This is a genomic window from Bacillus cereus group sp. BfR-BA-01347 (assembly GCF_022663835.1).
Lineage (GTDB): Bacteria > Bacillota > Bacilli > Bacillales > Bacillaceae_G > Bacillus_A > Bacillus_A thuringiensis_K.
Genome location: NZ_JAKUGG010000012.1, coordinates 1 through 115,343, shown reverse-complemented (window position 1 = coordinate 115,343; position 115,343 = coordinate 1). Strand labels below are relative to the sequence as shown.

The window sequence follows — 115,343 nt, the reverse complement described above, 5'->3', positions numbered from 1 at the left end:
AAATACAAATGTATACTCAGGATTAATATATCCTTCTGAATAAAAACAGCCAATATAGTCATACATCACAAGTTCTTTAATCCCAAGTTTTTGTTTTCTTCCATAGTTATTTATGTGAATTCAGCTCGTTTTTTTGTTTTGGATGAAAATTATATTTGAACTTGATAGCAATGTGGTGCTGCACCTATTAGGCAAATTTGACAAAGAAAAGATACCCAAAGGTGCCTTCCTCCCACTTGAACCATCTTAATTTTATTGTGTTGTTATTATATAAGAAAAGAAGACATCACTTAAGATGTCTTCTTTTCTTGTACACTTGGTGTTAAGAAGGTATTTATTGCTTAAAAACCATAAAAAAAATATAACAATCATCGAGTAAACCTATTATAGCATCAATAAATAGAGTTTTTATATGCATTTTTACATATATATAGATTTATTTATGTTTTATCTATATAGTTAAATTGTCTGTTTCTTGTTTTAATTCGTTTGTTTATTTTGAGTGCTCCAGCAATGGAGCCTTTTTTTATGCAATAAAACATTTTCTTAGCATTACTTAGTTGATCTATATTAACTTTACCCTCTTAAATTATATCTATATTTTACCAAATAATTATATAGATAACCAGTTTTTTCTAATAATCTAGTGAATTGATAATTTTAATGTTAGTTGTTAATACCCATAGAAAAATTCATTATGCAATGAAAATTGAGAAATCAAGAATTATAAAAAACTTATAGTATCTTTTGTAAAGGTATATTTTTAATTTGTATATTAATATGTTATAATTTAATTTCTAAAACTACCAAAAAAGGACTGCCAGTAATGGTGGTCCTTTTTTATATTGATGAGATTGTACTAGGTTGAGCAAAAAAATGGAACCCAAAAAGTTATTTCTAATGAGGATAGCCTTCTTATGATGAAGTTTAATTCAGTGGATCTGCAAGCAAACATAAAAGAAGGAAAAAATTACAATTTTACTTTACGTGGATATAGAGTACCTATACTTTCATGGTTTCCAAATTTAGATGGTGCCGAACCACAAAATTAGCACTATTCTTTAATAAAAAATCCTACTCATTTTTTAATGAGTAGGATTTTTTATTAAAGAGCTATTTCGTATTAATTTGTGCCATCATTTAATATGCTATTTTTAAATGATTTCCAAATTTGATGACTAATTATCTAAATTTCTAAACTCTATACAGCACTATCATTTAAACAATTATTAAATATATCTTCTCTCTAAAACATCGTATTATCATTAACTGCTTCACTTGGAATCTCTTGAATTACATCCCAGTGTTCGACAATCTTTCCATCCTTGATACGAAATATATCCACTATAGCAACTCCCTTATCTTGAGAATTAGTACGAGAGTGTACATGAAGAGCAACTGTATCCCCTTCAGCTACTACACGTTTAATCTCTGCAGAGGAATTAGGATTTTTAACAAAATCCTCCTTAAAGAAATCCATGAAGGCTTTTCGTCCATCAGCAACAAAAGGATTATGTTGCTTATAATCTTCGCTAACATATTTAGGGATAATATCGATATTATGTTTGTTAAAAACTTCATTATAGAAATCAACTACCATCTTTTTATTCTTTTCATTTTCTTTTACTTCTTTTGATACAGAAGCGACATTTTCACTCTTTATTGAGTTCCCTTTGTTATTACCGGTGGAAGCTTGATATACCAAAGTCGAAACTACTCCTAAAATAAATACAGAAATAATTGTTATGATTAAATTTTTCTCTAATTTCATATATACCTACCTCTTCTACTTAAATAAGTTTTCTTCTATAAAAAGCTTGAAGAAGGAGAAACCTTCCCCAAAATGTAATGTCAGGGATAATGTTAGGAATTTCATTTATCCTAACCTCCCCCTATACAAGGCATATTAGAAACGATTAACTCTAACTTAATACCTCATTAACAGTTGCACTGTCCACAATTTGAATAAACTTCTTAACCTTATCGTTCTCATCAAACTTATAAAGATGACAAAAATCTGCTACAAATGACTTCCCTGTAGCTTTATATGTTCCACTATATTTTCCATAAACGATAACAGTATTGTTATTAAAAGTATAAATTTCATCTTTAGCGCTATAGTCATTCCATTCCGTGCCAAGACGTTCATGTACGTTTTTCACTACTTCATCTGGACCTATATAAGTACCTGCATATGGAAACCCAGCAGCTTCTGTCCAAGATACATTTTCACTTAAATACGTTTTGAACGCATCCAATTTCCCTTCGCCAGTTAACACATACGTTTCATGTAATAGTTTTTGATATTTATTCATATCATTAACCCCAAGGCATTTCTTTTGTAACAACTTTTGCACTTAATTCTAATACACCTTTATTTGCATAGCCTGGATATGCTGCTTCAAGTTTTGCCACAAAATCTTTTGAAGTTCCACTTTCCTCAGAAGCTTGAACCGCCGTTCTTAGATAATCCATTGTCGCAGTAAGTGCTTGATTATTTAGGGATTTTTCGATTGATCCATGGCTAGGCACAATTATGTCAGCATGTAATGCTTGTAATACTTTCAAGTTCTCAATCCATGCCTCCATAGCCGCTTTTGAGCTAGTATCCGCTAAGAATACATGTATTTCGTTAAATACATCAATACCACCAATTAATACTTTTAGTTCTTTATTAAATAGGCTAGTTCTGTAATGATCTAAGCCTACTAGTTCAAATGTTAACCCCTGAAAATCAATCGCTTTTTCTTTAAATACTTGAGGTAATACCACGTTACTTGGTGCATTTTCTCCAAGGGCGTCTTTCCAAACTTTTAATTTCCCTAAGACAGAATGAACGATATGTTCAACAGTAGACTCTGTTGCATACGCTATAGCTTCTGGGTAAACGGCTTTAATGCTCTCTAATCCAAAGTAGTAGTCTGGATCCCCATGAATAATAAAGATTTTATCTAGAGATAAGTTGTTTTTTTTCAAATACTCTACAATTTCTTTCGAATCAGATTGCGTAAATTTTGAGTTTATTAAAAATGCATGTCCTGCTTTCTCAACTAATGTTGCTGTGACCATAAAGCTTTTTTCGTCCGAACTAAACACCGTTAATTTCACATCTTTTTGATTTGTATCGATTGTTTTAAACATAGTATGTTATTCTCCTTTTGTTAAAGTTATTAACTAATTATCATATTTTTATCTTGTTCCGATAAAATCTCCCACTCCCATTCATCTGAAAGTGTAATAGTACCGGCGAATATTCCGGAGATGAATGTCAGGTGGCCTAAGATAACATGTTTGCTACTGTATCCTAAATTTTCTTAATATAAATTTTTAAAACGCGCTTCAATTTTATCCGGTGTCATTACGCCACCACCAATAGGAATAATTTGATTATCCTTTTGTAAAAGTAATGAAGGATAGCTATTAACACCAAGCTGTCGAACTTTATTGAAATCATTTTGGACATCTATTATTGTTTCTTGAGCGTTTAAACGTTCTAATACTTGTTCAGGGTCCAAACCATGCTCGATTGCAATCTTGCGATATGTTTCAGGATCACTCAGACTTTGGCCCTCATAATAAAACGCTTTTTGCATAGCCGAAGTGAATTCTAATAAACGGTCTGGCGCTAATGAGCGTAAAGCTGAAAAACCAATTGCAGCATCTTTCGAATTCATTTTAAAAGTCCCTTCCTCCACCAATTTTTGATAGGAAGGACCAAATTCAGCACCTGTAAGTTGATTAATTCTTTTATTTCCTTCTTCTATATATGAGAAGTTTTTCATTGGTAAATTATCTAAAAATAACCCTCCACATAAAACCGTTAATGGTACTTCAGTGTGGTTTTTGTAAAATCCTTTAATACTTTCTGAAAAACCATAGCACCATCCACAATATGCATCCCATACGTAAATAAGATTATCTTGTTTCGTCTCCATTTAAATCTCCTACCTTTTTTTATTATCCAGCTCAACTAAATTTTTGGTTTATATAGGTACGTCTTTTTATACCTTGTTCTTTTTTAGATGCCTTACTATATTTCCCAAAAACTAATATTTCCAAAGAAAGATCCACCAAGGTTTTTAACAAAAGATAACATTGCACCTTATTGCCCCGTAACAGAAAATACTAAAGCTTGGAATATGCATTGATTTGAATGTGTTAGTAACTTTCTACACCGGGTGGCAACGTATGGACCACCATCCTTAATTAAATATATAAATCATATTTTTAGCAGATATTAGTTGTAACTAAAATGATTACACCTTTATGTAATCATTTTAGTTACAACTAATATAGAAGTCAATTCTTTTTTTCGAAAACATTAAATTTCTACATTATAACGAAATTCTGTGTTAACTTGTAAAAAAAAAAGAGGAGCCATCTCCTCTTCATAAATAAACACTATTTAATTTGTTCCTTATACTCACGGTTAACAACTACATACCACTTTCCTGTATCAAATTTTTCTTTATTAATCACGTAAACTTTACTTTCTCTCATTACCTCACCTGGTTTTAATCCCTTAGTAATAGTAGAGGTCTCGCCTTTTTCAACCGCATAACTACTAGCTGCCAACACATCACTTTGGTAAGCATTATCATTTTCATCCACTAAATCCACTGATGGTAAAACGGCTAATTTCATCGGTTCGTTTGTGATATTTTTCCCTTCTGCTTCTACAACAATAAAGACATGTCCATCTTCAGGTTTTTGGAATCCTATACTTTCTTTACCAACCTTATCTCTTTCTACAACTCTTTTTACAGTTACATCAAATTTAGGCGTATGAAAATCCTTGTTTACAGCATACTCTTTTTCTTTTATTTTTGATTTCTCTTTTGTTTGTTCTGTATTTTTCTGCTTTGTATTCTCTTTCGTTTTCGCCTCACCAGTTGTTTGCACTTTCTTTTCTTCTTGTTTAGAATTGGTTTCTTTAGATTCTGAAGAAGTTTTGTCGGATGTATTGCCGCAACCAGATAAATTGAATACTAAAGCGCCACCTAAAATACATGTAGTAAATTTTTTCAACATCTCTTTTTATCCCCCAATAACACGATATGTAAATTCCTTACTTATCATAGCAAAAAACACGATCTTAAATTGTTGCATCTTGTCGAATGATTAAGAATAATCATGTTTTTATTGCATATAAAAACATGATCTTGATGTAGTACCAAGATTATGTTTTATGTTGATGTTATTTATAAAACACTTTATTCACATTATACTTCGCTTGAAATTCGTTAATCATATATGTTTCGTAAATTTCTCTTTCCATCGGATTTTCTACAATTACGATACACTTCATCACGATGATTTTTAATACGTTGTCTTACTTTACGTGCTTTCCCAACAAAAAGAAGTTCGTCATTAAAATTATAGTTGAAAAATAAAGGGAATTATATGATAGGAGATACAAATATAGACAGTCGCTGACCATTAATCTACAACCAATCCCACTCTTTACAAAAATATATCAACGATTATTCAATTATATCGATCGTAACTCCGAATATATCAACGTTTCGACACAACATATCGATTTACCGACAAATTTCGAGTGCGATATCCCCTAAACCAACAACCAATCCCACACCACGTCCACCTACAAAGAAAAAAGCACCAGGTCCCCCCTAGTGCTCTTCCTCTAAAACAAATGACAAGCCACCTGATGCCCTTTCGCAATCCCCACCATTTTCGGTACTTCCTGCGCGCATTTTTCAGTAGCGAATTCGCAGCGCGTTCTAAATTTGCAGCCGGATGGTGAGTTTAGTGGGCTTGGTACTTCTCCCTCTAGGATGATCCGTTCTTTGCCAATGTTTGTTGGATCTGGTTCTGGCATAGATGAGAGTAGTGCTTGTGTGTATGGATGTGCCGGTTTTGTGTATAGGTCTTCACTGTCGGCAATTTCTACTATGTTTCCTAAGTACATGACTCCGATGCGGTCTGATATGTGTCTTACCATGGATAGGTCATGTGCGATGAATAAATATGTGACTCCTGTTTCTTCTTGGATGTCTTGCAGCATGTTTACGACTTGTGCTTGGACTGAGACATCGAGTGCTGAGATTGGTTCGTCACATAGGATAAAGTCTGGTTTTACAGATAATGCACGCGCGATGCTAATGCGCTGGCGCTGGCCTCCGCTAAATTCGTGCGGGTAGCGATATAAGTGTTCTTCTTTTAATCCTACCTTTTTCAGAAGGTCTAAAATGATTTCTTTTTGTTCTTCTTTTTCGTAAGAACCGTGAATGTTCATTGGTTCGCTAATAATTTGGAATACATTCATTGCCGGGTTTAATGATGCGTATGGATCTTGGAAAATGATTTGCATTCGTTTTCGATATTCTTTTAGTTCACTTTCCTTTAAACTTGCGATATCTTTTCCATCAAATAAAACGTTACCTGAAGTGACATCGTGTAAGCGAATGATACTTCTTCCTGTCGTTGATTTTCCGCATCCAGATTCTCCTACTAACCCGAATGTTTCACCCTTTTTAATAGTGAAGCTTAAATCATCGACTGCTTTTAATTGCTCTGTTTTTCTGCCGAATAGTCCTTTTTTAATAGGAAAATACTTTTTTAAGTTCCGAACTTCAATTAAGTTTTCTTCATGCATGAAAATCACCTACCGCCCTATCGTTTAGCCAGCACATGGAACGTCTTTCGTTTCCGATTTCAAAATATGGTGGACGTTCTTTTTCACAAATGTCCATCGCATGCGGGCAACGCTCTGCGAACGGGCAACCTTGTGGTGGGTTTAATAAGTTTGGCGTTACACCTTGAATGGGAGCAAGTCTTTCTTTTACGCCGTTTGCGATTTTTGGCAGAGAGTTTAATAACCCTTTCGTATATGGATGATTCGGCGATTGGAAAATATCAAGTACAGGTCCTTCTTCCATAATAAGTCCGCCATACATAACGATGACGCGCGTACAGTTTTGCGCGACAATTCCTAAGTCATGCGTAATAAGAAGTAACGCCATATTCGTTTCGTTCTTTAAGTTTTTCATTAAATCTAGTATTTGTGCTTGTATCGTTACATCAAGTGCAGTCGTCGGTTCGTCAGCAATAAGAAGGTCAGGGTTACAAGACATCGCCATTGCAATCATAACCCGCTGCTTCATACCTCCGCTTAGTTCATGCGGATATTGTTTCACCCTTTCTTCTGGTGAAGAAAGACCGACTTGTTTTAACAAGTTGACCGCGATTTGCTCTGCTTCTTTCTTTTTCACTTTTTGATGACGTATAATTACTTCCATCATTTGTTTCCCAATTTTCACGACCGGATTTAGCGCTGACATTGGGTCTTGAGAGATAAGTGAAATTTGATTTCCTCTAATAGAACGCAATTCTTTTTCAGATTTAGAAAGTATGTTTTCATTATGAAAAAGGATTTCCCCTTCTTTCACTTTTCCTGGTGACGTAACGAGAGACATAACGGACTTCGCCATTACACTCTTTCCACTTCCAGATTCCCCAACGATACCGACTACTTCTCCTTTATTTAAGCGAAATGTAACGCCGCGAACCGCTTCAACTTCGCCACTTTCTATGAAAAAAGAAGTCTTTAAATTTTTCACTTCTAGTAGTTTTTCAGACACGCTTCTCACTCCCTTCACTTAACACTTTAGTTTTCATGTCCGGCTCCTTTTGGTGCGAAAGCTTTCTTCAATGCTTCACCAATTACGTTAAAACTAAGTACCGTTAAAAGGATAAGGAATCCTGGGAAGAGTGTTAAATACCAAGCTTCACCAATATATCCTTGCGCATTGTTTAGCATGCTGCCCCAAGAAGAATCTGGTTCTCTAATACCTAAACCTAAAAAACTAAGTGATGATTCCATTAAAATCGATGTCGCAATTGTTAATGTCGCAGCGATAATAATGGTTGATAAAATGTTAGGAATGATATGTCTTACAATAATCATAAGTGATTTTTGTCCTGATACTTTTGCGTATAAAACGTACTCACGCTCTTTTACAGATAACGTTTCTGCCCTTACAATACGGGCGGTGTCCATCCATGTTAGTAATCCGATAATAAGAACTAACGTCGTAATTCCTGGTTTTAAATACGCATTTAATAGTAGCATTAAAAAGAATGATGGAATTGACATAAGTACTTCAACAACCCTCATTAAGAAGTTGTCTAACTTTCCGCCAAAATATCCGCTAATTGTTCCAACTGCGGTACCGATTGTAATAGAAACAACCATCGCAAGAAAACCGACCGCAAGTGAAACTCGTCCGCCATATAACGCTCTCGTTAAGTAATCTCTTCCGTAATCATCCGTTCCGAAAGGATGACTCATACTTGGTTCTTGTAAGCGATCTGGAATCGACATTTTGCTAGGATCGTACGGCGATACGAATGCGAAAATTGATGCGACCGTTAAAATCGCAAGTATAATAACTCCCATTGCAACAAACTTATTTTTCGTAAAGCTATGTTTTATCGTTTGAAATCTCCTATTATTCATTCCAAATCACCCCCTCATTCGAATGCGCGGATCTACTACGCCATATAAAATATCAGCAATTAAGTTACCGAGAATTAACATGAATGATGATAGTAATGTAATTGCCATGATAATCGGATAATCAAATCTAAAAATAGCATTTACCCCAAGTGAACCAAGACCCGGCCATGAAAATACTGTTTCCGTAATAAATGCTCCGCCTACTAAACTTGGAATCGATAATCCGAAAATTGTAATGATTGGTATTAATACATTTCGAAGTACGTGATTAAATAAAACCGTTTTCTTTGAAGCACCGTACGCATATTGAATTTGTACATATTCTTCTTCTAATTGCTGAATCGTACTTGAACGAATATATCTCATATAAACAGATACGTTTTGGAACGCTAGCACCATACAAGGTAAAATGCCGTGTTGCACAATATCCCAAACAGAATCTTTACCTACGGTGCGCATACCCATACTCGGAAGTAGGTTCAATTTTAAAGAGAATAAGTAGACTAATAGTAGTGCAAACCAGAAAACCGGCATAGAAATACCAACATATGAAATAAAGTTTACAATGCGGTCAAAGAACGAATTCTTTTTCACACCTGTAAATAGTCCAAGTGGTATTGCGATTACGAATGAGACGAGTAAAGATGATCCCATTAACCCAATTGTTGCGGGTAATCTTTCTGCGATAAGATCTAAAACAGGACGATGATTTTGAAGTGAGTAACCAAAGTTTCCTGTTAAAATATTTTTTAACCATAAAATATACTGCACGTAAATTGGTTGATCTAGTCCTAAACTTTTGCGAATACGCTCCACATCAATTGGACTCATATTTGGCGTTACAAAGTTTCGAACAGGATCCCCCGGCGCTAGCTTTATTAATAGAAAAGAAATAATAGAAATAACAAATAAAAGCGGAATTGCATTTAAAAGCCTCTTCGCAATTACTTTATACACAAACTTCCCCCCTCAAGCTAAAGAAGCTGATTTCCACCAGCTTCTTTACTGTTTCTTATTTCACTTCATAAATCTTAGATAGATCTTCAAACATTGTGACAGGAATTGCTTTTGCTTCTTTTAATCCATCAAACTTTTTATCTACTGCAATAACTGCTTTCGGATATGCGATTGGTAGATAAGGTACGTCTTCTCTAGCTGTTTCTTGAATTTTATGGTATAGCTCTGCACGTTTTGTTTTATCTGTTTCAACTGCAGCTTCTTCCCATAACTTATCGAAATCAGCGTTTTTATAACGTGCATAGTTGTATTCAGCATTGCTTAAGAATAAGCTCTTATATGAATCTGGTTCAGGTCCCATTATGTAACCACCAAATGTAATGTCATATTCTTTATTCTCTTTATCTAAGCCTTTTTCACTTGCCGCACTAGCATCTAATGCATTTAGTTCAACTTCTAAGCCAACTTCTTTTAATTTTTGTTGTGTATAAAGCGCTAAGCTTTCCATGATTTTATTATTCGTTACATACATAACACGTACTTTTTCTTTATCTTTCACGCCAGCTTTTGCTAATAAATCTTTCGCTTCTTTTTTATCATACTTATAGTCTTTAATATCTTTCGCATAATACATAGCGTCTGGCGTTAAGATTGAATTTGCTGGTTCTGCAAATTCACCCGAAACGAATGCTGAGTTAATCATTTCTTTTTTATCTAACGCATGCGCAATTGCTTGGCGCACTTCTTTTTTCTTCATCAAATCTGTATTCATGTTATAAGATAAGTAGAATAATCTACCTTCAGGGAATGTCACCATTGAGAAGTTCCCAGTGCTATCTAATTTCTTAAAGTCTTGTGGCTCAATCATCTTCATATTGATTTGACCATTTTGCAGTGAAACATTGGCTGTATTACGGTCTTTTACAACTCGGTATACGATAGAGTCTAATTTAGCTTTCCCACCTACATAATCATCGAATCGATCTAATGCAACGTACTCATCTGATTTATATTCTTTAAACTTAAACGGACCTGACCCTACAGGTTGTAAGTTTTTCTTACTCTTCGCTAAATCTGCTTCCCCTTCAAATACATGTTTCGGAATCGGGAAGAAATCATTCATCACACCTTCGAAAGATGCGCTTACTTGTGGTAAAACGAATTGAGTTGTTAACTCATCTACCTTTTTCACTTCAAGCGGCTTTCCTTTAAAAATAAAGTTTTCACGACTTGAGCTATTTTGCTTCTCATCTAAAATAGATTGGAATGTAAATGCTATATCGTCTGATTTAATTTTCTTACCATCATGCCATTTCAAATTATCTTTTAATTTCAATGTCCACGTTAATTGATCTTCTGAAGGCGTAAAGCTCTCAGCAAGAACAAACTTTTTCTTACCGTCTTCCATATGATATAGCGGCGCATATAAAGCTTGCTGCACAGTTAATGACACACGATCATTCGCATAAAGCGGATTCATCGTATCTGGATTATCGCTAACACCAATCGTTAACGTTCCTCCATCTTTCGAAGTCCCTGATTTACTAGTGCCCGCTTGCTTCGAATCTTTTTCCCCTGAACAAGCAGCTAATGCAATAAATAATAGTAGGACAAATGGTAATACAAACAACTTCTTCTTCATATTCCGACCCCTCTCGACTATTTACACCTATAAGAAAACTCGGAATTAATACCGAGTTTTCTTATAGGTTTTAAATTACCACTACCCGTATGTATTGTCAAACTTTTTCCCAAAGATAGAAAGTTTTTAATCTATTCATGCATTCTTGCGATAAAGTGAAACTTTAATCAGTGGGGGGTTTGTCCATCCCCCACTGATTATTAGTTGAACCAATCGGGCTTTTACGGGCAGCCCGACTCCCACCTAACTCCTCCGCATTCGCCGAGTTTTGAGGTGGGAGTCTTACTGCCCGTTAATGCGGGATAAACTATATTTATGCGGAGGAGAAAATAAAAAGACCACGAATAAGTAGCCTCATAAAATGAGTTAAAAAACTATCAACTTACAGAAAACCCCTCTAAAATGATTGTTTTATATGATCGAAAATGTAGAATAAAATTAAAGACAAAAAACATATTTAGGAGGTTATCATGACATTTGATGAATTGAAAAAAAACAAACCAACAACCGCATGGGTTGAGTATGATGAAGACGGGGAATTTTTCACTGAAGAAAATATAAGTGCAACAAATACAGCCCTTGACACTTACATTAACAACTTACAGCGATTAGGAGAGAATCCAACCGAAGTCGAAGTCATGCAAGTTGTTAAAGAGGTAGTTATGAAATTAAATGAACTAAATATCGAACATGACCATTTTATCGAAACAATGGAAAGAGAAGATCTCTATGAATTTATCGATGCAGCTGCACGAATAGCTGGCTTAGAATCTGAGGAAGATATAACAGAAGAATGGCGGGAATGGTAACAAAGGCTGCATTTACTCCTTCATAAAAATTCATCCCTTATTCTCCGATTGGAAAATAAGAGACGAACAAAGACAATCTACTCAGCTCCCTTAAGGTTTTAATAGTTTAATATTTGATTTTCAAGTTTGCCTTCACAAATTCCTGTTAACACTGATAATAAGAAAAACAGGCCGTAAAACGGGCGATCAATTTGATCATATAGGTCATACGCTTCGCCAAGTGGAATATCCGAATCATGTGGTTGTTCACCCTGTAACAATTACTAACAGCGCGTAGAAAACCTTTGGGTAAATAAGAAGCAAATCAATGATTAAAAGATTGTAACCCCTACTATAAGAAATACTATTATTACTAAAGGAAGAATGATAATCATAAAGGATATTATTATTGTTAATAATGCTTTCCATGCTGAAAATTGGTGTGCTTCTCCTAAACATTTTAAGGAAATAATGATTGTCCAAATTGCAATAACTATATCAATTATGGCAAAAATAAGAAACAAAATCGTTAAAGTTATGCTACTATCCATTTCCGGTGTCTCACTCGTAAAGTTTTCTATCCCAAACAAGAAAAATGAAGGCACCCAAACTAATATAAGAGAATAAACGTAAGGGATATAAGAATAGGCAACTGAGTAACGTGTTTTCTCAAAGGTACCTTGTCCACCAAGTTTTTTTGCCACCCAATTAAATAACGCTGGTAGCAAAAAATAATAAATTAAGAAAGCAACGAAGGTACCGAATATAACCATTGAGATTATTGAAACTGGACTACTTATTGAATCCCCCATATTTTTAGAAGATGCTCGATCTAAAGTCTGTACGAATGAACCTAATAAAATGAGTAAAAACACATTCTTAGGTTTGGATATAAAAATTTCTTTCATTGTATCACGTGGTTTTGTCCAAATGGAGAACCAAGGATTAAGTGCACGTTTAAATTGATTTTCTGGAGTTTCCATAAAAAAACATTCCCCTTTCTTAAAACATATCAAATATAAATCCCTAATTATCCCAGTTATGTATATAGAAATATTAAAGCATAAATAGACGGTTATTTAAATATAAACATTCAATCATTTAATTCCATCTGAAACTTAGGAGGAGTGCTTCTTAGCAATTACCTCTATATTTTCTTACATTTTTAACTATGGGCTGAGTAGTTACTTTCATTTTTGAGTACCTCACATTCTTTAATACACGGGATAAACAGCTATAATCTTATCATCAATAAGAACAAACCTAATTTCCATTCCTTCAGATGTTTTACCACAATATAATCTTCCACTTATACATCTTTTATTGCTATAAGTCTCGTGAATGGCTTCCATAAGAAGAATGCGATTATACACTTGAAATGCAACAAATTCTCTTTAAAAGCCTATACGTATTTTCCCTCCATCTTCTATATGCTTCCGTAAATAATAATACTTATGGAGTTCTATAATCATATAAAACAAACCAAACGAAAACACTGTGCATGCACACATAAATACAATCGCACCCATCTGTTGTGTTGCAATGCTAAGAATTATATTAGCAATTAACTGCCCCGATCCCGCTGCAATAGCTGCTACTTTTACACCACCAGTTCCTTTCGATGATTTTGATTTTTTTCTTGGTTCCTGAAGTTTTTCAATATGATTTTTATAAAAATAATACAAAGCAAAACCATACAAACCAAATGAAAGAATAAAATAGATGGGAGTTTGTAATTGTAACACTTCATAAGCATATTTTTGAGTTATAACCAATAATCCGACTGAACATATGGCGCCATATACTCCTCGAAATAGAGTGTATTGTAACTGTCGTTTCCGAGGATTGATAGCAATCCATATCGCCCACAAATTTAAAAAAATAACTGGAGGAGTTACTATATATACATAGAGTAATCGAAAAGGATTCGCAAAAGCAGGCAAAAGAACAAACACATCTGCCCCCAAAAGGACAAGACCAATTACGTGGACTCTTATTTCATTTACAGGATAAAGAGCCATATAATGTGCAAAAGCTTTCTTATTAAAATCTAGACTTTTTTTCATGTTAATTAAACCACCCCGCTACTGTTCCAATCAGTAAAAGTTTCATAACTATTCATTCTCTCCCCCTAAATTTATCCATAATATTATGAGCAACTATATTCCATAGTAAAGAAAGTACGGTAACAAAAAGTACAGCTAAAGAAAAATAAATCCTATCCTTCCATGTATCATGTACAATCATGCCCAGTATAATCATTATTAACGCACCAACACATATAACTATTTTTGAAAATTTTTGCATTCTATTATCTCGCTTCCTTCTCAAACTTAAATGAAACTCCTGCGGAATCTATAACCATACCCACCTATTATAATCTCACCTTTGACACTTCTATCATAATCACCTAATACAGGTATATAATCAGGTATCTTAATTTTAGTAATTTCCGCTTCATATGTTTGCAATACTATCAACGTTTCAGATGTCCTTTATACATTCCTTATTTAACCCCAAAACATTAAAATATGAATATTATAAAAATTAACTATCTACTTCCCATCAAAATTACGGTAATCCTATTAAGCCTGGGGTTACTCCTTCTACCTTCGCCCATTCAAACGAGCACTCAACTAACATTTGATTCTTACAATTAATTTTTAATAAACCTTCTTCTTCTATCGTATTTATTTCAAAATAATCAATTATATTTTCTGTCCCTAAACCTCTTATTGTTAAATTATGAATAGTAAAGAAAGATATCTCTACATAAATTACATCCCACTTATTCCATCGTTTTGGCTTGTTTTCAACATTTTCCTTTGTCATCAATTGAATAACTAAAGTAGGACCATCTCTTTTAAGACGCACATCTAATAACTCTGATTCTTCAAACTTTGGTATTTCCCCAAAAATACTAATTAACGCTTGTGGATTTAAAAATTTAAATTGATCAATCATTTTTTACTCCCTATTTATTATTTCTCTTCTCAAAATAATAATAATCCTCCATACCATCTACCTGTCCTGTTCGTGTATTGTATTCAGGTCTTACATTATGATGCGGTGGATGATCTCCAACTCCACCTTCTCCAAACTTATGACCCTCTGAATGATCTTGATTGACCTTTTACTTCATATGTAAATTCTCGAGTCATAATAGGCTGTTTATTATCATTCAATATCCTTTTACCATTGCTATCTGTTAATGGTACCATCTTTTGACTAATCGGGTGTTGAAATCTAGGTATATTTAATTGTCTTTTAATTTCTTTTAAACTAGCTCCCCTAGATTCATGAGAATTTTCCCCCTCAATCTTCTTAACTTTGAGATAATATTAAAAAGACTTATGCGTAATTCACATAAGTCTTACTTTTGTTACTCATAATTAATTATTCTTCCTCGTCTTCAAACTCATATAAGCTATCAAGTAATTCTGCAAAAGATGAACAAACAGGATAGATGGATTCTTCCATTTCTTCTTCCTCATGGTCCCAAAATACGACTGTTGGTGACTGAGGATTATTTCGGTAATCAAAGCATAGAAGGTTACCAAACGGGTCTCTAGCAAAAGGATATACTTTATCTACCAATCTATCTTTTATACTATTATATGTTTGCAGCATAGAAATTTTTCTCTCAGAGTCTAAGGTTAAAAGGTTATTAAGTGAATCTTCATCCTGATTAGGAATATTGAATGTATCTGGAGTAGGATAGCCACCATCATATTTCTTTACACACTCAATAAAATCATTAGGAAATTTAATACCAAAGTACTCTTCTAATTGTTCAATTTGTTCATCTGTAACTTTTTTCTCACTTACATTAATCCATGTAATGTTGTTCATAATTATAAACCGCCCTATCTTTTCCTCAAATTTTATATCCACCTGTATGACCAGTATCGTGATGTATCTGATAATCTACAAGTTGTATTCGACCAGGTTCCTGATTATGAAAGATTTAAAATTAATTCTGCTAAACTATCACAAATAACTTCGAAGCTTCTGCTTTCATAATCTTCTAATTTTACTTGTCCATTTTCATTATCTACAACTACCAAGAGACCATTAAATTCCATACCAATAGGAATATTATTCAGTTGATTATCATGTGCGCCTCGGTATCCTTGTAAAGATACATAAAAATCATGTAGTTCAATTCCTGGTATAACAGGATTTAATTCAAAATCATAACCTAAATAATTACCCCCTAAGTCTAAAAACCAATAAGAATTATAATATTCTTTAATTGAATTATGTAATTCTATCCCCAAATCTTTTTCTATATCAGAAAAATCATGAATTATATTTTTCTCTAAAGGTTTCCAAAATACGTATCCCTCTATATCAGGTTCTCCTTCATAGATAAAAGCCTCTGCTTCTTCTATCCATAAAGATTTTGGCAATGAATTATTACAATCTTGCCACTCTCTAATTATTTTATCAAAACAATTTTTCATTTCATTTTTCATTTTTTATTTACCTCCTAATTTATGATGTTCAATAAATTTCTGAAGCATTTCTGCATATTCTGCATCTTTTCCCCATGCTTCAATCGCTTTTTCTGCGTTATGAATCCCTCCAAAACCAGGATGTAGTGGAAGCGGAACACAAACAGCTTGACCACCACCAATATGGTGATGGACTAATTTAGTTCCACGTAATCCAGTAAAATCATATTGTAGAAATTCCCCTCTAAATCATTAAGGATTTAGAGGGGAATTTCCCTATCACATAAGTAATATCATTTCTTATTAAATTTACTGTGTATCAGTTCAAAGAATTTATTTGCACCAAGTGAAATTGCGCCAATAATAAGAACACCAATAATAAAATAAATCTTTTTAAATAAGTTGTAAGGAGATAAAATAGCAACTACAAGAAGTATTATAATTGCAACGAATGTGACTAATTTTCCAACTTTAAATGCTTGCATATCAGCATTCCTCCTTCTGGATAAAAACAGCCAATATATTCATACATCACAGGTTCTTTAACCATAGGTTTTTGTTTCCTTCCATAAATCACAATACTTAAAATTCAATAAACCTCTTTAAAAGGTTTCATGTGTTCTACCCCCATCTTCTATATGCTTCCTTAAATAATAATACCTATGGAGTTCCATAATGAAATGAAACAACATAAACGAAAGCATGGAATATACACACATTAATACAATTGCTACCATCTTTTGTGTTGCAAAACCAAGACTAATATTAGCAATGAGTTGACCCAATCCTACAAAAACCACTACTCCAAAACTAGAGTTTTTTTTCGATGATTTTGATTTTTTGATTGATTCCTGAAGTTTTTTAATATGATTTTTATAATAATAATGCAAAGCAAAAATATACAAACCAACCGAAAAAATAAAATAGATAGGAGTTTGTAATCCTAACATTCCATATGCAAACTTTTGGGTTATAATTAATAATCCTACTGAACATACGATGCCAAATACCCCACGAAATAGAGTGTATTGTAATTGTCGCTTCCTAGGATTTATAACAATCCATATTGCCCATACATTAAAAAAAGCAACTGGTGGAACTATTATGTACATATATATCGGTTGAACAGGATTCGCAAAAGCAGGTAAAAGCACAAATATATCTGCTATCCCAATCACAAGAGTAATTATAGTCGATCTTATATCATTTACAGCATAAAGAGCCATATAATATTCAAAAACTTTTTTATTAAAATCTGTATTTTTTTTCATGTTAATTAAACCACCCCCGCTACTGTTAACCAAGCTTTTTTCGAACCCGTTTTCACCCTATCCTTAATACTATTATCTTCACCATCACCATCTAAATCAACATCCCATTTTACACCTTCTGTGAAATATTATTCCCTTCTCGAAAAGAAGATCAACCCATTAATAAAATCTAGGCTTATCAAAAATTTCAAAAAGCCAAAGATTTTGCTGGTATCGAATCTATTGGGACTCGCACCATGCGCAAAAGCTTCGGCTATTGGTTCTATAAACAAAAGACGTCGCTATGTTACAAGAAATACTCAATTATAGCACTCTATAAATTACACTGAAATATATTGGTATCAATAAGGAAGAAAAAGATAATATACTAGATAATTTCTATATCTAATCATATATGATCAACATAAAGAAAAATTTGATATACAATCAGATTTAAAAACATTACTTAATAATTCTTTGAAATAAATTGGAGCTGATTCTCTACTTAAAAAACATGATTACTATATATTTCACCAGAATACAGATTCAAAACTATTTAATTAAAGACTAAAAAAGCATCTATCTTTAGATGCTTTTTTCAATCCAAAAACTATTTTTCTTTTTTCCATGATATTCGAAATTTCCCACCATGTTCTTCCGTTTTAATTTTAACCTTATATGTATCATCCTTAGGCACTTTAATATTTTTTTCGCCTTCGCCACTATTAAACTCTAATATTGTATTATCATTTGAATCCACAACATAAGCAATTATAGTTCCTTGTTTAGTTTTATCATCAAAAGAAAAAATCCAATTCTCACCTTTTTTAACTTTCCTATCTTGAGTTGCAGATCCAGTAAATTTTCTATAATCTCCAGAGATACTACCTGATACACTATCTGAAGAACCATGAACTTTACCACCAACAATAGTTCCCTCTCTTGTAAAACAACCACTAAGAATTACTAAACACAAAACAAATAAAATTGTATTTTTAAAAATTCCCACTATCATTACCCCTTCTATTCCCAATAAAATTTTCACCATTAAACTTATAAAAATAACTATAATAAAAAATTATATCCATTAAGATATATATGTTTTATTATAGTTATAAATTTCAAATTATTATTTCAAATCTTCACGCAACTTAATTTCATCCTCATTTATGTAACCAGTAAAAATAACTTCTGATATATATTCATGGTTAAAAAACATATTATATTCAGTTGAAACATTTCCAATAGGATAATAACAAGCCACATAATCCCAAGTTTCCTTAGTTTTTGAATCTTCCTGTTTTCTACCATATATCATCAAAGGTTGCTCCCATGTTTTAAATTTCACAACCGAACCTATTGGAAGTAGTTCTAACTCTAAATTTTGTACCATCTTAGTTTCCCCTTCTTAAAATAGCCTTTTTTATAAGGAAATAAGTGATAGAAAACAACAAACAAGTACCAATTGTACCAAAAACTGCAACCGAAATGTTACCTGCTAATGTTTCATTTGGATCCAATGCATTAGGTAAAATTGTACCAAAAATTGCAATACAAGCTAATATAATCATAAAATATTTAAATTGTTTCACTTTTTTATTCATGCTACTTATCTCCTTTATTCCTTAACATTAACTTCTAAACCAAATCCCCATAAACCTACATCAGGACCAAATGGTGCATGGAATTTGAATCCACTTTTTCCAGCTTCAAAAGATCAACCGAGTGTTCCAAGCGATGCTGATCCCCCAATTTGTAACCTTTTATCCATAAATGGAATAGGAATTTTTATAGCACTCTCATATTTTACTAGAGTAGCTTCAGATCCTATTCCAAATCCTTTAATATTCTCTTGTTCTATCCCGGCTTGTGCTACTGTAAAACCAACCATTTGGTAATAGTTTCATTGATAATTTTTCCTCCTAAATATTAAATGAATTTTCCGAATTATAAATCTACTATTTTTTCTTATTGTCTATACGTTTATAGATATACTCTACTGTAAAGTATGCAATAACATTGCAAATTAGCAGCAAACCTATAAGTAAAATTTTATCTTCTAACCGTATAGTAGAAGAAGCCCCAATTAACAACATAAACATAATACATACAGTAAAAGTCAGAATTCTATTTATTGTACGCATATCTTAATTACTCCAGTCTTATATTAATCCCGTTTTTTTGTAAATTTATCATAAAATTTCTCTTGCGCCCACCGTCCAAATTTTAAAAAACATATTAAACCTGCTCCCAAAAGAATGAGAACGATAGTTCCTAACAACTTTTCCCACCAATTGTTGGATGGAGTAATCATTAACCCTATAATAGATACGGATATTACGACATAAACTAAAATATATAATGGTTTATACGATGGTGTTTTCATATCATTTTTTCTCCTCAGATTTTTCAAATTTAAAACTACTTCCCACAGTAAACCCCTCTAAAACAGGAACTGTTATACCAGTTTCTTTTCCAACACTACCTTTCAAACCTATTGCGCCCAATCACAAGAGTAATTATAGTCGATCTTATATCATTTACAGCATAAAGAGTCATATAGTATTCAAAAACTTTTTTATTAAAATTTATACTTTTTTTCATGTTAATTAAACCACCCTGCTACTGTTGACCAAGTTTTTTTCATTTCCCCTTTAATACATAATGAGTAAAATATGAATCGGTTAATTTTACTAAACATATTATGAGATTTTGTCGCGAATTTTCAAACATCAAATCTTTCTATTGAATATTAGCATATAATCAATTCTAATCATGAAACATTCTACCTTTTATAATAATTTTGGATAAGTTATAAATAGTCTCTACCTATTAATATTGTATAATTCAATAAATTTGTTAAGACTGTCTTCTAATCTCTTAATTGTGTTTGGATACTTTTTTGAATAATCCTCACACATTTTTTTTAAATAATGATAAAATGTTTGATAATCAATTATTACCTCATCACCACTGTATAATACAAATTCTACCCCTTCAAATGAATCTCCATTGGCAATATCATACTCATCCAAATCTCCTGGAAAAGTACATGCGCCATATTCCTCTCCAAATCCTACTCCTTCACAAACTGAATTGATTACCTTTAAAAATCTTTCATCATCTACCATATTAAACACTGCTTGTATAGGAAAATGGGTTAAATCTAGTAAATCCTCATCTTTTAATCTAAATTCTCTTTGCATACATATCTCTCCTCGTATATCTTTAATTTATTCTGGAAAAAAAGAAGAGATTTCTCCACCTTATGGTATCCTCTCCAAGTTATTTCTTTACCGTCAACACCTGCCCCTTCTCTCGAAAGAACTCCATCACTGGTTTTTAATTTAGCGTCATTAGCTGCTTCAATTCCACGGTTAATAAATTCCTTATCACTTATAATTTTAGGATCATAAATGTTGTTTGTGAATACTTTATTTCCATACTCTCCTGTAGGGGTGCCATCCATATTTAACTTAGGCATATTGTATTCTACTGTTTTTACACCTAGAATTTTTGAAGGTGATTCACTGACTATTTTTAATATTGTTTTTAAAGAACTCTTCACTGTTGTGTGCTCCATCAATACCTCTCCTTCTTGGAACAGAGGGATCTATATTTTTAATATGATTTTCTAATTTAGGAGTCGCTTTAAACTTTCAAGTGATTTAATGGTGAATGTTTTTGATACTTTTTACCTATTATGGACATTAAAAAAGCTTATGCAGGTTATACATAAGCTTTTTTACTCATGATTAGATATTTTTCAAATGCTACACCTTAAAGCAAGTCTTAAAAAGGTTAAATATAATAGTCAGGATTTTCATCCATTTTAATTAAAAATTCTTCTAAAGAATCCGCTATTTTCTCATCTTCAGAGTAAGTAGGGCATTGACCTAATTCATTTTCCTCTTTAAATTTAATTGTTAAAAAGTTAAGTTCTGTTACTTCAAAAAACACTAATGAATCATTATCATCTAGGTTTGGATTATATTCATAAATATCTTGCCTTAAACGGAAATCTGCAACTGAAATCGGGTCCATAAATCTGTTGAAAAACGTTCTTGTATCAGACTTTAAAAAACCACAACCTATTTCTTGATAAAAGCGTTTCAGTTCTTTTGGAAGTTCCATTTGTAATAAGCTTTCTGCCTCATCTATCTCATCTTGATATATAGGATAGAAAATAGTTTTTTGTTTAGAACGGACACTTCTGTCTGCTACAACATATTCTTTTAAAAAATTAAACATAATTTTTAATACCCCCTATTAAAGAAGGGTTATTTTTAACGCTTCCTCAAGCATTGTATTAAAATCATTATATGTGTTCATTACCGTACCTGATGGTTTATCAAGTTCTAAATAAGTACCGTCTGATAAGCTCTTACAAAACCACGCAATATTTGAATCGCCAAAGAAAAGATACTCTTTTTGAAATTTATTTTCATACCAAATCTCATTCGTGTCTATAAAACCGCAAATATGTTCATCTTTTTTTGTTTCTAGTAAAGAAGAATCAACTCCGTAAAGTACCAGTCCATCAAAGTCTAAACCATTTACAGTTTTAAGAAACTCTTCGTATTCCCTCGGTAAATCAACATTAAATTTCTCTTTTACATGTTCTCTTAATCTTTGAACTTCAGTATCCGTTGCGGGTATATTCAGCTTATAATTAACACTTTTCAATATATCTCCAATTTCCAAAATCATATTTTTCCACATATAAATTTCACCATTGCTTCAGCTTGAATCAGTTCAAAAATTTCTTTTTCATTTCCCTCATAATTGTTTAACATTCTTAGAATTTTTAAATCCTTTACATCCATGTCACTAACTCCTATCAATTATTTTAGGACTTTCTTTTACATGTTTGCTTCTGAATCCCATACCTCGATAAATTCAAAACCTTTTAAATCACTTTCTAACACTGTATTTCTAAATTCATCTGATACAAAAACGGAAGGAATATGTAATATTTCATTTAAGTAAACTTTAAATATTGTTTGGTTCTTAACCATATTAGGTAAGAATGCGTATTTTTTGAAATCTATTACTAAGCCAGAACGTAGTTTCTTTAGTATAGCTTTCTCATAGTTAATAGCATCTAGTGCATTTAAAACGTTAATTATATAATACACTTCTCCCGTCACATCATGAATTAGGGGAAGAAATTCTACATTATCACCAAGTATAGACTCTAAAAATTTTTTAGCTTTCCCACTAACCATTGGCGTACCAACTTCTCCCCAAAAATGAGGCAAATCACTTTGATTTCCTTCTTCTACACATTTAATACGTATTTCTCCCCATGAATCAGATGCTTTTACTGCCGAGTCAATTTTCCCTTCAAAATACTTTTTAGAATCTTCTTCTAAGTTCAATAGTTGAAAGGATTCATAGTCATCAAATGAACTCTTTAATTCCCAAATTTTCATTTTTACTCTCCTTTGTTATTTTTCTATTATAAGATTACTCTTTCTTCGGTTTATTTAATTTTAATTCACCATTCAATAAACGTTCTCTTATATCATGTAAGGCGTCAACAGCATCTTCTTGAGTACCGCCCCGTTTCTTAACAAGACTTAATACTCTCTCTACTTCAAGTATATACTCTGAACTATGCTTTCCTATGTGTAAGACTTCAGTAGTCACGTATTTATTAACTTTATAAGGTAAAAATACTCCATTAGCCGCCGAATCATGGTCTATCCCAAATTCCTTTAATAATTTTTGTGCCTTTTCTGCCCTACTATCATTCCAAGGTGTTAGATGATGTGCTGCATTAGAATATGGGGGTGGTTCAATCCCTGCATCCTTAAGTTCTTCACGTAATATTTTAGATGCTGTATACGAATCAGAGTACATATTAATTACTATAAAAACAATAAAAACTTCTTCTTAACTTTGAGATAATATTAAAAAGACTTATGCGTAATACACATAAGTCTTACCTTTGTTACTCATAATTAATTATTCGTCCTCGTCTTCATAATCACGTAAGCTATTAAGCAATTCAGTAAAAGATGAACAAACAGGATAAATTGCTTTTTCTATCTCTTCTTCCTCATGTTCCCAAAATACAATAGTTGGTGATTGAGAATTATTCCGATAATCAAAGCATAAGTGATTTCCAAACGAATCTTTGCCAAAAGGATATACCTTATCTACTAATCTATCTTTTATATCTTCATATACTTGAATAATGGAATTTCTACTTTCTAAATCAAAAGTTAAAAGTTTACTAAACACATTTTCATCTTGATTAGGTATATCAAATATTTTAGGGCGTGGATAACCACCATCATATTTTTTCAAACATTCAATAAAATCAATAGGAAATTTAACACCTAAATATTGTTCTACTTGTTGAATATGTTCATCTGTAATTTCTTTTTTATTTACCCCAATCCAAGTAACATTATTCATATATAGTCCCCCTTATTTATCACTATCTTTGCCCCCAATTTTATATCCGCCAGTATGACCAGTTTTTCTATGCAACTCATAATCTACGAGTTGCATTCGTCCTGTGTCTTGGTGGTGATGCCATGTAAATGCATCAGGTACCTCCCCATATTTTCCCACGTTTCCCAATCTCCTAAAGCTTTTATTCCTTCTATTTAATATTCAATTTTTCTTTCTTCACAAAATTCCATGCAAAAAAAGACCACCAAAAGGCAGTCCCTCAAAACTCAATCCTATTCCCAATCCCGCACTCCACCGCTCTCTCATACAAATACTTCGCAACGATAATATCCACTACTGCCAAACCAACTGATTTGAAAATAGTAATCTCTTCGTCGTTTTCGCGGCCGGCTTTTTCTCCGCTTATGATTTGGCCGAGTTCGGCGTGGATGTCGCTTGCTTCAAATAAACCTTCTCGCACTGGAACTTGAAGGTCACCTGTTTCTTCTAGTGCTGCTTCTTTTGATTCGACTACTACTTTGTTTGCTCCCGCGATGGCGTAGGATGGTAGTTCTTGCATGCTCGGTTTGAATGAGCCGACGGCGTTTACGTGGACGCCTTTTTGTAGTTTTTCTGAGAAGACTGGTGTGGATGCGTTCGTAGTTGTGACGATGATGTCTGCTTCGCTTATTGCTTCATTTGCATTTGTGTGAACATATGCAGGTTTGTTGAATCTCTCTTGTATATATTCCGCAAATGCATACGCCTTTTCTTCTGTTCGATTGTATAAAATGACTTTTTCGATAGCTCTTACCGCAAATACAGCTTCAGCAATTCCCTTCGCCTGTTCACCCGTCCCGATGATACATAACGTTTTTGCGTTATGACGAGATAAATATTTTGTCGCTACTCCTGATAAGGCGCCTGTTCGAATCATCGTTAAGTAGGATCCTTCTAAAAGTGCGAGCGGTTCTCCCGTTTGAAAGTCTGATAGCATCACAATCCCGTTTATCGTTTTCTTTCCTATCTTTTTGTTCTCTGGGACTACTGTTACTACTTTTAAGCCAAGTGCCTCAAGCCCTTCCGCTACTGAGGGCATAATTAATGCCGTATTTTTCTCGTTCGCAAATGGCAATGAGCCTCGAATTGGTGTGATCGTTCTTTCTGCGGAAAATTCTTTTAAAGCAAGCGCCGCGTATTCAATGACTTCGTTCATATTTACTAAGTTTCGTTGTTCGTTCGCGCTTATGACTAGCATATCTTTCCACCTCCTCCTTCTATCCTAACAAAAACCCTCGATTTAAATCATCTCTTGGGTCTACAACGAACTGATGAAATCCTGTAATAAATGCATGCCCCGTTACTTTCGGAACGACAGCTTCATATGTATCTACTGCGGTTACCGACAATACTTCCCCTCGAATTCCCCGTCAGTAATACATTCGTGGACGAAAATTTCTCCCTTTTGTAAGGCATCTTTTTCAAAAAGCGTTGCGATTCTTGCGGAAGTTCCTGTGCCGCAAGGAGAACGATCTACTTGTCCATCAGCGAAAATCGTTACATTTCGTAAAGTTGCGCTCTCTCCTTTCGGTTCATCTGAGAAAATAACGCCGTATATTCCTTTTAAATCTTCTTCAAGTGGATGCTTCACTTCCATCTGGCTCTCAATGTAGTGCTTAATTTTACCGCCCCACTTTTGAATAGCAGATAAGTCTTTGAAATCGACTTTCAAGCCAAATTCTTTACAATCTACTACTGCATAAAAAGCTCCGCCAAACGCGATATCTACTTGAAATTCATAGTCATCTATTTTAATAGGAACGTCTTTCTTATATACAAAAGAAGGAACATTTTCAAATGATACGGACTCTACTTCGCTCCCGTTATATGTTGCATACGCAATGACTTCCCCAGCAGGGCTATCAATAATGAACTGTTGTTTCTCACCTGTCACTTCAAACATGCCTGTTTCAATTCCGACTGTAATAACAGCAATAATGCCATGACCACACATCGTACTCCATCCTTCGTTGTGCATAAATAATACGCCAAAATCAGCGTGAGCACTCGCAGGCGGAGTAATGATACAACCGTACATGCCATAATGTCCTCTCGGTTCATACATAAGAACTTCGCGAAGATGATCCAAATGTTCCATGCAGTACGCACGTCTTTCTAGCTGCGTGTCTCCTTTTATTTCCGGCACGCCACCTGTAATAATTCGAAGCGGTTCCCCAGCTACGTGAGCATCAATTGTTGTGTACACTTTACTAACCTTCATTTCTATCTCTCCCCTATATGTTGATACTCTTTTTATTGCAAATATCATGCCAACGCATAGGATATAAATTTGTATACATTATGTAAAAAAGCATACAGTACTGTCTATTTTTTTATACAATGTCCGTAAATTATTTTATGGAACACCTTGATACAGCCAGGCTTATTATTTTCAATGGAAAGTTACTTCCACCCCCAACATATACTGTTCAAAAGCAAAAAGGAAGTGATCCTATGTATTACGGAACAAAGGGCTGGTACGTAGCTGAATTAAAAAAATTAGGTGTGCGCTATCATGAAGGACGAAAACTAGAAAGTTACCGCGGACACATCTTGCGCAATTTACTACTTGCACAACAAGAGAAATTAAAAGAACAGTAATATTCTAATGTAACGATATCGGCGATTCGACATGCAATATCGACTTACCGACAAATTTCGCTAGTTCATCTACCTAAACCACCAACCAATTACACATCAATACAAACAAAAAAGGTCACCCAAACGGGTGACCTTCCTTTCTTATTCACAAACAAGAATCTGTCTAGTAAATGACCCTTTTCTTGTAATACAGCGATCTGTAATTTCAAATCCTGCTTCATGGATCATGTCGTCCATTGTTTCCATCGTGACAACGACTACTTTTTTCGCGATGCGGCGTGCACTTGAGAGAATTGATAGTTGATCTTCTGGTGTGGCGTGCGTAAATAGGTCGTACGGCATATCGATAATGGCAACGTCGTAGTTCTCAGTAATTTCCTCGATTGGACCTTTTGTTACTGTTCCTTCAAATCCGAAATGCGCGATGTTTTTTCTCGTTCCAAGAACTACAAGTGGATTTATATCTCTACCAACGATGTTAATCCCCATAGAAAGTGCTTCTACTACTACTGTTCCAATACCGCAGCACGGGTCAATTGCTCGTACTCCCTCTGGATTTGGTACAGCGATATTTGCAACTGATCTCGCAACACGTGTGCTAAGAGATGTCGAATAACTATGCGGTTTTTTTATGTGATGATACCAAACGGGTTCGCTTTCTACATAGTGCCCGAAGTACCAGCGTCCTCCAAGAGGAACAATCCCGAATACACGCTCTGGATTACGAACATCCGCTTCTCCTTCAATATGCATGCCGAGGTCTCGTTCAATAAGACGTCTTTCTCCATATTCAATTTTATTCTCTCCAACGAGGTCATTGATTTTAACGAAGATAACTTTAAATGTCGCTCCCGCCAAATCAATTTGTTCCACTTGTTTTAAAATGCTTTCTAAGTCGTCCCCTTCATACATAACCTCAACGCGCTCTTTTATAAACGCACTTCTACTCGGGTCAATTTTGACATCACTTTTTAAAATATTAACGTGGGACTCCATTCCAAAGAACGAGCGCATTTCCAAGTAACATAAAGCACGCTCCTCCTCACGAAATGCATACGTATATATACAGGCAGGTGTTTTACTATGATTATTCAATCTATTATCATCCTCTATCGTTTAAAATTGTTCTGATTACAATTACTCAAATACTTTTCTTTTGTATATAAAATTAAATGATATCATATGCCGGAAATAAAGAGAAACGTTAATAAATAAAAGAGACTGCCAATGGCAATCTCTTATTATTTATTAACGGAAAGAAGACACTTTGTTACCCATTTCTTCATAGTAATCTAAAATACCTTGATAAATAGCTTCCGCTGCACTTTGTCTCTGCGCTGGTGTAGCTATTTTATCTGCATCACTTTTATTATCTACAAATGCTAATTCTGCTAATACAGCTGGCATTGTATTTTCTCTAATTACGTATAAATCGCCTTTTTTCACACCACGATCTTTTGTTCCCAGTGCATCTACAAGACGTTCTTGAATTTTTTCTGCTAGCAAACGACTTTCTGATACGTTAGGATTTGTTCCTCTTGCTGTCGCTGATTCATAGTAAAACGTTTCTGTACCTTGTCCATTTTTACTTTCCGTACCATTACCATGGATACTTACAAAAATATCCCCATTATTTTTTTGAGCAAATTCTACACGTTTCTTTAAAGAATCAGAAGCACTTGTTCCTGGACGTGTATCATCTGTACGAGTGAATAACACAGTAAATGGTGTCTTTTTCTCAAATATTTTCTGTAATCGCAATGATACATCTAATACAGTTTCACTTTCTTTCTCATAATAACCTGGATTACCTGAATCAACTCCACCATGACCTGGATCAATGATAATCGCTTTGCCCTCTAAGAAGTTACCTTGCTTCACTGGATTTAATTGATTTTTATTAACCCATTGGAAACCAGCGCCCATGCGGATACGAATCCAGCTGCCGTTCTCTTCAATAACAGTTACTTGCTGTGCGTTATGTGTTCCCATTACTTTTGAAGAAGAAGAAGCTTCTGCATAAGTAGTGAATCCTTCATTAATAAATTCTGTTTTCTCTACTAAAGGTGTCCATTTATCACCTTTACTTGTTGCAATTTTAATCCATCCATCTCGTTCTTCTTTAATTTCAACCATTTGTGGATTATGCTGATTTGCACTAATCCCAGAACTTAATGATGGTGCGTGATATGTAATGAATTTTCTATCTATGTACATTTTCTTTGTTTCTACTGGACGATCACTATTCTTGCTAAATTTATCTGTTTGCGCAGTAAGTTGAGCTGCTTGTTCACGCGTAATAGAATCATTCGGTTTCCAGCCATCCTCTGTACCTAACGAAAGTTTTAATTCTACTAAAATATTAACTTCTTCTTTACCCCAATGATTCTCTAAATCAGCAAATTTTGTAGGAACTGGTCCTGTTACTTTGCTTTTCAGATTATATGCTCTTACAAGCATAGCTGCCATTTCAGCACGAGTTACTTTTCCTTCAGGATCAAATACTCCTGGTTCTCGCCCTTTAATAATATTCTCTTTTTCCATGGCTGCAATAAATGAAGCTGCCCAACTATTTTTTGCATCATTATAAGACGGCTTTGCATTTGGATCTACTTTAGCACCAATTGCTGTTGCGATAATCTTTGCTGCCTGAGCGCGTGTTAAATTTCCGTATGGCATAAAGTTACCATCTGGCATACCGTTAATTACATTTCTCTCTACTAAATAATAAATTGCGTCTTTTGACCACGCACTATCTGAAACATCAGGAAATTTCTTCGTTTCTGCTAAACTACTAATTGGATGTGCTAGTAAATTTGCTGCTAATAAACCTGCGGCTATTGCTTTGTACTTCATGAAAAATAAATCTCCTCTCAAAACTTCATATTCATTCATTTTTTTAATCAAGCTAACTAAAAAATATTAACTATTAATTAATTCCTTTCATAGTGTATAACATTATATATCTATAGTAAATACGTTTCCGGCCGTATAACAAAAATCGCATATATATAACTTATAATGAATGTATATAAAAAACTTTAATCAGCCCTCACCAATCGGGCTTTTACGGGCAGCCCGCCCCCATCTAACTTTTTTGCTTTCGCTGAATTTTGAGGTAGTGGTCTTACTGCCCGGCAAATAGCGGAATAAAAAAGCGATTAGGACATGTCTCCTAATCGCTTTGCCAAATAAAAAGCTGATTAAAAATAATATCTTTAATCAGCTCTCTATTATCTATGAAATTATTCTTCAATTAAATTAGACATTACATATGCATACACTAATGCTTCTGTATGCGCAATAGAACTTTCATGCGTACGTTCAAATGCATGGGAAGAATCAATACCCGCTCCAATTAACGCATGTTTCACATCAAATCCCGCGCGAATCGCAGCTGATGCATCAGATCCGTAGTACGGATAAATATCTACTTTATATTCAATATGATTCGTTTTCGCAAGCTCTACTAAATGTTTGCGCAGTGCATAATGATACGGGCCGCTAGAGTCTTTTGCACAAATAGATACTGTATATTCATCAGATGCTTGTCCATCACCTAACGCTCCCATATCAACTGCTAAGTATTCAACAGTTTCTTCTGGAATGTTAGAGTTACCACCGTATCCAATCTCTTCATTATTAGAAATTAAGAAATGCGTGGTATATGGTAATGTTACGTTTTCATCTTGTAATCTTTTAATTAATTTTAATAAAATTGCAACACTTACTTTGTCATCTAAATGACGTGATTTTATGTATCCACTCTCTGTAATTTGAACGCGCGGATCAAATGAAACGAAGTCTCCTACTTCAATTCCTAATTCGCGTACTTCATCAGCTGAAAATACGCGCTCATCAATACGAACTTCAATATTTTTCTCATCGCGTTTTGCTTCACCTGCATCTTTATATACATGTACAGATGTTTGATGCATTAAAATCGTTCCTGTATATGTCTTGCCACTTGATGTTTCAATTTCGCAATATTCCCCTTCTACAGAGTTCCAGCGAAATCCACCAATCATAGAAAGACTCAGGCGACCATCAGGCTTAATTTCTTTCACCATCGCACCTAACGTATCAACGTGTGCCGTTAATAAGCGATGCTGCGCATCATTTTTCCCTTTTACCGTTAAAATAAGAGCTCCCTTATTATTACGTTTCGTTTCTACGTTCCACTCACTGACATAGTTTTCAATGAAATTAATAATTTTTGCTGTATTTCCAGATGGACTTGGAATAGAGACAAGCTCCTTAATCAGTTCCATCGTTTCTTTCGTATGGTGTGCCATTGTCGTTTCCTCCTCATTTTCTCTACTATTCAGTATACAAAATTCGCCAGAAAACCTCTACTTATATAGCCTAATTTTCTAAATTGTAGTAAAATTCTTTTTAGTATACAAAAGGAGCCTTGAAATATGAATATATCAAAAAAATATATACACATTGCACTCATTTGGTTTTTAGCATCATTATTTTGTTTACAAATCTCTTATGCCGTTCATACTACTACTTCTATTACAATCGGCTGGATATTAACAGCTATCTTCTTCATTATTAGCTTCATTGCAACAAGAAAGCATAGCGTTACTCATTAACGCTATGCTTTTCCTATAAAACTATTCTTCTGAAACGTCTAATAAATAAATCCCTCTTTCAAATCCACCGCGCTCTATCTCTTTTTGCTTACGAAGGCGTTCTACATCTTCAATCGATGCACCTTCTGCACGTGCTAATGAGATGATAACTTCTAGCGCATCCGCAAGAGAATCTAGCGCATGTTCGCGTTCTTTCATAGAAGCAAATTCACGAATTTCTTCCGTTCCAATTTTCGCTAAAGCTTGTATGTATGCTTGCCCTGTTAATTTTTGTGCTGTATATGTTTTTCCAGACATTAAAATCTTCTCTGGAACACGATCTCTTACTAACTTGTTATATGCTGACATCATTTATCCTCCTATACTTAATAACATCCGAGCTCTGCTTTATAGAAAAACCATTTTTTCTTCACGCATGCACTTAACATATCAATTCCTGATTCATGTGCTCTTACATGCGGAAAGAAATAGTGCTCTGAGTTTTCTTCCTTACCATATAGAGTTTGGTACTCATCTGGAATCGCTTCTTTTTTCACATCTTTTTCTTTCGTCACCCCGTCAGAAAATGCAACACTTGGATGTCCCTCAAAAAATAACGCAGTCCGAACTGCCAAAGATGGTGTACTATGTAAAGCAGAATATGTAAGCAAAATAATAGTGATAACACCGATTATTTTCTTCATGTATTACTCCTAAAAAAAGTGCTAACACAATTATACTAAAATGTGTTAGCACTTTCTCCCCTTTATCCCGAATTAACGAGCTAATAATCAGTGAGGAATTGACAAACTTTATTCCCCTTTAAATGCTGGTAAACGTTTCTCTAAAAACGCAGCAATACCTTCTTTATGATCCGCTGTTTGTCTCATTGCATATTGACCACGCTTTTCTAATTGCAATGTTTGCTCTAAATTAGAGCGATTTACTTCACACAAAATTTGCTTCGTTTGAATCATTGCTTTAATCGGTTTTTGTGACCATTCATTAATTTTTTGTTTCACAGCCGTTTGGAAATCTTCGCCGATTACTTCATCAATTAAGCCGATATCAAGCGCTTCTGTCGCTGATAACTTCTTACCTTCCCAAATAATTTGCTTCGTCATATTTTCACCGACACGCTTTTGAAGGAAGAAATGACCGCCTCCATCTGGAATTAAAGCGATTCCAATAAAGTTCATTGCAATAACAGATGATATATCCGCCATTACATAATCAGCTGTTAACGCAATACTTAACCCAAGACCTGCAGTCGGTCCATGAATTGCACTAATAACAAGCTTTGGCATCGTATATAATGTCACGACAACTTCAGAAATGGTATTCATAATGCCATCAAACTTACTTTCATCATTACTTGAAAGCATCGATTTAATATCCCCACCCGCAGAAAAACCACGGCCGTTCCCGCATAACACAACGATATGCGCAGAACTTTCCGCTACTTCTTTCAACTTTTGTAATAACTCTTTTAAGGTCGGCTCATCCAACGCATTTAACACCTCTGGGCGATTGACCATAACCGTTGCAACGTGGCCTTCATATTTCACAACGACAGATTCTGTTTTACTTGTTATTTCCATTATATATACCCCTCTTTTCTCCATAAAGATTATACTTATATAATTATAGAAAACCACTGAAAAATCCTTCTTTTTTCTCAATTTTCTGTCTAATAATCTCGCAATTTGTACATTTACCGTATAAAACATACAATTCCGTTAAAAAATATAGAAATTAAAGTCGGTTTATCCATGCTTTTCATCTATTTACCATTACAATGAAATGGTGTATTCTTAAGTTTGATAAAAAACAAATATTGAAATTCATTCGCCTTACTATGTAAAAAAGGCTTTATACCCATCTTTTGGGTGTTGTAATAAAGGAATGAAGAACTGGAGGAACATATGGTTAATAAGTTGAAACAAACGGATAACTACTTCCCACATTTCCTATTGCTATTCATTGTGTTTCAACCAATTTTAGATTTATTAACATCTTTTTCAATCTATATACTACACATGAGCGCAACAGTTGGAGTTGTAGTCCGTTTCGCCTTTATGCTTCTTGCATTAGGGTACCTACTTCTTCATCACAAACAACAAGATGCGAAAAAGTACATCCTCTATTTGTGCTTACTCGGGATCGCACTCGCAATCGGTCTTGTAAATAATATGATGGTTAAATCTCCAGTTTCATTTGGAGAAGAAGTTAAATTCATCTTAAAGAGCGTATATCCAATTGTGCTACTGTTTGGATATATTATCGCCTTTAAAGAGCTAAAAAATAAAGAGTATGTATTTCATAAAATCATTACATATTTCTTATATGCAACTTTAATTTTAAGCATTACAATGATTGTCGCAATGCAAACTGGAACGGATTTCCCAAGCTATCCTCACTCAAAAATCGGTTCAAGAGGTTGGTTCTTCGCTGGAAATGATTTAAGTTCTCTTTTCGCCATTATGTTCCCAATCATTGTCTTATATTCGATTCATAAAACAACTTCTTTCTCGAAAATATATTACTGGATTCCAACAATACTTGCGATGTATGCAAGTATTATGGTCGGAACGAAAGTCGGATATGGCGCAATTGTTATTACATTAGGCGTAGCACTTTTCTTCTCATTCATTGAATATATGATAAATCGTAAAAAAGAAGGAAAAGGATTCACACATATTGTAAATACCGTTGTTGTCGCAGTTATACTAGGAGGTTTAATTGCTCTTACACCGCATACTCCTATCGCAAAAAATATGGGCATTCACATGCAAATATACGAATACAAAAAATCAGTGCAAGAAGAGAAAGATCGAAAAGAAGGAAAAGTAATTAAAGCAGATCCAGAAGATGCAAAAAAACATGCAAAAGGTGAACTTACAGATTCTGAAGTAAAAAGTTTAATTTACAGTGATCGCGACAAATTCTTAAAAACATACAAACAATACTATAAAGACGCACCGCTTTCACAAAAACTATTCGGAATGGGTTACGCTGGTAACTACACAGATAAAATTAAATTAATTGAAATGGACTTCCATGACCTATTTTTCGCCTTTGGAATTGTCGGTTTCCTTATTTACTTAATACCTCTTCTATACTTTGGTATTAAATTATTTATCCGCATGATCACAAACTTTAAGAAAATCATGAAAGTAAAGTATATGCTATTAGCGAGCACACTCGTTCTATCACTTGGCATTGGCTTTATGTCTGGCCACGTATTAACAGCACCAGCCGTTAGTATTTTCTTCATTGTTATTCTCGCTTATATCATTGTTGATTTTGAAATTGAATAAAAAGAAGGTGCTACGAAATATTAGTAGCACCTTCTTTTTTATTTAATTAATGTTTTACGTATTCTAAGCTTTCTTTTGCAATATACGCTTCTGTTACAGTAGGATTATCTGAAATAACTTTAACCCACGCTTTTCCATTTATTATCTCTTCACCAGTAACTGTGACAACTACATTTGTATTTAAACGATACAGTCGCTCATTTGATATACTAGGATTCTTTTTCACTTCCACGTTATTCATCACACGTGCAAGTTTGTACTTGTTGTATTCTTTTTTACCTAAATAAGAATCAAAACGGTTCATATGCCCCGCTACTTTTTTACCCCAGTTCGCATCAGATGCATATTTCGCATTTAAACCAGCAGCTTTATCACCTGTATATGTTGCTGTATAACGCCAATGTCCTGGATTTAAATATCCTTCATTCATGTATAATTTTGCTGCATGTTCAATACAATCTTCTTTTGAATTGAATGCTTCTCCGTTACCATACGGACTATCGTCTGTTGCTTTTAAACCAAATAAATTATTTTTGTCTTTTGCAAGAGCGCTTGTTCCATAATAACTTTCATGAATTGCTAATGAATATAAGAATAATGCATTTACATTATACTTGCTTTCTACTTCTTTAAATTTCTTTCCTAAACCAATTAATGGAGAGTCTGGTTTAATCGATTTCACATAACTATCTAGTTGTTCAGCTGTATAATCTGTTTTCGAACGTAATGATAAATAATTGAAATATTGATAGAAAGTTTCGTCTCCAAATGTCTTTCCATCTACACTATACATTTGCTGTCCTTGCTTCATGAAAGAAGGTGCCACACCATATCTAAATTCTGTATATCCAGGTGAACTTGTATTATATGTATAATATTTATGGTATAAATATCCATCTGATTTCACATAATAAGACGACTGTTTCATTTCATTTGTAGGAATTAAAGTGATTTCATTCTTCTTCACATAACCTGTCAAACCAGAAAGTTGAACTTTCACACGATCTTCGCCAACTTCTAACACTTTCAATTCTGTTCCATACTGAATATACGTATATACTGTTGACAAATTCTCATCATAAATATTAATGATGTTTTGCCCAGTTATTCTTTTTGCACTTGCAAAACCATCTTTAATCCATAAAAATTCGTTCTCGTATTTTACCGCATTCATACCTTTATTTTGAGCAGCCGTAACCGCTTCTTTATACGTATTATAGCGCTCTACTTCTTGCTCTGTTCCGTTTTCTCTTACATTTGTCACAACATATTTCTTAGTTTCTACAGGATTGCTATTTCCGTTTTTTTCAATCGTCTGAAGCATGCGATCCAACATAGCTGAAGCCATCCCTCTTGTAGCTGATAAATGTGGTCTAAATGTATTATCTTCTGGATACCCTTTAATAATTTGAGTAGCCACCATAACTTGTACATGCTCTTTATAGTTAATACTATCTTTATCAGTAAAGGTAAGCGGACTTACAGCTACTTTAATATTTTTATAGTCTAACGCTCGCTTTACCATTATCGACATTTCTTCACGTGTAATCACATCATTTGGTGAGAATGTCTCGTTCGTACGACCATTAATAATTTTCGCTCCATATGCTCTACTTACACCATCATATAAACCGTAAGTCTTCGGCACATCCTCGAAATTCGAATCAGCTTTCGGTAAATTTAAAGCCCTTGCTATGAATGTAGCAAACTCTGCTCTTGTTACTAATTTATCAGGCGCATATACATTGTCTCCATACCCCATTAAAACTCCTTTAGTAATAAGTGAGCGCATATTCGTCTCAAACATATGTCCTGTAATATCATCATTTGCCGCATAACTTGAAATAGGAGTTAAAAGTAATGATCCCGTTAATGCCACTGCTGTTATACCTTTTGAAAAAGTCTTCAAGTTTACCCTCCTCGTAATCTACGAATTTATTATCACAAATTTGATTATATAATAATCGCAATCATTTTAGCATAATAAATAGGAATTAAAATAAAACGTTTTTGCAATTAGAATTTTCATTAAATTCAAAACAAAAATAAAAGACACTTTACTTTTTTAATAAAGTGCCTTTTTCCATATGATCAATGAGTTTCTTTGTTGCCTGTTTGCCTTGCAACCGAAGCTCATCTATTGTCAATTGTAACTCTTGCTGCACAGTTCCTTGTTGCATTAATTGCTTTTTCGCAATTTCATATAAATACTCAGCACTCCATTCGCCATCCACACTTCCTATAACTGGCTGATTCACTTGACTTAAAAACGAATCAATTTTCGGATCGTATGAAATCCCGACCATTGGAGTTTTGGCTACGGCAGAAAAAACAAGTGCATGAAGACGCATACCAATTAGTAATGAACATTGTGATAAAATGAATATTTTCTCGTCGATATCCATTTTATACGGAAGCATATACGTCTCTTCTCCCATTAAGTCTACTACTTCACGCGAAGCTTTTTGATCAAATGGCTCATGCATTGGAACAAATAGAATTTGGTATCCTTCTTGCTTTAATTTTTTTAGTGCCGCAGCTAATTTTTTTATATAATCTTCTTTTGCATTCCAATAACGCACACTAACCGCAATTACTTTTCCATGTATCGAATGCTTTTGCAACCAATCCGATTGTTTTGTCCGTTTCCATGTTAAAACAGGGTCTGGAACAATTTCAATATCGTTTTTTATGCCAAGTTCTTTTAAATATAAAAACGAATCCTCATCTCGAACTGATACATAGGAAGCTTTTGACAAGTTCCATTTTACTAATAGACGATTATATCCTTTTGTAATTGGACCTATTCCTTGTGAATAAATATAATACGGCTTTTTTAATAATCGAGCGAGTCCCATAATACCCGTATAATATAGAATACTCTTCGTACTTGTCTGATCTTGAAGAAGGCTCCCGCCACCGCTAATAACTCCATCACTGTTTTTTATCGCATGATAAACAGCTTTTATATCCCAGCGATCTACCGATTCTACACCATACATTTCCTTTGTATATTTAGAATCATTTGATAGTACTACTAGTTCTATATCCGGGTTCTCTTTACTTAACGATTCAATAATTGATTGTAGAATCGCCTCGTCTCCAACATTATAAAAACCATAATATCCTGATAAGACTAAACGCACCCTAAATCTCCTCCAAAACTAGGTAACCGTTTATTTCATCTAACATAAACTAGTACCCATTCCTTACCTAAACACTTGATACCCTACATAGTTTCCTCTTTATCAGTTCATATGAATTATAATAAAAAATTAAATTTCTATATTTATCTTTTCAAAAATGGTATTTTGTTTATTGATATCCATTTTAATTTCAAAGCACATACACCATACAAAATGGTTGTAATACTTAATGCTATACCACTGAATAATAACGTCATAATTCTTGAAGATGTAACATCTATCACATTACATAATTCATACAATCCTAGTCCCAAAATACATGCTATTGCTAGCACACCGAAAAAGCTTTTTAAATGAATAGAATAGGCAATATAGCTTCGAATATAAAAATGATTTACAATACAAATCAATACGTAAGTAATTAGTGTACTATACGCCGCTCCATCTATGCCAAACTTCTGCACGAACATAATGTTTAACATGACTTTCACACAACTCGCACCAATAACAATCCATGCAGCTTGTGCAGAACGGTTAATGCCCTGTAAAACACCTATTGATAATACCATAACCGCAGTAAAATACGAACTGCCAATCATAACTGTTAACATACTACTGCCTTTTACATCTGTGAACAATCCGACATTTAACGGTACTGTTAATGCCATCAACCATATTGTTAACGGTGCTGTCAAAACATGCGCTAGTCGATTTGTATTTTGAATTGTTATTTTCGCCAAATTTATATCTCTTTTGGCCAATGCGGAAGTTAAGAGTGGTATTAACGGAAATACAATTGCACTTGCAAAAATAACAATTATTTGCGTGAATGCAAAACCGCGACTGTATATTCCAAATTGTTCTTGAATTTCTGTTGATGATCCTTGTAATACATGCGGTATTGTAAGCGAGTCTACTAAATTTAAAAGTGGCATTGATAAAGCTCCGATAGCGATTGGGATCGATACCCGCAATATCTTTTTGCCGTTTTCTCTTAAATCTCGGAGCGAATAGGAATTGCTTTTATTGTAGTATGGACTTCTATTATATTTTATACGCAAATATATAAGCGAACTAATGACTCCAAGAAAAGAGCCAACCATCGCACCACTAGTAATAACAGTATTACTCTTATCCCATGATACTAGTATGTAAGCAATTATTAACATAAAAAACACACGTACAAATTGCTCAATGACCTGTGATACCCCTGTTGGTTTCATATCACCGAAACCTTGAAAATACCCTCTATACACCGCCATGTATGGCGCAATGAGTAATGCTAATGAAGTAATAAGCAACGGCATTCTAGTTTCTTGTCCACCGAGCATATTCGCAATTTCAATAGAAAATAATACAATGACTAAACAGCCGAAAACGCCAAATGCTATCCCAATAATTGACGCTGATTTAAATAATTTCGCAATTTCCTTTTGCTTATTTTTTTCGTTCAACTCTGCAATTAGTTTCGAAATTGCAAGTGGAACTCCGGCTACCGATAATGTAAGAGCAATCATATATACAGGAAAAACAAGGCGAAAAATACCGAGCACTTCATCTCCTGCAATATTTTGTAATGGAATTTGAAAAAAACTACCAAGCAATTTTGACAAAAAAGTTGTAATGGTTAAAATTGCTGCTCCTTTTACAAATGTTTTATTCATATTTTTTCTCTTTTCTTTTATACATATACTCTCAAACATATTGTTTTAAGCGATAGGGATTCATTTTATCCCATTGGTTATCATAACAAATTTATTATAGGTTGAATACTTGGTTTTTTTTTCAAAATAGAAAAGCGAACCCATTTAAGCTTGTCTCTTCACAATATTTTTCTAATTCCTTCCATTATATGTGTACACACTATAAGCGTTTCTGTTACGCCAAAAGAGCCCTTCCTCTCTGTCACTGCGATACATATTACTAAAAACATTATAAAAACATCCCACAACTCTACATTATAATTTATGTAAAATTGTGAGATATTCTAATTACTATCTAAACACTTAAGATTTTCAATTGCTCTTTCTGTTCATCGCTTGCCATTACTGCGATTGTTTTTTCAATACTCGGATGTACTTGCTCAAGCTTTACACTTGCTCCTACTTTATTTGATTGCTCAACAAAATTTAATAATGCCATAGCTCCTGATACATCCATATAACGCACATCTTTCATACGTAAAACAACCGGTGACTTCACATCTTGTAAAGTAGAGAAAATACGATCTACTGATAGGAAAGAGAGCGGCCCTTGAATTGTGTACGTTTCTTCTTTTTCTTTTACGATAGAAGTTTTACGTTCTTTACATTTCACCATATATATGATGAACGAAAGAATAATACCGAAGGCAACAGCAATCATTAAATCGAACTTCACCGTTACAATCATCGTTACGAGCATAACAACGACATCACCTTTAGGAGCGACATGCATCTTTTTCATGCTTCCCCAATCGAACATTCCAATACCAGTTAAAATTAAAATACCTGATAATACAGCAAGTGGAATATATTGTACGACCGAACCAAGACCCATAATAAAAATAAATAAGATAACACTATGCATACATGCCGAAAGTGCCGTTTTACCGCCACTTCTTATATTCACGATAGACCTTACAGTCGCACCTGCACCTGCTAATCCGCCAAACAATCCGCTCATCATATTACCGATACCTTGTCCAACGAGCTCTTTATTACTTTTATGACGTGTACCTGTCACATTATCCATTACGACCGATGTTAACAACGAGTCAATCGACCCTAACAAAGCAATACTAAGCGCTGGTAAAATAAGTGCTGCTATTCCTGTTCCACTTAAAGATGGAATATGAAGCGTAGGTATCGCTTCTGGAATAGTTCCAATCTTTTCAATTACTTTATTTAGTGAAAGATTTCCGATAATCGGTAACTTTACTGTAAGTCCTTCGAGTAGAGAAGAAAATAAAGGAAGCAAAGCTGTCACACCGACTAGTGCTACTAAACTAGACGGAATCGCCTTAATCCATTTGCCAGAAACAATCATTACAATAATCGTTAACACAACAAGTAGAAAACTATTTTGTACGTGTTTTATTTCGCCTAAAATAATGATTAATGCAATACCATTCATAAATCCTGAAACGACAGGATACGGAATATATCGAACGTAAGAACCGAGCTTACATACACCGAATAAAATTTGAAATAATCCTGCCATCATAAAGGCAATAAAACTTGCCTCTAACCCGTGCGTCGCAATAACTCCTGTTGCAATAACGGTAATCGGTCCAGTTGGCCCTGTTACTTGCCCAGGTGTCCCGCCAAATAACGCTGCGAATAAACCTGCAAAAATTGCACCATACAATCCAACAAGCGCTCCCTCAGACGTTCCTGTCGCAGCAATACCAAACGCAATCGCAAGTGGTAACGCAACAATCGCAACAGTAAATCCTGCTAAACATTCCTTTGCTATTTTTTGAAACATAAAAAAACCACCTTTGTATAAAGTCCATGTTCCATTGTACACCTAAAAAGATACATTCGTTAGCTCACTTTTTACATTCTCGTGACGTAAACGTATTCAACGAAAAGTTTTCCCCTTATCTTTGGAAACAATTGCAACTATGCTATAATGAACAAATTAAATCTTTTACTATATACTTGGAGGCACTATGCTAACTTTTGAAGAAAAATTATCGATTATTGAATCTTTCCCAGAACTAGAAAGAAAGAACGTATCATTAAAACGTGTAAACTTCCACTTTGAAGAAAGTCGTTTAGATAAAAAGAACGTTGTATTTCATTTACATCCAAATGGAAATGGATTTGTATATGCAAGCGGTATTAAAGGTTATAAAACAGATGATAAAGGTATGGTTAACATCCGTGAGTTTTCAGCAGAGGAGTTACGTTCAGTAATTGAGAAATCAATTGACCTTCTATCACAAGAAGAGGTAGTAGCACCTGTAGAACCTGCGAAAGAAGAAGAATGGCAGAACGAAGATGGTCATATTCTTACTCTTATTTCAGAGGATGACATGTGGAACGTGTACGCTGGTGTAAACTTAGACGGTACATTCAACTCTTATCCAGAAGCTGCGGAATACCTTGATGAAGAAGGCTTTTCACGCAAATAAAAATAGAAACCTATTTCATTAAACGACTTTTATAGTAATCAAAGAAGACACTTAAGGTGTCTTTTTTTGTTATATAAACTCCTTTCTCACACTATCTCTATTAATTTTCATAAGATGATTTAGAGGAGGTTTATATGAATACAACTGCTAAATTAATAAATTGGAAAGAACATGGCGATATGATTATTCTAGAATGTGAATTAAATGGAAAACGCTTCGAGATATCAACATATAAACAACGAATATATAATGCACACCTTTTATCAGATGACGTTTATATTCGTTTAGACTCATCTGATAATATAATTGGAATAAATATTTATAAAAAGTAAGAAAAGCCCCCTATTCCGTAGGTGGGCTTTATCTTTATTACACAATATTAGAGTATACTCTCTTTTTTCATACATTTTATGTAATTATACATATTCATTAAAAAATACACTAAATGAATATTACATGTAGTAAAATATAACTTGTGGGCACGTTCTATAAAGCAGATTCTTTTAAAAGGCGTAACATATCAATTATTATAGGGGATGTGGCGTCACTTCGATATTGATCTCAAATCTCTTGTCTTTTGTGAACTAACAATCTAGTGTATATAGACGATTCTGCTTTATAGTGTGTGTTTACACTCATAACAAAGGGGTAATGGTAATACGGATAGATTCCGATTCGTATGAAATGAAATGGTTCAAGTCGGAGAGAGGCACCTTAAGGTGTCTTTTCTTTTTGGACATTACATCCATTTTGTTTTTCCACCTTATTTCAAATGCGCTAATTAATCTTCACCAAGAAGAAACGAGAATTAAGTAAATATAAAGTGATTGATATTCACTTAATTCTCAATCTCTATAAAGGAACAGGACATTTAAGAATTAACAAAGATATTGTTTCTTCGGTTTAATCTCTTACAGAACAAGGGACAAAAATCCCATAGGTATGAGGCACCCTTCATTTTCTATTTTTTTGCCCCTTTCAACGATTCCCTCAGCACAAACTTCTGCAACTTACCGCTCGCATTACGCGGAAGTTCATCTACAAATAAATAATGACGCGGACGTTTATAATCTGCTAGTTCATCACTTTCTTTGCAATACGTTTCTAAATCAGCTTCAGTTATTGTTTCATCTTTCTTCACAATAACTGCTACAACACGCTCTCCCCATAATTCATCTGGCTCACCAAGTACCGCCACATCTAATATACCAGGATGACTATGAAGGAAATCTTCAATTTCACGAGGATAAATATTTACGCCACCGCTAATTACCATATCATCAACGCGATCAGCAACGAATAAATAACCGTCTTTATCAAAATAGCCTAGATCACCAGAATGATACCATCCTTTATACATCGATTTTTTATTCGCTTCTTCACGATTATGATAGCCAGCCATCATAGTTGGGCCGCGTAAAATAATTTCTCCCACTTCATAAGGAGGTAATACATCCTCTGGTTCTGCCGGTGCATCCTCGTTCGGTTTCACAATACGAACTTCATGGCTAAAACATGGCGTGCCTGCTGAACCAGCTTTCGTAATTTGATCCTCCTCTACGAGAAACGCAACAACTGGCCCCATTTCTGTCATTCCGTATATTTGAACAAGATCAATATAAAGACGTTCTTTACATTCTTTTACTAACGCCGGTGCCATTGCTGCTCCGCCGTATATACCAATCTTCATCGAAGTTAAATCATACTGAGCTAAATCTTTTTGCAACAACATATTCCACATCGTCGGCGCTGCAAAGAACGTCGTAATCTTTTCTTCTTGAATCGTATGTAATACTGTTTCTGTATCAAAATGATGCAAAATAACATTCTTTCCACCAACTTGAATGCGTGGTATGATTCCGGCATTTAATTCACCACAGTGATATAAAGGCGCCACAACAAGCCCTACACTATCTCTATTATATTTAAGGAAATACGTACAAATCATACTATGCTCAGTCATTTCACGATGACGATGTAATACGCCTTTCGGATGACCTGTCGTACCGCTCGTATAAAGCATTGAACAATAATCCATTTCATCAATTTCGATATTTACTTTCTCAGAAGATGCTGCATTCACTTTTTCATGGTAGGAACTTGCATAGGAAGGTTTATCGTTTTCTATAGACCAAAAAGATGTATTTGGAAAATCTCTTTCAATTATAGCAACAGTTGACTCAACTGCTTTTTCAAAGACCACGACTTTCGAGGATGCGTCCTGAAGAATATAAGATACTTCTTTTGCTTTTAAGCGGAAATTAATCGGGTTAAAGATCGCTCCAATTTTCGCACAGGCTAAGTAAACGTTTACAAATTCACGGCAATTATATAAGTAAACAGATACAGTATCTCCCTTTCTTACTCCGTCTTCTAATAGAGCGTGCGCTGTTTTATTTATTTGTTCATCCCACTGTTTATACGTCCAGCGAATATTCTTTTCAGGTTCCACTAACGCCTCTTTATTCGGATACTTACCAACTGATAAATCAAAAATTCTCCCTATCGTCATGTACATGCCAACAATTTCCCCCTTTTCTCTTTCATAAATCTATCATTTCGTCCATAAGTAGACATTGTCCTTTAATGATTTGACTAATTTTTCTGATTATTATCGACATAGTTTTACATACTGTGCCGCTAGAAGGTAAATGAAATTATATCGGCGATTTTCCAGATATATCGACCGTAACTTGAAATATATCAACGATTTTCAAAATATATCAGCGCAACTCGAATTATATCAGCGATTTTTCGAATATATCGACTTACCGACAAAAACTGACAAGATATAATCGGACCGCCCATTACTGCAGGATAAAAAAGAGGTTGTTCCGACTCGGAACAACCTCTTTCTTCTTATGCAAATAGCTCTTCTAAAATTTTCAGTTTATCTTCTGTATATTTTACGAAGCCATCGTTATATGATTTTGGATCTTTCGGATTTGCGAAGTGCGTAATTGCTCCTGTCTTCGGATGAACAAATTTACTTGATGCACCACAACCAAGTCCGATAATTGATTGTACTTCTTCCATAATGACAATGTTGTAAATACTTTCTTGCCTCGGCATTGCATAACCAACGTTCTCTAAGTTACCTAAAATATTCTTTTGACGATATAGGTAATATGGTACGTAATTATGCTTTTGCGTCCACTCTTCTGCTTCGTGCATCATCGCTGTAATTTCTTCGCGACCTGCTACTTTATATTTACGTTTGTTTTGCGTCATTTCAGAAGCACGTTTAAATGATAACGTATGAACTGTTAATGATTCTGGCATTAACTTTTCTGTTTCATCTAACGTATGTTTGAAGATATCTAACCCTTCACCAGGAAGACCAATAATTAAGTCCATATTAATATTGTTCATTCCCATTTCACGAGCTAAATGGTATTTCTCAATTGTTTCTTCTACAGTATGATGACGTCCAATTGCTTTTAGTGTCTCTTGATGGTATGACTGCGGATTAATACTAATACGGTCAATGTTCCATTTATTTAACACTTCTAGCTTTGCTGGCGTAATTGTATCTGGGCGGCCTGCCTCAACTGTTACTTCACGCACATTTTTCACATCTGGGAATGCTTCATACATTTCTTCATACAGCATATCCATCTCTTCTGCTGTAATACTTGTCGGTGTACCGCCACCGTAATAAATCGTCGTAACTGTTACACCTTTTTCTTTTAAAAACTTACCAATTTCACGAACTTCATAATGTAAACCACCTAAGAACGAATCAACAGAGCCTTGGCGTCCATTAATCGCATAAGCCGGGAATGTACAATATGCACACTTCGTTGGGCAGAACGGAATACCGATATAAATACTTACTTCTTCTTTCAAACGGTATAAATCCGGAATAACTGCTAATTGGCAATCAACAATGCGCTGAAGAAGTTCAATTTTCTCTTCATGAATTAAATAACTTTCACGAAGCTCTTGATGCGCTTCTTCTTTTGACATACCATTTTGAAGCATTTTATGAAGAAGTTTCGTCGGACGTACTCCCGTTAAAATACCCCAGCTTTGTTCAATACCAGTTAACTGCTGAAGAACAGAAAGATATACATAAGAAACAACGTGTTTCACTTGCTTCATACGCTCTTTTTCATCTGTGAAAGCAGATAAATCTTTCGAGAATGTTTCTTCATACACATTTCCTGTGCTAACATCCGTTAATCGAGCGGATGCTTTCACATTATCCTCAATGTGTATATCAACGATAAGATTCGCTTCCTCTTGTTCAAATCCAATCGTACTATCTTCAAAAAATAAGCCGCCAATATTTTGTAGCGGACGTAAAAAACGATCATCTTGTAACGTTTTAATTGAAATTAACAACATTATCACCTTTTCATTTGCAAACTCTCTTTAGTTTACTTGAAGGGCGTTTACAGGTCAATACAGAAGGTTTTACCTGTTTCTCTTACATTTTTTCAAATAATTCTTTTTATGAATATCGCTCATGTATATAGACATCATCATTTTCTCTTGTTAAAATTTATTAGTATTAAAATCGATACATAGTGAAAATACAATATAAAAAGGAGGAATGTTAACACTAGATTCCATAATCTAATGTGTTAAAAACAAATATGAAAAAGAAATTTTATAGTGTTTTAACTCTCTCTCTTGCATTACAAACTGTTCTTGCACCTACTTATTCATTTGCAGAGAGTGCTGAAAAATCCGCTGAAGTATATACGGAAGATCAAGTTTTTAAAAGTATTAAAGAGCATGTTAATGAGCATAGTACTCATGAAGAAGATATCGAGGTTACTGGTCAATTCCTACTATACACTTCAAAAAAACATTCATTATATACCGCGAATGATTTAAAAAACAAATCGAATATCGAGATTACAGAACAAGTCGTAACGGCGACAAAGAAAAAAGGAAATGCTTATTACATAACGACGCCAACTGGCGCTGGATGGATAGATAACAATGATAATAGTTTAGAAGTTCAAGAGATTCATAAACTATCTAACCAAAAATTAATCGTAAAAGAAGAAGCTTCCATACATGCCCTTCCGTTCCAATCATTTAAAGAAGAAGGGAAACTACAGCCACAAGTCATAACTCCTACTGAACAAGCTGGAAATTGGTTTAAAGTCCAAATAAATGAAACAGCAAAATGGATTTATGCACCTGCTGCTACATTTGAAGGTACAAAAGCTTCATTATTAAAAAACAGTCGTACTGCTAAAAATAGTTTATTGAGATCGCCAGAAGCTCTACAAACAAACAATATTTATGGCGTTACATTTAAAGAAATGATTGTCCCAAAAGGAAATGACGATATTCGCCCTGGCTACCCGATGGTACCTAAATATATTACGATTCACGAAACAGCTAATACAGCGAAGGGTGCCAATGCTCTAAATCATGCAAAATTCTTAGATAATCAAGCACGCGGAACAGCTGATCGCGCCGCATCTTGGCATTTCACAGTAGATGATAAAGAAATTTATCAACATCTTCCAGTAAATGAAGTTGGATGGCATGCTGGAAATAAAACTGGAAACTATGAATCTATCGGAATTGAAATTGCCGTTAATCAAGATGGAAACTATGAAAAAGCGGTAGAAAATGCCCGTAAATTGGCAGCTTATTTAATGAACGACTTAAATATTTCTCTAGATAAGGTCCAAAAACACCAATTTTGGTCAGGAAAAAACTGCCCTGCGTTTATGATTCAACGCGGACAATGGGATGCTTTCTTAAAAGGAACTGAAACATACTATAAGGAAAACCAAAAAAATCCCGTAACTGATGACATTACAGGTGGATGGTATGAACAAGACATTCGTCAATTAGCAGCTAGAGGCATTATGCAAGGAGAAGGGAACGGCAAGTACTTCCCAGAACGTCTTGTAACGCGTGCTGAATTTGCTACACTAATTACTCGTGCTTTACAATTACCAAGTGGAAATGCTAATTTCACAGACTTAGAACAAGTACACCCATCGTTAAGAGACGGTATTAATCGTGCAGCAAGCGCAGGCATAATCCGCGGACGTGGTGATAATACATTTGATCCAAATACTACAATTACACGCGAAGAAGCTGTTATTATGATTGATCGTTCTCTAAAACACGCTGGTATTTTTGCAAAACAAGTTGAACTACCATTCGTAGACCAAAACTTAATTTACGCTAAAGAAGAAGTACAAAGAGTGTATGGATATGGAATTGTAAAAGGTAATGAATTTAATCAATTCGTACCAAAAGGACCATCACAACGTGCACACGCAGCTGCATTTATAAACAGAATGCTTAGCGTAATTGAAGCTTAACATATTTATCATTCCATATAGATATTTTCATTTTATCTGTATTCACTTAAAAGGCATCAGAGACTATATATCTCTGATGCCTTTTATACATCTGTTAGCTATTTTTAGCCATGAATCTTAAACGTATTCCTAATAACAGAAGCATAAAACCGATGAATGGAACGTAATTCGTATTGTGTCCTGTAGCTGGAAGTTGTTGATTATTAGAAGAACCTTGTCCTTTTTCTGGTAAATTAGGTTTTTCTACTCCCTCACCTGGTTTTTCTGTTCCTTCTCCCGGCTTCTCTGTTCCTTCATCTGGCTTCTCTGTTCCTTCTCCTGGCTTTTCTGTTCCTTCTCCTGGCTTTTCTGTTCCTTCTCCTGGCTTTTCTGTTCCTTCTCCTGGCTTTTCTGTTCCTTCTCCTGGCTTCTCTGTTCCTTCTCCTGGCTTTTCTGTTCCTTCTCCTGGCTTCTCTGTTCCTTCTCCTGGCTTCTCTGTTCCTTCACCCGGCTTTTCTGTTCCTTCTCCTGGCTTCCCTGTTTCTTCACCTGGCTTCCCTGTTTCTTCACCTGGCTTTTCTGTTCCTTCACCTGGTTTTTCTGTTCCTTCACCTGGTTTTTCCGGACCTTTTTCTGTATCTTTTTTATTTGTAATTTGAAGCTTTACAACTTCAATTTTTTCATTAGAAATCGTAAATTTCATTTCCTTATCGGATAAAGTATATCCTTCTGGCGCTTGGATTTCTTTTAAAGTGTAATCTCCTGGTTCTAACTTCTTAGAAGTCGCTTTACCGCTCTTGTTTGTTGTTAATGTGTCGATTTTTGTTCCGTCTTTCCAAATTTCAAACACTGCGCCTGCTAAAGTTTTATTTGTATTATTGGCATCTACCTTTGTAATTTCTAATTGACCTGTAATTTCTTCTTTCACTTTTTCATTCATAACTTCTTGTTTTACTACTTCGTTCGCTATAACGTTTACTTCTACTGTTACTTCTAACGCCTTATAACCTTCTGGCGCTTTTGTTTCCTCTAACGTGTACTTTCCTGGCACTAAGTTTTCGAATTTCACAACACCTTCTTTATTCGTTGTTTTCGCTTCTCCAACTACTTGACCAGCTTCGTTCTTTAATTTAAATTCTGCACCTGCTAGAACTGTTCCACTCTCTGCATCCTTTTTGATTACTTGTAAGCTTCCTAGTTCTTTCGCATTTTCTATTTGTACTTCTACTAACTTGTTTGCTTCCACAACGACTTCAATTTCTTCTTTTAACAATTTATATCCTTGTGGTGCTTTCGTTTCTTTTAATGTATACTTTCCTGGTTCTAATTTCTGTGAAACTACTTTACCAGTTTTATCTGTTCGTAACGTATCTACTTTTTTACCATCTTTATACACTTCGAATTCTGCATCTGATAATACTTTCGTTTTATCTTCCGCATCTACTTTCACGATTTCGAATTGACCCGTTACTTTTTCGGGGATCTTTTTATTCACCACATCTACAGTCACTACTTTATTAGCCTCTACATCAATAGAAACTGAACTAGATGATAATTCATATCCTTTTGGTGCTTCTACTTCTTTTAATGTATAGCTTCCAACTGGAAGTTGTTTCGATAAGGCTTCACCTTTATCATCTGTAACAATTGTTTCCACAACTTTCCCATCTTTATCGATAACATCAAATTTTGCACCTGGTAGAAGTTGACCAGATTCACTATCTTTTTTCAATAATTTAAATTGGCCATTCTCTACTTTTCTCGTATTCTTCATAACAAGTTCAATTACGTTTGTATTATCAATTGTTACTTTGACTGGTGTATCAACTTTTATATATCCTTCTGGTGCATTTATTTCTTTTACAAAATAGTCACCAAATGGTAAATCTTTAACTTCCGCAATACCCTTTTCGTTTGTTGTAACAGTAGCCACAACGTTATTATCTTTGTCTATAACATCAAATTTTGCATCTTTTAAAACAATGTTTTCATCATTTTCATCAACTTTTTTAATTTGTAAATGTCCTTTTTCAGCTGCTGGCTTATTCCACTTTGGCCAGTTAAATTTAAAATTATGAACCTCAAAACCATCTCTTTGGTGTAATCCTCCAACATAGGCTTGTCCATTAATAGAACCACCTTTTGTTTCTACAACTGCATTAGGTGCAAACACACTACCTACTACACCATAACCTTTAGTTGTTATCTTTGTAGCATTAGGAAATACCCAAATTACCTTACTAGCTAACTCAGTAAAAGATGAATTAGGGTCGTATGCTTGAGATGTATTAATTAAATCCGTCGCCATCCCAGTATTTCTTGTATCATACAAAATTGCACCGCCACCAAAACTCACTTCTTCTGCATCTGAATAAATAACAATAAAGTCTTTATTCTCTACATTCGGAAGAAAAACGTCTTTTACATCAAATGTTTTCTTTCCCGTTTGGCCTGAAGAGACATAAATATTAGGGTTGTTTACATCTTCACCGATTCCAAAGCTCATATTAGGTTTTGGCTTATCAGTGTGTAGTTTACTTGCATCCCCAATTACACCATCGACGTCTTTTCTAAATTCTTTAAACTTAGCATCAATCTCCGCTTGCTCTTTATAAGAGATACGGTCATATGATGTTTTCATTGCGCCATCTGGGTCACCGTCTTTTGTCATCGCCACTGTTCCATCTTGAATAATTACTTGTCCTGCTCCCGCTTTCGTAAATTGACCGCCTAGTAATAATGATGGATATCCTTCATCTACCCAAGTTGCTCCAGCTAAGTTATTTGCTCCAGTTGCAGCCGCTACGACTGTATAACTTGATGCGTTCATATTTTTCTGAACAGCCATCGCACCTTCAATATCCGCACTCGTTGCACTATGATCTCCAAAAATGATGGTATTGTAATAAGATACATCACCTAAACCTTTTAATTCTGTTGTAGCTGCCTCTGCTTTAAATGGTAAGTGGATTAAAAAATTCATACATATTAGTAATACAACTATTAAACTACTACTTAACTTTTTAATTTTTTGATTAAATGATTTCCTCAAGAAATTCATTCCCCCTTTTAAACTTCCTAAAATCACAAAAAGAAGTACATATCATATGTACCAAACCTTACTCACATTAACTTAAAATAATCCATTTAAATAAAACAAAGAAACACTACAACTACTTAATAAGATTGCTACAATTCATTTTTGAAATAATACGTGAACTAAACTGTCATGCGGAAATACTTTTACGTATGGGAGCCCAATAAAATTAATCTGAAGAATATTTCATGTGGTGTAACTGTTTTGGCAACATCATCCACTTTACATTAGTTTTCTGAAGGATTCAAGTGAATTGTATGGATTTCGTACACAATTCATATTTTAAAACGATTTCACTGTTTTTAATAAGATAAACAAAAAAACGTAGCCAAAAAGCTACGTTTTTCTTTCATCGTTTCGGTGTATTTTTATGATTCTTCAAAAACGGAAGCGGGAATTGCTTACGGAAATGCTCTTTAATCATATACTCTACACCGTTTTCGCTATTTGAACGTGTAATCCAATCTGCTGCTTGCTTTAATTCTACAGGTGCGTTCCCCATCGCTACCCCAAGTCCCACGTTTTCAATAACTTCTAAATCTTCCATACTATCTCCAATCGCAACCATTTCATTTAGCGAAATATTTAAATGCTCTCCAAGCAATTGTAATCCACGTAATTTTGATACATTTTGTGGTAAAATTTCTATTCGTTTTGAATCACATTCAACATACTCTACATCTTGGAACGCTTTTCTTAATGTATTTAGCCCGCGTTCTTTTTCACCTTTAGTTTGGAAAAGAACATCAATTTTTGGCGCCGCTACCGGATGATCACGAAGCGCATCACCTAACGAATCTACAAATTGAACTGGATAAAATAACGGATCTGCGCTTGATAATACAGTGCGCGCAATTAAGTTTGGTGTATTTCTCTCACGATTTCCGATTGAAAACCGTTCATGAGAAATACGTACGTTACAATCAAAGTGCTCTAACACTTGCACAATGTTAAAAGTCTTCTCTTCAGATAATCTTCTTTGAACGTACGGCTTATCTAACGTTGCTGAAACGAAAGCACCACCATGTGTCACTAATATAGAATCTAATTTTAACGCTTTTGCTACTTTATGAGCGGATTGAAAATTACGACTCGTAAATAATGTAACGTATACATCTTTTCTTTTCACAAATTCAATTGTTTCTCTTAATCCTTTTGCAATTTTTCCGTTGTTGTATAGTAGTGTCCCATCTATATTAAGAGCTAGTAAGCGATAAATCATGTCACACTCCCCCTCTTCGCTGTTGTACTCTATCCATAATTTATGAAATAAATGTAGCAAATAGAACGAGTTAGAATTACTACTGAAAATTTGGTTTACTATATACATATACACTTAGCAAAGGAGATAGTACAATGCAGGCACCACCTTCCTTTTATGAAGGCGATACGTTAGAAGTCGCAAAGAAATTACTCGGACAGAAACTTGTACATATTGTAGACGGAGTAAAACGAAGCGGAATCATTGTAGAAGTAGAAGCATACAAAGGTCCCGATGATAAAGCCGCACATAGTTACGGAGGTAGACGAACGGACCGTACAGAAGTCATGTTTGGTGCACCGGGACATGCTTACGTATATTTAATTTACGGTATGTATCATTGTTTTAACGTCATTACAGCGCCAGTTGGCACCCCGCAAGGTGTTCTCATTCGAGCCCTTGAGCCGGTAGATGGAATAGAAGAAATAAAACTAGCACGCTTCAACAAAACCGACATTACAAAAGCCCAGTATAAAAATGTAACGAACGGCCCTGGCAAACTATGCCGTGCCCTCGGAATTACTTTAGAAGAACGAGGTGTATCCTTACAAAGTGATACATTACATATTGAACTCGTCCCAGAAGAAGAACACCTATCATCACAATATAAAATAACAGCAGGACCTCGTATTAACATCGACTATGCGGAAGAAGCTGTACATTATCCGTGGCGTTTTTATTATGAAGGACATCCGTTCGTTTCAAAGAAATAAGCGATATCAACGATTTTTCAAATATATCTATCGTAACTTACAATATATCAACGGTTCGACAAGAAATATCGATTTATCGACAAATAATAACATTACGAATAAAAGAAGACTGTTCCATTTTGGAACAGTCTTTCCCTCTTACTCTGCACCTTCCGCAGTTGCAATATTATCCTCTAAATTTTCTCTTGATAATTCAGCCTTCATAAAATCTGCTGTTTCTGGAAGTGCTAAATGCATATGAGCTTTTTGACAAATTTGAATCGTGCAGTTTTCTACAACATAGTCGAAAACATGTCCGCCTCCGCTTCTTTCATCATCAATGTAATGTAAGTGGAATCCAGCTACCCCAATACCTTGTGCATAATCCGGTGTCCAAAATCCAGCAAGCGTACCTTCTGTATTTTCAAACGAAAAGATTGGTTGCGATTTCGTCACTTCAACGAGTGGTGTATACGGTTTTTCTTGTCTTGGAACAGTTCTCGTTCTTACTTCACGGAACGTACCGTCCATTCGAATAGCGTAAAATAAGTTTTTACTTGGCATTAATTCATGTAATAACGCTTCAACTTCTTCACGATTCATCGGACGCTCTACCGTATAACTCATTTCTTTTTCAAAAAACGTTACAGTCGCAAATGGCGTTGTTTCTTCTGGCTCTACTTTTTCCGCTGAACCGTCTGAACGTAAATGATAAAATCCATTATCAAATGCAATCATTTCACCGTCTAATTGATCAAATGTGCCGATGCCGAAATCACCATGTTTTTTCAAATCTTCAAAGCTAATCACACCATCATATATACCATCTAATAGCGCAAGCATTGTAGATGTTTGATATACTTCATTACTCATTTTCGTTTTTTTTGCATCAATATCAATTAATTGCGCAACAGTCATCTCAAATCTGCCTCCATTAGTTTAGTTGGTTTGGTAATAATTTTTCGCTTAATTTAATGTTATCACGGTAGTCGATTGGAATATCAATAATGACAGGGCCGTCTGCTGCTAATGCGGATTTTAATACCCCTTCTAATTCATCAGGCGTGTTAACACGAAGACCTAACGCCCCGAAACTTTCCGCATATTTCACAAGATCAACATCGCCAAACTCTGTAGCTGATGTTCTGCCGTATTTCATCATTTGTTGGAATGCAACCATATCATATGTGCCGTCTCTCCAAACAAGGTGGACGATTGGAGAATTTAAACGTACCGCCGTTTCTAACTCCATCGCTGAGAATAAGAAACCACCGTCACCTGATACGGAAACTACTTTTTTACCTGGTTCTACTAAAGTAGCTGCGATTGCCCAAGGAAGTGCAACACCTAACGTTTGCATGCCGTTACTAAATAATAATCTACGTGGTTCATAAGAACGGAAACATCTCGCCATCCAAATAGAATGGGAACCGATGTCACATGTAACGGTTGTATCGTCACTAATTAAAGAACGAAGTGTACGAATCACTTGAAGTGGATGCGTAACACCTTCTGCAGGACGATTTGGAACTTCTGCTTGTTCTGATAATTTCGCGCGTAATCGTTCTAATACCGCTTCTGATTTCGTACTTAATACAAGTTTCGGTAATTTCTCCGCGATGCTATTTACCGTTAAGGCAATATCACCAATTAATTCACGCTCTGGTTGGTAATCATGGTCGATATCTGCTTGATGGTCGTCAAGATGAATAATCGTTCTGTCGCCAAGTTTATTCCAGAACTTTGGATCATACTCGATTGGATCATAACCAATTGAAATAACAAGGTCTGCTTCTTCTAGTAAAATATCACCTGGTTGGTTACGGAATAATCCAACGCGGCCGAAGAAATGATCTTCTAACTCACGTGAAATCGCACCAGCTGCTTGATATGTTTCAACGACAGGAAGTTCTGTATCCGCAATTAATTTACGAACAGCTTTCGTCACTTCATTTGTGCTCGCTCTCATACCGAGTAAAATAACTGGTAATTTCGCTGATTTTATTTTTTCTACTACATATGTAATATCATGTGTGGGAGCGATTCCAAGCTGTGGCTTAGAAAGCGCACCGATAGACTCTACAGTTGTTTCCGCAGTCATAACGTCTTGCGGCAGACTTACTAAAGTAGCGCCTGGATTTGTGGAAGTTGCACTTCGGAATGCATTTGATAATGCTTCTGGCACATTATCAGGATGCTCTACTTCTACGCTATATTTTGTGATTGGTTCGAATAGTGCAGCATTATCCATAGATTGATGCGTACGTTTTAATCGATCCGTACGAGGTACTGCACCAGCTAAAGCAACAACGGGATCACTCTCCGCATTCGCAGTAACAAGACCTGTCGCTAAATTTGATGTCCCTGGTCCTGAAGTTACAAGACATACGCCCGGTTTCCCTGTTAATCTACCAATAGCAGCTGCCATAAATGCTGCGTTTTGTTCATGACGACAAACGATTAACTCTGGTCCTCTTTCTTGCAATACATCAAATACAGAGTCAATCTTCGCTCCTGGAATACCGAAAACATGTGTAACACCTTGTTTAATTAAACAATCAACAACAAGATCTGCTCCTTTTGTTTTTGTCTTCACGTCGTTTGCTTTTACATCTGTACTCAAAACTAATCACCCTTTATTTCATAATGTGTGTAATAAAGATTTTAATTTCACCTAGTTAATTAATGTGGTGAAGTATCGTTATCATTATATTACAAATGCATTATTTTTCCAACAATATGAATTCGACATTATTTTGACAAGATTCAAAGAATGCGCTTACAACCTTTTGTTTATCTTAAAATAACATTTTTATATCTCTTCTAAAAATACGCAAAAATATTTCCATCCATTTATAATATTAAAAATTTTATAGTACCTTGCAAAGAACAATAGTAAGTGATATATTTGTAAATAATGGAATAACCATTATTTGGAATGTTATTCACAATCTATATCTCCTTTCAAAAAGTAGATATAGATTGTGTGTGCTGTTTAGAAAAAAGATAGGATTTTCAGCCATAATTCATCATTTTATAAAGGAAAGTGATTGTTATGAACAAAAGTGAATTTTTAGAGCAACTTAGTTCTTCCCTACGGAATATGCATATTTTAGAAAAGGAGGATATTATCTCGGAGTACGAAACTCATTTTATTAGTGGTAAACAGGATGGAATATCTGAAGAGGAAATTTCTAAAAAACTAGGAAACCCTAAAACTATCGCTAAAGAACTTAACGTTTCATATGCAATAAGCAACGCTGACAATAGGCGCAGCCTAAAAAACATTATGAAAGCACTGTTTTCTGTTATGAGCTTAAGTGTTTTAAACTTTATATTTATCATTATCGCCTTTTTCGTATTACTCTTTCTATTACCGCTTCTTCTAGCACTTATAATTGCTACACCGTTATTAATTATTTCGCCTATATTATTAATAGGGTTAGGATTCTTTAAAGGGTTTCATCAAATCAGTTATTCCGATGTTTACAATGTATTCATAGCTTTTTGCATCGGCTTACTAATATCAGTCATATGTTATCAAATAATAAAACATCTATACGTAGCTTTAGTTAAGTATTTGAAATGGAATGTAGCTATTTTGCAACGACACTAATGCAAAAGGAGATTAAGATGAAAAATTATATTTTATACCCACTCATGTTACTTACAATGTTATTTCTATCAGCTTGTTCAAACAGTGTACAGCCTAAGAAAAAAAATGATGTACAATCTATCAAAGATGTTGTTATTAAAGTTCCAGAAAATATATTTAGTTCCTCAAAGAAAAATGAAACTATTAGTGAAGACGAAATGAAACAAAATATAAAAAGTTATTTAAATTATAGCGGAGAGTTAGACGAAAATATCGTTCCACTTTCATCCACTACATCCGATGAAAATATCACTGAATCTGACCGAGAAAAATTACAAAAACTAATAGAATTAGCGAAACAAAATGATACAAACTTCCATAATTTTATTAGTAATAATACAATCCCTGATGATTACAAAAAGCCTTCAAAAGAAATATATGAATTTATTTCATCATCTACAGCACTTTCAGTAGAACTAGATCAAGAATTAGACAAACTCGCTCAAGATGGTAAATTATTCAAAACTGATTTCTCTTTTACAAAGCGCTTTGAGAAAGCTAATGGTAGGAAGCAAAAAGAAATTGAAAAGTTTTTGAAGGAAAAGAACATTAAAACTTCAATTAACAGCAATAAAAAAATTAGATGTATTACATACCCCTTTCAAAATAACCAATAAGAAATGGCTATTTTGAAAGGGAGTTTTTGTGGTATAACTATTAAATTCCCTAAACAAAAAAGACGCTCCCATAGGAGCGTCTTCCACTATTACGCTTGTTGTTGCGCGCTATATAATTCTTCAAGTGGCTTCATGATAATTTTGTTAACGTCACCGATTACAACGTTTAGGCGTTGCTCAGTTTCCATTAATTTTGTAATTTTAGCATCTTGTTGAATGCGAGCTACAACTTCTTGTGCCTGTTGGTTGTCTTCTTCAGTGATTTCTTGGCCTTGCATCATTTTTTGTTGTAAGCTAAGTTGCATTGTACGGAACTCATCGAATAAGTTCTTTGAAGCCGCATCAGCTTGAACTGCTGCGTAGCTCTCTTTTAAAGTTTTGAAGTCTTCGTTTTCAGCGATTGCTTTTTGTAATTCATATGCAACATCATGAATGTTCTTTGTCATTTTATTTTTCCTCCTTTAGAAGGCTAGCGCTTTTCACTCGCACTGCCTTTTCAGTGCATTTACATACGCACCTCTTCTTACCATATCAAACTATGCAAGAGATGTGAAGAAATTTCACTTTTATTTCTATGTACTCACCTTATTATCTAAGAAACAATAGTAACAATCCTTGTACGAGTCCGATCATTCCGCCTAATAACGCTCCTAAATACGTAATCATTTTCAATTCGTTTTTCGTAATAGACAGAACTAGGTCTTCTAATCTTTCTGTTGAAAATGTAGACACCTCTTGCTGGACAATTTCCGCAAGGTGTAGATTGTTTAGTATACTCTCTACATTTTCTGTTCCCCACTTCAAGCCTTTCGTTACTGTGCTTGGAACCACTTTTTCAATAATTGTTTCTCGAACTGGTTCACATACTTGCTGAACAGATTGATTTAAAAACTTACTCACTGTTTCCTCTACTTTAACTGCTGACAGCACGGAGCTTACAATCATTTCTTTCTCTACAAATGCTTCTAATTCTTTTACATCTCTTCCTTTTAACTTTTCCCACTCTTTTTGCAGTACATCAGTTAAAAGCTGCTTTGTACCATCTTGACCTAAAAACTTAATAACTTCTGGCTGCACACGATCCACTACACTTACATTTCCTAAAAACATTCCGACTAAGTTAAGTAGCGTTCCGCGAGAAGCAAAGAAATCATCAATCATTTTTGAAAGACGCGCTTTCCCTTCTTCACTTTCAAAAAAGCTAATTCCTCGCTCTAAAATAAACGCCGAGGCATTCGGAATCGCATTCTCTATCTTTTCATGTACAGAATGAGGTAAAGCCTGTTCCCATGTATATGTATAATACTCTGCTAAAAATGCATGAATTTTTTCTGTAATCACATGTTCGATTTTTCGAATCGCTTCATCTTCTACATGCGCTACATTCCATTTCTCTAACATATGTCGCAGTGATTGTTCATTCGTAATTACTTTATCCACTTCTACTTTGGCCCAGTGGATTAAACCTTTTTGAAACTCTTCATTTGTTAACTTCTTTCCGATTCCTTCTGGTGTTAACAAATGCTCTACAACCATTTTCCCTAATTGAACAGCAAGTTCATCACGACGCTTCGGAATTAATCCTGGTGTAAATGGAACTTGAAACTTTCCGATATAAATAGGACGATGAGGACGAAATAACATTTTTATCGCTAGATGATTCGTATATCCCCCAATAATTGCTCCGAGTCCTGTCGTCGTTAACATATTTAACCATATATTCATTACAATCAACCTTTCACTTCTCCAAAACTATAGCATATCATCATACGGACAAAAGTATAATGGTATAAAAACGTATTTGCAATATATAGCTTCGCCTTTTATGCAAATAGTAGTAAAGGAGTGATTTCGTTGGTTCTCGGCCTTTTAACTTCTAAACTTCATTATGAGCAAACGTATTACACCGAAATCGCTAAACGCGCTCGGCTTTATCATAATGTCGTTGCCCAGTTTACGCCATTTTGTATTGATTCTAAAACAGACCTTGTTTCTGGTCTTATTTACGATACAGATACAGGAAAATGGAAAGAGCAAACATTCCCTATTCCTTCTTATATATATGATCGTTATTCTTTTCACGAGGAAACAGACTTTGAAAAAGCAAAATCAATTATTCACTCTTTGCACAACCGTCCTTCCACTACCTTTTTAAATAACACACTTATTAACTTAAGTGAACTACATGATTTATTTCTTACTAATAAAAAACTGTCTCCTTATATACCAAAATTTGAAGTGGCAACGATACAAATCATTTTCAAACTGTTGTTAAAAACTAAAGATATTATTATACGCCCCACTAATATACATTCTAAAGATAACTTATATCGAGTCGCTTACAAAAATAAAACGTTTCATATCGATACAGTAAATGAAAAATACCATACTTCTATTCCAATCAAGAGGACAGATGAATTTATATCTTGGTGTAAATCTAACATACGTTCATCACGCTACATAGTGCATACTATGCTACAACCACCAAATCAATTAACATATCCACTGCACATTCGAACCATTTTGCAAAAAAACAAAGAACAAACTTGGAATGTTATCGGTCAATTTATACAAAAAAGCTCATTTCCTAATCAGCTTTTACCCTCAGCAACGGACGATGATTCATTGCATTCATTTTCAAAAATTAAATACGTACTATCTAGTACAGGTGTGCAACTATTACACGACGCTTTACACGACATTATAAATGAAGTATTCCAAACACTAGATCAGTCTTATTCTTCGTTATTTGAACTAGAACTTTCCACAATTATGGATCAAAAAGGTGCAATCTGGCTTATGTATGTCAACACGATCCCTCCTTACGAACAATACATTCGTCATAGTGATTCATTAGCTGAAAAGATATTTCACGGACCACTTAAATTCAGTCGCTTTACACCATAATGAAAGGAGGTAAACCGATTTTGAAAGAACATATATATACATTAAATATTTCAGATGAACATCCAAATAGCATTACTTTACCTTACGTTTTTTCTATTACACCACCTATTACATCCCTCTCCTTCGGCATACGTCATATAGCAAGTGAAGAGGTGAAAATTCATTATTCCTTTACTCGCGAAATTATTATCGGAAAACATATTGCCGAAAAACTTTTACTGCCTCAATCAACTACTATTCATGCATTCACACAAAACCAAACGATTATTTTCGGACCATTGATTGGCATTTTTACAACTGGCTTTAACGATGATTCTTCTAACCCTTTAGGAAATCGTTCAATTGCTCTCAGTGAGTTGTTAACACCACCATTCTCATTACGACCGTTCGTATTCGTCTTTGGCGTTCAACATATAAACTGGGAAGAAGAAACGATTGAAGGATATTTCTTTCAAGAGAAACAATGGATAAAGAAAAAAGTCCCTTTACCAAATGTCATTTACGATCGATTACCGAATCGACAAGCGGAAAATTATAAACCAATTGTCAGAGCAAAAAGAAAGTTAGAACATGACTACTCCATCCCATGGTTTAACCCAGGTTTTTTCAATAAATGGGAAGTTCATCAACTTCTTATGAAAGACGAATCAATTAAACCCTTATTACCACATACAGAAACATTTCAGCATTTTGAACAAGTAGAACGGTTTCTTGGCACGTATAAATCAGTGTACATGAAACCAATACACGGGAGCTTTGGTAGAAATATTCATCAAATATTTTATTCTCAAACAGAGAATTGCTACTACTGTCGTTATCGCGAAAATGAAGAAAATAAACTGAGAAAGTATCAATCATTAGAAACTCTTCTAAACCACTTATTAAAAGGACATGATTTAAAAAAGTTTATCGTACAGCAAGGTATTTCGTTACTTCGCTTCGATGGGCAACCTGTTGATTTCCGCATTCATACAAATAAAAATCATTTCGGTAATTGGATAGTTAGTGCAATTGTCGCCAAAATTGCCGGCAAAGGCAGTTTAACAACGCACGTAAATAGCGGCGGTGATACAAAATTATTACAAGAGCTTTTTCCAGATTCAACGAAACAAGTTCAAATTGAAAATAAATTAAAACATACTGCCTTACAAATAAGTTACGCGCTCGATGAACAAGTAACCGGAAATATTGGAGAAATCGGTTTTGATATCGGTTTAGACACAAAGGAAAATCCGTGGCTCTTTGAAGCCAACTCTAAACCTGGGCGAACTGTATTCCAAGATGCCAAATTAAAAGAACAAAGTGAACTGACACGCCAATTATTTTACGAATATGCCATCTACTTAACTGAACATTCTTTACGTGATACAAAAGAAAAAATGTCTCAAATAAAATCAGGGGCTTCATCAAACACCGAACATATCCCTTCTCCTATGATTCACTCACAAATACAAAAACAAAAACTTCCACCTAGATAATAAGGTGGAAGTTTTCTATTTACACAAGTTTTACTACAACCTCAGTTTCCACGTTACATACTCCGCAATAAAAAATATGATTGCAATATTCATTTGAATTATTATGCGTTAAACCATCTACTGCACTTAATAATTCTTGATCCATATAGGCACTATAATCGTCTATGTAATCTACAGACTTCCCATAATCTTGGAGTATACTTTGGCAATTTTGACAAGAATATGTTTGTGATTCTAATGCGTTGCAAAGCGGGCAAATCCCCATCATGATTCCTCCATACATTATCGTTTAAAGCCTCTCTTTTTTAGAGTGAAGAAAGAAAGAAAGCAACCTATCCAGGCATAGGAGCGGTCACTCCACCACTACTTAAAAATAGAACTATAAAGTTGCTACCGATTTCATTTCAATAAATCATAAATAAGAAGCTAATGATTAGCCTACAAGTAATAGGCTACAAAGAGAAAAATATATTTAATATCCCTCTTAGTTTGGCCTGTTTTCTTAAAAATACAACGATTACTCTTATTTCATAATTTACGAAATCAATAAGTTTTTTTGACAAAATTTACAAATTATTATTTTGTATATCTTTCTAGGTAACATCCATACTATGAGTACAAACTTAATTACCGATGGATTAGCGCCAACCGGGGCGATAATCTGGTTCAACTCCAGCTAGTCCAACCAAAAAAACTTTTATAACTCTAAGGAGGATATATTCCTATGGCAAACCAAAATTCTTCAAATCAATTAGTAGTACCAGGTGCAACAGCTGCAATCGATCAAATGAAGTACGAAATCGCTCAAGAATTTGGTGTACAATTAGGAGCAGATTCTACGGCTCGCGCTAACGGTTCAGTTGGTGGAGAAATCACAAAACGTCTAGTTGCAATGGCTGAGCAAAGCCTTGGCGGATTCCACAAATAAATATATATGGCAAAAAGGTCTCAAGGCATATGCCTTGAGACCTTCCTTAATTTATTGCAACATTTGTAAAAACTTCTTCGTACGTTCTTCTTTTGGATTTGTAAATACTTCTTCTGGTGTACCTTGTTCGACAACGACACCACCATCCATGAAGATAACACGGTTCGCAATTTGATGTGCAAAACGCATTTCGTGCGTTACAATAACCATCGTCATGCCTTCTTTAGCAAGTTCTTTCATTACTTTCAGAACTTCTTGAACGAGTTCAGGATCAAGCGCTGACGTCGGCTCATCAAATAGTAACACTTCCGGCTCCATCGCAAGCGCACGCGCAATTCCAACGCGCTGTTGTTGTCCGCCTGATAATTGGAACGGATATAAATCCACTTTATCTGCTAAACCAACTTTTTCAAGGAAATAGTTTGCTTTTTTCTTCGCTTCTTCTTTCCCCATCTTTTTCACTGTAACGAGCCCTTCCATTACATTTTGAAGTGCTGTTAAATGCGGGAATAAATTATGGTGCTGGAATACCATACCTGTTTGCGTACGAAGATTAACAATATCTTTCTTCGTTACTTTTTGAGAGAAGTTAAGCTCTTTATTACCGATACGAATATTACCAGCGTTTGGTGTTTCTAATACATTGAGACAACGTAAGAATGTCGTTTTACCAGATCCAGACGGCCCAATAATAACAACAACCTCGCCCTTCTCAACTGTTAAATCTATATGCTTTAGTACGGTATTATCTCCGAAACTTTTTTGTAAGTGCTGAATTGAAATCATAAAAACAAAAACTCCTTTTGTAAAAGGATTATTTTAATGTGTAGCGTTCTGAACGCTTTTCTAACATCTGTTGTACGATTGATAATAAGAAACAAATAACCCAATAAATAAGACCTGCTTCAAAATAAACAATTAAAAACTCGTAGTTCATCGCCGCAATTTCCTGCGCTTTTCGGAACATTTCTGTTACTAAAATTAACGATGCTAATGAAGTATCCTTCACTAAGCTAATAAACGTATTCGAAAGCGGCGGGATTGATACGCGCGTTGCTTGTGGTAAAATAACACGTTTTAATGCTTGTGGATATGTCATCCCAATTGTATAAGCTGCTTCCCACTGCCCTTTCGGAATGGAAAGGATAGAAGCACGAATAATTTCAGATGCATATGCACCGACATTTAATGAAAATCCAACAACTGCTGCTGTATATGGCTCAACTTCAATATTAAGAGTTGGAAGTCCATAGAAAATAATAAATAATTGTACAAGAAGTGGCGTTCCACGAATGATAGATACATAGATACGAGCAATCCATTGTAAAATACGACTACCAGAAATACGTGCGAGCGCTGTTAACGTTGCCAGTATAATCCCGATAATAAATGTAATAAGCGTTAATGGAATTGTTGTAAAAACAGCTTCCTTCAGCATAGGCATGAAGGAAGTCTGCATAATATCTATCCAAGTAGACAATCGATCTGAAACCAATGCACTACTTAGATACATTTTCACCGAACCATTTTTTCGTTATTTTGTCATACGTACCGTCTTTTTTCATATCATCTAACGCTTTATCTACTTCTTGTACAAGCTTATCGCTACCTTTACGGAATAAGAATCCACTTTCTGAAGCTTCTTTTGCAGTATCTACAATTTTAATTTTTGCATCTTTTTTCGTTTCTAAATAATTTAATACTGATAACTTATCATTAATTGTAAAATCAACGCGTCCTGAAGCTAATAACTCTGCCGCTTGGCTAAATCCTTCTACACCAATAATTTCCGCACCATTTTTCTTAGCGATATCTGCATAGTTACTCGTTAAAGATTGTGCTCCTTTTAATCCTTTTACATCAGCAAATGTAGCAGGCTTATCTTTATCTTTTGCAATAACTAATGCCGCTGAAGATGAAACGTATGGCTTAGAGAAATCGTATTTCTTTTGACGATCTTCACGAATACCAACTTCGTTTGCAACCATATCGAAACGTTTTGCATCAAGGCCAGCAAGTAAGCTATCCCATTGTGTTTCTTTAAATACAGGTTTTACACCTAAACGTTTTGCAACTTCTTCTGCTAATTCAACGTCAAATCCAGTTAATTTATTGCTTGAATCGTGGAACGTAAATGGTGGATATGTACCTTCTGTACCAATTACAAGTTCACCGCTTTGTTTAATCTTTTGTAACGCGTCTTGACTAGCTGTATCTTTTTTCTCTTCTTTACCGCAGCCGGCTACAATCCCGATCGCTAATGTAGTTACTGCAAGCACTGAAAATAATTTCTTCATGATAGTAATCCTCCAAGTATTCTGATAGGAATTTAAAAACTATATTGATTGTATGCAATCTTGAACAATTTTTCAATGAAAATGTTCTTATTTAGTTTATCCTTTTTCTTCATAATCAAACAAAAGGGAAAAATAACGCTACATACAAAAAATAAGTAACATTTTTTAATATAGCATTTATGGAGAAAAAGGTAAAACAATACTTCTTATTTAACTGTCGTAATTTGCTAAAGAGTCGACATGTTCATCAATAAAAAAGAACTTGTGAAAATCACAAGTTCTCCCCCGTACATATTAAGCACTCTGATTACCTTCCATTTGCGTTTTGTACATATCGTAATAACGCCCGCGCTTTTTCATTAGTTCATCATGAGACCCTTTTTCTAAAATCGTCCCTCTATCGAGCACAATAATTTGATCTGCGCTTTTAATCGTTGAAAGACGATGAGCAATAATAAATGTCGTTCTTCCTTTTTTTACAACTTCCAATGCTTGTTGAATCATCGCCTCTGTTTCTGTATCAATACTAGACGTTGCTTCATCTAAAATTAAAATAGCGGGATCAAAAGCAAGCGCCCTAGCAAACGATATAAGCTGACGTTCTCCGGTTGAAAGTGTACTTCCCTTTTCTGTAATTTCTTCATTTATATTGTTCGCAAATCTTTCAGCACCCACATCATGCAATGCTTTTATGATACGCTCTTTTGAAATTTTTTCGTTTTCTAAGCTTACATTGGAAGCAACCGTTCCGCTGAAAAGAAACGGGTCTTGCAGTACGATTCCCATATGCTCACGAGTTGCTTGTTTCGGCATTTCTTTTACATCGTGACCATCAATCGTAAGTTTCCCTTTTTCAAACTCATAAAATTGAAAGAGTACATTCATGATGGAACTTTTTCCTGATCCAGTATGACCGACAAGTGCCACTGTCTCGCCTTGTTTCGCTTCAAAAGAAATATTTTTTAACACTTCATCTTTTCCATTATAAGAAAATGATACATTATCAAATTTTACATTTCCTTTTAAACGAGGCATACGTTCTTCTTCTACCGCTTCTCCTTTTTCCTCTAACAATTCAAAGACACGTTCTGATGCAACGCGCGCTTGCTCTAAGTTTGCAAGCTGGTTCACCATATTCGTAATTGGCGAGAATAATCGTGTTAAATAATCGACGAACGCATACAGTACCCCAAGTGAAATAATACCTGTAGCACTTAATGACGCACCGCCGAAATACCAAATTACTCCTGTGAAAGCGATATTTCTTAATACGGCTACTAAGTTATGCGAAGTTGCTGCATTTAAATTTAAAATTTTATTTTGATACTTAAAATAATCGCCATTTAATTCTTCAAACTCTTTTTTCGTTTCACGCTCTTGACGGAACGCTTGAATAATTGGCATCCCTTGAATGGATTCATTCACTGTTCCGTTAATATCAGATAAACGCGAACGCATTTTATGATTGTATACAGACGCATATTTTCTATATAAAATGGCCCAAACAATTAAAATCGGGATAATTAACAAACATAATGAAGCGAGCTTCACATCTAGTAAAAATAGCGCAGCAAATATCCCAATAATATAAATGATACTAGAAACGAATGTTGCCAGCACCGTTACATATAAATCACGAATGGCCTCTGTATCATTCGTCACACGCGAAACAATTTTCCCCGCCGGTAAATGATCAAAGTACCGAATTGGCAACGTTTGAATATGAGAAAACACATCTTCCCTCATAATTTGAATAATTTTGTTCGCTGCCTTCTGTAAGAAAAATTGCTTTCCGTATGCAAATAATGATACGACTACTAGTAAAGCGAAATAGCCACCACCAAGCAATAATAGACGGTTTATTTCCGGTTTATAAAACGCAAACACTTCTTCTTTCGTTAATGCTTTCGCTTTATACACTTGCACCGCCTTACCATTTTGAACGGTAATCATCCCCCCTTTTACAGTACGTGATCCTTCAATATTCACTTTATTCGGTACAAAATAATATTGAAAACCAACTTGCATCACACGTACTTCTTTACCTTTTGTCTCGCCTTGCTGGAAGCGATCGCTTCGCTTATAAAAGGCGCCATTATACGAAACAGCTTCTTCACTCTGTTCTGTTTCATACCAAGGTTTCTCTATCCCGACGATATGATCGTCAATCATCGTTTTAGCGACGAAAGGACCGGCAAGCTCTGCGATGACGAAAATAAATAACATTAACATCGCTGCAAAAATCGTCCCTTTCACTTTCATCGCGTATTGAAATAATCGTTTTGAAACGCTCATATTTTCACCCCACTATCCGCACTTTCACTTTCACCTTGTTGTCTTTCAAACTGCTCAGCATACCAGCCTCCCTTTTGGATAAGCTGATCATGCGTACCTTCTTCTATAACTGCGCCTTCATCCATAACGAGAATCCAATCCGCATGTTGTACGGCAGATAAACGATGCGTCGTAATAATCGTCGTCTTTCCGCTTCTTTCCGTTCTTATATTTTCAATGATCGCTGCTTCCGTACGAGCATCTACAGCTGATAAAGAATCATCCAAAATTAAAATTTCTGGATTTTGAATAACAGCTCTTGCGATCGAAATCCTTTGTTTTTGCCCTCCTGATAAAGAAACACCTTTCTCTCCAACGAGCGTTTCTAACCCTTCTGGTAAAAACTCTAAATCCTTTTTAAACGCAGCAATTTCAATTGCTTTCTCTAGTTCTTCTTCCGTCGCTTCCCTATTTCCGAATAAAATATTTTCTCGCGCTGTTTTTGAGAACAAAATATGCTCCTGTGGTACATAACCAATCCAGCCGAGTACATTTTCATTCGTCATTTTATCTAATGTCACATCAGAAACTGCAATATCTCCATCTCCAAGCGGATATTGGCGAAGAAGCTGACGTACAAGCGTCGTTTTCCCGCTTCCTGTTTTTCCGACAACCCCTAGCGTTTCTCCTTGCTTTAATGTGAAAGAAACCTTTTTTAAATTTGTTTCAGTTGATGAAGGATATGAGAAAGACACATCATCAAACTGAATATAATCCGGCTCTTGCACAAGCTTTGGATGTTTCGGATTCTTTACATCTGGCTCATACGCTAACGTTTCATTCACACGGTCAAGCGAAGCATTTCCTCTTTGCATAACATTAATTAATTCACCAATTGCAAACATCGGCCAAATCATCATCCCTAAATACACGTTAAATGAAACAAGTTCACCAAGTGTTACCTTTGATTGAAATACAAGATATGCGCCGTACACTAAACCGATTAAATAACTAAGGCCAACAAGCATTTTCACAGTTGGTTGGAATAATGCGTCAATTCTCGCTACTTTCATATTTTTTTCGTAGACGTCATCTCCTAAGTGATGAAATCTTTCCTCGTCTGCATTCTCTTGTACGTATGCACGAATAACGCGCACACCAGCGATTGATTCAAGCACTTTATCGTTCATATCACCAAACGCATCTTGCGCAACTGTAAATCTTTCATGCAATTTCTTTCCATATATATTCATCGCATACGCCATAATTGGAAGCGGGATAAGCGCCGCAAATGTAAGCTCCCAACTAATTGTAAATCCCATCATAAAGACAATCGTAAGCATATATAAACTCGAATCCACGAGCGTTAATATACCAAAACCAGCTGTCATAGCGATTGCTTTCAAATCATTTGTCGCTCTCGCCATTAAATCACCAGTACGATTTTTTTGATAAAAAGTCGGCGTCATCTTAAGTAAATGCCCCATAAATTTAGAGCGCATCGTTTTCTCAAGTACGAATGCACCTCCAAACAATTGATGTTGCCATACGAAAGTAAGACCATACCCAACGATTGTAACCCCTATTAAAATAAGAATAGACTGTATAATAGCTTCGTTTGATAACGTTCCTGTTTTTATGTTATCTATCGTAACCCCTAACACTTTCGGGGGAATCACTTCAACTATATTCACAATTAAAAGAGCTCCAATGGCAATACTATATCTCTTCCAGTGCTTTTTAAAAAACCATTTTAACTTTAGTAATACTGATAACAATGTAACCTCTCCCTTCTCGTTCTCGTTTACTTCTCATTTCTTTATCCACTATCCAAACCCATTACATTTACATTTCGTAACCCATACAATCTCATCACATTTGTCCACCTTCCAAAGTTTTATATAGGAATATGGAAAATAAACAAAAAAAGCATACCGCCGCTTGACGATATGCACAAAAATGCATAAAAAGCGTACGTTACGATATACGCAACGTACGCTTTTTATAAGACAGAGAATGCCTTATATATCCGCACGGGTTGCGTAATGATATGAATGTTTTCTGCCATTTAACAGAGCTAAACCCATTACATTTACGATTACAATCATTACGCACACCCCTTTCATTTATTTTCCATTTATAATCTTACAACTTTATTGAGTATTCTGTCAATTATTTTTTTTTACAGATCGAATGAAAATATACGATACATCATTTTGAAATAAGGGAATGTTCTGTAAGAAAGGGCATACAAAATAAAAAAATAATAAGAAATCGTTTTCACAAACATTTCATTTGAAAAATGTTATCAAACCCCCTACAATCACCTTATACTCACTCTTACAAGTTGCTATTTTAGGAGGACTAATCATGACAACTAGCAATACGTACAAATTTTATTTAAATGGAGAATGGAGAGAAAGCTCTTCAGGAGAAACAATCGAAATTCCATCTCCATACTTACACGAAGTAATTGGACAAGTACAAGCAATTACTCGCGGAGAAGTAGATGAAGCAATTGCATCTGCAAAAGAAGCTCAAAAATCATGGGCAGAAGCTTCTCTACAAGATCGCGCAAAATATTTATATAAATGGGCTGATGAGCTCGTAAATATGCAAGATGAAATTGCCGATATCATTATGAAAGAAGTCGGTAAAGGATATAAAGATGCGAAGAAAGAAGTTGTTCGTACAGCTGACTTCATTCGTTACACGATCGAAGAAGCTTTACATATGCACGGAGAAAGCATGATGGGCGATAGCTTCCCGGGCGGTACAAAATCTAAACTTGCGATTATCCAACGCGCACCACTTGGTGTTGTATTAGCAATCGCACCGTTTAACTACCCAGTAAACTTATCTGCTGCAAAACTTGCACCAGCATTAATTATGGGTAACGCTGTTATTTTCAAACCAGCAACTCAAGGTGCAATTAGTGGTATTAAAATGGTGGAAGCACTTCACAAAGCTGGCCTTCCAAAAGGTCTTGTAAACGTAGCTACAGGACGCGGTTCTGTAATTGGTGACTACTTAGTAGAACACGAAGGCATCAATATGGTATCGTTCACAGGTGGTACAAACACAGGTAAACATTTAGCGAAAAAAGCTTCAATGATTCCACTTGTATTAGAACTTGGTGGTAAAGATCCTGGTATCGTTCGTGAAGATGCTGACTTACAAGATGCTGCAAACCATATCGTAAGCGGTGCATTCTCTTACTCTGGTCAACGTTGTACAGCTATTAAACGTGTACTTGTACACGAAAACGTAGCGGACGAGCTTGTTAGCTTATTAAAAGCGCAAGTAGCTGAACTATCAGTTGGATCTCCAGAACAAGACAGCACAATCGTTCCATTAATCGACGACAAGTCTGCTGACTTCGTTCAAGGCTTAGTTGACGATGCTGTTGAAAAAGGTGCTACAATCGTTATCGGTAACAAACGTGAGCGTAACTTAATTTACCCAACATTAATCGACCACGTAACAGAAGAAATGAAAGTTGCTTGGGAAGAGCCATTCGGCCCAATCCTTCCAATCATCCGTGTTTCTTCAGATGAGCAAGCAATTGAGATTGCTAACAAATCAGAGTTCGGTCTGCAAGCAAGTGTCTTCACAAAAGACATTAACAAAGCATTTGCAATTGCTAACAAAATCGAAACTGGTTCTGTTCAAATTAACGGACGCACAGAGCGCGGCCCTGACCACTTCCCATTCATCGGTGTAAAAGGTTCAGGTATGGGCGCACAAGGTATTCGTAAGAGCCTTGAGTCTATGACACGTGAAAAAGTAACTGTATTAAACTTAGTTTAATCTTATAAAAAGAAGCTGATCTATTTTTAGATCAGCTTCTTTTCTATATATACTTCCAAAAAACAGAGTAGTTAGTTCTACTTCCGATTTGGTTTTCCAAATCGAACTAAAACATGCCATAATAATTTTAATTCCTGAAGCACTTCTTCATAAGTACCACGATCACTCCAAGATAATGGATTGCGTTTCAAATCCACTACAGCAGAGCCAATTATATTGGCATCGATACAATGATTCCGTGCAATGCGTCTTGCTAAAGATGGCATTTTTGAACCTCTAAAATCCATTGGAACTTCGTCTACCATAAGTACAAAACCGATGTGCCAATACAAATCAATCACATACTTCAGGCAAATTTCTTCTAAAACTTTTCCTACATCCGTACCCTTAAATGAAGGATCTGCAACAAGCACCTCTACGTCTTCTTTAAGAGAAATCTCTCCATGAATTTGCGCTTCGATATAATGATTAAGATTACGGGCTGGCTCTTTGCTTACTAAATCTATAAACGGCCTTTTCAGATTAGCCAGTAAATGATTAATTAATATTGTTGGCGTCAAATTCCCTTCACCAATTGCAAAATCTCTTACGAATGTCTCTTCCAAAAGAGCAGCTAAAATCATATCAAACTCCTCATAAGTCCCCTTTTCTTTGGGATCTTGATGCGAATCTAAATATGTATATGTAGAGCGCGAAGAAACTTTTGGAGATAAGAGAAAATAACATGAACCAAAACGCGGAGCCGGCCCATCTGGATGTAACATTAAATTTAGCGCTCCGTATTTTGGCCGTTGATCATTCGTTACGCCTTCTAATTGATATGCCCCTCCAAATATTCTCTTTTCCCAAAAGTCACGTTCACCACCAGGGTAAGCAGATACGCTTCCATTAGATAGCAATGTTTCAAACTGACTTTTATATATTCCTTGCTCAAACAGTGCTTCAGCAACACTTTTCATACTCGAATCTAGTCTGTCTGGATGAAAGTGTAAAGCAATCCGTGCATGAGATTTTAAATTAGCGACAGCTTCTTCAAATATTTCATCTGTAATATTAGACATTTTAAGTATATGATTAATCGTTGCTTTAGCCTCTCGTTTTTCGTTCTCTGCATATTTTGAAATATACTCTAAAGCAAATAATTGAGATCTTGATAATTCCATAATCCAATCTCCCCTTTAATTGAAATGACCTTAATCAATTCAATTAAAAGCTTAGTCTTTCCTTCTTATGAAACGAACCTTATTTATTTAAAAACGTAATTTACTAAATCTTAATTATGCATACACGCATTTTGCATAGGCAAATGTACACATTCTACAGAAATTTGATACCCTAGCCATTGCTCAGCAATATGTTCAAATGATAAAACAGATCCCGTCGTAAAAAAACGATGCTTCGGATTCAGATTGTCAGACAAAATTCCTTTGTGCTGTAAAATGGTACTTAACTCTATCGCTGTTTCTTCTGCAGAACTAATAATCGTTACATCTTCTCCTAACTCACTTTTAATCACAAACTCTTCTCTATAATCTGATTATTACTATATCCATTGACGTATAAAAATTCATTTGTTACTCTTAAAGACGTTAATTTAATATTTAAATCCTCATTCGTATCTCGGTGAGGTAGAGGTTGCAATCATTAAGAGTATCATTTCAGGAGATGTAGTGGCATTGATGAAGGAATGAGAAAGGAATGGTTGCCGAAGTAAGTCGTGTCCACCATGCACGCTTGCTGGGTCTGCATTTAATAAGTGCAGAACTGTCACAAACGTTTCGTTTGTGGAGAGCTATCGAGAGGTATGTCGTGGGTTTCTTATAAGATAGAAAGCATGTAGCGGCAAATTACGTGCTTTTTTTGTTTTGTTTGGGACTTCTCTTCCTGACTCAGGAAGACATACATATCTCCTCGCTTGACTTGGTTATACTAACTTTGGAGGTATTTTCTATGCAACAAAAAAAATGGGGCTTTTGGGTACTAACAGCTTTCGTTGTCGGTAACATGGTTGGCGCTGGTATTTTCATGGTGCCAAGTACGTTGGCACAAACAGCAAGCCCACTCGGTGTCACTTTAGCTTGGTTAACTACAGGGTTTGGTGTTTTAATGCTAGCTCTTGTTTTCGGTAATTTAGCAATTCGTCGTCCTGATTTAACGACAGGGCCACAAAGTCATGCATATGCTTTATTCTCAACACCAAAAAAGAAAAAAATGGCTGGTTTCAGTATGGTATGGGGATATTGGGTTGCAAACTGGGCAAGTAACGTTGCCATCATTACATCATTTGCGGGATATTTATCACTCTTCTTCCCAATTATGAAAGATACGCGACTACTATTTTCAATCGGTTCGTTTAACGTAGAAGTCGGAAAACTAATTACATTTACGATTTGTTCCATCTTACTTTGGGGAACTCATATTATATTAACAAACGGTGTAAGCGGAGCTGGAAAGCTAAACTTTTTAGCAACAACAACGAAAGTAACTGGATTCCTTTTATTCATCGTCGTTACGTTATTTGCATTCGAAGCTTCTAAGTTTGGACAATGGTACACACCGATGATTGATAAATCAGGTGCATCACACGGTCTTCTTTCACAAGTAAATTTAGCTGCTCTTACAACGCTTTGGGCGTTTATCGGAATTGAATCAGCGGTTCTTTTATCAAACCGTGCTGTTTCTCCAAAAACGGTAAAACGTGCAACAGTTGCGGGATTACTTATTACAGTTGCAATTTACTTAGGAATCACAATTTTAACAATGGGTGTACTTCACGTTGATACATTACAAGCTTCTGAACGTCCATTAGCAGATGCATTAAATGCTGCAATGGGTCATGGCGGCGGGAAACTGATGGCATTACTTGCTCTTACTTCCCTGTTCGGTTCTATCTTAGGCTGGATTTTATTAAGCTCAGAAGTCCCTTATCAAGCAGCAAAAGAAGGTTTCTTCCCTTCCTTCTTCGCAAAAACAAATAAAAAAGGAAGTCCAATTTACTCATTACGATTAACAAACATTATGTCGCAAGTATTCCTATTCTCAACATTATCAGGAACCATTGCGGAAGCTTATACATTCGTTATTACCGTATCGACACTGGCCTACCTCATTCCATATCTCGTTTCACCAATCTTCCAGTTAAAACTAGTCGCAACTGGTGAAACATATAAAAATGAAATGCGGGCAAGAATTACAGATGGCATAGTCGCAGTTATCGCACTTTGCTACGCACTATGGGTTATTAAAACAGGCGCAGCCGATATAAAAACGTTCCTTCTCGGAATTGGTTTATTCGTAATCGGCTTTGCCTTCTATCCATTAATGAATCGTGATCAGAAAAAAAATAACGAAAAGAAAGACGGGCAAGTTGCATAACGCAATTTGCTCGTTTTTTCTTTTACAAAACATATATAATAGAACAAAGAGGTGAAAAACATGTCAATCGAATCACTATGGAACAGCCGTTTCCAACAACATATTCAAAATATCATTACATACTTTGCACGTATGATTAACGGTTTACTATATAGCTTTATCTTTATTTCATGCGTTGGCGCATACTACTATGCTCAGTTTCTAAAAACATCTCCTTCTAAAGGAATATCTTTACTACTCATCACGATTGTACTTACATTCATTATAACGAGATGCCCTATTCGTACATTTATTCAGAAACCTGACGCTGTCTATTTACTAGCACTAGAAGAGAAATTAACTTCTTATTTCAAAAAATCTCTTCTATATAATTACATCATTCAGCTTTTCCCATTATTATTTACGTTCCTTATTCTCGTTCCGCTTGCACTGCAATCATTACAATTAACGATACCTTTCTTCTGTACAATCTTTCTCGTTTTAATGGTTACGAAAGCTTGGAACATATACATACATTGGATGTGGCGTGATAGTCACGAAAAAAATATATGGCTGATCATTCGTATTGCTTGTAACGCCCTAGTCATTTATATGCTGTTTTATGTAGCAAATGTTCTCATATTAGGCGGATTACTCTTACTACTTGCTTTCCTACTTCTATACACGAAAAAACAGCCTACAAAACGAATACCGTGGGATTACATAATCGAGCAAGAAGAAAAAATGAACGTTCGTTTCTATCAATTTGCTAGCATCTTCACCGATGTTCCGCAACTAAACAAGCAAGTAAATAAAAGAAAATGGCTTACAACTTGGATTGAACCTTTATTACATAAAAAACGAGCAACTTTCTTCTATTTACATACACTCGCATTTTTACGCGGGAATGATTATTTCGGTATATATATTCGCTTAGGGCTGATTGGTGCCTTCGCCTTATATTTTATACCAAACATATACGTAAAGGGCGCTATCGCTTACATCGTCCTATATATGATTTCTATGCAGCTCCGTTCCCTATGGAAATATTTTTCGGGAAATATTATTGTAGCATTATATCCAATTGATACTGAAAAACGACTGAATCAATTTCTTCACTTAATCTTTATATTGCTAAGTATTCAACTCATTGTATTTTCAATTGTTATACTCCTTGCTACAGGAGAAATTTTACATAGCCTTATCATTATGATTATCGGGTTACTCTGGATCAAATTTATTATTGTACCAAAAACGAAGCAACGTGTTTCCTCATTTTAACGAAAAGAATTATCTTAAACGCCAAGGAGAAAATGAATTTTCTCCTTGGCGTTTTATTTTTTTCCTCAAACAAGAATCACCGGAACAACCGATATTTTATGATTTTACATACAAAAACGATAATACATGTTTACGTCCTAATAAAAAGGGTATCTATTAAATTAACAGAGTAAAGGAGGGGCCTATATTGTGAATAAAAAAACGGAACAATTGAAACACCATGTTACCGACAATCAATGCAAACATGCTTTAACAACAAACCAAGGAGTAAAAATAGCCGAAGATGAATTTTCTTTAAAGATGGGCTTAAGAGGCCCAACCTTAATGGAGGATTTCCACTTTCGCGAGAAAATGACCCATTTTGATCACGAGCGAATTCCCGAAAGAATTGTTCATGCACGCGGAGTTGGCGCTCATGGTTATTTTCAGCTTTATGAATCGTTAGAAGCATATACGAAAGCAGATTTTCTTACAAATCCTTCAAAGAAAACACCTGTATTTGTACGTTTCTCAACCGTTCAAGGTTCTAAAGGATCCAACGACACAGTAAGAGATGTACGCGGATTCGCTACAAAATTTTATACAGATGAAGGAAACTATGATTTAGTAGGCAATAATATGCCAGTATTCTTTATCCAAGATGCTATTAAATTCCCTGATTTTGTCCATGCAGTTAAACCAGAACCACATAATGATATTCCTCAAGGAGCTAGCGCTCATGATACCTTTTGGGATTTTGTTGCACATAACCCTGAGTCCACGCATATGGTCATGTGGCAAATGAGCGACCGTGCTATTCCGCGTAGTTTACGAATGATGGAAGGTTTTGGAGTTCACACATTTCGACTCATTAACGCAGAAGGAAAAGCCCATTTCGTAAAGTTTCACTGGAAACCTGCCCTTGGGGTTCATTCATTAGTATGGGATGAAGCTCAAAAGATTGCTGGGAAAAATCCTGATTTCCATCGTCAAGATTTATACGAAGCAATTGAAAAAGGCGATTATCCGGAATGGGAGCTTGGATTACAGTTAATTCCAGAAGAAGATGAGCATGCATTTGATTTTGATATTTTAGATCCAACGAAATTATGGCCGGAAGAAGAAGTTCCTGTAAAACTAGTTGGTAAAATGACATTGAACAAAAATGTTGATAACTTCTTTGCGGAAACGGAGCAGGTAGCTTTCCACCCTGGTCATGTCGTACCAGGTATTGATTTTTCAAATGACCCTCTTCTGCAAGGAAGATTATTCTCCTATACAGATACACAATTATCTCGTTTAGGAGGACCTAATTTCCATCAAATCCCTATTAATCAGCCTGTATGTCCTTTTCATAATAATCAACGTGATGGTATGCATCAAATGCAAATTCATCGTGGTCAAACAAGCTATCATCCTAATGGCTTAAATAATAATCAACCAGCAACAGTCCAAGCAGAACAAGGAGGATATGAGCATTATCAAGAAAAGATTGATGGACATAAAATTAGAGGGCGCAGTAAAAGCTTCCTTAACTTTTATTCTCAGGCTAAACTTTTCTATAATAGTATGAGCCCTATTGAAAAGCAACATATAAAAGAAGCTTTTTGCTTTGAAGTTGGGAAGTGCCAATCAGACATGGTGAAGGCAAATGTAATTGCTCTTTTAAACCACGTCGATCGTCAATTAGCACAAGAAGTCGCTAACATTATTGGAGCTCCTTTACCTAAGGAAAATCACGAAGTAAATTCAGATGCAAAATCACCTGCACTCAGCATGTCCAATACTATTTTTAAAGCTGATTCCAAAAATGTTGCAATTCTATTAAATGGTGACCCAAGCATCTCTCTTCTGTCCGAATGGATTCAAGCTTTTGCACAGCATCGAATTAACTATAGCATCATAGATAATAAAATTTATCATTTCAATAATTCCATTAAAGTAACGGATACTTATACAACAGCAGACTCCTCACTTTTTGATGCAGTATTAGTGTTTAGTAGTAAATCTGTCATTCAACCCCCTGTTTTAGAATTTGCAGAAACTACTTTTAAACATTTTAAACCGATAGCTCATGTCCTTAGTGACCCTCATGCTTTAGACCATAGTAAGGTGAAACTGGATGGAGCAGGAGTTTACAACTTAACAAACACTTCAATTGAGTCATTTATAGAAGGCATTTCCCAAGGACGATTCTGGAACCGATAATATAATGTAAGGAGCGGATTAGAATGAGTAAAAAAATTGCTATTTTAATAACGGATTATTTCGAGGACACAGAATACACAGAGCCAGTAGAGGCTTTTAAACAGAAGGGATATGAATTAACAACTATTGAATTGGAAAAAGGTAAAACGGTACACGGTAAACAAGAAAAAAGCGAAGTCGTAATTGATAAAAATATTGATGGTGTTTCTCCAGAAAACTTTGATGCACTCTTCATACCCGGCGGATTTTCTCCAGATATACTTCGTGCAGATGAGCGTTTCGTTCGCTTTAGTAAAGCATTTATGGATGCAAAAAAACCTGTTTTCGCTATTTGTCACGGACCTCAGCTACTCATCACTGCACAAACACTTGAAGGACGTGATGTCACTGGATATAAATCTATTGAAGTCGATTTAAAAAACGCCGGCGGAAACTTTCATGACACAGAGGTTGTCGTATGCCAAAACCAGCTAGTCACAAGTAGACAACCAGAAGATATACCAGCGTTTATTGAAGAATCATTGCGTATATTAGGATAGTTATTATAGGTTAACCAAAATAGCTAAATGGCTATTTTGGTTAACCTTTTTATTTGTATGAAACATAAAAAAGAATATCGTTTTTAATGATCTGTGGATTCCATCCCTTCTTTGTCCCCAAATTTCTAATCACTTTTCATAGGCATTTCTCATATAGTGAAAATGACTATACGATTCCTATCCATAAGTTAAATAATGATTTTACACATATATAAATACAAGAGATGGGAGCCTAACTATGAACAACAATCCACCTTCAACGCCCCAAGACAACTCCGAAAACAATAGCCGTGACATTACACTGCAAACATTAAGAGTCATCAGACTCGTCGTCCTTATTAGTGGTTATATCCTCGTCGCTCTCTCTGAAGTAGGTGAGCTGAAAGTCTTATTAACGAACCCAAATAGCAATCCTGATTTAGCTGAAGTTGATCCGTTTTAAAAGCCATGTGAAAAGCGATTTCTAGCATCGCTTTTCATATCATTTTATCCAATCTGAGAAGCCTCCCCCTCATACTTCTCTCTCCCAATCGCCTTCATAAATAATAAAATACTGCTCATACCCACGATAAAGTACAGAGCACTCATGCCCCAAGATGCAAGAAATGAACCTAGCATAACACCTAATGCTCCGTTCATTTTTGCCACTTGAAAGACCATTCCGTTAATCGCCATGTATGAGCCTCTTGCCTCATTTGGCACTATATCTGCCATAATAGATTGACGTACTGGCACATACATCATCTCGCCTACCGTTTGGAACAGCCCTGCAATTAATAAAATCCATAAACTATTGCTTGTTCCGAGTATTGTAAATCCAATCGTGTAAATGAATAAGCCTACATATAAGATTTTCAAATCATTGAAGCTTTTCAGCATTTTAATAAGAAGTGCTGAACATAACACAACTAAAATTGTATTCTCTGCAGAAATCCAGCTCAACATGCGAATACCTGTTAAATCAAACGTAAAACCATCCCCGAATAAAAAGTGCACCGTTTCAAATTCCTTCTGCAAACGTACCCCTAAATAATTATTAATTTGAAACTCTAACGATAATGTACATATACTCGCTGCACAAAAAATTAAAAATGCTTTATCTTTCATCACGACTTTATAACTATCTACCATATCTTTTAATACATTTTTCTTCTCCACCGTTTTTCGTGCTACATACACTTCTTCCATATACACAGCCATCACATATAAAGTCATAATGGCAACAAGCGTTAATACGATAAACAATTGTAGTCTATAGTTTTCAAATAGTAATCCTCCAAATATCGCTCCAATGGCAATCGATAAATTAATAGCCCAGTAACTAATGCTGTACATCACTTTTCGATTTTCAGGTGTACTCACATCAATTAACATCGCCTCTGTCGCAGGATTCATAAGTCCAGACCCTAAACTATTCACTAACATAAACACAAATGTTAGCCATGGTGAGTCAATGTAATCCGAATTCGCAACTCCCATACAAGCAATGGAAATGACTTGTATACTTTGACCGATAATCATAACCTTTTTACGCCCAAGCCGGTCTCCAACATATCCACCGTATAAACCAATTACTAATGAAGCTATGACATTAATGAGTAGTAACGCACCAGCAATCGCACTACCTAACTTTATTGAAAAATAAATCGCCATAAATGGAAAAATCATCGTGGACACAGTACGTGTTAAAAATGATGTTATAATTCTAATTTTTATATTTCGATGCATACTCCAAAATCCCATTGTTTCCCCTCCTTATGCTTACTTATTTTACTTTGAAAAAAAGGAAGAAAAAGGTTAGAATATTCTAAAGAGTTTCCCCTTTTATGATAGAAGGAAGTGTATATATGAAAATTATGGACTATTACATTCGATTAAGATTACATGCACAAGATCAACAACATATACGAAATAGCTTACAAGAATTAGCAGATGTTTTATATTGCAGTACGAAAAACGTAAAGATTTTATTAAAGAAAATGAGCGAGGAGCAATTAATTAGCTGGACTCCAGGACGAGGACGCGGAAATAAAACGGAAATTCTATTTTCACATAATTTCGTAGAAGCGATTGAATCCTATGCAGATGAACTGTTAGCGAAAGAAAAATTAAAAGACGTTTTTCTTCTTTTAAAAGGCCCCCTCCCCCTTGCACTTCAAAAAAAAGATAGAAAATAAACTACATCATCATTTTGGATACGAACCTTCAAATGATATGTACGACATATTAAAGATTCCTATATCGAGAAAGATATTTCCATTAGATCCAGCTTTTGTAGCTGTAACTACAGAAAGCCATCTTACGAGTCAAATTTTTGATACGTTAGTCGTTTATAACGATGTTACTGAAAAAATGGAACCACACATTGCGCATACGTGGGAATTAAGTGAAGACGGGCTTACATGGACTTTTTATTTACGAAAGGATGTATATTTTCATAACGAAACAGTTTTAACTTCTAAAGATGTACAATTTTCATTTGAACGATTAAAGCAAGTTCACTCTCCTTTCGATTGGTTAACAGAAGAAATTGTTCAAATTGAAACACCATCACCACTGCAAATTCAATTCCATTTAGCAAAACCAAATCTATTTTTCTTACACTATGTAAGTTCAATGCAGCTCGCAATTTTACCGCGTGATGCTAGTATTCAAAATAATCATTATATAGGTACTGGACCTTTCAAACTTGCTCATTACTCTGAAGATAATATCGTACTCGAAGCGTTCACCCATTATTTTAAAGAGCGCGCGTTATTAGACCGTATTGAATTTTGGGGTATTCCTGACCATGTGCAAATAGATGCTGATTATGAACTACCAAACGAAGAGGAAAATGAAAGGCATGATATACAAATAGAAGAAATAGGCTGTATTTATGCTGGCTTCAACTTTACAAAACCTGGTCCTCATCACGACATTTACTTTCGAAAAGCTTGGAGAGAACTATATGATGTTGAAATGATACTTCGTAACATAGAGGGTAGACGAACAATTGCTGCATCAAGCTTCTTCCCTGATAGAAGCCGCCAAGCTACTAAAAGGTCCTACTCTTTAGAAAAAGCGAAAGAGTATTTAAAAAAGAGCACCTATAACGGAGAAACGATTCATATTTATTTCTTCGCATTTAAAGACAGTGCAAATGACGCATATTTCCTAAAAGAACGTTGCGAACAATTAGGCATACATGTAGAACTTCACCCATTTCTCGTTTCAGATTATATGGATCGTTCTATCGATACACATGCCGATATTATTTTCATGGGAGAAGTATTTGCTGCTGACCATGAACTCGCATTCTTAAATGTGTTTAAAAATAAAAGTTGCTTCGTAAATCGGTTCATGGATCCGCACTATGAAAAACAAATTAACTGTTTACTTGATACATTTTTATTAGAGGCAAATAAAGAAGAACGCTATGAGCTCATGTATGAAATCGAAGAATTTTTACAAGTAGAGCACATCATTTTATTTAACTATCACGTTTTAAAAAGAAAAACATACCCTTCTTCTTTAAAAAACGTAACAATTGATTCATTCGGCTGGGCAAATTTTGCGAAGTTATGGATACAGCCATCCATGTATTAACATGCAAAAAAGCCCCTTACAAAAAGGGGCTTTCCAATCATTCTTTATTCTCATTACTTCGCAAAACTTTCAGCCAACTGTTTCTCTCTCCACATAAATGTAATGCCGAGACCAACTATTAAAACAACGCCTGAAAATGCATATGGATAATGAATATTCATATCAAATAATATTCCGCCCATCGCTGGTCCTGCGATATTTCCTAAACTCGTATAAGTCGAGTTCATCCCAGCAACGAATCCTTGCTCTTTTCCAGCTGCTTTTGATAAAAACGTCGTTAAAGCTGGACGAAGTAAATCAAATGCAAGGAAAATAAAGCACGTAACGAGAAGTACAATCCAATAATTAAAGACTACAGTTGAGACGAATGCTAACACTGCACCTACAATTAAACATATTTGAATTAATACTTTCTCACCGAACATGTCTACCAATTTGCCAAACATAAATACTTGCACAACTACCCCAAAGATTGAACTAATTGTAATAATTGCTGCGATATCTTTCGGTGTGAATCCAAATTTATGATCAGAGAACAGACTAAACACAGTTTCATATGCTGATAATCCGAATGCGAGTACAAATACGATAATAAATGCAATTGCATACATTGGATGTAATGATTTCTTTAAATCACCAATAAAGCTTGATTCTTTCGTATTAGAAGAAATCTCTGCAAGCTCTTCTTTCGTTAAAGGTTCTTTTAAAATAAATATCGAAATCACACATGCTATAAAGGCAATTGCTGCTGCAACAAAAAACGGCACACGTATACCGTATTCTGCAATAAATCCGCCGATTCCAGGCCCTATAATGAATCCAGTACTAATAGCCGCAGATAAGTATCCCATCGCCTTTGGACGTTCCTGAATAGATGTAATATCCGCAACATATGCCGTAACACCAGGCATAATAAAAGCAGCACTAATTCCGCCTAACACCCTCGCTACATAAAGCATCCATACATCTTTTCCTAATCCAAAAAGAAGCTCTGAAACACCAAAAATAAATAATCCAATGATTATCATTTTCTTTCTACCGTAAAGATCAACCCACCGGCCTGTAATAGGTGAAGTAATGAGCTGTGCCATTGCAAACACTGCAACGAGATATCCCATCGTCTTCCCTGTTAAATGCATATCATTCATAAAGGACGGCATAACCGGAATGATTAATCCAATCCCTAGAAAAGCGATAAATATATTACTCAAAAGAATGACCAATACCATCTTTTGTTCTTTTATCGGTTTCTTCACTTTTTAACACCTCTTCCCGTAAATTCCTCTCAAAAAATAATACCCAAGAAGCTTTTTCTTTATCCTGCTCTTTGCGGGCTAGTAATGAGTGAGGATGCCTCCACTCATTAGAATTTCACTCTATCCTTTTACACATACATAAGTATTAGGTGAATGACTATCATTCAGTTTTCCTCAAAAATGAACCTACCTTTTCAGACAGGTTCATCTCACTATTTCTTTATATGTAGTGCATGTGTTAAAAAATCTAGTACTTCTGCCTTTTGCAAATCGACTTGCTCATCATCTTTATGATCATATAGATACACTTGTTCCGCTGCTGATTCAACTAGAGCGATAAATAACTTCGCTGTTCGCTCTGCGTGAACCGAATTACGAATTTCACCAGCTTCTTTTGCCTCATTTAAAAATTCACTTAGCCACATATAAAGGGGCTCATACACAGCTTCCCATTCTTTTATATGTTCTGTAGATGCAAGACCAGCATACATTAAAGCTTGTATTTCACGATATTCAGCTATAAAGTGAAACACCGCATCTATTACTTGCGTCACTTTACTTGAGAAAGGCGCATTGTTTTGCACTTTTTCTTTCACTGCAAGTATCATCTTTTCAACCATCACTTCTGCTATTGCAGGCATAACAGATAACTTAGAAGGAAAATATAAATAGAAAGTTCCTTGCGCAATGCCAGCTAATTTCACGATATCAGAAATCTTCGTTTTTTCGACGCCCTTTTCCTGAAACACTTCAATAGCTGCATAGACAATTTTCTCTTTTTTATTCATCATCTAAACCCTTTCACACGCATATTGAATGACTGTCACTCATTTTATAAGATAATCGATTGTACTGTCAATGATAGTGAACTCTAAGAGGAAATCGTTTTTTTATAATAAAATCTCCTAATAAACAATTAGGAGATAAAAATGCAATATATCTTTAAGAAAGTGCCTTTAATCCTGTCACTCCACATACAATAAGAAACACACTAATGATACGCGCTTTACTTTTCGACTCACCAAACAAGAACATGTTTAACAAAACTGCACCTGCTGTTCCGATACCAATCCAAACCGCATACGCGACACTTACTTGTAAAAATAAGAAGGAAGTATACAAAAATGCGAAGGATGTAGCAAACCCACCGATATAAATCGCACCATTGGCTAATGTCTTATCTTTACTATACATTTTAAGTCCTATCACACCGACTATTTCACTAATTGCAGCACAAAATACGAAAAACCAACCCATTTTTAAGCAGCTCCTTCCACAGTTTCTTCTTTATTATCAGCTAGCTTTAAACCGATAACGCCAGCTACAACCATCACGATAAAAAATAACTTCCCTACACTGAAACTTCCACCGAAAAGAAATACATCCATTAAGAAAGTACCTACCGTACCAGCTCCGGCGAAAACAGCATATACAGTCCCTGTTGCAAGATGTTCACACGCTTTAGAAAGGAAGTGAAAATCAACAGCGATAACTCCTAAAATAATAATCCAATGCCACCAAGTATTGGCTGTATTAAAACCAAACACCCAAAAAATTTCAAAGATACATGTTAATATGACATATAACCAAGCTTTATTTTTCATACCTCTCACCTCTTATGACTGACTATCAGTCATTTTTGTTTTAAAAAAATATACTCTTTCATCAATACTATATAAAAACAACTATCATCCTCATTTACCATTGTATTTGTTCCATTTCTAAGCTAACTGCATCCTGTCACATAAAAATGACTGAATGTCATTCATATATATTGTACATGAACATTTTAAAAACTGTCAATGCCGAAAGTTTATTTAAAATTTCTTTCATCCGATTTGTATATTTCCTAATAATCTGTCAATAATGCTAGTAACATAATATTTTCTCCACTCCCCCTTGGAGAGATCCCTTGAATGGAGCAGTTAGCTTTTGCTAGCTGCTCTTTTTTCCTTTTATTTCATCCAACATATCGAATCATCGCCACCTCATCACAATAATCAACCTTTGGACAATGTCTACAATCAACCCATACTTTCTCTGGTAGCGCATCTCTATTCACAAAATCAAATCCACACTTTTGAAAAAATTCTGTTTCATATGTTAAAGAAATGACTCTACTTACTTTTATTTTCACTGCTTCATTTATTACATGATTTACTAACATACGCCCGATTCCTTTCCCTGCATATGTATGCGAAACGACTAACGACCGAACTTCTGCAAGGTCCTCTCCTAACACATGTAAACCAGCAACTCCAACAACTTTCTCTTCTTCTTTCATAACATATAAACATTGCAAATATTGATAAAGAGACAAAAGAGAACGTGGTAAAACAACTCCCTCTTTTGCATAAACCTCAATAAGACTATAAATTTCTTTCACATCACTCGTAACCGCATTACAGATTTTCATATGCTCTCCCCTTGCCCCCGATATTAATATTTATAACCTAAAATGAATTTTAATACATAATTTTATATAATAATACATCTCTCTTTTCTTCTCGTCAATCACTTTATACAAACAAAAAACCAAGCAATCTAATCGATGCTTGGTTCCTCATCTCGTATCGGCAATACTGTTGAATATTTAATTTCACGAAGTGCCAAACTCGTCTGTATCCTTGTAATACCAAGCTTATTCAGCTTTCTAATAAACTGCTCCAACTCTTTACGATCACGATTTGCAACTTTTAATAAATAATCATACTCTCCTGTTAAACAGTGACATTCTAACACTTCAGGCATTGCTTCTAATTCTTTTTCCAGCACTTCCAGTTTATCCGATTGATGAATATTCGTGCTCATAAAAATGAAGCATAACAAATCAAAACCAAGCTTTTCTTGATTTAAAATGGCTACTAGCTTATCAATGAACCCTTCTCCATCTAATCTTTTTATTCTCGCATGCATCGCAGCTGGCGATAAATTAACGCGTCGCGCAAGCTCTGCATTACTTACTTGAGACTCCTTCTGCAATATATCTAAAATTTGTACGTCTAAATCATCTAACACTTTAATAACTGACGACTCCATCAAAATTCCCCCTTTTTCTTACCGATGATTATTCGAAAAAACAACTTATAACCTATATAAAACCGAATATCTTTCTGTAAATATCATCCAAAACAAAATATTTTATCGACTTTTCCCCATTATACAAAAGAATATATTACATAATAAAGAAAAATGCTAAAATTATTTACAATTCATATTGATTACAACAAAGGGGATTTTTATATGCCTTATTTTTATGTCTTTTTATTATTACTAACGAGCTTATTATGGGGAGGAAATTTCGTCGTTGGAAAATCACTCGTCGATCACGCGTCTCCGATGACACTTACAAGCTTAAGATGGATGATTGCGATCGTTTGTTTATTACCGATGGTATGGTTTAAAGAAAAGAAAATCATTCCACCTCGCGCTGCCATACTTCCGTTAATACTCATGGGAATTTCAGGGGTCGCTCTTTTTAACATCTTTCAATTTCTAGCACTAGAAAAAACATCCGCAACGAATGTAGGACTTATTTCTACATTAAATGCGATTTCCATTGCACTATTTTCAGTATTATTTCTAAAAGAAAAAGTAAATACACTTCAAATTCTATCCATGATTCTTTCATTCTTCGGGGTTATCCTCGTCCTATTAAAAGGTGATTTCTCGCTTTTATTTTCACTACATTTTAATAGTGGCGATTTATGGATGATTGCAGCAGTTTGTATTTGGGGAATCTATTCTGTTTGTAGTAAATGGGCAACAAAAACAACTACACCACTTATGGCAACGTTGTACTCTGGTATTTTCGGCGTTATTTTATTACTACCGTTTAACATAGGTAGCTTCACTGTTTCAAATATAAATACTTCTTTCATCACATCACTTTTATATACTGGGCTTATTTCGACAGTTCTTTGTATGGTATTTTGGAATATTGGTGTACAAAAATTAGGAGCTACGACATCCGGGATTTTTCTAAACTTCAATCCGATTTTCACAGCGATTTTAGCATTCCTTTTCCTCGGTGAAGAATTAACGTGGATACAAATTGTAGGGACAATGGTCGTTGTAACAGGATGTTATTTATTTTCTCATTTCAAAACTGTTGCCGTTCAGCCAACTAGACCTTTAATACGAAAACATTCTTAATGAAAAAACATCGTCATCTGGGTTGGCGATGTTTTTATTTACTCTTCATTTCTTTTATATACTGCTTTTCCTCTTCTGGCGATAAACGTTCCGTCGCCTTGCCAGTATCTCCACCTTGAAGGCTCCATAAAAAGTTATGCTCCTCAACAGTTTGAGAAAAATCTCCTTTTTCCCATCTATTTATAATAGAAAATAACTTCATTTTATATTGAAAACCTGTACTATTTTCAATATCTCTTTTTACATTAGAAATCTCCTTTTTTGTCATCTCTACAAATCCCCATTTTTCAGAGGATTTTACCTTTTGGTGCACCATTTTATGCATAGTAGAAATAATTTCACCTTCACTAATTTGCGGAGCTTCTTCTGCAGCTTTTTTCTCTTTTTCGTTTGCCGCTCGCTCGATTTGAATATTTTTATTTTCTTTTTCCACATATGCAAGCAATTTCTTTCCGCCAACTATAGACGAGAAAATTACTATAATTGTAATGCATATACCTACGATCCATTTAAAAAGCATTATCTCTTCATCGCTTCCCTAACAATATGACTATCTACATATTGCTTAAACTTCACAATTTTTCCGTTCTCAAGTTGCCATACATGAACAAATTCTGCTTCAAATGATTTTCCCGTTTCTTTATAAATTCCTGAATAAACACCTTCAGCAATAATTACATCTTTTCCGTTTACTTCATGATACGTATTTACACTTGCTTTATAATCATCCCATTCTGATCCTAAACGCCTAAATACATTTTCCATTATAGCTTCTACGCCTTTATATGTTCCGCCATACGGGAACCCTTCTGCCTCTGTCCATTCCACTTTTTCAGAGAAGGCTTCTGCTAAATGCTTTGCATTTGAAGAAGCTGATCCTTCATACGTGCTTTTAATAATTTCTAAATTTGATTTAGGCATATTACTTCCTCCCGTTTATTTATTTTTACACAAGACGTAACCAATGTAGTTACATCTTGTGTAAAAAAATATTTAAATTGTTTCATTCGTAATTCATTAGTTGTAATCATTATAGTTACAATATTTCTTCAAGTCAACATTTATAAATAAAATTTACTTCGTTTTCATTACTTTCTCTTTTAAGAAACGATCTACATATCCTTCTGCTTTTACTACGAATAAATACGCACCCATTGATAATAATGCAAGATCTAATTCATATCCTGGATTCTTTCCATCTCCTAATAAACCTGCTGCTCCATTTACCTTTACGATAGCTCCAGCTAAAATAAGAGCGAATAACAATCCTACATATCGTACACCTAAACCGATAATTAATAATATACCACCAACTAATTCAACTGTTGCTACGCCGTATGCAAGGCCACCTGGTAAGCCGATGCTTGTAAACCATCCTGCTACGTTATCGATACCTGATTGAAACTTCGCTAAACCGTGCGCAAAGAACGTTACTCCTAACACGATACGAATAATTAAATTCCCAATATATTGGTTCATTTTGAACTCTCCTTTTCGTTTTGTTATAGTGAACTTTTATTTACAAGTCAAAACAATACGGTATTTCAATTCATTCGTCAAATACTTTTTTAAAGAAAACAAAAAACATTATCCCTTTTACGGATAATGTTTTCTTACAAAATAGCGCTAATTCAAGCTTTTACTCTATCGCACAAAAAAGTTGAAACATTTTTCCAGCGCCAACATACGGCAATAAAGAAATATCCTCTTCTACAACCATTCCAACAACATTCACTTTCTCATCTACAGGTAAATCATGTGTGGCAACTTGCATCTCTCCTGCATATCTACCGTACAATTCATTATCAATTGTAATGCTACCTTTCTTTCTTACAATTGTATGCATCGGCTGTAACATCACTCTATTTCCTTCCCTTGATTCTACAGATCGAATAGCATCACGAGACGGATCTAGTCTATTTGTATGCACTTGCTCTACCACTTTTAATACTTCTTTATCAGTTATAAATGATTTGTAACGCAATGGAATAATCCCTCTACTTGCACTAGCTACTTCTTGCATACTTTCTAAACTTGCGCTTATATCTCCAATCAATACTTTATCAACACCACAATCTTGTACAAGTTCTAAGTACGCTTCAAGCGGGCGCATATTGCGATGTTTTTCTAACGTTGGTAACCCCTCATATAACGGACCACGTTTTTCCGCATCTCCTGGAATAAATGCCATCGTCTTTATTCCGCACTTCTGTAAATATTGATTTTGTTTTTGTAAGAAGGACTTTGCTAGTCCCGTCTCTGGACGTGGGTAAAAATTATGCCACGCTTCTACATTCTCTACTCTTATATGTTCTGCAAGTAACTCTTTCCAAAATGACTTTGTAATCGTACTCGCATTTAAAGCTACTTTCATCTTGTGAGATACGCGGGCGATTTCTTTTGGCGTGATGCCATAGTCCATTCTTAAACCGGTAATGCCCCAGTTCAATAACTCTTCCACATTTTCATATGTTAGCCCTAAATGGTGTAACGATTTTGGAGAAACATCAACCATTAGCTCCATTTCATGTGCAAGAGCTTTTTTCCCTAATATTTGAATTAACTCTTTATACGTATTTGGATCATCTTCTGGAATGTGCAGTGATGTAAAAATAGATGTAAACCCATTTTCCTTCGCTACTTTTAGCCACTCTTCTTGTTTCTCTACTCGTTCTTTTGAAAGATAAATGGAAACTCCGATCATATAAATCTCCCTTTCTATTAATAGAAAAAGAGAAAGGAATCCCTTTCTCTATACGTTTTCTGCCATTTCTTCTTTAAATCCGAAGAAGTACGTAAAGATAAATCCGAAAGTATATGCAATTACTAAACCTAAGAAATATAGTAAATATTTATTGTCAGCAATTAACGGAATTAAAGATAGCCCTGATACGCCAATTCCAAGTGAAGCCGTTTGCATAACTGCTTGGAAAGCACCACCGACAGCCGCTCCTAAACAAGCAGTAATAAACGGTTTCCCAAGTGGTAATGTAACCCCGTATAATAACGGCTCACCAATTCCTAAAAAGCCAACTGGCAATCCACCTTTAATTACATTTCGAAGTCGTTTGTTTTTTGTTTTCACATAAATCGCAATTGCTGCGCCTACTTGGCCAGCACCAGCCATTGCGAGTACTGGTAATAAAGGTGTTACGTGTGTTTGATTAATAAATTCCATATGAATTGGTGTTAAACCGTGATGCAATCCGACCATAACGAGAGGTAAAAATGTTCCCGCAAGTACTGCGCCAGCAAATGCTCCGCCAATATTTAAAATAGCATTAATTCCGCTCGTAATACCATCTGATAAGAAACCTGCTAATGGCTGAATGGCTAACATCGTTACGATACTTACAACTAATACAGTAATGAGTGGTGTCACGATAATATCAATTGCATTCGGCACTGCTTTTCGAACTTGTCTTTCCACTACAACCATAAGCCATGCTGCAAAAATAACTGCGAACAATCCGCCACGTCCGGGCACTAATGCTTCACCAAACAATTTTACGTTTGCCATCGCTGGGTTGAAAATTAAAATGCCAGCAATTGCCCCAAGAACCGGTGTCCCGCCGAACTCTTTCGCTGTATTCCAACCGACTAAAATTCCTAAGAATGTAAAGATACCGCCGCCAATGAGTAGTAACATTTGTAACCACGTTGCATTTGGATCAGCACCAGCGTTTTTCGCAAAGTTAGCAACCCCGTTTATAATTCCTGACGCAACAAGTCCTGGAATTAACGGAATGAAAATACTTCCTATTTTTCGTAAAAAGTTTTTCACCGGTGTATTATTTTTCTTCTTAATCTCTGATTTCATCTCTTGCCCAATATCTTCAAGGTGATGATCTGCTACCTCACCAATTCGTAGTCCTGTTAAGCCTTCCATTTCAGCTGCTACTTTATTTACTGTTCCTGGACCAACGACAACTTGAAGCGTCTCATCTTCTATAACACCCATAACGCCTTCAACTTTTTTTAAAAGGTCCATATTTACTTTACTTTCATCATGAAGCGTTAATCGTAGTCTCGTCATACAATGAGCAATACTACGAATATTTTTTATTCCTCCAAGTTGCTCCGAAATTTCCTTGGCCATTCTCTCTTCTTTCTTCATAATAGAATCCCCCTCCCTATTATTTTATAGTGCTTTCTTCACAAACCCTTTAGCGTATTTTAGTTTCTCCAGTGCTTCCCCATATTCACACTGCAACAACACCATAACAATGGCAGCTTTTACGTTACGTTCTGCCTTTTCATAATACTCTGCCGCTACTTCATAACTAGCGCCTGTTGCTTCCACAATAATTCGTTTTGACCGTTCTACTAACTTTTCATTTGTGGATTGAACATCTACCATTAAGTTTTTATATACTTTTCCTACACCAATCATCGAAGCTGTTGAAATCATATTCAACACTAATTTTTGTGCTGTACCAGCTTTTAAACGCGTTGATCCTGTTAATATTTCTGCACCTGTCTCTACTTCCACATTTAACTTTGCATATTTACTTATTTCAGCATTTTTATTACAAGAAATACTCGCTGTACTCGCTCCTACACTCTGTGCGTATTTCAAGCCGCCAATTACGTAAGGAGTTCTGCCACTTGCAGCAATTCCAATCACTGTATCTTTCTCATTTAATCCAATACTTTTTAAATCTTCTTCTGCTAACTCTTCGCGATCTTCGGCACCTTCCACCGCTTTAGTAAACGCTTTCAATCCACCTGCTATAAATCCTTGCACCATTTTATCATCCGTGCCAAATGTCGGCGGACATTCCACTGCATCTAGAATACCTAAACGACCACTCGTACCAGCACCAATGTAAATTAAACGTCCCTCTTCTTCAAAAGATTTAATAACAGTCTGTACAACCTTTTCAATTTGTTCTATCTCTTTTTCAACTGCTAACGCAACAGTTCGATCTTCTTCATTCATACTTTGCAACACTTCTTTTATGCTCATCTCATCCAAATTCATTGTTTTCTCATTACGATGTTCTGTCGATAAATTTTCTAACATATTGCCACCCTCTTTGAAATTATATTTCACACTTTTATTATAACTTTAAGAAACTAAAAATCAATTACTCTTTCTTATTTTATGAAATAAAATTTCACGACATGACATATTTTTGTCAAAGATAATAAAGTGAAACTTTAATCAGTGTGGGTTTTGTTCATCCCCACTGATTATTAGCCCGCACCAATCGGGCATTTACGGGCAGTTGATCCCCACCTAACTTTCTTTGCTTCCGCTGAATTTTGAAGTGAGGGTCTTACTGCCCGGCAAATAGGGGGATAAAAAAAGATGAGTCTCCTCATCTTTTCTTCTACTTTAACTTCCGTAACCGCAACGCTTCTTCTCGTGTCTCCATAAATTGATTCAATACTTTATTACCAATTCGATTGAAAGTAATCACATATAAAGCATCGATCATATTCAATTGCGTCATTCTCGAAGCAATACTCGCAATACGATGATCTTGTTCTACATCTGGCATACAAAGGCGAATATCCGCTTCTTTATATAACGGTGATGATTGATCTAGTTTCGTAATTCCAATAACAGTTACACCTTGTCTCTTTGCATACTGCGCCATTTCAAGCACATCTTTCGTTCGACCAGATGTTGAAATCGCAACAAATATATCGCCTTCTTTTAAATTCGTCACAAGCGGCAACATCATATGAAAATCAGATAGCATCATCGCTGTAAATCCGAGCCTTGTAAATTTATAAGCTCCGTCCATCGCCGGAGTAGCTGATCCGCCTACTCCATAAAAGATAATTTTATCGGCATTTACAATACGATCTGCAGCTTTTTCAAGTTCTTTTTTATCTATCGCCGTCACGCTCGCCTCAATTGCAGCTTTATTCACATAAGTAACTTTATTAAATAAATCATACGGTCCATCTTCTGTATTCATCACTGAAAAATCGTTAATATTATAATCAGCAATCGTTAATTCACGAACGAGTGCTATCTTAAATGCTTTAAAACTTCCGATTCCAATCGATTTACAAAAGCGAACGACACTCGCTTCACTTGCGCCTGCATTCGTTGACACTTCTTTCGTCGTTAAATTCGGTACAATCTCTGCATTCTCCATTATGTACATGGCAACCTTCTTCTCAGCTGGTGAAAATTGATCCATATTACTTTCAATTTTAAATAGTAATGTTGAAGCTTTCACTATTTAACCTCCACTTCTTACGGTTGCGTTCACTTATTTTCTCTTGCTTCAAGAAGGTAATAACCATCATCGCCAGGAGGATGAAACACATTTACAATGCGATTCCCTTTTTGATAAACAGTTCTTTCCCCTTCTGTCCACTTCTTTTCCCAACCGTTCATCCAAATCGCAACATCAGGTAAAAAAGCAGTATATTTCAGCTTCTGACCGTACTCACCATCTGCTTCTTCCGAAAAAATAGAAACCGGAAAATCTTTCACTTTTGATTCTTTCCATGCAGTAAATGGTATACATACTGCAATAAGTACGATTACACCAATAACCTTCTCCTTCGTAATCTTCACACTTCCCTCTCCTTGTCATATCACATACATAGATTTTACCATAATTACAAACCCTTCATGCTATATGATCATTGCTTTTGGGAATAAAAAAAGAGCTTACCTACATCAGATAAGCCCTTCCTCTCTATACAAAATATTTCTTCAAAAGTGGCGGTGTAATAATCGTCGTCAATATAACAACAATAACAATCGCTGTGAAATTTTCTTTCGCTAATAAATTCGCCGTAAGTCCATTTGCAGCGATGATAAGCGCTACTTCACCACGTGATACCATCCCCGCGCCAATACTAATAGAAGATTGGAGATTAAATCCTGTCAGCCTTGCTCCTAAACCTGATCCGATTAACTTTGTGAAAATCGCAATGAGAGTCATAATAATAATGAACCAAAGCTGGCTTCCAATACCTTGAAATGTAATTTCCATTCCGATACTTACGAAGAATACTGGAACAAATATTGCATAAGCAATCGGTTCAATTTTATGTTCCACTTCATGCTTATACTCTGTTTGAGAAATAGCAATTCCCGCTGCAAACGCTCCAATAATACCTGCAATTCCCATCATTTCACTGTAATAAGAAAAAGAGAAACAAATAATAAGAGCCGCGCTAATTAACGCTTCTGTTACACGAAGCGGTACAAGCATTTTCATAATCCAAGGAACGACTTTCCAAGCAATAAAAACAATACTTACAAAGAAAATAATTTTCTTTACAATGACAAGTGTTATATTCACATCTTGTGTTCCTAAAAAACTCATTACAAATGCCAATAAAATAACGACAATGACATCATCAAATACGGCAGCACCTAAAATTGTTGTACTTTCTCTCGTATTCATTTTTCCTAGATCACGTAGCGTCTGGACCGTAATACTAACCGATGTTGCGCAAAGTAATAACCCTAAAAAAATGGCATGGGACTGTATTAATCCAAACAGCAATCCTGTTACATAACCACCGATGAAAGGAAAAATAATTCCACCGGCCGCTACTGCAAACGACGATTTCAAATTCCGATTTAACTCTTCTAAATCTGTTTCAAGTCCCGCCATAAACATAAGTAACAAAACACCAATCTCACTCAGTTCATCGATCAGTTCAGAACTATTAATAATACCAAGTACAGCCGGACCGATAATAATACCGACAATTAACTTACCAAGTACAGAAGGCTGACCAAGTCTCACACTAATGTCACCAGCTAATTTCGTACAAAGTAAAATGACGACAAGTTCAAAATAAAATAACATAGCATCTGCTCCTACTTTAACTTTAATCAGTGGGGTTCTCCATCCAAGTAGATTATTAACCCCCGTCCATTTCTGCAAGTAGTTTCCCCTATTGATCCGCATTTTATTTGTCATATTTTTATTTGACAAAATATTCTGAATTATATTAAGATTAATCCAGCAATTTTAAAAAAAACTACATACCATAACTGCACCTCCACTTCCTTACTTACTCTTTTTTAATGGGCTCATACTATAGTCGCAGTTATGGAAATAAAAAAATGGGGGGAGAGTCCAAAGTGAAGTCATTATTACGAAAAAAAGCGCTTAGTACTGAATCACCAAAGCAGCTAGATAGAACATTAACTGCACTCGATTTAACATTTTTAGGAATCGGCGCCGTAATTGGGACAGGGATCTTTGTATTAACAGGTATTGTTGCAGCAAAACATTCTGGTCCTGGTATTATGCTATCATTCCTTATTGCTGCATTTACTTGTGCTTGTGTAGCCTTTTGTTATGCTGAATTTGCTTCTTCTATTCCTGTCTCAGGAAGTGTGTATACTTACGCATACATGACAGTCGGAGAAGTTGTCGCCTTCATCGTCGGATGGTGTTTAATGCTCGAATATTTACTTGCCGTTGCAGCAGTAGCTGTCGGTTGGTCTGGTTATTTGCAATCTTTACTACAAGGGTTCAATATACACCTGCCCGCCATAATCGCCTCAGCCCCCGGCGTAGGAAAAGGTGGTCTCATCGATTTACCAGCTGTTTGTATTTTACTCATCATTACTGCCCTTTTAAGTTTTGGTATACGCGAAAGCGCACGCATTAATAATATTATGGTTCTTATCAAGTTAGCCGTTATTATCGCTTTTATCGTAGCAGGCGCAAAATATGTAAAACCTGAAAACTGGACACCGTTCATTCCATTCGGATACGACGGTATTATTACTGGCGCTGCCACTGTGTTTTTCGCCTTTTTAGGTTTTGATGCAATCGCAACCGCTGCGGAAGAAACGAAAAAACCACAGCGTGATTTACCAATTGGTATTATTGGTTCCCTTCTTATTTGTACTATTTTATATATGATTGTATCTTTCGTTTTAACAGGTATGGTTCCTTATACACAATTAGACGTTTCTGATCCAGTTGCATTTGCATTGCACTTCGTTGGTGAAGATGCAATTGCAGGACTACTCGCTGTTGGAGCGATGACTGGAATGACGACCGTCCTCCTAGTCGTGATGTATGGACAAGTTCGCGTTTCATATGCGATGAGCCGTGACGGTCTACTTCCAAAAGCGTTAGCACGTGTAAATAAAAGAGTAAAAATCCCTTTATTAAATACATGGATTACTGGCGTCATTGCCGCTTTATTAGCAGGCCTTTTAGACTTACATTTGCTAGCGAATTTAGTAAATATCGGTACATTAACAGCCTTTACATTCGTTTGCTGCGCTGTACTTATTTTACGAAAAACACATCCTGACTTAAAACGTGGATTCCGTACACCTTTCGTACCTGTACTACCAGTTGTCGCGATTCTTTGCTGCTTATATTTAATGATCAATTTGTCTAAAACAACATGGATTAGCTTTGCAGTTTGGCTTATAGTCGGCTTATGCTTCTATTTCTTCTACTCTAGGAAACATAGTCATTTAGCTAACGAAAAAACAGATGATGAACAGAAAAAAGCATAACAAAATAGCTCGCCGATAAAACGGCGAGCTATCTTTCTGTACTATTATATTTTTTCGTTAACGATTGTAAAATGAAAAATATGCCGATGCAAGCTGTAAACCATGCCCAATTTCCTATTGGTGTCGAATATTTGACCATTCCAATACCCACAAGCACTAAGAAAATAATCACCTGATATATGAGCTTCCACTTTTGCATATATTCCCTCCTTTACTTCGTCCCCTTCTTTTTCTTCTTCCAGGCATTCAAACTATCAAAGAAGAAGTTAATAAATAACGTTCCTAATCCTGCTAATAAAAACGTCATTAAGAATAAAACCCAAATACTTTTATCTTTTAATAAATAATATCCTACAAGGAGCACAACCGCGATCCATACATATTCAAGAATTCTTTTTAGCTTTTTCTGTTCCAAATTATTCGCTCCTTCTTTCTATGCTACTTTTAGTATAACAAAAAAGAAGCCTATCATGATAAGCTTCTTTTCTTCTCTCTTATTTGTTCATACTTTTTTCAACGAGTGAAATCGCATATTCCATCGTACGATTCATCGTTTCTACTTGTGTATCTTTTACTTTCGCATCTTTTAACACAGATTCTGCCACTGTAATTTTTTGGCTCAATGATTTCATTGAACCGTCCGTTACATTTGCAGCTTGCGCTTTTTTCACTACTGCTTTTGCAGATTCAATATTAATTTGTAATTTTTCTTTCGGTGTTTTCGGTTGTTCTACTACTTTAGATTGTACAAATGTTACATTAGCTGTTTTTAATTCGTTATACGTTTGAACGATTTGCTCTCCCGTACTCCCTACATTTTCAAATGCTTGCTTTGCTATGTTAAAGCTTTTCTCTAATTCTTGAAATGCTTCTTTTGAATATTGACCTGGCTTGTCACCAAACTCATACGTACCAGCTAACACTTCTTTTACTTTTCCAAGCTCTTCAAATAGCGCATTTACTTGCTCTAACTTCGTACGGTTAGAAAACTCATTGTACGCTGCTAATACTTCTGAAGAACTTAACGCTTTACTATATAATTTCGCAAGCGCGATTTGTCCATTTAACGGAATACCACCATTTCCGTTACTATCAGGATCCGCTCCAAATGCAAATGGTACGTTCGGGTTATAAACTTTTCCTTGAGCTGACTGACTATTTACTTTTTTACCATCTACGTAAATTGCCACTTCGCTTCCATTATATGTTCCTGTTAAATGATACGTTTTGTTCGCTTCCAATTGAGCGCCAACACGTTTGTAGCTACCGCCAATGTGAGCCCATAATTCAACATATCCACTTCCTGTAGACTCAAAACCAATTCCGCCGCTCTCTGTATTTTGCAAAATACCTTGCCCGCGAATTTCATTCATTGAAAACACAGTTTCTAACGTAAACGTATTTGCTATTTTCTCTTTTTGTGCTGCTGAAAATGGAAGATATCCAAATGTATTTGCTTTTCCGTTTAACTTCATAGCATTCTTTTTCAATGCTTTATCATATTCAATAGTCACATTACCCTTCAATTCACCTTTTGTACCAAATGGTGAATTGTCTTTAAATGTACCATCTGCAAAGTTTACATCAAAAACATCCGCTTTTGGTACTTTCACATTCGGGTCAATATTATCTTTTTTTGTAGTAATTTCTGCTGTTAACGGCTGCGCGGTTTCATTGCCAAATGAATCAATCGCAACTACTTCAAGTGTATATGTTTTCCCACCCTCTAACCCAGCAAGCGTAAACGTAAGATCTTTTGGTACTGGATCACGATAAAACTCTGAGAATGCTAATAACTTGTTTTTAATCTCTCCCGTTTGTTTATCCTTCGCTTGTACGCGATACGAATGAACGAGAAGGTTGTCCAATGCTTGTGGGAATGTTACTGTTGCTGCATTTTCTGTTACATTTGATACTGATAACTTCGCATCTGTCGAAAAAGATGGTTTTTCTTTATCACGATCTTCTACATGTGTAAAAGTTTCTTTCTTTGCTGGTAATTTAATTTTCCAAGGCTCACCTGTCCAAGAATTTGTATGGAAATCACGACGATTAATCGTTACTTCTTTATCGTCTACTTCTACTAATAAACCTTGGCTTAATGCACGCGATTCTAAAGGAATATTCCCTTGCACTTTACCGCCCTCTACCTCCATATAGCTTACAGAAGACGTACCAACAGATGTAAAGTCTTTTTGATGAATCGACCTTGGATCATCTAATGGATAATGTGAATGACCTGAAAACGTAATGACTTGTGGGTATTCTTTTAATACTGCATTAATTTTTGCACTATCCTTCGTTCCCCATTCTTGGCTACCGTACACTGTATCTTTAATATGTTGATGTAAAAATACGAAAATCGGTTTTTCTGGGTCATCTTTTTGTGCCTTTGCCATCTCTTCTTTTAACCAATTAATTTGTTTATCTGAATAATATCCATGTGTTGTCCCATTTTCTGGCGACATAACAAGGAAGTGATACCCTTTCACCACTTTATGATAATAAATTGATTCCATACCTGTTTTTTCTAAGAAACGCTTCTGCGCTCCCTCTACGGATAAACCGTTCCAATAATCATGGTTACCTAGAGAATTCATTCGTACCGCATCTTTATTTGCATTGTCATTATACACTTGCATGAAACGATCATATTGCTGCACAGACCCTGAATCAGTAAAATCTCCTACAATAACAAAAGCATCTTGCTTTGGTGCAAGCGTATTGAACTGTTCAATCGCTCTTTTCCAGCGAAACATATCATCTGTTCCACTATTTTTAATATGAACATCACTTACAACGGGGAAAACTATTTTCTTCTCACTTGGTGCCTTTTCTTGCTTTTTCTCTTCCGCTTTGACTGATGTACTCCACGGAAATGATACAAATGCTAATACAAAAACCATTAATAATCCAATAAGGCCTTTTACTTTTCTTAAAGCATTTCTGTCCACGTGAATCCTCCTCATAATAATTGATTCATTACAAGGGCTATTTTATCTAATACATGTTAATGTCGTTTAAATAACAAATGAACTTTATTAGATTTTTGTAAATATACAGTTAATTAGAAATTAAGTCCAACATTACTTGTACTATTGTATACAACCACCTTTTGTCTAAAAGAGTCTGATCATTCTTTTCCTATGACTATTCACATATAATCTTTTCTATAACACCAATGATAAGTTAAGGTTTAAGCCTATTAGACAATCTTAATTTTTAATATTTCCTTCTTTTTTTAACACATCGGCCATACTTTTACATTTAATAGTAGTAAAAGACAACTTAAAAGGAGGGGTTGTATTGAAGAATAAAAAAAATATTGGCTGTTTCGCTCCTTTATCTATTATTTGTCCAGACCCTTGTCCACCGTCCCCTCCTCCAAATCCAAATTGCGAGCGAGTAAAAAATGAATTTGCAGGGAATTTCCTCATAACTAATAACACCATCCCCTCTGCCAAAGATGCATCACAATCAATGATACTATGGCAAAGTGATGGGATACTACTTATATCAGGTACTGTCTCGGTTTACAATAGTACTAGCAGCACCGAAGCAATTACAATTCAAATCATTGGAACAGTAACCAATATTTTCACTGTGTTTCCTGGTAATACAATATCGTACACAGGAAAAGACCTACAGTCGATCAATATTATCAATATAACAAGTAATCTTTCACTATATTTAGAAGGCAAGTACTGTTGCGAATTTACATGTTGCTTATAGAATACCAATTTCATTATTTCCTTAATATAAAAAGCATACCGTTCACGGTATGCTTTTTATGAGATTGGATAACGTACTGTAATACAAAACTCTCCTTGATTAACAGTCGTTCCTGTCGTAGTAATTCGGACAGTAGTAAAATATCGGACAGTGAAAGTACCACTACTTTGTGGTTGTACAGTAATTGTATCAACTACTGTTGCACCTACTAAAAAATCAACTGTAATCGGGTTGGCACCTACATCATACTTCACGTAACCTGAACCATATACTTCTTGCGTGATATTATTTGTATATACAATTTGAGTACCAGCACCTGTAATAGACCAGTCTGTACATACTTGATCTTGCACAAGTGTTTTATTAGAACAACAAGACAAACTGGAACTTCTCATTCCCATTTCGATCCTCTCCTATTCTGCTATGAAAGTGGATAACGTGTTGTAATACAAAATTCTCCCTGATACGTTCCAGCAGGTGTTGCAGGTAACACAACTTGTATAATATCAAAACGACGATACGTAAACCCGATACTCGTTCCTGGATTTAATGTTTGTGTATCTATTACAGTACCAGCAGAATCAAGCGCCTCTACAGTAATTGGGCCTGGTCCAACATCATATTTAACAAAACCAGTACCAACTACATTTTGATTAATATTATTTGTATAGAGAACATTATCAATTGCTGTTGCAACTACAGTAGCAGACCACGGACTACACACTTTATCTTGCACATAATTTTTATCTGGACAACAAGTTAATGCTGACCCTGAGCACTCACAAGACATAGTTGTTTCCCCTCTCTCTTTTATATTCCCTATATGTGTATGTCCCTCAGAGTCTTTTGCCTGTACTATTCATCTATTTTCAAAAAATATTCAAATGACTAAATAGATTCCGTTTTATTTCTTTTCTTCATATATTTATAGACAAAGATACTAGCAACGATAAGAATAACGCCTCCTAATATTGGTAGCATATATTGCCCAACAACATCCGCTGCCTTCTCCCAATGCGGACCTAATTTCATTCCAAAATAAACATACAAAGTCGTTAACGGAAACATTGCTATAAATGTATATATGCTAAATTTCCATATATTCATTTTCGCCATACCACATGGGACAGAAATAAGCGTTCGAACCCCTGGCACAAAGCGTCCAACAAATGCTACAACCGGTCCATATTTCTCAAAGAAATCATCCGCTTTTTGAATTTGTTCTTCTTTAATAAAGAAGTATTTCCCGTATTTTATTAATAGAGGACGACCGCCGTAATAACCGAGGGCATATAACGTTAAAGGTCCTGTCGTTCCGCCCAGTGTTCCAGCTAATACAGCGAGCCAAAAATTCATATCTCCCTCGTACACCCAATACCCAACCATGGGCAAAACTACTTCTGCTGGAATAAATTCAAACGTTAATGCTAACACAACTCCAAAATAAGAAAACTGCTTTAAAAACTCGATTATATCTAAAATCATTTGCTCCATATTTTTAACTCCTATCCTACGTTTACGTTATGCTTTTCTTGTAATTGAACTGGCGCCATTTTTACAATTCGGTTCAAAATAAATAACACAATTCCAATATCATCTAAAATACCGATAAACGGTAAAAAGTCTGGAATTAAATCAAGCGGCATCGCTACATAACCAACTAAAAAAGCGATAGATAAAATTTTCTTCTTTATTGAAACCTCTTTTGAAGTGAAAAAGTCAAATAGGAATGGAACAAATCGGCGAACATGAAATACAACTCTTAATCTACTAATAAGTTTTTTCATTTTTATTTCTCCTCTCTTTGTATACGAAAAGGACCCTACCAAATATGGTAAGGGTCCTCAAAAAGACAATAAGGGGCCTTTACCATTGCTGGTAAAGGTCTCACTAACAACGAAACGTTGCCAATAAAGCCGAGGGTTTCTCCCTGTAATGACGACTTTACTGTAATAAGTTACTCCCCTTTATACACAATTTTATACAATCACATTAAAATATTTCAGAGAGCTTGTCAATATATTTTATATCCCAATCCCTTCCGTAAAAAACAAAAAACGTATAGGAAATTTCTTACTATCTCATAATATACATAACCATTTTTGAACGAAAGGAGATGTTTCATTTGCATACCGTCTGGAAAGGTGCACTTTCACTTGGACTATTAAATATAGGAATTAAACTATACAGTGCCGTAGAAGAAAACGATATAAAATTTTTAAGTCTCCATAAAGAATGCTTAACACCTATTAAATATAAAAAATTTGCTCCTGATTGTACGGATGAAGAAATTGATGATACAGATATTGTAAAAGCCTATGAATATGCACCTCATAAATACATTATTATGGATGAAAAAGAATTAGCTGAGTTGCAAAAAGCTCACGAACCACGATCCATTCGGATTATATCTTTTGTCCAAAATAACGAAATCGATTCTGTTCTTTATGACCGTTCTTATTTTATAGGTCCTACCCCAGGACATGAAAAATCCTATTTATTATTAAAAGAAGCTCTTGAACGTACAAATAAACTTGGGCTTATTCATATTTCTATTAGAAAAAAACAACATTTAGCTATTATCCGTAACTTTGAAGATGGGCTAATGTTACAAACCATCCACTACCCTAATGAAATTCGCGAAATAACAAATACACCTAACTTACCAAGTAACGAAAATTATCCTATACAAAAACAAGAACTCACCGCAGCAATTAATTTAATCCACCATCTTACAAATCCTTTTGAACAAGAAATGTATACAGATGAATATAAAGAAGCCCTTACCGAATTAATCGAGAATAAAATTGAACAACAGGAAAAAACTGAAACAATCTCTCCAGCTCCGAACATCATTAATATTATGGAGACATTACAGGCAAGCATTGAACAAGCAAAAATAAAAAGAGACAATAAAACAGACAAAGAGGCCAAATAAAATTGGCCTCTTTTTCTTTAAAGCGGATTACATTTTGGCATTTCAAGTCCAGACGATTGAGCTAGTTTTAATAAGTAGTAACATTCCTCTCTTGCCATATGATCTGCCATTCTAGCTGATAATACACTTAATACTTCATTCGATAACTCGAGCTCTTCCACTTCATGTAAAAAATGCGAAAATAATTTCAATTCAAGTGAAACATCTTTCGTAAACTTCTTTAATGCTGGAAAATGATGAAGCTCCGTTCGTAAATATCCAGTCATCTCAACTGCCTTTAAGTAAAATTGTTCAAAATGCTTCGTAAATTCTTCGCTTTTCTCTTTCAATTTTTTTTCAACAAGATCTAGCCCACCAGAAATAGAACCTGCATGACCAGCCGCATCTGTTAACCAAACGAGATGATAATGTAATTCATGAAAAACAGGCGGAACTTCCCCTTTCTTCAAAAACTCTAAAACCGTTATATACTCTTCCACTTCGTTTACCATATGATTAATAAAAGTTGGCGTAAAATGAATAGTAATTTTCCCTTCCAGCTGTTTCTGTATAGTATCTAATTTAAACGCCCGAATCTCCTTAGCGGCTTGTTCTGCCTCTTTGGAGAATACCATCAGATTCACATTGCGAACTTTATTTAACAGATTCGTAAATGTTTCAACAAAGTAAGTAGCTTTCTTTATATCCTCTTTTTCCTTCGGAGCTAATGCATCCAGTAAAAATTGTGCATGATCAGTAAGTACCTTTAGCCAAAATTGATGCTCAAACAACGCACTTTCTTCATAACTTCTCTCCACTAAATCCCCTCCGTTTATTCATCCTTCTCTATCACTTGAAGTTTATATCCATCTGGGTCTTGTACTACAATACTCTTCTCACTTTTGTTTTCTATATATAAAATTTCATAAAACGTTAGCTTCTTTTTTAACTTCTCTATGTTAGAAATTGAAAATGTTATAACCTCGCATAAATTCGTAACACTCTTTTCTCTTCCTCCTAACATGCGATTCATAACAAAACTAATTCTCGTTGAATCGATATCATACCAAACCCCTGTAACATCTAATTGCGGCCTCAATGAACTAGGTGTTATTCCTAAAATCCCTTCGTAAAAATACAGAGTTTCCTTTAAGTTCTTTACTTCTAACACGATTAAATTCTTTACATTCTCCACATTCATTCCCCCTGTACTTATTACTTTTTTATATGTGTCATAAATGCTCATTATGTCTGAATACAATACGTAGTGATGAAGATATAGGGAGGTTTATTAATGGATAAATACATGAAATCATATGTGCCATATCATAGCCCTCAAGATCCTTGCCCTCCTATTGGGAAAAAATATTACTCTACCCCTCCTAATTTATATTTAGGTTTTCAACCGCCAAATTTACCACAATTCTCACCGAAAGAAGCACTACAAAAAGGAACTTTATGGCCTGTTTTTTATGATTATTACGAAAATCCTTATAAAAAAGGGCGGTGACTACTGACGTGAATCAACCACTACCAGAAGAGTATTATCGACTTTTAGAGAATCTCCAAGAATTAGACTTTGTATTAGTTGAACTAACTCTTTACTTAGACACCCACCCAGACGATACAGCAGCTATTAACCAATTTAATGATTTTTCCTATAAACGAAGAGTATTAAAACAACAGATGGAAGAAAAATATGGACCGCTTCAACAGTATGGAAATAGCTATTCTAATGCCCCTTGGGAATGGAGTAAAGGTCCTTGGCCATGGCAAATATAAAGGAGAGAAACTATGTGGATTTATGAAAAAAAATTACAATACCCTGTTAAAGTAGGAACTTGTAATCCAGCACTTGCAAAATTATTAATTGAGCAATACGGTGGTGCAGATGGAGAATTAGCTGCTGCACTACGTTACTTAAACCAGCGTTATACCATTCCTGATAAAGTCATTGGCCTCCTTACCGATATTGGTACAGAAGAATTTGCGCATCTTGAAATGATTGCTACGATGGTTTATAAGCTGACAAAAGATGCGACTCCTGAACAGATGAAGGCAGCTGGTCTCGACCCTCATTACGTCGATCATGACAGCGCACTTCATTACCATAACGCAGCTGGTGTTCCATTTACTGCAACCTATATACAAGCTAAAGGTGATCCAATTGCCGACCTATACGAAGATATTGCAGCTGAAGAAAAAGCGCGTGCCACATATCAGTGGCTTATCAACCAATCTGACGATCCCGACATAAATGACAGCTTACGCTTTTTACGCGAACGAGAAATTGTCCATTCCCAACGCTTCCGAGAAGCCGTTGAAATTTTAAAAGAAGAACGCGATAGAAAAATATATTTTTAATACACGTATCCTAGCGATATGTGTTTTTTTCACGTTAAAAGTTAAATCCTTCCTATTAAACATACAAATAGTATATTTATTCGATTTAATGCATTATTTTTTAATTTTTTCAAAATTCCCTATTGCTTTCTAGTCATCAGACCTTTAAAATAATAACAGTTACTCGACAAATTATTTGAATTTTCGACAAAAATACTCATTAGGAGGATTTTCTTTATATGCGTACAACTTTGAAACCAGCGCAAATACTTTCGATTAGTTTATTACTATTCGCAGTTTTCTTCGGTGCTGGTAATATGATTTTCCCACCCCTTCTTGGTCTTTCTTCCGGAGAAAATATGTGGGTTTCCATTACAGGATTTATTATTACAGACGTAGGTTTATCTTTACTTGCTATCGTTGCTGTTGCCCTTGCTGGTGGTAGTTTTAACACTTTAGCGAGCCGTGTTCATCCAAAATTCGCAGCAGTATTCGCTATCATTATTTATTTTTCAATCGGCCCACTATTTGTTATTCCACGAACTGGATCTGTATCTTATGAAATTGGGATTGTACCACTTTTCCCAGATCAATGGTATTCTATGTTAGTTTTTAGTGCGATTTTCTTTACAGTCGTTTACTTCTTATCATTAAATCCATCCAAGCTAGTAGATCATATCGGTAAAATATTAACACCAATTTTACTTGTAATTATTGCAATTATGGCAACAAAAGCGATTCTTTCACCAGGAACGTTTGCAGAGCCTATCGGTGACTATAAAGACATCCCGTTTTTCAAAGGATTTCTTGAAGGATTTTTAACGTTAGATGCAATTGGCGCTCTCGTTCTATCAACAATTGTTGTAAATGCAATTCGTCAAAACGGTATACAAGAGAAGAAATCTATCGCAAAATATACAATCATTTGCGGAAGCATCGCTGCTCTATTCTTAACAATTGTTTACTTCTTACTCGGTTATATCGGAGCTTCAAACGGAAACTTAGGGCAATTCGAAAACGGTGGTCAACTATTAGCTACTGTTATGTATCAATTCTTTGGGACAAGCGGTAATATTTTATTAAGTATCGCCATTATCTTCGCTTGTTTAACAACGGCAATTGGTGTTGTAAGTGCATTTGCAAATTACTTCACAACAGTGCTAACAAATGTTTCATACAAAAAGCTTGTACTATACGTTTGTATCTTTAGCTTCGTTATTTCAAACTTAGGATTAAGCTTATTAATTAAAATCACACTACCTGTATTAATTATTTTGTACCCAATTACAATCATTTTAATTTTCGTATCATTTATCGATAAATATACGAAACGTAAACATTCTGTCTACATCGGAGCGATGATCGCAGCATTTATTATTAGCTGTATTCATGCACTTGATAATGTGGGAATGATACCAAGTTTTATCGCTAATATCGTACACACGATTCCTTTTTATAACTTAGGAATCGGCTGGATCGTTCCAGCAATCATCGGTGGTATAATTGGATACTTTATTCCGCAAACAGAAGCTGAAGGCGAAGTTTCTACAAAATAAAGAAAAGAAGCAAGCATGAAATACATGCTTGCTTCTTTTCTTTATTTTCACATCGTATGCTTAAAAGTAAATAACTCTTCTTTCGACTGCACAACAGATTGTTCCTCTTCTACAACATCCTTCTTTAGCTCTCCTCCTAACCTTACCTTCAACATCGCCTCTTCTATACTTTTTACAATCATATTTCCTGAAAAAATAGTAAGCCCGAAAAATGTAATTGGGACGAGAGGAATCCATGGATGCACTGTTAATGATCTAAAGTATACTCCAATTAAACCTGACCATTCATGCGTATAAGATTCCACCTCTTTTATAGGTCCACCAAACGTAACAGTCCCACCAAAGAACACTTCAAGTAATCCTAAGTGCAGTAAAATAGTAAGAGTCTGCGTAAACTGCTGAAGAAATACGAGTATAAATGGCATATAGAGATGCGGAAAAATATGTTTTATAACAATATGTCTTCTCGATCCACCTAATATGCGCGCGGCATCAACAAATTCTTCCGTTCGCAATTTACGAACTTCCTTCGCAACATACAGTGCAATAACTGGCATTACAAGCAGTACAAGTAATACCACTTGAAACGAAGCCCTTTCAAAAAAGGTTGTTGTCTCCTCTCCGCTTCCAAATGCATTTGCAGATTGAAGAAAAAAATACGCAATCATAACTGTCGGAATAACTGTAAAACTATCAAAGAAAGCCTCAATTTTTGAAAATCCTCTTTTTATATACGTTCCGAGTACGACACCGAAAAACACACCTATTACCATTCTAAGTGCCGCAATTAAAATAGATATACCAATCGTCCACTTCGCGCCCTCAATGACTAAATGTAACAGGTCATACCCTTTCCGGTCTGTCCCGAGTAAAAATTGTAATGAAGGTGGAAACGGTGGCACTTGTGGATTTTCATCCGCATCATATTGCAATGTGACTTGTCTAATATGTCCATCATTCCATAACGTATTTCCGATGCTCAAAAGAACTAATAAGAGAAGAAACCCAATGCTTATCCAAAATCTTTTATCACGTTTTATATACGTCCACATATTATAATCTCTCCTTCATCGCAGCCGGAATGAGATAATGAAACAATTTAAATAAAATAAAAATCGGAATATATATAAGAAGCACACTAACGATGAAAACCTCAACTCTAATACCGAAATACGATTTCAAAAACATAAAAATACCACCCGTATTAAAAATCCATTCTATAATATATAAATTAGATAACATAAAAAAGATGTTCGTTTTCGCAAAGAATAATGTACTAAGCAACACATTTCGTAAAATATGACGATTTAAAATATGAAAGCGCCCCAGCCCTTTCGCCTTAGCAAATAGTACATAATCTTTTTCTAGTTCATTTTCAAAACGAAGCACGACCATTTTTACAAACATAATCGTAGTCGGGATGCTCAAACAAAGTATCGGCAACCCCCTAATCGACTCGCCTCCAATTGAAGCAATTTGAAAAGGTAAAAAACCTGTTTGTTTAAAAAACCATACAACTAAAATTTGTGATACTAAAATAAGAAGGATATCTGGAATGGATTCTAGGAAGATGAGAAATGATTTAATTCGATGTTGTATACGCGGTGAACTACTCATAATTACATAAACAATACAAAATGCTACAAATAATGAAATAAAAAAAGCAGCTAAAAAAATAATAATCGTTTCTTTATAATGGACGAACAGCTGCGGAAATAAAAATTTACCTCTCACATATTGCAAATTGGAAATATCCATTAAGTTCACAAACACTTCTTTTAAACTCTGTATGTACTTTGATACATCCAGCTTAAATCCATAAAACAATTTCGGCAGAGCCCCTAACATAATAATCCCCAAAATCGAAATAAGAAATTGAATCGTCACTTCCATTCCATTTAGAAAAACTTTTTTGACCACGTTTTCCCTTCTCTCTATATATAATTTACCCCTTAATTCTATTCTTAATTTTCTGAATTGTAAATATTTTAAAGACGAAAAATCACTAGGCTATGATCCTAGTGATTCTTTATGCGTATGCCCTTCTCTTTTCGCAAACGGCATATATAAAATGAAACATCCAATAAGCGCTGCAAGCTCTAATGAAATAATATAGTAAGGATGCGGTCCTAACATATCGAGTAATGAAGCAGTCTCTGGCTTATGAGCTAAAAACATATAATTACCGCCTGTTTTGTAATTTACAAACGAAACAAGCGGAATTAATATGTTTAAAAATATCATCGTACGCTTAATAGATTGCAAGGTCGGTCTATAGCCTTCCACCCAAGTCATAAAGAGTGGTGCCCAAATGAGCAATACATGCGCGATAAAATATTCAATGAAACGAAAATGCGGAAAAGCATATTGCAAATTTGGTGTTAAAATGGCTTGTGATGCACCAATAATTCCCGTAAAAAATACAATCTCATATATACGGTAACTTTTCGTTACAATCATAATCGATGCTAACAACAAACTAATCGTACATAACTCGAATGGTAATGAAGTGGCTAGCTCAAAAATCCCTGCTTTCCACTCCCACATATGCAGTCCAATTTCACTCCCTATAAATAGAAATGCAATCGCATATCGAACCGTTATATTCCACTCATTTTGACGTAATACATCTTGGTATTGATATAGGAAAAATATCCCCACCAACATAATAAATAATATAATGGCATGTTGCCTTGAATAGGGAATAAACGGTTTTAATGGATGCGCGCTAAAATAAGCTTCCATCTTCCTTCCTCCTTTCCTCCATACAATATTATTGTAAGAAAGAAACGACGAGTCAATTCATTTGCTTACACTAGGACAACCTCTACCTTACATTTACATATTCATACCTTACAAAACTGTAAGGTTATTGTAAGCTAAAACGATTTGTCAGATTCTTTACCTCTTCTATACTTAATGTAGATACTAAAACGAACGAAAAGGTGATAAATAGATGAAGAAGAAAAATAAAGTGTTAATTACTAGTGTAGTAGCAATCGGAATTGCAGCTGGATCATACTTTGCATTTGCTGGTGGCGGTTCAGAAGTAGCAATGGCATATAGCGGATATAAAGTAACTGAAAAACAAATCCAAAACGCGCAAAAATTTGGTGGCGAAGTTATTCCAAATGGAATTGAAACTATTTCATTCGATCCAACAAAAGGAACATATGAATTAGCTGTTAAAAAAGGCGATGAAGTGAAAAAGGGTCAGCTTCTATTTAAATACAATGATCCGACTGCGAAACAAGGTATAACAGAAGCAGAAATGCAAAAGAAAATCGCACAAAAAGAAGTAACATTGTTCCAAAAACAAATTGATGCAGCGAAACAAAAATTACAAAAAGATAAAAATGCAGGCCTTCCTGCTGAAGCATTAAAAGCATCAGAAGTTGAAGTTGGGCAATTAGAATCACAACTTGAAATGAAAAAGTTTGAAGTTGAAAAAGCTGATGAAATGATTAAAGCAGCAAAAGAGAAAGTAAACACTCTTTCTGTAACAAGTCCTGCTGATGGCGTAATTGATGATATCGTAAAAACTGCTGACGAAAAAACAGGTATGAGCGGAATTACTCTTCGTCACGCTGGTCAATTTAAAGTAAAAGGTCAACTTTCTGAATATGAGCTTGCTAGTATGAAAGTTGGGCAAGAAGTAACTGTTTCATCAAAAACTGTCGCTGGTAAGACTTGGACAGGAAAAGTAACAGAAATCGGTTCTACACCTTTAAAGAGCATGGATGAAAATAAAACTGTTTCTAACTATCAATTCACTGTCACATTAGATAATAGTGACGAACTACAAAACGGCTTCCACGTTTACGTAACAAGTAAATCTGGCGAAGCAACTGGTACAATTGTTCCGAAAAGCAGTATCGTGAAAAAAGGTGATAAAAATGTTGTCTTCGTTGTAAAAGACGGTAAAGCGAAAGAACAAGCAGTTACTGTTGAATTCGAAACTGATAGCGAAGCAAAAGTTTCTGGAGTGAAAAAAGGCGAGGAAATTATCTCTAAACCTGAAAAAGACTTAAAAGATGGTATGGAGGTTGTCGCCCAGTGATTAACTTAAAAGGCATCACGAAATCCTTCCAAAATGGTACAGAATCCGTTCAAATATTACATGGAATTGACGTAACACTGAACCAAGGAGAATTCACTTCTATTATGGGACCTTCTGGTTCTGGTAAATCAACATTAATGAACATTATCGGTTGCTTAGATAAACCAACGACAGGTACGTACGAGCTGGCTGGACAAAACATTTCAAATATGTCTGAAACAGAACTTGCACATGTCCGTAATAAAGAAATCGGATTCGTATTCCAAAACTTTATGTTATTACCGAGACTTACAGCAATGCAAAATGTTGAATTGCCTCTTATTTATGCAGGTGTTGATAAAAAAGAGCGACGTGAACGCTCACTAGCAGCTTTAACAAAAGTAGGTTTAGCTGATCGTGCTACTCACTTACCGAACGAATTATCAGGTGGACAAAAACAGCGTGTCGCAGTTGCACGTGCAATCGTAAATAATCCAAAGTTCATTTTAGCCGATGAACCGACGGGAGCACTTGATACGAAAACGAGTACACAAATTATGGACCTCTTTTACGAATTAAACAAACAAGGCTCAACAATCATTATGATTACCCACGATCGTGAAATTGGAGAAGCTGCAGCACGTCAAATTGTAATTCGTGACGGAAATATCGTCCAAGATTGGAGAGGTTAATTTTGAACACGAGTGAAAATATACGCATGGCCCTTTCCTCTATCTTTGCTCATAAAATGCGTTCTATCTTAACGATGTTAGGTATTATTATCGGTATTAGCGCTATCATTACTATCATTTCAATGGGTGATGGTACAAACGCAAAGTTTAAAAAAGAATTAGGCCAAGGAAAAGATAATGAAATAACGATTTACTACGATAACTCTGACTATGGAACAGATATTGCCAAAATTACAGCTGATATGCTAAAACGTCTTCAAACTGTTCCAGGCGTTAAGGATGTGTATCCAGATGTACGTATGAAAGTAAAAGCAGCTTCTGGTTCAAAAGATGTCTCGCTTGATTTAATAGGTGGAACAGGCGACTTCATGACAGATTCGAAAATAAAATTAGTTCACGGTCGCGAATTAAACGACAGCGAATTAACACAAGCAATTCCTGCTGTTATATTAAATGAAGAAGCTTTCAATAAATTATTTAATGGTTGGGAATCAAATTTATACACTGATATAAAAGGAAAGCCGTATAAGGTAGTCGGTGTGTACGAAACGAAAAATGAATTCGGAATGGCTATGGCTGAAGGGTATACGTCACTTGAAAATGTCCCTGTCATTTCAGGAGTAACTGAGTATGACTCTGTAAAATTAACAATGACCTCCCCAACAGAGCGTAAAAGTGTAGAAAAACAAGCCGTTTCTGTTTTAAACGAAATGAAATCTCCTAAATTTGAAAATAAATTCAAAGCACAGGACTTAGGTGAATTTACGAAGCAATTAGACGAATCTATCGGTATGATGAAAATGGTATTCGGTGGTATTGCTGCTATCTCCTTACTTGTTGGTGGTATCGGTGTAATGAACATCATGCTTGTATCTGTAACAGAACGTACACGTGAAATTGGTATTCGTAAAGCACTTGGTGCAACGCGTGGTAAAGTATTAACACAATTCTTAATTGAATCTTGTATTTTAACAGGACTAGGTGGTTTCATCGGATTCATGCTCGGCATCTTCTTCGCTTGGATCGTCTCCATCTTTGCCGGATGGCCACTCGTTGTCTCAAAAGAACTTGGACTTCTTGCAGTAGGTATCTCTATGTTAATTGGTATTATATTCGGTCTACTACCAGCTAACAAAGCTGCAAAACTGGATCCAATTGAATGTTTACGATATGAATAAAAAACGTAGGAGTTTACACTCCTGCGTTTTTTATTCATCTACTAAATTGAGTTTCTTCTATTATATATGTTTCACGTTACAACTATCATTCTAATACTCTTCATTATTTATAGGTACTAAGGCTATTATCTAATTCTATTATTGCAAAAATACTATGTAACAGACGAAAATCAAGGCGTAATTTTTTCCATACTTCGACTGATTTTGTAACAATTATATCGATATTTTATTAAATTTCACCTCATTTATATATTTTCACGCCTAAAAAGATTATCTTTTCATAACTAAATTTCCATTCAAACAGTAAAATACGCTACTTTTGTAATACCATAGATATCATCAAGAAATATCACTGTAACATTATTAACGTTACAGTAATTGAAATGCTACTCATTTTGTGTTTCATATGCCCTAATACGCCAAAAAAACAACAAGGAAGCGCTATCAGGATATTTATGGAATTGTTACAGAATATTAATGCCCCGTTACGAAAGCTTTGTAATTTTATGTTTTTCGCAAATAAGAAAATAATGGTTGCTATAATGAGGTCAACGAAAACAAATGCAATGGAGGCTATTATGAAAAAATTTATGGGTATAGCAACAGCAGCGGTTTTTGGTCTTGGGATTTTCACAACATCTGCTAAAGCAGAAACAATCGTAACGACTGACGTACTAAACGTACGAGAAAACCCAACTACTGAATCAAAAGTTGTAGGAAAATTATTAGATGGATATAAAGTAAATGTTTTACATACAGAAAATGGTTGGTCAAAAGTTCAATTGAATAGCGGTAAAGAAGCTTTCATAAGCGCTGACTATACAAAAGACACTTACTACGTAACAGCAAACGTATTAAACGTACGTGCTGGAGCAAACACAGACTCAGAGATTCTTGGTAAGTTGAAAAAAGATGATGTAATTGAAACAACACACCAAGTACAAAATGATTGGATTCAATTTGAATATAACGGAAAAACAGCTTATGTTCATGTTCCTTACTTAACAGGTAAAGCACCAGTTAAAGTTCAACCAGTAGCTAAAGTTGAAAAAACAACTAAAGTTCAAGATACAGCTAAAGTTCGTGAAGCAGTTAAAGCTCAGGAAGTAGCTGAAACTCAAGCAAAAGCTAAAGCAGTAGAAGCAACTAAAGCTCGTGAAGCGGCAGAAGCTCAAGCAGAAGCTAAGGCTCAAGAAGCAGCTAAAGCTCAGGCAGCAGCTGAAGCTCAAGCAGAAGCTAAAGCTCAAGAAGCAGCTAAAGCTCGTGAAGCAGCTAAAGCTCAAGAAGCAGCTGAAGCTCAAGCAGCGGCTAAAGCTCAAGAGGCAGCTAAAGCTCGTGAAGCAGCTAAAGCTCAAGAAGCAGCTGAAGCTCGTGAGGCAGCTAAAGCTCAAGAGGCAACTAAAGCTCGTGAAGCAGCTAAAGCTCAAAAACCTGCTACACAACAACCTGTTGCAAAAGAAACTGAAACAAGTGCACCATCATCTTCTCGTGAACTACGCGTTGTAGCAACTGCTTACACAGCAGATCCACTTGAAAATGGTTATAAAGCAGGCGACCAAGTAAAATCAGCTTTAGGTCACAACTTAACAGCTAATCCAAACATGAAACTTATTGCAGTTGACCCAAGTGTCATTCCATTAGGTTCAAAAGTATGGGTTGAAGGTTACGGAGTAGCAATCGCTGGTGATACTGGTGGAGCTATTAAAGGAAATAAAATCGATGTTTTAATGCCAGATAAAGGCACATCTAGTAACTGGGGACGTAAAACAGTTACAGTTAAAGTATTAAACTAGTTACCATATAAAAAAGAGTCAGTCTTATTATTGAGGCTGGTATTATCCCCTATAGGTAGACAGTAAAAAAAGAGTCCATCTGATATGATGGACTCAATACTGTTTTATCTGGAGGGGATTTTTTTATGGCAAGAAAAGGACAATCAT

The 115,343-nt window shown here is 35.2% G+C and carries 116 protein-coding genes, 11 pseudogenes and 1 riboswitch (1 of these 128 running past the window's edge); of the genes and pseudogenes, 33 read left to right on the top strand and 94 right to left on the bottom strand.

Annotation, left to right across the window (positions count from 1 at the left end; genetic code table 11):
* The 12 genes and pseudogenes from MR143_RS18245 to MR143_RS18190 form a co-directional block, all read right to left on the bottom strand.
* Positions 1-105 (bottom strand): annotated as a pseudogene (locus MR143_RS18245) (DUF4176 domain-containing protein) (its annotated part extends 81 nt beyond the left edge of the window); the annotation flags it as partial.
* Positions 106-1,246: 1,141 nt separating this feature from the next.
* Positions 1,247-1,771, bottom strand: coding sequence for a nuclear transport factor 2 family protein (locus MR143_RS18240; protein WP_086406691.1), 525 nt, complete (start codon positions 1,769-1,771; stop codon positions 1,247-1,249).
* Positions 1,772-1,922: 151 nt separating this feature from the next.
* Positions 1,923-2,315, bottom strand: coding sequence for a nuclear transport factor 2 family protein (locus tag MR143_RS18235; protein WP_001046374.1), 393 nt, complete (start codon positions 2,313-2,315; stop codon positions 1,923-1,925).
* A 4-nt stretch (positions 2,316-2,319) separates the two neighbouring features.
* Positions 2,320-3,141 carry an MBL fold metallo-hydrolase gene (locus MR143_RS18230; protein WP_000477273.1) on the bottom strand — a complete coding sequence of 274 codons (822 nt, stop codon included), beginning with the start codon at positions 3,139-3,141 and terminating at the stop codon, positions 2,320-2,322.
* A gap of 173 nt (positions 3,142-3,314) precedes the next feature.
* A complete protein-coding gene (locus tag MR143_RS18225; RefSeq protein ID WP_000448622.1) occupies positions 3,315-3,935 on the bottom strand; it encodes a DsbA family protein in 621 nt (206 codons plus the stop codon).
* 466 nt (positions 3,936-4,401) lie between these two features.
* Entirely contained in the window at positions 4,402-5,031 is a 630-nt protein-coding gene (locus MR143_RS18220) for a DUF4352 domain-containing protein (protein WP_242280882.1), read from the bottom strand.
* A gap of 166 nt (positions 5,032-5,197) precedes the next feature.
* Positions 5,198-5,393, bottom strand: a pseudogene (locus MR143_RS18215) (GIY-YIG nuclease family protein); the annotation flags it as partial.
* A 254-nt stretch (positions 5,394-5,647) separates the two neighbouring features.
* Positions 5,648-6,619 (bottom strand): ABC transporter ATP-binding protein, encoded by a 972-nt coding sequence (locus tag MR143_RS18210; RefSeq protein WP_000544128.1) that lies wholly within the window; start codon positions 6,617-6,619, stop codon positions 5,648-5,650.
* Positions 6,612-7,604 (bottom strand): ABC transporter ATP-binding protein, encoded by a 993-nt coding sequence (locus MR143_RS18205; RefSeq protein WP_001291149.1) that lies wholly within the window; start codon positions 7,602-7,604, stop codon positions 6,612-6,614. Before MR143_RS18205 ends, MR143_RS18210 begins: the two co-directional genes overlap by 8 nt.
* Before the next feature lie 26 nt (positions 7,605-7,630).
* On the bottom strand, positions 7,631-8,482 hold the full coding sequence (locus tag MR143_RS18200; protein ID WP_001065278.1) for an ABC transporter permease: 852 nt from the start codon (positions 8,480-8,482) through the stop codon (positions 7,631-7,633).
* Between the two features lie 6 nt (positions 8,483-8,488).
* A complete protein-coding gene (locus tag MR143_RS18195; protein WP_000278787.1) occupies positions 8,489-9,439 on the bottom strand; it encodes an ABC transporter permease in 951 nt (316 codons plus the stop codon).
* Between the two features lie 55 nt (positions 9,440-9,494).
* Positions 9,495-11,081 carry an ABC transporter substrate-binding protein gene (locus MR143_RS18190; RefSeq protein WP_242280881.1) on the bottom strand — a complete coding sequence of 529 codons (1,587 nt, stop codon included), beginning with the start codon at positions 11,079-11,081 and terminating at the stop codon, positions 9,495-9,497.
* Positions 11,082-11,551: 470 nt separating this feature from the next.
* On the opposite strand from MR143_RS18190, the gene MR143_RS18185 reads away from it, so the two are divergent.
* On the top strand, positions 11,552-11,890 hold the full coding sequence (locus tag MR143_RS18185) for a hypothetical protein (RefSeq protein WP_000141761.1): 339 nt from the start codon (positions 11,552-11,554) through the stop codon (positions 11,888-11,890).
* A 98-nt stretch (positions 11,891-11,988) separates the two neighbouring features.
* On the opposite strand, the gene MR143_RS18180 is transcribed toward MR143_RS18185, so the two are convergent.
* The 12 genes and pseudogenes from MR143_RS18180 to MR143_RS18125 form a co-directional block, all read right to left on the bottom strand.
* On the bottom strand, positions 11,989-12,150 hold the full coding sequence (locus MR143_RS18180; RefSeq protein WP_033690333.1) for a hypothetical protein: 162 nt from the start codon (positions 12,148-12,150) through the stop codon (positions 11,989-11,991).
* 51 nt (positions 12,151-12,201) lie between these two features.
* A complete protein-coding gene (locus MR143_RS18175; RefSeq protein WP_000449725.1) occupies positions 12,202-12,852 on the bottom strand; it encodes a Yip1 family protein in 651 nt (216 codons plus the stop codon).
* Positions 12,853-13,263: 411 nt separating this feature from the next.
* Positions 13,264-13,935, bottom strand: a complete 672-nt coding sequence (locus tag MR143_RS18170; RefSeq protein WP_000749011.1) for a hypothetical protein — start codon at positions 13,933-13,935, stop codon at positions 13,264-13,266.
* A gap of 505 nt (positions 13,936-14,440) precedes the next feature.
* A complete protein-coding gene (locus MR143_RS18165) occupies positions 14,441-14,833 on the bottom strand; it encodes an immunity 50 family protein (protein ID WP_000566914.1) in 393 nt (130 codons plus the stop codon).
* 10 nt (positions 14,834-14,843) lie between these two features.
* Positions 14,844-14,933 (bottom strand): annotated as a pseudogene (locus MR143_RS18160) (HNH/endonuclease VII fold putative polymorphic toxin); the annotation flags it as partial.
* Positions 14,934-15,265: 332 nt separating this feature from the next.
* Positions 15,266-15,721 (bottom strand): SMI1/KNR4 family protein, encoded by a 456-nt coding sequence (locus tag MR143_RS18155; protein ID WP_199717839.1) that lies wholly within the window; start codon positions 15,719-15,721, stop codon positions 15,266-15,268.
* Between the two features lie 25 nt (positions 15,722-15,746).
* A pseudogene (locus MR143_RS33235) lies at positions 15,747-15,830 on the bottom strand (HNH endonuclease); the annotation flags it as partial.
* Entirely contained in the window at positions 15,826-16,347 is a 522-nt protein-coding gene (locus tag MR143_RS18145; RefSeq protein ID WP_000787237.1) for a SecY-interacting protein Syd, read from the bottom strand. The gene MR143_RS18145 and the pseudogene MR143_RS33235, both read right to left, overlap by 5 nt.
* 3 nt (positions 16,348-16,350) lie before the next feature.
* Positions 16,351-16,512: pseudogene (locus MR143_RS18140) on the bottom strand (hypothetical protein); the annotation flags it as partial.
* Positions 16,513-16,619: 107 nt separating this feature from the next.
* Positions 16,620-16,811 (bottom strand): hypothetical protein, encoded by a 192-nt coding sequence (locus MR143_RS18135; protein ID WP_001147552.1) that lies wholly within the window; start codon positions 16,809-16,811, stop codon positions 16,620-16,622.
* A gap of 11 nt (positions 16,812-16,822) precedes the next feature.
* Positions 16,823-16,915, bottom strand: a pseudogene (locus MR143_RS18130) (DUF4176 domain-containing protein); the annotation flags it as partial.
* A gap of 13 nt (positions 16,916-16,928) precedes the next feature.
* Complete coding sequence (locus MR143_RS18125) at positions 16,929-17,597, bottom strand: hypothetical protein (protein ID WP_242280880.1); 669 nt, start codon at positions 17,595-17,597, stop codon at positions 16,929-16,931.
* A gap of 128 nt (positions 17,598-17,725) precedes the next feature.
* Between MR143_RS18125 and MR143_RS18120 the strand changes: the two are divergent.
* Positions 17,726-17,985, top strand: a pseudogene (locus MR143_RS18120) (tyrosine-type recombinase/integrase); the annotation flags it as partial.
* Between the two features lie 201 nt (positions 17,986-18,186).
* On the opposite strand, the gene MR143_RS18115 reads toward MR143_RS18120, so the two are convergent.
* The 15 genes and pseudogenes from MR143_RS18115 to MR143_RS18045 all read right to left on the bottom strand — a co-directional run bounded on the left by MR143_RS18115 (position 18,187) and on the right by MR143_RS18045 (position 26,262).
* Positions 18,187-18,624, bottom strand: coding sequence for a hypothetical protein (locus tag MR143_RS18115; RefSeq protein WP_198287960.1), 438 nt, complete (start codon positions 18,622-18,624; stop codon positions 18,187-18,189).
* A gap of 81 nt (positions 18,625-18,705) precedes the next feature.
* Positions 18,706-18,969, bottom strand: coding sequence for a DUF4176 domain-containing protein (locus tag MR143_RS18110; RefSeq protein WP_000250495.1), 264 nt, complete (start codon positions 18,967-18,969; stop codon positions 18,706-18,708).
* Position 18,970: 1 nt separating this feature from the next.
* The gene (locus MR143_RS18105) at positions 18,971-19,180 is read right to left on the bottom strand and encodes a hypothetical protein (RefSeq protein ID WP_001036924.1); all 210 of its coding nucleotides are present in this window, start codon (positions 19,178-19,180) and stop codon (positions 18,971-18,973) included.
* A 113-nt stretch (positions 19,181-19,293) separates the two neighbouring features.
* The gene (locus MR143_RS18100) at positions 19,294-19,467 is read right to left on the bottom strand and encodes a hypothetical protein (RefSeq protein ID WP_002181974.1); all 174 of its coding nucleotides are present in this window, start codon (positions 19,465-19,467) and stop codon (positions 19,294-19,296) included.
* 276 nt (positions 19,468-19,743) lie between these two features.
* A complete protein-coding gene (locus tag MR143_RS18095) occupies positions 19,744-19,962 on the bottom strand; it encodes a hypothetical protein (RefSeq protein ID WP_000856866.1) in 219 nt (72 codons plus the stop codon).
* 439 nt (positions 19,963-20,401) lie between these two features.
* Positions 20,402-20,782 carry a ribonuclease toxin immunity protein CdiI gene (gene cdiI / locus MR143_RS18090; protein WP_001188528.1) on the bottom strand — a complete coding sequence of 127 codons (381 nt, stop codon included), beginning with the start codon at positions 20,780-20,782 and terminating at the stop codon, positions 20,402-20,404.
* Positions 20,761-21,159 carry a CdiA family toxin C-terminal domain-containing protein gene (locus tag MR143_RS18085; protein ID WP_002181971.1) on the bottom strand — a complete coding sequence of 133 codons (399 nt, stop codon included), beginning with the start codon at positions 21,157-21,159 and terminating at the stop codon, positions 20,761-20,763. The genes cdiI and MR143_RS18085 overlap by 22 nt, the downstream gene beginning before the upstream one ends.
* 218 nt (positions 21,160-21,377) lie before the next feature.
* Positions 21,378-21,827, bottom strand: a complete 450-nt coding sequence (locus MR143_RS18080; RefSeq protein WP_000481687.1) for an SMI1/KNR4 family protein — start codon at positions 21,825-21,827, stop codon at positions 21,378-21,380.
* A gap of 18 nt (positions 21,828-21,845) precedes the next feature.
* Positions 21,846-22,298 carry a YrhA family protein gene (locus MR143_RS18075; RefSeq protein WP_242280879.1) on the bottom strand — a complete coding sequence of 151 codons (453 nt, stop codon included), beginning with the start codon at positions 22,296-22,298 and terminating at the stop codon, positions 21,846-21,848.
* Between the two features lie 140 nt (positions 22,299-22,438).
* Positions 22,439-23,011 (bottom strand): imm11 family protein, encoded by a 573-nt coding sequence (locus MR143_RS18070; RefSeq protein WP_000707085.1) that lies wholly within the window; start codon positions 23,009-23,011, stop codon positions 22,439-22,441.
* Positions 23,012-23,045: 34 nt separating this feature from the next.
* Positions 23,046-23,441 carry an AHH domain-containing protein gene (locus MR143_RS18065; protein WP_000286705.1) on the bottom strand — a complete coding sequence of 132 codons (396 nt, stop codon included), beginning with the start codon at positions 23,439-23,441 and terminating at the stop codon, positions 23,046-23,048.
* Between the two features lie 105 nt (positions 23,442-23,546).
* Entirely contained in the window at positions 23,547-24,002 is a 456-nt protein-coding gene (locus tag MR143_RS18060) for an SMI1/KNR4 family protein (protein ID WP_001067127.1), read from the bottom strand.
* Between the two features lie 12 nt (positions 24,003-24,014).
* A pseudogene (locus tag MR143_RS18055) lies at positions 24,015-24,155 on the bottom strand (HNH endonuclease); the annotation flags it as partial.
* Between the two features lie 106 nt (positions 24,156-24,261).
* On the bottom strand, positions 24,262-25,239 hold the full coding sequence (locus MR143_RS18050; RefSeq protein ID WP_000960308.1) for an ornithine cyclodeaminase family protein: 978 nt from the start codon (positions 25,237-25,239) through the stop codon (positions 24,262-24,264).
* A gap of 19 nt (positions 25,240-25,258) precedes the next feature.
* Positions 25,259-26,262 (bottom strand): annotated as a pseudogene (locus MR143_RS18045) (proline racemase family protein).
* Between the two features lie 137 nt (positions 26,263-26,399).
* On the opposite strand from MR143_RS18045, the gene MR143_RS18040 reads away from it, so the two are divergent.
* A complete protein-coding gene (locus tag MR143_RS18040; RefSeq protein WP_001999171.1) occupies positions 26,400-26,642 on the top strand; it encodes a YflJ family protein in 243 nt (80 codons plus the stop codon).
* 141 nt (positions 26,643-26,783) lie between these two features.
* On the opposite strand, the gene MR143_RS18035 is transcribed toward MR143_RS18040, so the two are convergent.
* The 3 genes from MR143_RS18035 to MR143_RS18025 form a co-directional block, all read right to left on the bottom strand.
* On the bottom strand, positions 26,784-27,737 hold the full coding sequence (locus tag MR143_RS18035) for a TRM11 family SAM-dependent methyltransferase (protein WP_001059316.1): 954 nt from the start codon (positions 27,735-27,737) through the stop codon (positions 26,784-26,786).
* A gap of 153 nt (positions 27,738-27,890) precedes the next feature.
* Positions 27,891-29,498, bottom strand: coding sequence for an N-acetylmuramoyl-L-alanine amidase (locus tag MR143_RS18030; RefSeq protein ID WP_000875331.1), 1,608 nt, complete (start codon positions 29,496-29,498; stop codon positions 27,891-27,893).
* Positions 29,499-29,887: 389 nt separating this feature from the next.
* A complete protein-coding gene (locus MR143_RS18025; protein WP_000930085.1) occupies positions 29,888-30,937 on the bottom strand; it encodes a M42 family metallopeptidase in 1,050 nt (349 codons plus the stop codon).
* 126 nt (positions 30,938-31,063) lie between these two features.
* On the opposite strand from MR143_RS18025, the gene MR143_RS18020 reads away from it, so the two are divergent.
* Complete coding sequence (locus MR143_RS18020) at positions 31,064-31,243, top strand: hypothetical protein (RefSeq protein WP_001027086.1); 180 nt, start codon at positions 31,064-31,066, stop codon at positions 31,241-31,243.
* 21 nt (positions 31,244-31,264) lie between these two features.
* Here MR143_RS18020 and MR143_RS18015 read toward each other — a convergent pair whose 3' ends face one another.
* The 3 genes from MR143_RS18015 to MR143_RS18005 all read right to left on the bottom strand — a co-directional run bounded on the left by MR143_RS18015 (position 31,265) and on the right by MR143_RS18005 (position 32,847).
* The gene (locus MR143_RS18015) at positions 31,265-31,591 is read right to left on the bottom strand and encodes a nucleoside triphosphate pyrophosphohydrolase (protein WP_001277350.1); all 327 of its coding nucleotides are present in this window, start codon (positions 31,589-31,591) and stop codon (positions 31,265-31,267) included.
* 17 nt (positions 31,592-31,608) lie between these two features.
* A complete protein-coding gene (locus tag MR143_RS18010) occupies positions 31,609-31,926 on the bottom strand; it encodes a hypothetical protein (RefSeq protein ID WP_000720149.1) in 318 nt (105 codons plus the stop codon).
* 108 nt (positions 31,927-32,034) lie between these two features.
* Positions 32,035-32,847, bottom strand: coding sequence for an enoyl-CoA hydratase (locus MR143_RS18005; RefSeq protein WP_001999174.1), 813 nt, complete (start codon positions 32,845-32,847; stop codon positions 32,035-32,037).
* 300 nt (positions 32,848-33,147) lie between these two features.
* Between MR143_RS18005 and MR143_RS18000 the strand changes: the two genes are divergently transcribed.
* Positions 33,148-34,542 (top strand): O-antigen ligase family protein, encoded by a 1,395-nt coding sequence (locus MR143_RS18000; RefSeq protein ID WP_000247534.1) that lies wholly within the window; start codon positions 33,148-33,150, stop codon positions 34,540-34,542.
* A 46-nt stretch (positions 34,543-34,588) separates the two neighbouring features.
* Here MR143_RS18000 and MR143_RS17995 read toward each other — a convergent pair whose 3' ends face one another.
* The 4 genes from MR143_RS17995 to MR143_RS17980 form a co-directional block, all read right to left on the bottom strand.
* Entirely contained in the window at positions 34,589-36,451 is a 1,863-nt protein-coding gene (locus MR143_RS17995; protein ID WP_000847506.1) for an S-layer homology domain-containing protein, read from the bottom strand.
* A 148-nt stretch (positions 36,452-36,599) separates the two neighbouring features.
* Positions 36,600-37,688 (bottom strand): polysaccharide pyruvyl transferase CsaB, encoded by a 1,089-nt coding sequence (gene csaB / locus MR143_RS17990; RefSeq protein WP_001241591.1) that lies wholly within the window; start codon positions 37,686-37,688, stop codon positions 36,600-36,602.
* Positions 37,689-37,831: 143 nt separating this feature from the next.
* The gene (locus MR143_RS17985; RefSeq protein ID WP_001043997.1) at positions 37,832-39,352 is read right to left on the bottom strand and encodes a putative polysaccharide biosynthesis protein; all 1,521 of its coding nucleotides are present in this window, start codon (positions 39,350-39,352) and stop codon (positions 37,832-37,834) included.
* 334 nt (positions 39,353-39,686) lie between these two features.
* Positions 39,687-41,156 (bottom strand): SulP family inorganic anion transporter, encoded by a 1,470-nt coding sequence (locus tag MR143_RS17980; RefSeq protein ID WP_000486650.1) that lies wholly within the window; start codon positions 41,154-41,156, stop codon positions 39,687-39,689.
* A 187-nt stretch (positions 41,157-41,343) separates the two neighbouring features.
* On the opposite strand from MR143_RS17980, the gene MR143_RS17975 reads away from it, so the two are divergent.
* Both MR143_RS17975 and MR143_RS17970 read left to right on the top strand, forming a co-directional pair.
* On the top strand, positions 41,344-41,808 hold the full coding sequence (locus tag MR143_RS17975; RefSeq protein ID WP_000954998.1) for a hypothetical protein: 465 nt from the start codon (positions 41,344-41,346) through the stop codon (positions 41,806-41,808).
* 134 nt (positions 41,809-41,942) lie between these two features.
* The gene (locus tag MR143_RS17970; RefSeq protein WP_001098260.1) at positions 41,943-42,140 is read left to right on the top strand and encodes a hypothetical protein; all 198 of its coding nucleotides are present in this window, start codon (positions 41,943-41,945) and stop codon (positions 42,138-42,140) included.
* 629 nt (positions 42,141-42,769) lie between these two features.
* On the opposite strand, the gene MR143_RS17965 is transcribed toward MR143_RS17970, so the two are convergent.
* Both MR143_RS17965 and MR143_RS17960 read right to left on the bottom strand, forming a co-directional pair.
* A complete protein-coding gene (locus MR143_RS17965; RefSeq protein WP_000281980.1) occupies positions 42,770-44,326 on the bottom strand; it encodes a fatty acid--CoA ligase in 1,557 nt (518 codons plus the stop codon).
* Positions 44,327-44,667: 341 nt separating this feature from the next.
* Positions 44,668-46,158 carry a coproporphyrinogen III oxidase gene (locus MR143_RS17960; RefSeq protein ID WP_131250495.1) on the bottom strand — a complete coding sequence of 497 codons (1,491 nt, stop codon included), beginning with the start codon at positions 46,156-46,158 and terminating at the stop codon, positions 44,668-44,670.
* 251 nt (positions 46,159-46,409) lie between these two features.
* Here MR143_RS17960 and MR143_RS17955 point away from each other — a divergent pair, with 251 nt between their 5' ends.
* Positions 46,410-48,113: an S-layer homology domain-containing protein gene (locus MR143_RS17955; protein ID WP_002181961.1), complete on the top strand. Its 1,704-nt coding sequence runs from the start codon at positions 46,410-46,412 to the stop codon at positions 48,111-48,113.
* Positions 48,114-48,207: 94 nt separating this feature from the next.
* Here MR143_RS17955 and MR143_RS17950 read toward each other — a convergent pair whose 3' ends face one another.
* Both MR143_RS17950 and MR143_RS17945 read right to left on the bottom strand, forming a co-directional pair.
* On the bottom strand, positions 48,208-51,144 hold the full coding sequence (locus tag MR143_RS17950; protein ID WP_242280878.1) for a SpaA isopeptide-forming pilin-related protein: 2,937 nt from the start codon (positions 51,142-51,144) through the stop codon (positions 48,208-48,210).
* 394 nt (positions 51,145-51,538) lie between these two features.
* Complete coding sequence (locus MR143_RS17945) at positions 51,539-52,411, bottom strand: Cof-type HAD-IIB family hydrolase (protein WP_000640430.1); 873 nt, start codon at positions 52,409-52,411, stop codon at positions 51,539-51,541.
* Between the two features lie 134 nt (positions 52,412-52,545).
* Between MR143_RS17945 and MR143_RS17940 the strand changes: the two genes are divergently transcribed.
* Positions 52,546-53,163 carry a DNA-3-methyladenine glycosylase gene (locus tag MR143_RS17940; RefSeq protein WP_199717837.1) on the top strand — a complete coding sequence of 206 codons (618 nt, stop codon included), beginning with the start codon at positions 52,546-52,548 and terminating at the stop codon, positions 53,161-53,163.
* A gap of 138 nt (positions 53,164-53,301) precedes the next feature.
* Here the strand turns inward: MR143_RS17940 and alsD are convergent, their stop codons facing one another.
* A complete protein-coding gene (gene alsD, locus MR143_RS17935; RefSeq protein WP_000215009.1) occupies positions 53,302-54,060 on the bottom strand; it encodes an alpha-acetolactate decarboxylase in 759 nt (252 codons plus the stop codon).
* A gap of 16 nt (positions 54,061-54,076) precedes the next feature.
* On the bottom strand, positions 54,077-55,765 hold the full coding sequence (gene alsS / locus MR143_RS17930) for an acetolactate synthase AlsS (RefSeq protein WP_000102394.1): 1,689 nt from the start codon (positions 55,763-55,765) through the stop codon (positions 54,077-54,079).
* Positions 55,766-56,197: 432 nt separating this feature from the next.
* Between alsS and MR143_RS17925 the strand changes: the two genes are divergently transcribed.
* Together MR143_RS17925 and MR143_RS17920 are read left to right on the top strand one after the other, a co-directional pair.
* A complete protein-coding gene (locus tag MR143_RS17925; protein ID WP_001042959.1) occupies positions 56,198-56,758 on the top strand; it encodes an HAAS signaling domain-containing protein in 561 nt (186 codons plus the stop codon).
* A 17-nt stretch (positions 56,759-56,775) separates the two neighbouring features.
* The gene (locus MR143_RS17920; RefSeq protein ID WP_000800760.1) at positions 56,776-57,414 is read left to right on the top strand and encodes an NDxxF motif lipoprotein; all 639 of its coding nucleotides are present in this window, start codon (positions 56,776-56,778) and stop codon (positions 57,412-57,414) included.
* An 89-nt stretch (positions 57,415-57,503) separates the two neighbouring features.
* On the opposite strand, the gene MR143_RS17915 is transcribed toward MR143_RS17920, so the two are convergent.
* Together MR143_RS17915 and MR143_RS17910 are read right to left on the bottom strand one after the other, a co-directional pair.
* The gene (locus MR143_RS17915; protein ID WP_000164612.1) at positions 57,504-57,860 is read right to left on the bottom strand and encodes a YlbF/YmcA family competence regulator; all 357 of its coding nucleotides are present in this window, start codon (positions 57,858-57,860) and stop codon (positions 57,504-57,506) included.
* 142 nt (positions 57,861-58,002) lie between these two features.
* Positions 58,003-59,139, bottom strand: a complete 1,137-nt coding sequence (locus tag MR143_RS17910; protein WP_061884832.1) for a DUF445 domain-containing protein — start codon at positions 59,137-59,139, stop codon at positions 58,003-58,005.
* Positions 59,140-59,268: 129 nt separating this feature from the next.
* Here MR143_RS17910 and MR143_RS17905 point away from each other — a divergent pair, with 129 nt between their 5' ends.
* Together MR143_RS17905 and MR143_RS17900 are read left to right on the top strand one after the other, a co-directional pair.
* Positions 59,269-60,321 (top strand): YheC/YheD family endospore coat-associated protein, encoded by a 1,053-nt coding sequence (locus MR143_RS17905; RefSeq protein ID WP_000242822.1) that lies wholly within the window; start codon positions 59,269-59,271, stop codon positions 60,319-60,321.
* 20 nt (positions 60,322-60,341) lie between these two features.
* Positions 60,342-61,799, top strand: a complete 1,458-nt coding sequence (locus MR143_RS17900) for a YheC/YheD family endospore coat-associated protein (RefSeq protein WP_000658098.1) — start codon at positions 60,342-60,344, stop codon at positions 61,797-61,799.
* Positions 61,800-61,818: 19 nt separating this feature from the next.
* On the opposite strand, the gene MR143_RS17895 is transcribed toward MR143_RS17900, so the two are convergent.
* A complete protein-coding gene (locus MR143_RS17895; protein ID WP_000510474.1) occupies positions 61,819-62,064 on the bottom strand; it encodes a hypothetical protein in 246 nt (81 codons plus the stop codon).
* A gap of 459 nt (positions 62,065-62,523) precedes the next feature.
* On the opposite strand from MR143_RS17895, the gene sasP reads away from it, so the two are divergent.
* A complete protein-coding gene (gene sasP / locus MR143_RS17890) occupies positions 62,524-62,727 on the top strand; it encodes a small acid-soluble spore protein, SasP family (RefSeq protein WP_000013338.1) in 204 nt (67 codons plus the stop codon).
* 51 nt (positions 62,728-62,778) lie between these two features.
* On the opposite strand, the gene MR143_RS17885 is transcribed toward sasP, so the two are convergent.
* The 5 genes from MR143_RS17885 to MR143_RS17865 form a co-directional block, all read right to left on the bottom strand.
* A complete protein-coding gene (locus MR143_RS17885; RefSeq protein ID WP_000623610.1) occupies positions 62,779-63,513 on the bottom strand; it encodes an amino acid ABC transporter ATP-binding protein in 735 nt (244 codons plus the stop codon).
* A 28-nt stretch (positions 63,514-63,541) separates the two neighbouring features.
* A complete protein-coding gene (locus MR143_RS17880) occupies positions 63,542-64,240 on the bottom strand; it encodes an amino acid ABC transporter permease (RefSeq protein ID WP_000281499.1) in 699 nt (232 codons plus the stop codon).
* The gene (locus MR143_RS17875) at positions 64,227-65,024 is read right to left on the bottom strand and encodes an amino acid ABC transporter substrate-binding protein (RefSeq protein WP_000732841.1); all 798 of its coding nucleotides are present in this window, start codon (positions 65,022-65,024) and stop codon (positions 64,227-64,229) included. The genes MR143_RS17880 and MR143_RS17875 overlap by 14 nt, the downstream gene beginning before the upstream one ends.
* A 294-nt stretch (positions 65,025-65,318) precedes the next feature.
* Positions 65,319-67,319: an ABC transporter ATP-binding protein gene (locus MR143_RS17870; RefSeq protein ID WP_000116656.1), complete on the bottom strand. Its 2,001-nt coding sequence runs from the start codon at positions 67,317-67,319 to the stop codon at positions 65,319-65,321.
* Positions 67,316-69,076, bottom strand: coding sequence for an ABC transporter ATP-binding protein (locus MR143_RS17865; protein WP_000953779.1), 1,761 nt, complete (start codon positions 69,074-69,076; stop codon positions 67,316-67,318). The genes MR143_RS17870 and MR143_RS17865 overlap by 4 nt, the downstream gene beginning before the upstream one ends.
* 592 nt (positions 69,077-69,668) lie before the next feature.
* On the opposite strand from MR143_RS17865, the gene gapN reads away from it, so the two are divergent.
* A complete protein-coding gene (gene gapN / locus MR143_RS17860; RefSeq protein ID WP_000213634.1) occupies positions 69,669-71,108 on the top strand; it encodes an NADP-dependent glyceraldehyde-3-phosphate dehydrogenase in 1,440 nt (479 codons plus the stop codon).
* A gap of 77 nt (positions 71,109-71,185) precedes the next feature.
* On the opposite strand, the gene MR143_RS17855 is transcribed toward gapN, so the two are convergent.
* Positions 71,186-72,271 (bottom strand): DUF3626 domain-containing protein, encoded by a 1,086-nt coding sequence (locus tag MR143_RS17855; RefSeq protein ID WP_242280877.1) that lies wholly within the window; start codon positions 72,269-72,271, stop codon positions 71,186-71,188.
* 110 nt (positions 72,272-72,381) lie between these two features.
* Positions 72,382-72,630, bottom strand: a pseudogene (locus tag MR143_RS17850) (glutamate racemase); the annotation flags it as partial.
* Positions 72,631-72,729: 99 nt separating this feature from the next.
* A riboswitch (Lysine riboswitch) is annotated at positions 72,730-72,911 on the top strand.
* Between the two features lie 147 nt (positions 72,912-73,058).
* Between MR143_RS17850 and MR143_RS17845 the strand changes: the two are divergent.
* The 5 genes from MR143_RS17845 to MR143_RS17825 all read left to right on the top strand — a co-directional run bounded on the left by MR143_RS17845 (position 73,059) and on the right by MR143_RS17825 (position 78,911).
* The gene (locus tag MR143_RS17845; RefSeq protein WP_001186306.1) at positions 73,059-74,483 is read left to right on the top strand and encodes an amino acid permease; all 1,425 of its coding nucleotides are present in this window, start codon (positions 73,059-73,061) and stop codon (positions 74,481-74,483) included.
* A gap of 60 nt (positions 74,484-74,543) precedes the next feature.
* Positions 74,544-75,743: an ABC transporter permease gene (locus MR143_RS17840; RefSeq protein ID WP_000021351.1), complete on the top strand. Its 1,200-nt coding sequence runs from the start codon at positions 74,544-74,546 to the stop codon at positions 75,741-75,743.
* 189 nt (positions 75,744-75,932) lie between these two features.
* Positions 75,933-77,930 (top strand): catalase, encoded by a 1,998-nt coding sequence (locus tag MR143_RS17835; protein WP_202822437.1) that lies wholly within the window; start codon positions 75,933-75,935, stop codon positions 77,928-77,930.
* Between the two features lie 23 nt (positions 77,931-77,953).
* A complete protein-coding gene (locus MR143_RS17830) occupies positions 77,954-78,469 on the top strand; it encodes a type 1 glutamine amidotransferase domain-containing protein (protein ID WP_000037533.1) in 516 nt (171 codons plus the stop codon).
* 238 nt (positions 78,470-78,707) lie between these two features.
* Positions 78,708-78,911 (top strand): hypothetical protein, encoded by a 204-nt coding sequence (locus tag MR143_RS17825; protein ID WP_002163857.1) that lies wholly within the window; start codon positions 78,708-78,710, stop codon positions 78,909-78,911.
* A gap of 44 nt (positions 78,912-78,955) precedes the next feature.
* Here MR143_RS17825 and MR143_RS17820 read toward each other — a convergent pair whose 3' ends face one another.
* Positions 78,956-80,212 (bottom strand): MDR family MFS transporter, encoded by a 1,257-nt coding sequence (locus MR143_RS17820; RefSeq protein ID WP_000508199.1) that lies wholly within the window; start codon positions 80,210-80,212, stop codon positions 78,956-78,958.
* Positions 80,213-80,316: 104 nt separating this feature from the next.
* Between MR143_RS17820 and MR143_RS17815 the strand changes: the two are divergent.
* Positions 80,317-82,057: pseudogene (locus MR143_RS17815) on the top strand (SgrR family transcriptional regulator).
* Positions 82,058-82,110: 53 nt separating this feature from the next.
* Here the strand turns inward: MR143_RS17815 and MR143_RS17810 are convergent.
* The 6 genes from MR143_RS17810 to MR143_RS17785 all read right to left on the bottom strand — a co-directional run bounded on the left by MR143_RS17810 (position 82,111) and on the right by MR143_RS17785 (position 86,352).
* Complete coding sequence (locus MR143_RS17810) at positions 82,111-83,313, bottom strand: MFS transporter (RefSeq protein WP_000742954.1); 1,203 nt, start codon at positions 83,311-83,313, stop codon at positions 82,111-82,113.
* A 212-nt stretch (positions 83,314-83,525) separates the two neighbouring features.
* Positions 83,526-84,104: a TetR/AcrR family transcriptional regulator gene (locus MR143_RS17805; RefSeq protein ID WP_002181951.1), complete on the bottom strand. Its 579-nt coding sequence runs from the start codon at positions 84,102-84,104 to the stop codon at positions 83,526-83,528.
* A gap of 151 nt (positions 84,105-84,255) precedes the next feature.
* Positions 84,256-84,570 carry a DMT family transporter gene (locus MR143_RS17800; protein ID WP_000539671.1) on the bottom strand — a complete coding sequence of 105 codons (315 nt, stop codon included), beginning with the start codon at positions 84,568-84,570 and terminating at the stop codon, positions 84,256-84,258.
* Positions 84,571-84,572: 2 nt separating this feature from the next.
* Entirely contained in the window at positions 84,573-84,917 is a 345-nt protein-coding gene (locus tag MR143_RS17795; RefSeq protein ID WP_000790626.1) for a DMT family transporter, read from the bottom strand.
* A gap of 356 nt (positions 84,918-85,273) precedes the next feature.
* Positions 85,274-85,729: an N-acetyltransferase gene (locus MR143_RS17790; protein ID WP_000686671.1), complete on the bottom strand. Its 456-nt coding sequence runs from the start codon at positions 85,727-85,729 to the stop codon at positions 85,274-85,276.
* Positions 85,730-85,857: 128 nt separating this feature from the next.
* The gene (locus MR143_RS17785; protein ID WP_000446090.1) at positions 85,858-86,352 is read right to left on the bottom strand and encodes an Lrp/AsnC family transcriptional regulator; all 495 of its coding nucleotides are present in this window, start codon (positions 86,350-86,352) and stop codon (positions 85,858-85,860) included.
* A 204-nt stretch (positions 86,353-86,556) separates the two neighbouring features.
* Between MR143_RS17785 and MR143_RS17780 the strand changes: the two genes are divergently transcribed.
* Entirely contained in the window at positions 86,557-87,468 is a 912-nt protein-coding gene (locus MR143_RS17780) for a DMT family transporter (RefSeq protein WP_001146275.1), read from the top strand.
* 34 nt (positions 87,469-87,502) lie between these two features.
* Here the strand turns inward: MR143_RS17780 and MR143_RS17775 are convergent, their stop codons facing one another.
* The 9 genes from MR143_RS17775 to MR143_RS17735 form a co-directional block, all read right to left on the bottom strand.
* Positions 87,503-87,988, bottom strand: coding sequence for a PRK06770 family protein (locus MR143_RS17775; protein WP_000897978.1), 486 nt, complete (start codon positions 87,986-87,988; stop codon positions 87,503-87,505).
* Positions 87,988-88,389, bottom strand: a complete 402-nt coding sequence (locus MR143_RS17770) for a nuclear transport factor 2 family protein (protein ID WP_001126686.1) — start codon at positions 88,387-88,389, stop codon at positions 87,988-87,990. Before MR143_RS17770 ends, MR143_RS17775 begins: the two co-directional genes overlap by 1 nt.
* A gap of 153 nt (positions 88,390-88,542) precedes the next feature.
* Positions 88,543-88,947, bottom strand: a complete 405-nt coding sequence (locus tag MR143_RS17765) for a DoxX family protein (protein ID WP_001077751.1) — start codon at positions 88,945-88,947, stop codon at positions 88,543-88,545.
* A gap of 160 nt (positions 88,948-89,107) precedes the next feature.
* Positions 89,108-90,172, bottom strand: a complete 1,065-nt coding sequence (locus tag MR143_RS17760) for a DUF871 domain-containing protein (RefSeq protein WP_000580620.1) — start codon at positions 90,170-90,172, stop codon at positions 89,108-89,110.
* A 48-nt stretch (positions 90,173-90,220) separates the two neighbouring features.
* A complete protein-coding gene (locus tag MR143_RS17755; protein ID WP_000711292.1) occupies positions 90,221-91,585 on the bottom strand; it encodes a PTS transporter subunit EIIC in 1,365 nt (454 codons plus the stop codon).
* A 24-nt stretch (positions 91,586-91,609) separates the two neighbouring features.
* Positions 91,610-92,494, bottom strand: coding sequence for an N-acetylmuramic acid 6-phosphate etherase (gene murQ, locus MR143_RS17750; protein ID WP_000892345.1), 885 nt, complete (start codon positions 92,492-92,494; stop codon positions 91,610-91,612).
* A gap of 310 nt (positions 92,495-92,804) precedes the next feature.
* Complete coding sequence (locus MR143_RS17745; RefSeq protein WP_000648166.1) at positions 92,805-93,668, bottom strand: MurR/RpiR family transcriptional regulator; 864 nt, start codon at positions 93,666-93,668, stop codon at positions 92,805-92,807.
* 29 nt (positions 93,669-93,697) lie between these two features.
* A complete protein-coding gene (locus MR143_RS17740) occupies positions 93,698-94,012 on the bottom strand; it encodes a hypothetical protein (RefSeq protein ID WP_000704958.1) in 315 nt (104 codons plus the stop codon).
* A 124-nt stretch (positions 94,013-94,136) separates the two neighbouring features.
* Positions 94,137-95,342, bottom strand: a complete 1,206-nt coding sequence (locus MR143_RS17735; protein ID WP_001174890.1) for a cation:proton antiporter — start codon at positions 95,340-95,342, stop codon at positions 94,137-94,139.
* A gap of 200 nt (positions 95,343-95,542) precedes the next feature.
* On the opposite strand from MR143_RS17735, the gene MR143_RS17730 reads away from it, so the two are divergent.
* Positions 95,543-96,946, top strand: coding sequence for a branched-chain amino acid transporter BcaP (locus tag MR143_RS17730; protein WP_000838709.1), 1,404 nt, complete (start codon positions 95,543-95,545; stop codon positions 96,944-96,946).
* Positions 96,947-96,974: 28 nt separating this feature from the next.
* Here MR143_RS17730 and MR143_RS17725 read toward each other — a convergent pair whose 3' ends face one another.
* The 4 genes from MR143_RS17725 to MR143_RS33230 all read right to left on the bottom strand — a co-directional run bounded on the left by MR143_RS17725 (position 96,975) and on the right by MR143_RS33230 (position 100,410).
* Positions 96,975-97,145 carry a hypothetical protein gene (locus tag MR143_RS17725; RefSeq protein ID WP_001174854.1) on the bottom strand — a complete coding sequence of 57 codons (171 nt, stop codon included), beginning with the start codon at positions 97,143-97,145 and terminating at the stop codon, positions 96,975-96,977.
* A 12-nt stretch (positions 97,146-97,157) separates the two neighbouring features.
* On the bottom strand, positions 97,158-97,361 hold the full coding sequence (locus MR143_RS17720; RefSeq protein WP_000435800.1) for a hypothetical protein: 204 nt from the start codon (positions 97,359-97,361) through the stop codon (positions 97,158-97,160).
* Between the two features lie 79 nt (positions 97,362-97,440).
* Positions 97,441-99,900 (bottom strand): LamG-like jellyroll fold domain-containing protein, encoded by a 2,460-nt coding sequence (locus tag MR143_RS17715; RefSeq protein WP_000375662.1) that lies wholly within the window; start codon positions 99,898-99,900, stop codon positions 97,441-97,443.
* A gap of 261 nt (positions 99,901-100,161) precedes the next feature.
* Positions 100,162-100,410, bottom strand: coding sequence for a hypothetical protein (locus MR143_RS33230; RefSeq protein WP_003300113.1), 249 nt, complete (start codon positions 100,408-100,410; stop codon positions 100,162-100,164).
* On the opposite strand from MR143_RS33230, the gene MR143_RS17705 reads away from it, so the two are divergent.
* On the top strand, positions 100,295-100,678 hold the full coding sequence (locus tag MR143_RS17705; protein ID WP_231122449.1) for an S-Ena type endospore appendage: 384 nt from the start codon (positions 100,295-100,297) through the stop codon (positions 100,676-100,678). The genes MR143_RS33230 and MR143_RS17705 overlap by 116 nt on opposite strands.
* Positions 100,679-100,734: 56 nt before the next feature.
* Here the strand turns inward: MR143_RS17705 and MR143_RS17700 are convergent, their stop codons facing one another.
* From MR143_RS17700 to MR143_RS17685, 4 genes are all read right to left on the bottom strand, one after another.
* Positions 100,735-101,079, bottom strand: a complete 345-nt coding sequence (locus tag MR143_RS17700) for a DUF3992 domain-containing protein (RefSeq protein WP_000525819.1) — start codon at positions 101,077-101,079, stop codon at positions 100,735-100,737.
* Between the two features lie 20 nt (positions 101,080-101,099).
* Positions 101,100-101,468, bottom strand: coding sequence for a DUF3992 domain-containing protein (locus tag MR143_RS17695; RefSeq protein WP_001277541.1), 369 nt, complete (start codon positions 101,466-101,468; stop codon positions 101,100-101,102).
* Positions 101,469-101,566: 98 nt separating this feature from the next.
* Entirely contained in the window at positions 101,567-102,172 is a 606-nt protein-coding gene (locus MR143_RS17690) for a DedA family protein (protein WP_000437063.1), read from the bottom strand.
* Positions 102,173-102,183: 11 nt separating this feature from the next.
* The gene (locus tag MR143_RS17685) at positions 102,184-102,465 is read right to left on the bottom strand and encodes a YkvA family protein (RefSeq protein ID WP_000733844.1); all 282 of its coding nucleotides are present in this window, start codon (positions 102,463-102,465) and stop codon (positions 102,184-102,186) included.
* A 338-nt stretch (positions 102,466-102,803) separates the two neighbouring features.
* Here MR143_RS17685 and ku point away from each other — a divergent pair, with 338 nt between their 5' ends.
* On the top strand, positions 102,804-103,616 hold the full coding sequence (ku, locus tag MR143_RS17680; RefSeq protein WP_000557753.1) for a non-homologous end joining protein Ku: 813 nt from the start codon (positions 102,804-102,806) through the stop codon (positions 103,614-103,616).
* A 17-nt stretch (positions 103,617-103,633) separates the two neighbouring features.
* On the opposite strand, the gene MR143_RS17675 is transcribed toward ku, so the two are convergent.
* The gene (locus MR143_RS17675) at positions 103,634-104,413 is read right to left on the bottom strand and encodes a DUF2935 domain-containing protein (protein ID WP_000442439.1); all 780 of its coding nucleotides are present in this window, start codon (positions 104,411-104,413) and stop codon (positions 103,634-103,636) included.
* Between the two features lie 14 nt (positions 104,414-104,427).
* On the bottom strand, positions 104,428-104,856 hold the full coding sequence (locus MR143_RS17670) for a VOC family protein (RefSeq protein WP_165498028.1): 429 nt from the start codon (positions 104,854-104,856) through the stop codon (positions 104,428-104,430).
* Between the two features lie 33 nt (positions 104,857-104,889).
* Between MR143_RS17670 and MR143_RS17665 the strand changes: the two genes are divergently transcribed.
* The 4 genes from MR143_RS17665 to brnQ2 all read left to right on the top strand — a co-directional run bounded on the left by MR143_RS17665 (position 104,890) and on the right by brnQ2 (position 107,494).
* Positions 104,890-105,105 carry a spore coat associated protein CotJA gene (locus MR143_RS17665; RefSeq protein WP_000362188.1) on the top strand — a complete coding sequence of 72 codons (216 nt, stop codon included), beginning with the start codon at positions 104,890-104,892 and terminating at the stop codon, positions 105,103-105,105.
* Between the two features lie 8 nt (positions 105,106-105,113).
* A complete protein-coding gene (gene cotJB / locus MR143_RS17660; RefSeq protein ID WP_001075543.1) occupies positions 105,114-105,377 on the top strand; it encodes a spore coat protein CotJB in 264 nt (87 codons plus the stop codon).
* A 12-nt stretch (positions 105,378-105,389) separates the two neighbouring features.
* The gene (gene cotJC, locus MR143_RS17655; RefSeq protein ID WP_000265278.1) at positions 105,390-105,959 is read left to right on the top strand and encodes a spore coat protein CotJC; all 570 of its coding nucleotides are present in this window, start codon (positions 105,390-105,392) and stop codon (positions 105,957-105,959) included.
* 218 nt (positions 105,960-106,177) lie between these two features.
* Entirely contained in the window at positions 106,178-107,494 is a 1,317-nt protein-coding gene (gene brnQ2 / locus MR143_RS17650) for a branched-chain amino acid transport system II carrier protein BrnQ2 (RefSeq protein ID WP_242280876.1), read from the top strand.
* 47 nt (positions 107,495-107,541) lie between these two features.
* Here brnQ2 and MR143_RS17645 read toward each other — a convergent pair whose 3' ends face one another.
* From MR143_RS17645 to MR143_RS17635, 3 genes are all read right to left on the bottom strand, one after another.
* The gene (locus MR143_RS17645; protein WP_000269953.1) at positions 107,542-108,546 is read right to left on the bottom strand and encodes an ABC transporter permease; all 1,005 of its coding nucleotides are present in this window, start codon (positions 108,544-108,546) and stop codon (positions 107,542-107,544) included.
* 1 nt (position 108,547) lies between these two features.
* A complete protein-coding gene (locus MR143_RS17640; protein WP_000239699.1) occupies positions 108,548-109,414 on the bottom strand; it encodes an ABC transporter permease subunit in 867 nt (288 codons plus the stop codon).
* 90 nt (positions 109,415-109,504) lie between these two features.
* Positions 109,505-110,239 (bottom strand): YwaF family protein, encoded by a 735-nt coding sequence (locus tag MR143_RS17635; RefSeq protein WP_000388683.1) that lies wholly within the window; start codon positions 110,237-110,239, stop codon positions 109,505-109,507.
* A gap of 211 nt (positions 110,240-110,450) precedes the next feature.
* On the opposite strand from MR143_RS17635, the gene MR143_RS17630 reads away from it, so the two are divergent.
* The 4 genes from MR143_RS17630 (at position 110,451) to entC (ending at position 115,196) form a co-directional block, all read left to right on the top strand.
* Positions 110,451-111,554, top strand: a complete 1,104-nt coding sequence (locus MR143_RS17630) for an efflux RND transporter periplasmic adaptor subunit (protein ID WP_000728827.1) — start codon at positions 110,451-110,453, stop codon at positions 111,552-111,554.
* Positions 111,551-112,225 (top strand): ABC transporter ATP-binding protein, encoded by a 675-nt coding sequence (locus tag MR143_RS17625; RefSeq protein ID WP_000609108.1) that lies wholly within the window; start codon positions 111,551-111,553, stop codon positions 112,223-112,225. The genes MR143_RS17630 and MR143_RS17625 overlap by 4 nt, the downstream gene beginning before the upstream one ends.
* A gap of 26 nt (positions 112,226-112,251) precedes the next feature.
* On the top strand, positions 112,252-113,403 hold the full coding sequence (locus MR143_RS17620; RefSeq protein WP_003300097.1) for an ABC transporter permease: 1,152 nt from the start codon (positions 112,252-112,254) through the stop codon (positions 113,401-113,403).
* Between the two features lie 455 nt (positions 113,404-113,858).
* Positions 113,859-115,196, top strand: coding sequence for a cell wall-binding protein EntC (entC, locus tag MR143_RS17615; protein WP_242280875.1), 1,338 nt, complete (start codon positions 113,859-113,861; stop codon positions 115,194-115,196).
* Positions 115,197-115,343: the final 147 nt, after the last annotated feature.

Bases quoted from the DNA above. Each gene is read 5' to 3' on its own strand.
- MR143_RS17830 (WP_000037533.1), top strand. From the start codon at position 77,954: ATGAGTAAAAAAATTGCTATTTTAATAACGGATTATTTCGAGGACACA.
- MR143_RS18075 (WP_242280879.1), bottom strand. From the start codon at position 22,298: ATGTGGAAAAATATGATTTTGGAAATTGGAGATATATTGAAAAGTGTT.
- MR143_RS18225 (WP_000448622.1), bottom strand. From the start codon at position 3,935: ATGGAGACGAAACAAGATAATCTTATTTACGTATGGGATGCATATTGT.
- MR143_RS18005 (WP_001999174.1), bottom strand. From the start codon at position 32,847: ATGGAGAAAAGAGGGGTATATATAATGGAAATAACAAGTAAAACAGAA.
- MR143_RS17855 (WP_242280877.1), bottom strand. From the start codon at position 72,271: ATGGAATTATCAAGATCTCAATTATTTGCTTTAGAGTATATTTCAAAA.
- MR143_RS18095 (WP_000856866.1), bottom strand. From the start codon at position 19,962: ATGAAAACACCATCGTATAAACCATTATATATTTTAGTTTATGTCGTA.
- MR143_RS17685 (WP_000733844.1), bottom strand. From the start codon at position 102,465: ATGAAAAAACTTATTAGTAGATTAAGAGTTGTATTTCATGTTCGCCGA.
- MR143_RS17840 (WP_000021351.1), top strand. From the start codon at position 74,544: ATGTCAATCGAATCACTATGGAACAGCCGTTTCCAACAACATATTCAA.
- murQ (WP_000892345.1), bottom strand. From the start codon at position 92,494: ATGTTAGAAAATTTATCGACAGAACATCGTAATGAGAAAACAATGAAT.
- MR143_RS17790 (WP_000686671.1), bottom strand. From the start codon at position 85,729: ATGAAAATCTGTAATGCGGTTACGAGTGATGTGAAAGAAATTTATAGT.
- MR143_RS18070 (WP_000707085.1), bottom strand. From the start codon at position 23,011: ATGAAAATTTGGGAATTAAAGAGTTCATTTGATGACTATGAATCCTTT.
- MR143_RS18185 (WP_000141761.1), top strand. From the start codon at position 11,552: ATGACATTTGATGAATTGAAAAAAAACAAACCAACAACCGCATGGGTT.
- MR143_RS17960 (WP_131250495.1), bottom strand. From the start codon at position 46,158: ATGTTGTTAATTTCAATTAAAACGTTACAAGATGATCGTTTTTTACGT.
- MR143_RS17875 (WP_000732841.1), bottom strand. From the start codon at position 65,024: ATGAAGAAATTATTTTCAGTGCTTGCAGTAACTACATTAGCGATCGGG.
- MR143_RS18165 (WP_000566914.1), bottom strand. From the start codon at position 14,833: ATGATTGATCAATTTAAATTTTTAAATCCACAAGCGTTAATTAGTATT.
- brnQ2 (WP_242280876.1), top strand. From the start codon at position 106,178: ATGCGTACAACTTTGAAACCAGCGCAAATACTTTCGATTAGTTTATTA.
- MR143_RS17630 (WP_000728827.1), top strand. From the start codon at position 110,451: ATGAAGAAGAAAAATAAAGTGTTAATTACTAGTGTAGTAGCAATCGGA.
- MR143_RS18115 (WP_198287960.1), bottom strand. From the start codon at position 18,624: ATGGTGAAAATTTTATTGGGAATAGAAGGGGTAATGATAGTGGGAATT.
- MR143_RS17725 (WP_001174854.1), bottom strand. From the start codon at position 97,145: ATGCAAAAGTGGAAGCTCATATATCAGGTGATTATTTTCTTAGTGCTT.
- MR143_RS18010 (WP_000720149.1), bottom strand. From the start codon at position 31,926: ATGAAGAAAATAATCGGTGTTATCACTATTATTTTGCTTACATATTCT.
- MR143_RS18100 (WP_002181974.1), bottom strand. From the start codon at position 19,467: ATGGTTGGTTTTACAGTAGCACAAGCCGGGATAGAACAAGAGAATATT.
- MR143_RS17945 (WP_000640430.1), bottom strand. From the start codon at position 52,411: ATGATTTATCGCTTACTAGCTCTTAATATAGATGGGACACTACTATAC.
- MR143_RS17975 (WP_000954998.1), top strand. From the start codon at position 41,344: ATGCTAACTTTTGAAGAAAAATTATCGATTATTGAATCTTTCCCAGAA.
- MR143_RS18020 (WP_001027086.1), top strand. From the start codon at position 31,064: ATGAATATATCAAAAAAATATATACACATTGCACTCATTTGGTTTTTA.
- MR143_RS18235 (WP_001046374.1), bottom strand. From the start codon at position 2,315: ATGAATAAATATCAAAAACTATTACATGAAACGTATGTGTTAACTGGC.
- MR143_RS18060 (WP_001067127.1), bottom strand. From the start codon at position 24,002: ATGAATAATGTTACTTGGATTGGGGTAAATAAAAAAGAAATTACAGAT.
- MR143_RS17785 (WP_000446090.1), bottom strand. From the start codon at position 86,352: ATGGAGTCGTCAGTTATTAAAGTGTTAGATGATTTAGACGTACAAATT.
- MR143_RS17805 (WP_002181951.1), bottom strand. From the start codon at position 84,104: ATGATGAATAAAAAAGAGAAAATTGTCTATGCAGCTATTGAAGTGTTT.
- gapN (WP_000213634.1), top strand. From the start codon at position 69,669: ATGACAACTAGCAATACGTACAAATTTTATTTAAATGGAGAATGGAGA.
- cdiI (WP_001188528.1), bottom strand. From the start codon at position 20,782: ATGCAAAGAGAATTTAGATTAAAAGATGAGGATTTACTAGATTTAACC.
- MR143_RS17800 (WP_000539671.1), bottom strand. From the start codon at position 84,570: ATGGGTTGGTTTTTCGTATTTTGTGCTGCAATTAGTGAAATAGTCGGT.
- MR143_RS17820 (WP_000508199.1), bottom strand. From the start codon at position 80,212: ATGGGATTTTGGAGTATGCATCGAAATATAAAAATTAGAATTATAACA.
- MR143_RS18175 (WP_000449725.1), bottom strand. From the start codon at position 12,852: ATGGAAACTCCAGAAAATCAATTTAAACGTGCACTTAATCCTTGGTTC.
- MR143_RS18110 (WP_000250495.1), bottom strand. From the start codon at position 18,969: ATGGTACAAAATTTAGAGTTAGAACTACTTCCAATAGGTTCGGTTGTG.
- MR143_RS17965 (WP_000281980.1), bottom strand. From the start codon at position 44,326: ATGTACATGACGATAGGGAGAATTTTTGATTTATCAGTTGGTAAGTAT.
- MR143_RS18085 (WP_002181971.1), bottom strand. From the start codon at position 21,159: ATGGAGCACACAACAGTGAAGAGTTCTTTAAAAACAATATTAAAAATA.
- MR143_RS17795 (WP_000790626.1), bottom strand. From the start codon at position 84,917: ATGAAAAATAAAGCTTGGTTATATGTCATATTAACATGTATCTTTGAA.
- MR143_RS17645 (WP_000269953.1), bottom strand. From the start codon at position 108,546: ATGTGGACGTATATAAAACGTGATAAAAGATTTTGGATAAGCATTGGG.
- MR143_RS17845 (WP_001186306.1), top strand. From the start codon at position 73,059: ATGCAACAAAAAAAATGGGGCTTTTGGGTACTAACAGCTTTCGTTGTC.
- MR143_RS17970 (WP_001098260.1), top strand. From the start codon at position 41,943: ATGAATACAACTGCTAAATTAATAAATTGGAAAGAACATGGCGATATG.
- MR143_RS17870 (WP_000116656.1), bottom strand. From the start codon at position 67,319: ATGAGCGTTTCAAAACGATTATTTCAATACGCGATGAAAGTGAAAGGG.
- MR143_RS17925 (WP_001042959.1), top strand. From the start codon at position 56,198: ATGAACAAAAGTGAATTTTTAGAGCAACTTAGTTCTTCCCTACGGAAT.
- MR143_RS17985 (WP_001043997.1), bottom strand. From the start codon at position 39,352: ATGAATAAAACATTTGTAAAAGGAGCAGCAATTTTAACCATTACAACT.
- MR143_RS18145 (WP_000787237.1), bottom strand. From the start codon at position 16,347: ATGAAAAATGAAATGAAAAATTGTTTTGATAAAATAATTAGAGAGTGG.
- cotJC (WP_000265278.1), top strand. From the start codon at position 105,390: ATGTGGATTTATGAAAAAAAATTACAATACCCTGTTAAAGTAGGAACT.
- MR143_RS18000 (WP_000247534.1), top strand. From the start codon at position 33,148: ATGGTTAATAAGTTGAAACAAACGGATAACTACTTCCCACATTTCCTA.
- MR143_RS17620 (WP_003300097.1), top strand. From the start codon at position 112,252: ATGGCCCTTTCCTCTATCTTTGCTCATAAAATGCGTTCTATCTTAACG.
- MR143_RS18025 (WP_000930085.1), bottom strand. From the start codon at position 30,937: ATGGCACACCATACGAAAGAAACGATGGAACTGATTAAGGAGCTTGTC.
- MR143_RS18065 (WP_000286705.1), bottom strand. From the start codon at position 23,441: ATGTACTCTGATTCGTATACAGCATCTAAAATATTACGTGAAGAACTT.
- MR143_RS17910 (WP_061884832.1), bottom strand. From the start codon at position 59,139: ATGAATATATGGTTAAATATGTTAACGACGACAGGACTCGGAGCAATT.
- MR143_RS17690 (WP_000437063.1), bottom strand. From the start codon at position 102,172: ATGGAGCAAATGATTTTAGATATAATCGAGTTTTTAAAGCAGTTTTCT.
- MR143_RS18210 (WP_000544128.1), bottom strand. From the start codon at position 6,619: ATGCATGAAGAAAACTTAATTGAAGTTCGGAACTTAAAAAAGTATTTT.
- MR143_RS17665 (WP_000362188.1), top strand. From the start codon at position 104,890: ATGGATAAATACATGAAATCATATGTGCCATATCATAGCCCTCAAGAT.
- MR143_RS18015 (WP_001277350.1), bottom strand. From the start codon at position 31,591: ATGTCAGCATATAACAAGTTAGTAAGAGATCGTGTTCCAGAGAAGATT.
- MR143_RS17940 (WP_199717837.1), top strand. From the start codon at position 52,546: ATGCAGGCACCACCTTCCTTTTATGAAGGCGATACGTTAGAAGTCGCA.
- MR143_RS17695 (WP_001277541.1), bottom strand. From the start codon at position 101,468: ATGTCTTGTGAGTGCTCAGGGTCAGCATTAACTTGTTGTCCAGATAAA.
- MR143_RS17955 (WP_002181961.1), top strand. From the start codon at position 46,410: ATGAAAAAGAAATTTTATAGTGTTTTAACTCTCTCTCTTGCATTACAA.
- MR143_RS18220 (WP_242280882.1), bottom strand. From the start codon at position 5,031: ATGTTGAAAAAATTTACTACATGTATTTTAGGTGGCGCTTTAGTATTC.
- MR143_RS17920 (WP_000800760.1), top strand. From the start codon at position 56,776: ATGAAAAATTATATTTTATACCCACTCATGTTACTTACAATGTTATTT.
- MR143_RS18030 (WP_000875331.1), bottom strand. From the start codon at position 29,498: ATGAAGTACAAAGCAATAGCCGCAGGTTTATTAGCAGCAAATTTACTA.
- MR143_RS17760 (WP_000580620.1), bottom strand. From the start codon at position 90,172: ATGATCGGAGTTTCCATTTATCTTTCAAAAGAACGAGTAGAGAAACAA.
- MR143_RS18105 (WP_001036924.1), bottom strand. From the start codon at position 19,180: ATGAATAAAAAAGTGAAACAATTTAAATATTTTATGATTATATTAGCT.
- sasP (WP_000013338.1), top strand. From the start codon at position 62,524: ATGGCAAACCAAAATTCTTCAAATCAATTAGTAGTACCAGGTGCAACA.
- MR143_RS17885 (WP_000623610.1), bottom strand. From the start codon at position 63,513: ATGATTTCAATTCAGCACTTACAAAAAAGTTTCGGAGATAATACCGTA.
- MR143_RS18080 (WP_000481687.1), bottom strand. From the start codon at position 21,827: ATGTTTAATTTTTTAAAAGAATATGTTGTAGCAGACAGAAGTGTCCGT.
- MR143_RS17780 (WP_001146275.1), top strand. From the start codon at position 86,557: ATGCCTTATTTTTATGTCTTTTTATTATTACTAACGAGCTTATTATGG.
- MR143_RS17700 (WP_000525819.1), bottom strand. From the start codon at position 101,079: ATGGGAATGAGAAGTTCCAGTTTGTCTTGTTGTTCTAATAAAACACTT.
- MR143_RS18230 (WP_000477273.1), bottom strand. From the start codon at position 3,141: ATGTTTAAAACAATCGATACAAATCAAAAAGATGTGAAATTAACGGTG.
- MR143_RS18200 (WP_001065278.1), bottom strand. From the start codon at position 8,482: ATGAATAATAGGAGATTTCAAACGATAAAACATAGCTTTACGAAAAAT.
- alsD (WP_000215009.1), bottom strand. From the start codon at position 54,060: ATGACTGTTGCGCAATTAATTGATATTGATGCAAAAAAAACGAAAATG.
- MR143_RS18155 (WP_199717839.1), bottom strand. From the start codon at position 15,721: ATGAACAACATTACATGGATTAATGTAAGTGAGAAAAAAGTTACAGAT.
- MR143_RS17755 (WP_000711292.1), bottom strand. From the start codon at position 91,585: ATGAAGAAAGAAGAGAGAATGGCCAAGGAAATTTCGGAGCAACTTGGA.
- MR143_RS18040 (WP_001999171.1), top strand. From the start codon at position 26,400: ATGGAACACCTTGATACAGCCAGGCTTATTATTTTCAATGGAAAGTTA.
- MR143_RS17980 (WP_000486650.1), bottom strand. From the start codon at position 41,156: ATGTTTCAAAAAATAGCAAAGGAATGTTTAGCAGGATTTACTGTTGCG.
- MR143_RS18135 (WP_001147552.1), bottom strand. From the start codon at position 16,811: ATGCAAGCATTTAAAGTTGGAAAATTAGTCACATTCGTTGCAATTATA.
- MR143_RS17895 (WP_000510474.1), bottom strand. From the start codon at position 62,064: ATGGGGATTTGCCCGCTTTGCAACGCATTAGAATCACAAACATATTCT.
- MR143_RS17635 (WP_000388683.1), bottom strand. From the start codon at position 110,239: ATGGAAGCTTATTTTAGCGCGCATCCATTAAAACCGTTTATTCCCTAT.
- MR143_RS17915 (WP_000164612.1), bottom strand. From the start codon at position 57,860: ATGACAAAGAACATTCATGATGTTGCATATGAATTACAAAAAGCAATC.
- MR143_RS18240 (WP_086406691.1), bottom strand. From the start codon at position 1,771: ATGAAATTAGAGAAAAATTTAATCATAACAATTATTTCTGTATTTATT.
- MR143_RS17770 (WP_001126686.1), bottom strand. From the start codon at position 88,389: ATGCCTAAATCAAATTTAGAAATTATTAAAAGCACGTATGAAGGATCA.
- MR143_RS17775 (WP_000897978.1), bottom strand. From the start codon at position 87,988: ATGCTTTTTAAATGGATCGTAGGTATATGCATTACAATTATAGTAATT.
- MR143_RS17825 (WP_002163857.1), top strand. From the start codon at position 78,708: ATGAACAACAATCCACCTTCAACGCCCCAAGACAACTCCGAAAACAAT.
- MR143_RS18170 (WP_000749011.1), bottom strand. From the start codon at position 13,935: ATGAAAAAAAGTCTAGATTTTAATAAGAAAGCTTTTGCACATTATATG.
- MR143_RS17880 (WP_000281499.1), bottom strand. From the start codon at position 64,240: ATGTATCTAAGTAGTGCATTGGTTTCAGATCGATTGTCTACTTGGATA.
- MR143_RS18190 (WP_242280881.1), bottom strand. From the start codon at position 11,081: ATGAAGAAGAAGTTGTTTGTATTACCATTTGTCCTACTATTATTTATT.
- MR143_RS17765 (WP_001077751.1), bottom strand. From the start codon at position 88,947: ATGAACCAATATATTGGGAATTTAATTATTCGTATCGTGTTAGGAGTA.
- entC (WP_242280875.1), top strand. From the start codon at position 113,859: ATGGAATTGTTACAGAATATTAATGCCCCGTTACGAAAGCTTTGTAAT.
- MR143_RS18125 (WP_242280880.1), bottom strand. From the start codon at position 17,597: ATGAAAAAAAATACAGATTTTAATAAAAAAGTTTTTGAATATTATATG.
- MR143_RS18050 (WP_000960308.1), bottom strand. From the start codon at position 25,239: ATGCTAGTCATAAGCGCGAACGAACAACGAAACTTAGTAAATATGAAC.